This window comes from bacterium (assembly GCA_014360495.1).
Lineage (GTDB): Bacteria > Armatimonadota > JACIXR01 > JACIXR01 > JACIXR01 > JACIXR01.
On the sequence record JACIXR010000002.1, the window covers coordinates 115,343 to 230,685 of the forward strand.

The 115,343-nt window shown below is 45.7% G+C and carries 103 protein-coding genes, 2 tRNA genes, 1 other RNA gene and 1 pseudogene (2 of these 107 running past the window's edge); 40 read left to right on the forward strand and 67 right to left on the reverse strand.

The window, feature by feature from the left end; genetic code table 11:
- On the reverse strand, positions 1–963 hold the start of the coding sequence (locus H5T88_02095; protein ID MBC7329130.1) for a hypothetical protein. It extends 1,692 nt beyond the left edge of the window; 963 of the gene's 2,655 nt are visible here — the first part of the coding sequence; its start codon is at positions 961–963; the stop codon falls past the left edge of the window.
- Positions 964–1,146: 183 nt separating this feature from the next.
- On the opposite strand from H5T88_02095, the gene H5T88_02100 reads away from it, so the two are divergent.
- The 3 genes from H5T88_02100 (at position 1,147) to H5T88_02110 (ending at position 2,508) form a co-directional block, all read left to right on the forward strand.
- Positions 1,147–1,398, forward strand: coding sequence for a hypothetical protein (locus H5T88_02100; protein MBC7329131.1), 252 nt, complete (start codon positions 1,147–1,149; stop codon positions 1,396–1,398).
- A gap of 50 nt (positions 1,399–1,448) precedes the next feature.
- Positions 1,449–1,785: RNase P RNA component class A (rnpB, locus tag H5T88_02105), an RNA gene on the forward strand.
- Between the two features lie 18 nt (positions 1,786–1,803).
- Positions 1,804–2,508 (forward strand): helix-turn-helix domain-containing protein, encoded by a 705-nt coding sequence (locus tag H5T88_02110; GenBank protein MBC7329132.1) that lies wholly within the window; start codon positions 1,804–1,806, stop codon positions 2,506–2,508.
- Here H5T88_02110 and H5T88_02115 read toward each other — a convergent pair.
- Positions 2,501–3,358: a DUF4438 domain-containing protein gene (locus H5T88_02115; GenBank protein MBC7329133.1), complete on the reverse strand. Its 858-nt coding sequence runs from the start codon at positions 3,356–3,358 to the stop codon at positions 2,501–2,503. The genes H5T88_02110 and H5T88_02115 overlap by 8 nt on opposite strands.
- Positions 3,359–3,466: 108 nt before the next feature.
- On the opposite strand from H5T88_02115, the gene secD reads away from it, so the two are divergent.
- The 8 genes from secD to H5T88_02155 all read left to right on the forward strand — a co-directional run bounded on the left by secD (position 3,467) and on the right by H5T88_02155 (position 13,820).
- Complete coding sequence (gene secD / locus H5T88_02120; GenBank protein MBC7329134.1) at positions 3,467–5,857, forward strand: protein translocase subunit SecD; 2,391 nt, start codon at positions 3,467–3,469, stop codon at positions 5,855–5,857.
- Positions 5,858–5,860: 3 nt separating this feature from the next.
- Complete coding sequence (locus H5T88_02125; protein MBC7329135.1) at positions 5,861–6,736, forward strand: cation transporter; 876 nt, start codon at positions 5,861–5,863, stop codon at positions 6,734–6,736.
- The gene (gene recJ / locus H5T88_02130; GenBank protein MBC7329136.1) at positions 6,729–8,477 is read left to right on the forward strand and encodes a single-stranded-DNA-specific exonuclease RecJ; all 1,749 of its coding nucleotides are present in this window, start codon (positions 6,729–6,731) and stop codon (positions 8,475–8,477) included. Before H5T88_02125 ends, recJ begins: the two co-directional genes overlap by 8 nt.
- Positions 8,470–10,641 (forward strand): bifunctional (p)ppGpp synthetase/guanosine-3',5'-bis(diphosphate) 3'-pyrophosphohydrolase, encoded by a 2,172-nt coding sequence (locus tag H5T88_02135; protein MBC7329137.1) that lies wholly within the window; start codon positions 8,470–8,472, stop codon positions 10,639–10,641. The genes recJ and H5T88_02135 overlap by 8 nt, the downstream gene beginning before the upstream one ends.
- Positions 10,638–11,087 (forward strand): D-tyrosyl-tRNA(Tyr) deacylase, encoded by a 450-nt coding sequence (locus H5T88_02140; GenBank protein MBC7329138.1) that lies wholly within the window; start codon positions 10,638–10,640, stop codon positions 11,085–11,087. The genes H5T88_02135 and H5T88_02140 overlap by 4 nt, the downstream gene beginning before the upstream one ends.
- An 11-nt stretch (positions 11,088–11,098) precedes the next feature.
- A complete protein-coding gene (locus H5T88_02145; GenBank protein MBC7329139.1) occupies positions 11,099–11,776 on the forward strand; it encodes a tetratricopeptide repeat protein in 678 nt (225 codons plus the stop codon).
- A 68-nt stretch (positions 11,777–11,844) separates the two neighbouring features.
- Positions 11,845–13,050, forward strand: a complete 1,206-nt coding sequence (locus tag H5T88_02150; protein MBC7329140.1) for a 2,3-bisphosphoglycerate-independent phosphoglycerate mutase — start codon at positions 11,845–11,847, stop codon at positions 13,048–13,050.
- A complete protein-coding gene (locus H5T88_02155; GenBank protein MBC7329141.1) occupies positions 13,050–13,820 on the forward strand; it encodes a tRNA (adenine-N1)-methyltransferase in 771 nt (256 codons plus the stop codon). The genes H5T88_02150 and H5T88_02155 overlap by 1 nt, the downstream gene beginning before the upstream one ends.
- Positions 13,821–13,842: 22 nt before the next feature.
- Here the strand turns inward: H5T88_02155 and H5T88_02160 are convergent, their stop codons facing one another.
- The 14 genes from H5T88_02160 to H5T88_02225 all read right to left on the reverse strand — a co-directional run bounded on the left by H5T88_02160 (position 13,843) and on the right by H5T88_02225 (position 30,353).
- Entirely contained in the window at positions 13,843–15,747 is a 1,905-nt protein-coding gene (locus H5T88_02160) for a hypothetical protein (GenBank protein MBC7329142.1), read from the reverse strand.
- 69 nt (positions 15,748–15,816) lie between these two features.
- Positions 15,817–17,637, reverse strand: coding sequence for a hypothetical protein (locus H5T88_02165; GenBank protein MBC7329143.1), 1,821 nt, complete (start codon positions 17,635–17,637; stop codon positions 15,817–15,819).
- The gene (locus H5T88_02170) at positions 17,634–19,547 is read right to left on the reverse strand and encodes a hypothetical protein (GenBank protein MBC7329144.1); all 1,914 of its coding nucleotides are present in this window, start codon (positions 19,545–19,547) and stop codon (positions 17,634–17,636) included. The genes H5T88_02165 and H5T88_02170 overlap by 4 nt, the downstream gene beginning before the upstream one ends.
- A gap of 19 nt (positions 19,548–19,566) precedes the next feature.
- The gene (locus H5T88_02175) at positions 19,567–20,490 is read right to left on the reverse strand and encodes a sugar phosphate isomerase/epimerase (GenBank protein MBC7329145.1); all 924 of its coding nucleotides are present in this window, start codon (positions 20,488–20,490) and stop codon (positions 19,567–19,569) included.
- Positions 20,491–20,496: 6 nt separating this feature from the next.
- Entirely contained in the window at positions 20,497–22,854 is a 2,358-nt protein-coding gene (locus tag H5T88_02180; protein ID MBC7329146.1) for a fused MFS/spermidine synthase, read from the reverse strand.
- On the reverse strand, positions 22,851–23,660 hold the full coding sequence (gene iolB / locus H5T88_02185; GenBank protein ID MBC7329147.1) for a 5-deoxy-glucuronate isomerase: 810 nt from the start codon (positions 23,658–23,660) through the stop codon (positions 22,851–22,853). Before iolB ends, H5T88_02180 begins: the two co-directional genes overlap by 4 nt.
- A gap of 54 nt (positions 23,661–23,714) precedes the next feature.
- The gene (locus tag H5T88_02190; protein ID MBC7329148.1) at positions 23,715–25,571 is read right to left on the reverse strand and encodes a 1-deoxy-D-xylulose-5-phosphate synthase; all 1,857 of its coding nucleotides are present in this window, start codon (positions 25,569–25,571) and stop codon (positions 23,715–23,717) included.
- A gap of 8 nt (positions 25,572–25,579) precedes the next feature.
- Entirely contained in the window at positions 25,580–26,500 is a 921-nt protein-coding gene (locus H5T88_02195; protein MBC7329149.1) for a hypothetical protein, read from the reverse strand.
- Positions 26,497–27,084 carry a hypothetical protein gene (locus tag H5T88_02200; GenBank protein MBC7329150.1) on the reverse strand — a complete coding sequence of 196 codons (588 nt, stop codon included), beginning with the start codon at positions 27,082–27,084 and terminating at the stop codon, positions 26,497–26,499. Before H5T88_02200 ends, H5T88_02195 begins: the two co-directional genes overlap by 4 nt.
- Positions 27,081–27,401: a hypothetical protein gene (locus H5T88_02205; protein MBC7329151.1), complete on the reverse strand. Its 321-nt coding sequence runs from the start codon at positions 27,399–27,401 to the stop codon at positions 27,081–27,083. The genes H5T88_02200 and H5T88_02205 overlap by 4 nt, the downstream gene beginning before the upstream one ends.
- A gap of 48 nt (positions 27,402–27,449) precedes the next feature.
- Positions 27,450–28,178: a UPF0280 family protein gene (locus H5T88_02210; GenBank protein MBC7329152.1), complete on the reverse strand. Its 729-nt coding sequence runs from the start codon at positions 28,176–28,178 to the stop codon at positions 27,450–27,452.
- A complete protein-coding gene (gene amrB / locus H5T88_02215; protein ID MBC7329153.1) occupies positions 28,175–29,026 on the reverse strand; it encodes an AmmeMemoRadiSam system protein B in 852 nt (283 codons plus the stop codon). The genes H5T88_02210 and amrB overlap by 4 nt, the downstream gene beginning before the upstream one ends.
- Positions 29,027–29,088: 62 nt before the next feature.
- Positions 29,089–29,817, reverse strand: a complete 729-nt coding sequence (gene lptC, locus H5T88_02220; GenBank protein ID MBC7329154.1) for an LPS export ABC transporter periplasmic protein LptC — start codon at positions 29,815–29,817, stop codon at positions 29,089–29,091.
- Positions 29,814–30,353, reverse strand: coding sequence for a hypothetical protein (locus H5T88_02225; protein ID MBC7329155.1), 540 nt, complete (start codon positions 30,351–30,353; stop codon positions 29,814–29,816). The genes lptC and H5T88_02225 overlap by 4 nt, the downstream gene beginning before the upstream one ends.
- A gap of 55 nt (positions 30,354–30,408) precedes the next feature.
- Here H5T88_02225 and H5T88_02230 point away from each other — a divergent pair, with 55 nt between their 5' ends.
- The gene (locus H5T88_02230; GenBank protein ID MBC7329156.1) at positions 30,409–31,545 is read left to right on the forward strand and encodes a TIM barrel protein; all 1,137 of its coding nucleotides are present in this window, start codon (positions 30,409–30,411) and stop codon (positions 31,543–31,545) included.
- Here the strand turns inward: H5T88_02230 and H5T88_02235 are convergent.
- Positions 31,537–32,346 (reverse strand): sugar phosphate isomerase/epimerase, encoded by an 810-nt coding sequence (locus H5T88_02235; protein ID MBC7329157.1) that lies wholly within the window; start codon positions 32,344–32,346, stop codon positions 31,537–31,539. The genes H5T88_02230 and H5T88_02235 overlap by 9 nt on opposite strands.
- A 10-nt stretch (positions 32,347–32,356) precedes the next feature.
- Positions 32,357–33,286 (reverse strand): 4-hydroxy-tetrahydrodipicolinate synthase, encoded by a 930-nt coding sequence (gene dapA, locus H5T88_02240; protein MBC7329158.1) that lies wholly within the window; start codon positions 33,284–33,286, stop codon positions 32,357–32,359.
- Positions 33,287–33,338: 52 nt separating this feature from the next.
- Here dapA and H5T88_02245 point away from each other — a divergent pair, with 52 nt between their 5' ends.
- From H5T88_02245 to H5T88_02290, 10 genes are all read left to right on the forward strand, one after another.
- Positions 33,339–35,465 (forward strand): hypothetical protein, encoded by a 2,127-nt coding sequence (locus H5T88_02245; GenBank protein ID MBC7329159.1) that lies wholly within the window; start codon positions 33,339–33,341, stop codon positions 35,463–35,465.
- Positions 35,466–35,524: 59 nt separating this feature from the next.
- Complete coding sequence (locus H5T88_02250; protein MBC7329160.1) at positions 35,525–36,559, forward strand: Gfo/Idh/MocA family oxidoreductase; 1,035 nt, start codon at positions 35,525–35,527, stop codon at positions 36,557–36,559.
- A gap of 44 nt (positions 36,560–36,603) precedes the next feature.
- Positions 36,604–36,689, forward strand: a tRNA-Leu gene (locus H5T88_02255).
- Positions 36,690–36,723: 34 nt separating this feature from the next.
- Positions 36,724–37,623, forward strand: a complete 900-nt coding sequence (locus H5T88_02260) for a PstS family phosphate ABC transporter substrate-binding protein (protein ID MBC7329161.1) — start codon at positions 36,724–36,726, stop codon at positions 37,621–37,623.
- 10 nt (positions 37,624–37,633) lie between these two features.
- Positions 37,634–38,506, forward strand: a complete 873-nt coding sequence (gene pstC / locus H5T88_02265) for a phosphate ABC transporter permease subunit PstC (protein MBC7329162.1) — start codon at positions 37,634–37,636, stop codon at positions 38,504–38,506.
- The gene (gene pstA, locus H5T88_02270) at positions 38,503–39,339 is read left to right on the forward strand and encodes a phosphate ABC transporter permease PstA (GenBank protein MBC7329163.1); all 837 of its coding nucleotides are present in this window, start codon (positions 38,503–38,505) and stop codon (positions 39,337–39,339) included. Before pstC ends, pstA begins: the two co-directional genes overlap by 4 nt.
- A 48-nt stretch (positions 39,340–39,387) precedes the next feature.
- Entirely contained in the window at positions 39,388–40,629 is a 1,242-nt protein-coding gene (gene leuC / locus H5T88_02275; protein MBC7329164.1) for a 3-isopropylmalate dehydratase large subunit, read from the forward strand.
- Positions 40,630–41,121: a 3-isopropylmalate dehydratase small subunit gene (locus H5T88_02280; GenBank protein MBC7329165.1), complete on the forward strand. Its 492-nt coding sequence runs from the start codon at positions 40,630–40,632 to the stop codon at positions 41,119–41,121.
- Positions 41,114–42,202, forward strand: coding sequence for a 3-isopropylmalate dehydrogenase (gene leuB, locus H5T88_02285; protein ID MBC7329166.1), 1,089 nt, complete (start codon positions 41,114–41,116; stop codon positions 42,200–42,202). Before H5T88_02280 ends, leuB begins: the two co-directional genes overlap by 8 nt.
- A gap of 1 nt (position 42,203) precedes the next feature.
- Positions 42,204–42,797 carry a helix-hairpin-helix domain-containing protein gene (locus tag H5T88_02290; GenBank protein ID MBC7329167.1) on the forward strand — a complete coding sequence of 198 codons (594 nt, stop codon included), beginning with the start codon at positions 42,204–42,206 and terminating at the stop codon, positions 42,795–42,797.
- A gap of 2 nt (positions 42,798–42,799) precedes the next feature.
- On the opposite strand, the gene pheS is transcribed toward H5T88_02290, so the two are convergent.
- From pheS to H5T88_02370, 16 genes are all read right to left on the reverse strand, one after another.
- A complete protein-coding gene (pheS, locus tag H5T88_02295) occupies positions 42,800–43,807 on the reverse strand; it encodes a phenylalanine--tRNA ligase subunit alpha (GenBank protein ID MBC7329168.1) in 1,008 nt (335 codons plus the stop codon).
- Positions 43,808–43,827: 20 nt separating this feature from the next.
- Positions 43,828–44,193 carry a 50S ribosomal protein L20 gene (gene rplT / locus H5T88_02300; GenBank protein MBC7329169.1) on the reverse strand — a complete coding sequence of 122 codons (366 nt, stop codon included), beginning with the start codon at positions 44,191–44,193 and terminating at the stop codon, positions 43,828–43,830.
- Between the two features lie 16 nt (positions 44,194–44,209).
- On the reverse strand, positions 44,210–44,407 hold the full coding sequence (gene rpmI / locus H5T88_02305) for a 50S ribosomal protein L35 (protein ID MBC7329170.1): 198 nt from the start codon (positions 44,405–44,407) through the stop codon (positions 44,210–44,212).
- A 16-nt stretch (positions 44,408–44,423) separates the two neighbouring features.
- Complete coding sequence (locus tag H5T88_02310) at positions 44,424–44,939, reverse strand: translation initiation factor IF-3 (protein ID MBC7329171.1); 516 nt, start codon at positions 44,937–44,939, stop codon at positions 44,424–44,426.
- A 26-nt stretch (positions 44,940–44,965) separates the two neighbouring features.
- Positions 44,966–46,729: a threonine--tRNA ligase gene (gene thrS / locus H5T88_02315; protein MBC7329172.1), complete on the reverse strand. Its 1,764-nt coding sequence runs from the start codon at positions 46,727–46,729 to the stop codon at positions 44,966–44,968.
- Between the two features lie 14 nt (positions 46,730–46,743).
- Entirely contained in the window at positions 46,744–47,772 is a 1,029-nt protein-coding gene (locus tag H5T88_02320; protein ID MBC7329173.1) for a hypothetical protein, read from the reverse strand.
- Positions 47,773–47,782: 10 nt separating this feature from the next.
- Positions 47,783–47,857: transfer RNA gene (locus tag H5T88_02325), tRNA-Val, on the reverse strand.
- A gap of 44 nt (positions 47,858–47,901) precedes the next feature.
- Positions 47,902–48,471 carry a universal stress protein gene (locus tag H5T88_02330; protein MBC7329174.1) on the reverse strand — a complete coding sequence of 190 codons (570 nt, stop codon included), beginning with the start codon at positions 48,469–48,471 and terminating at the stop codon, positions 47,902–47,904.
- Positions 48,461–48,667, reverse strand: a complete 207-nt coding sequence (locus H5T88_02335; protein ID MBC7329175.1) for a hypothetical protein — start codon at positions 48,665–48,667, stop codon at positions 48,461–48,463. Before H5T88_02335 ends, H5T88_02330 begins: the two co-directional genes overlap by 11 nt.
- Positions 48,654–50,189 carry an APC family permease gene (locus H5T88_02340; protein ID MBC7329176.1) on the reverse strand — a complete coding sequence of 512 codons (1,536 nt, stop codon included), beginning with the start codon at positions 50,187–50,189 and terminating at the stop codon, positions 48,654–48,656. Before H5T88_02340 ends, H5T88_02335 begins: the two co-directional genes overlap by 14 nt.
- A gap of 7 nt (positions 50,190–50,196) precedes the next feature.
- Entirely contained in the window at positions 50,197–50,988 is a 792-nt protein-coding gene (locus tag H5T88_02345; protein ID MBC7329177.1) for an undecaprenyl-diphosphate phosphatase, read from the reverse strand.
- A gap of 28 nt (positions 50,989–51,016) precedes the next feature.
- Positions 51,017–52,342, reverse strand: coding sequence for an adenylosuccinate synthase (locus H5T88_02350; protein MBC7329178.1), 1,326 nt, complete (start codon positions 52,340–52,342; stop codon positions 51,017–51,019).
- Positions 52,343–52,348: 6 nt separating this feature from the next.
- Entirely contained in the window at positions 52,349–53,560 is a 1,212-nt protein-coding gene (locus H5T88_02355) for an acetate kinase (protein MBC7329179.1), read from the reverse strand.
- Positions 53,561–53,573: 13 nt separating this feature from the next.
- On the reverse strand, positions 53,574–54,215 hold the full coding sequence (locus tag H5T88_02360; protein ID MBC7329180.1) for a corrinoid protein: 642 nt from the start codon (positions 54,213–54,215) through the stop codon (positions 53,574–53,576).
- A gap of 40 nt (positions 54,216–54,255) precedes the next feature.
- Positions 54,256–56,088 carry a DUF4445 domain-containing protein gene (locus H5T88_02365; GenBank protein MBC7329181.1) on the reverse strand — a complete coding sequence of 611 codons (1,833 nt, stop codon included), beginning with the start codon at positions 56,086–56,088 and terminating at the stop codon, positions 54,256–54,258.
- A 3-nt stretch (positions 56,089–56,091) separates the two neighbouring features.
- The gene (locus H5T88_02370) at positions 56,092–56,445 is read right to left on the reverse strand and encodes a tetratricopeptide repeat protein (GenBank protein ID MBC7329182.1); all 354 of its coding nucleotides are present in this window, start codon (positions 56,443–56,445) and stop codon (positions 56,092–56,094) included.
- 123 nt (positions 56,446–56,568) lie between these two features.
- On the opposite strand from H5T88_02370, the gene aroC reads away from it, so the two are divergent.
- The 3 genes from aroC to aroB are packed head-to-tail and all read left to right on the forward strand — an operon-like array spanning position 56,569 to position 59,535.
- Positions 56,569–57,714: a chorismate synthase gene (gene aroC, locus H5T88_02375; GenBank protein MBC7329183.1), complete on the forward strand. Its 1,146-nt coding sequence runs from the start codon at positions 56,569–56,571 to the stop codon at positions 57,712–57,714.
- Positions 57,711–58,463, forward strand: coding sequence for a hypothetical protein (locus H5T88_02380; GenBank protein MBC7329184.1), 753 nt, complete (start codon positions 57,711–57,713; stop codon positions 58,461–58,463). The genes aroC and H5T88_02380 overlap by 4 nt, the downstream gene beginning before the upstream one ends.
- Positions 58,441–59,535 carry a 3-dehydroquinate synthase gene (gene aroB / locus H5T88_02385; protein ID MBC7329185.1) on the forward strand — a complete coding sequence of 365 codons (1,095 nt, stop codon included), beginning with the start codon at positions 58,441–58,443 and terminating at the stop codon, positions 59,533–59,535. The genes H5T88_02380 and aroB overlap by 23 nt, the downstream gene beginning before the upstream one ends.
- Before the next feature lie 62 nt (positions 59,536–59,597).
- On the opposite strand, the gene H5T88_02390 is transcribed toward aroB, so the two are convergent.
- From H5T88_02390 to H5T88_02425, 8 genes are all read right to left on the reverse strand, one after another.
- On the reverse strand, positions 59,598–60,629 hold the full coding sequence (locus tag H5T88_02390; GenBank protein MBC7329186.1) for a histone deacetylase: 1,032 nt from the start codon (positions 60,627–60,629) through the stop codon (positions 59,598–59,600).
- A gap of 11 nt (positions 60,630–60,640) precedes the next feature.
- The gene (gene rpe, locus H5T88_02395) at positions 60,641–61,294 is read right to left on the reverse strand and encodes a ribulose-phosphate 3-epimerase (GenBank protein ID MBC7329187.1); all 654 of its coding nucleotides are present in this window, start codon (positions 61,292–61,294) and stop codon (positions 60,641–60,643) included.
- Positions 61,291–62,943, reverse strand: coding sequence for a PASTA domain-containing protein (locus H5T88_02400; protein MBC7329188.1), 1,653 nt, complete (start codon positions 62,941–62,943; stop codon positions 61,291–61,293). Before H5T88_02400 ends, rpe begins: the two co-directional genes overlap by 4 nt.
- A 20-nt stretch (positions 62,944–62,963) precedes the next feature.
- Positions 62,964–64,259: a nucleotide sugar dehydrogenase gene (locus H5T88_02405; GenBank protein MBC7329189.1), complete on the reverse strand. Its 1,296-nt coding sequence runs from the start codon at positions 64,257–64,259 to the stop codon at positions 62,964–62,966.
- 20 nt (positions 64,260–64,279) lie between these two features.
- Positions 64,280–64,876, reverse strand: a complete 597-nt coding sequence (locus tag H5T88_02410) for a sigma-70 family RNA polymerase sigma factor (GenBank protein ID MBC7329190.1) — start codon at positions 64,874–64,876, stop codon at positions 64,280–64,282.
- Positions 64,877–64,928: 52 nt separating this feature from the next.
- On the reverse strand, positions 64,929–65,810 hold the full coding sequence (locus tag H5T88_02415) for a peptidylprolyl isomerase (GenBank protein ID MBC7329191.1): 882 nt from the start codon (positions 65,808–65,810) through the stop codon (positions 64,929–64,931).
- Positions 65,807–67,234, reverse strand: coding sequence for a glycogen synthase GlgA (gene glgA, locus H5T88_02420; GenBank protein ID MBC7329192.1), 1,428 nt, complete (start codon positions 67,232–67,234; stop codon positions 65,807–65,809). The genes H5T88_02415 and glgA overlap by 4 nt, the downstream gene beginning before the upstream one ends.
- A 185-nt stretch (positions 67,235–67,419) precedes the next feature.
- Positions 67,420–69,984 (reverse strand): discoidin domain-containing protein, encoded by a 2,565-nt coding sequence (locus H5T88_02425; GenBank protein MBC7329193.1) that lies wholly within the window; start codon positions 69,982–69,984, stop codon positions 67,420–67,422.
- A 297-nt stretch (positions 69,985–70,281) separates the two neighbouring features.
- Here H5T88_02425 and H5T88_02430 point away from each other — a divergent pair, with 297 nt between their 5' ends.
- Positions 70,282–71,328, forward strand: coding sequence for a zinc-binding alcohol dehydrogenase (locus H5T88_02430; GenBank protein MBC7329194.1), 1,047 nt, complete (start codon positions 70,282–70,284; stop codon positions 71,326–71,328).
- A 3-nt stretch (positions 71,329–71,331) separates the two neighbouring features.
- Here the strand turns inward: H5T88_02430 and H5T88_02435 are convergent, their stop codons facing one another.
- Positions 71,332–73,743, reverse strand: a complete 2,412-nt coding sequence (locus H5T88_02435) for a hypothetical protein (GenBank protein ID MBC7329195.1) — start codon at positions 73,741–73,743, stop codon at positions 71,332–71,334.
- A 4-nt stretch (positions 73,744–73,747) separates the two neighbouring features.
- Positions 73,748–76,600 carry a family 78 glycoside hydrolase catalytic domain gene (locus tag H5T88_02440; protein ID MBC7329196.1) on the reverse strand — a complete coding sequence of 951 codons (2,853 nt, stop codon included), beginning with the start codon at positions 76,598–76,600 and terminating at the stop codon, positions 73,748–73,750.
- A gap of 104 nt (positions 76,601–76,704) precedes the next feature.
- On the opposite strand from H5T88_02440, the gene gatC reads away from it, so the two are divergent.
- A complete protein-coding gene (gene gatC, locus H5T88_02445) occupies positions 76,705–76,998 on the forward strand; it encodes an Asp-tRNA(Asn)/Glu-tRNA(Gln) amidotransferase subunit GatC (protein MBC7329197.1) in 294 nt (97 codons plus the stop codon).
- 7 nt (positions 76,999–77,005) lie between these two features.
- Positions 77,006–78,463 carry an Asp-tRNA(Asn)/Glu-tRNA(Gln) amidotransferase subunit GatA gene (gatA, locus tag H5T88_02450; GenBank protein ID MBC7329198.1) on the forward strand — a complete coding sequence of 486 codons (1,458 nt, stop codon included), beginning with the start codon at positions 77,006–77,008 and terminating at the stop codon, positions 78,461–78,463.
- 10 nt (positions 78,464–78,473) lie between these two features.
- Here the strand turns inward: gatA and H5T88_02455 are convergent, their stop codons facing one another.
- The 15 genes and pseudogenes from H5T88_02455 to H5T88_02525 all read right to left on the reverse strand — a co-directional run bounded on the left by H5T88_02455 (position 78,474) and on the right by H5T88_02525 (position 91,498).
- On the reverse strand, positions 78,474–79,448 hold the full coding sequence (locus tag H5T88_02455; GenBank protein ID MBC7329199.1) for a hypothetical protein: 975 nt from the start codon (positions 79,446–79,448) through the stop codon (positions 78,474–78,476).
- A gap of 12 nt (positions 79,449–79,460) precedes the next feature.
- A complete protein-coding gene (locus H5T88_02460) occupies positions 79,461–80,543 on the reverse strand; it encodes a hypothetical protein (GenBank protein MBC7329200.1) in 1,083 nt (360 codons plus the stop codon).
- A 20-nt stretch (positions 80,544–80,563) separates the two neighbouring features.
- On the reverse strand, positions 80,564–80,806 hold the full coding sequence (locus H5T88_02465) for a metal-sensitive transcriptional regulator (protein MBC7329201.1): 243 nt from the start codon (positions 80,804–80,806) through the stop codon (positions 80,564–80,566).
- 3 nt (positions 80,807–80,809) lie between these two features.
- Positions 80,810–82,126: a hypothetical protein gene (locus tag H5T88_02470; GenBank protein ID MBC7329202.1), complete on the reverse strand. Its 1,317-nt coding sequence runs from the start codon at positions 82,124–82,126 to the stop codon at positions 80,810–80,812.
- Positions 82,127–82,135: 9 nt separating this feature from the next.
- Positions 82,136–82,492 carry a hypothetical protein gene (locus H5T88_02475; GenBank protein MBC7329203.1) on the reverse strand — a complete coding sequence of 119 codons (357 nt, stop codon included), beginning with the start codon at positions 82,490–82,492 and terminating at the stop codon, positions 82,136–82,138.
- Between the two features lie 16 nt (positions 82,493–82,508).
- A complete protein-coding gene (locus tag H5T88_02480) occupies positions 82,509–82,841 on the reverse strand; it encodes a cyclic-di-AMP receptor (protein ID MBC7329204.1) in 333 nt (110 codons plus the stop codon).
- Positions 82,813–83,469 (reverse strand): dTMP kinase, encoded by a 657-nt coding sequence (gene tmk, locus H5T88_02485; protein ID MBC7329205.1) that lies wholly within the window; start codon positions 83,467–83,469, stop codon positions 82,813–82,815. Before tmk ends, H5T88_02480 begins: the two co-directional genes overlap by 29 nt.
- A gap of 466 nt (positions 83,470–83,935) precedes the next feature.
- Positions 83,936–84,223: a hypothetical protein gene (locus H5T88_02490; protein MBC7329206.1), complete on the reverse strand. Its 288-nt coding sequence runs from the start codon at positions 84,221–84,223 to the stop codon at positions 83,936–83,938.
- Between the two features lie 135 nt (positions 84,224–84,358).
- Complete coding sequence (locus H5T88_02495) at positions 84,359–84,616, reverse strand: hypothetical protein (GenBank protein MBC7329207.1); 258 nt, start codon at positions 84,614–84,616, stop codon at positions 84,359–84,361.
- Positions 84,617–84,634: 18 nt separating this feature from the next.
- Positions 84,635–85,335: pseudogene (locus H5T88_02500) on the reverse strand (site-specific DNA-methyltransferase).
- Between the two features lie 4 nt (positions 85,336–85,339).
- Positions 85,340–86,695 (reverse strand): FHA domain-containing protein, encoded by a 1,356-nt coding sequence (locus H5T88_02505; GenBank protein ID MBC7329208.1) that lies wholly within the window; start codon positions 86,693–86,695, stop codon positions 85,340–85,342.
- Positions 86,692–87,867 (reverse strand): FHA domain-containing protein, encoded by a 1,176-nt coding sequence (locus H5T88_02510; protein ID MBC7329209.1) that lies wholly within the window; start codon positions 87,865–87,867, stop codon positions 86,692–86,694. The genes H5T88_02505 and H5T88_02510 overlap by 4 nt, the downstream gene beginning before the upstream one ends.
- Positions 87,840–89,396 (reverse strand): NAD(P)H-hydrate dehydratase, encoded by a 1,557-nt coding sequence (locus H5T88_02515; protein MBC7329210.1) that lies wholly within the window; start codon positions 89,394–89,396, stop codon positions 87,840–87,842. The genes H5T88_02510 and H5T88_02515 overlap by 28 nt, the downstream gene beginning before the upstream one ends.
- Before the next feature lie 10 nt (positions 89,397–89,406).
- A complete protein-coding gene (locus tag H5T88_02520; protein MBC7329211.1) occupies positions 89,407–90,285 on the reverse strand; it encodes a decaprenyl-phosphate phosphoribosyltransferase in 879 nt (292 codons plus the stop codon).
- Between the two features lie 34 nt (positions 90,286–90,319).
- Positions 90,320–91,498, reverse strand: a complete 1,179-nt coding sequence (locus tag H5T88_02525) for an MFS transporter (GenBank protein MBC7329212.1) — start codon at positions 91,496–91,498, stop codon at positions 90,320–90,322.
- A gap of 114 nt (positions 91,499–91,612) precedes the next feature.
- Here H5T88_02525 and H5T88_02530 point away from each other — a divergent pair, with 114 nt between their 5' ends.
- On the forward strand, positions 91,613–93,145 hold the full coding sequence (locus tag H5T88_02530) for a sialate O-acetylesterase (protein MBC7329213.1): 1,533 nt from the start codon (positions 91,613–91,615) through the stop codon (positions 93,143–93,145).
- Between the two features lie 11 nt (positions 93,146–93,156).
- Here the strand turns inward: H5T88_02530 and H5T88_02535 are convergent, their stop codons facing one another.
- The 5 genes from H5T88_02535 to H5T88_02555 form a co-directional block, all read right to left on the reverse strand.
- Positions 93,157–93,603, reverse strand: a complete 447-nt coding sequence (locus H5T88_02535; protein ID MBC7329214.1) for a thermonuclease family protein — start codon at positions 93,601–93,603, stop codon at positions 93,157–93,159.
- Between the two features lie 367 nt (positions 93,604–93,970).
- A complete protein-coding gene (locus tag H5T88_02540; GenBank protein ID MBC7329215.1) occupies positions 93,971–94,417 on the reverse strand; it encodes a hypothetical protein in 447 nt (148 codons plus the stop codon).
- Positions 94,418–94,456: 39 nt separating this feature from the next.
- The gene (locus H5T88_02545) at positions 94,457–94,621 is read right to left on the reverse strand and encodes a hypothetical protein (protein ID MBC7329216.1); all 165 of its coding nucleotides are present in this window, start codon (positions 94,619–94,621) and stop codon (positions 94,457–94,459) included.
- 42 nt (positions 94,622–94,663) lie between these two features.
- The gene (locus tag H5T88_02550; GenBank protein ID MBC7329217.1) at positions 94,664–96,091 is read right to left on the reverse strand and encodes a radical SAM protein; all 1,428 of its coding nucleotides are present in this window, start codon (positions 96,089–96,091) and stop codon (positions 94,664–94,666) included.
- Positions 96,092–96,203: 112 nt separating this feature from the next.
- Positions 96,204–96,362: a hypothetical protein gene (locus H5T88_02555; protein MBC7329218.1), complete on the reverse strand. Its 159-nt coding sequence runs from the start codon at positions 96,360–96,362 to the stop codon at positions 96,204–96,206.
- A gap of 73 nt (positions 96,363–96,435) precedes the next feature.
- Here H5T88_02555 and H5T88_02560 point away from each other — a divergent pair, with 73 nt between their 5' ends.
- The 6 genes from H5T88_02560 to H5T88_02585 are packed head-to-tail and all read left to right on the forward strand — an operon-like array spanning position 96,436 to position 104,870.
- Complete coding sequence (locus H5T88_02560) at positions 96,436–97,854, forward strand: MFS transporter (GenBank protein ID MBC7329219.1); 1,419 nt, start codon at positions 96,436–96,438, stop codon at positions 97,852–97,854.
- A 6-nt stretch (positions 97,855–97,860) separates the two neighbouring features.
- Complete coding sequence (locus H5T88_02565; GenBank protein ID MBC7329220.1) at positions 97,861–100,338, forward strand: ATP-dependent Clp protease ATP-binding subunit; 2,478 nt, start codon at positions 97,861–97,863, stop codon at positions 100,336–100,338.
- 6 nt (positions 100,339–100,344) lie between these two features.
- A complete protein-coding gene (radA, locus tag H5T88_02570) occupies positions 100,345–101,700 on the forward strand; it encodes a DNA repair protein RadA (protein ID MBC7329221.1) in 1,356 nt (451 codons plus the stop codon).
- Complete coding sequence (locus H5T88_02575; GenBank protein MBC7329222.1) at positions 101,694–102,623, forward strand: 4Fe-4S dicluster domain-containing protein; 930 nt, start codon at positions 101,694–101,696, stop codon at positions 102,621–102,623. The genes radA and H5T88_02575 overlap by 7 nt, the downstream gene beginning before the upstream one ends.
- Positions 102,624–102,625: 2 nt before the next feature.
- Positions 102,626–103,651: a 4Fe-4S dicluster domain-containing protein gene (locus H5T88_02580; protein MBC7329223.1), complete on the forward strand. Its 1,026-nt coding sequence runs from the start codon at positions 102,626–102,628 to the stop codon at positions 103,649–103,651.
- Positions 103,638–104,870, forward strand: a complete 1,233-nt coding sequence (locus H5T88_02585; protein ID MBC7329224.1) for a thymidine phosphorylase — start codon at positions 103,638–103,640, stop codon at positions 104,868–104,870. The genes H5T88_02580 and H5T88_02585 overlap by 14 nt, the downstream gene beginning before the upstream one ends.
- 475 nt (positions 104,871–105,345) lie before the next feature.
- On the opposite strand, the gene H5T88_02590 is transcribed toward H5T88_02585, so the two are convergent.
- Genes H5T88_02590 through H5T88_02600 form a run of 3 tightly spaced genes read right to left on the reverse strand, consistent with a single transcriptional unit; the run spans position 105,346 to position 109,000 of the window.
- Positions 105,346–106,167, reverse strand: a complete 822-nt coding sequence (locus tag H5T88_02590; GenBank protein MBC7329225.1) for a fructose-bisphosphate aldolase — start codon at positions 106,165–106,167, stop codon at positions 105,346–105,348.
- Between the two features lie 14 nt (positions 106,168–106,181).
- Positions 106,182–107,657: a hypothetical protein gene (locus H5T88_02595; protein MBC7329226.1), complete on the reverse strand. Its 1,476-nt coding sequence runs from the start codon at positions 107,655–107,657 to the stop codon at positions 106,182–106,184.
- Positions 107,654–109,000, reverse strand: coding sequence for an alpha-glucosidase/alpha-galactosidase (locus H5T88_02600; protein ID MBC7329227.1), 1,347 nt, complete (start codon positions 108,998–109,000; stop codon positions 107,654–107,656). The genes H5T88_02595 and H5T88_02600 overlap by 4 nt, the downstream gene beginning before the upstream one ends.
- A gap of 165 nt (positions 109,001–109,165) precedes the next feature.
- Here H5T88_02600 and H5T88_02605 point away from each other — a divergent pair, with 165 nt between their 5' ends.
- The 5 genes from H5T88_02605 to H5T88_02625 form a co-directional block, all read left to right on the forward strand.
- Entirely contained in the window at positions 109,166–110,071 is a 906-nt protein-coding gene (locus H5T88_02605; GenBank protein MBC7329228.1) for a DUF362 domain-containing protein, read from the forward strand.
- Positions 110,072–110,081: 10 nt separating this feature from the next.
- Positions 110,082–111,416 carry a 4Fe-4S binding protein gene (locus H5T88_02610; protein ID MBC7329229.1) on the forward strand — a complete coding sequence of 445 codons (1,335 nt, stop codon included), beginning with the start codon at positions 110,082–110,084 and terminating at the stop codon, positions 111,414–111,416.
- Positions 111,417–111,782: 366 nt separating this feature from the next.
- The gene (locus H5T88_02615; protein MBC7329230.1) at positions 111,783–113,618 is read left to right on the forward strand and encodes a hypothetical protein; all 1,836 of its coding nucleotides are present in this window, start codon (positions 111,783–111,785) and stop codon (positions 113,616–113,618) included.
- Between the two features lie 201 nt (positions 113,619–113,819).
- Positions 113,820–114,809 carry a Gfo/Idh/MocA family oxidoreductase gene (locus H5T88_02620; GenBank protein ID MBC7329231.1) on the forward strand — a complete coding sequence of 330 codons (990 nt, stop codon included), beginning with the start codon at positions 113,820–113,822 and terminating at the stop codon, positions 114,807–114,809.
- Positions 114,810–114,823: 14 nt separating this feature from the next.
- Positions 114,824–115,343: the 5' portion of an ROK family protein gene (locus H5T88_02625; GenBank protein ID MBC7329232.1), read on the forward strand. It continues 449 nt past the right edge of the window; the window shows 520 of its 969 coding nt (coding positions 1–520); it begins with the start codon at positions 114,824–114,826; its stop codon lies beyond the right edge, outside the window.

A 115,343-nucleotide genomic window follows, 5' to 3' on the forward strand; every position in this document is an offset into this window, starting at 1 on the left:
CTCCATCAAAAGATGACCACCTGAGGCGATGTTGTGTCTTCTGCACCAGTCCCTGATCTGTCCAAAGAAATTCTCCGCAACCAATTCGCCAACCGTTTGCCAAAAGTCATACCTCACCTTACCTGCTTCTTTGCCATCCAGGAAAAGGAGCGGCAAAAAGGGCTCAATCTCATATCCCCTTCTTTTTCTGAATTCATTCGGCAAATTCGGTGCCCATGGTAAGGGGCTATAAGAAGCGGGAAGGAAGAAGTAGCTCATAAGAGATGGCTCATCGGTAAATGTTGCGATGAAATATTTCCCCAAATCATCGCCAAGGTGTTTAGCATACCTTTCGTGTGTCAATTCAATGAATCTTCTTGTGGGCTCCGGCATAAGGAGGTTGATATAGGGGAGCCTATCGCCCAGGCTGATGGCAGCGTGGGTTTTATCGTAGAGACGATTTTCACTGAGAATGATAACATGCCAATCTCCTTTTTCGGGTTTCCAGGAGAGCTTTCCATCCTTTACTTTATCGGTCAGGTCTATCCTTCCTTTAAGGTCAATTCCGTCTTTCCTTTTGGGGAAAGCCCAAGCACCGAGAAGCTTTCCCGGCGGCGCTTCAAGAACGACGCCTTCTTCTGATGTTTCCCCCTCAGCGCAAAGTAGACCCCTCGCTTCCCATTCAGGATGGTCTTTTAAGGTCAATCCTCCAGCAGTGCCTGAGGGATAGCCTTTCTCGTCATAAAGCCAAAGCGCCATTCCCAACTCTTTAGCCTTCTTAACGCCCCGCACAAAGGCAGCCCATTTCTCCTCGCTCTCAAGGTAATCGGCAAATGAGACATTGCAAACCACCCCGCCGAATCCTTGAGACAAAAGCCCGCTGAAAAGCGAATCCTGTGCTTCGGGGGTATCGGGGAGGCTATGAACTATTTTGAGTATACGGGCATCCATAGGCGGATTATTGAACCTTTCAAGCAGTTCCATTAGGGTCGTCCTCCTTTCCGTAGAGGCAAAAGAGAGAGAAGCCAGAACAACTACAAATAAAAACAATTTGCTTTTTAGAATTTTCATCTTCATTATTAAATTTGATACTTGACTTATTAAAGAAAGGCATAAATATTATAATCACAATGCAAATTAAGGCAATAGGAGGTGCAAAAATTAGCTATGGAAAAAGAAGACAGAGACCTCTACGATGAAGGTTTTGCCGAGGGGGTGGAACACGCCCTTGATGTAGTGGAGGATGTTTTGTATGAGGAACTGGTGGCGGAGAACATATTGAGCGACACAGAACTTGAGGAGCTTATGGATAAGATAAGGGCGACGATAGGAGAGTTTGAAGTTGATTGGGAGGAGGTAGAGGAGGAAGAGGAGGAATTTGAAGACATAGATATAGACGAAGAGGAGGAAGAGGAATAGCCAAGTTTTTTGGAAAAAAGGAAATTGAACGCTATAATATATAAATAGGGAAGGTGGGTCGGACGACCGCGCCGAAAGGCGAGGAAAGTCCAGGCTCCGTAGAGCAGGACGCTGGAGGCAACTCCAGATAGCGTAAGCTATGGAAAGTGCCGCAGAAAACATACCGCCCACCGCTCCCTTTAAGGGAGCAGAGGCAAGGGTGAAAAGGTGGGGTAAGAGCCCACCGGCGGAAGGGTGACCTTCCGGCCAGGCAAACCCCGTCCGGAGCAAGACCAAATAGGAGGAGAGGGAAGCTGCTCGCTGACTCCTCGGGTAGGTCGCAAAGATAAATGGTCGTCGCCAGCCGTAAGGCTGGAACAGAACCTGGCTTATAGACCCACCTTCCCGGATTAAGATGAAATGAAAATGAGAGATTTGACAGGGAGATTAAAAAGGACATTGGGAGCTCAACTGCGCGCCCTTAGGGAAGCAAAAGGTATGCGCCTAAGGGAACTCTCTTATCTTTCCGGTATCTCGGAAAGCGTCCTATCCCGACTGGAAAGAGGATTCACATTTCCTCGCCGAGCCACGCTTGAAGCCATTGCTTCCGCCTTAGGGATTGATGTCGTCCCCTTTTTAGAAAGCATCGCCAACCAGCTCGGCGTTGACCCCACGCCCCTCTTGCTGCGCCTCGGCTACACATCAAAGGAATCAGCTATCCCACCCTTGCCCTCGGGAGGAAGGCTGCTTAAAGTCATCGCCGAGGTCCCCTGTGGAAAGCCTTACGAGGCTTTGGAAGAACTACTTGGTTATATCATAATTCACGAGGATGAATATCCGGGAGCAACCTTCTCCTTACGAGCCACTGGGGATAGTATGTATCCCCTAATTATGCATGGAGATTTCATAATCGTCAGGCAACAAGACGATGTCGAAAGCGGCTCAATTGCTGTTGTCTCCCTGGAAACGGATGGCGGATTTGAAACAACAGTTAAAAAAGTTATTAAACAGGATGCCCAAATAATACTTGAAAGCCTAAACCCTGCCTATCCTCCCATTGTTGTAAATATAAAAGAGAAAGGGTTTAGGATAATAGGGAAGGTTATCGGTCTGAAGCGTTATTTTAAATGATGTTTAGATAGTTCGCCAAATTGGCGTTCTTATCTATTCTTCCCTCTATTCTGCCTTCTTTGCTGGACATTATCACCGTGACGCCCGGTCCGTGTCCCGTCCATACGCAATCGCTGTGAATGACTACTCCAATGGAAACTGCCCCTTTGAGAAAACCTCTTCCATATGTGTTATCGCAATCACGCAAGAGGACGAAATCCCCTAATCGGAGGTTCTGTAGTCCATATGCTTCAAGTTCCTTCGCATCAGCGGTCATAATGTCGTAATCGCCCCTTATCACCTGTGTTGAGCCTATACCTGAACCCATCAAATGGGCGGGAACCTCAGCCACTACGGGAACCAGCAGCTTCCCATCCTTTTCCTCAATGTTGAGCTTCTCCAATAGACCTGGGTCTATATTGCAAATGAAGACATCCTCCCAACCGATGATTTTCAAGCCTTGCCCTTTCGCCATCACCAATATTTGGTCCCCTATATTGAGCTTTTCCAAAACTTCCCTAGGAAAGTAAACGAGGACATGCTCAGCTCCGCCATGTTTTCCCGTGACGAAACCGCATTCCCCTTTTGCATCCCCACTTACAACCTTTGCGACATTCCCGATACAAGCGAGAACATTTAGGGCTGCGTTTTCCCCTTCATCCTTTGCCCTTATGGTAACCCCGGGCTCTATGTGGTCGCCAGCCCAGCCGAAAGCGCTATCACCAATCTTCACATTATAAGTTATACCTCCCGTTGATGGAAGGAATAGCGGTTCGCCCTTGTGGCTTATCTGGGGAAGCCAGACACGAGGTTGAATAACCTCCCCGCGCACAGATGTTTCAATAAGCTTTTCTACATTCGTCTTCAACATAGCTTTCACCTCCAAGGGTCTCTTTTGGGAAACTTATTTTTTAAGATTATACACTAATTTGACATCATAGGATAGAAGATTTATAATCCATTAACAAGGAGGAAAGAGATGAAGACGAAGCATTTGCTCATCCTGATTTTTGTTTTGGTTGCCGCATCTGGCTATGTTATCTACAAGAAGCCCTTTAAACGGGGTCTTGACCTCGCTGGGGGCATAAGGCTTGTTCTGGAAGCCAAGCCAACAAAGGAAATTCCCCGCATAACCAAAGAGCATCAAACAGCTCTGATGGATATCATTAGGCGGCGTGTTGATGCTTTAGGGGTGGCTGAACCGTTAATTCAAGCTAAGGGAACAAACCAGATAGTCGTTGAACTGCCCGCAATTGAGAGGGAAGAGGAAGCCTTGGCAATGCTGAAATCCACCGCTATGGTGGAGTTTCGCTACCTGAAGGATGTCCAAAGCGATAATAATCCCGCAGCTTCATATAAAATGGTGGTCAATGAAGGACCCGAGGGGAAAGAAGAGATTATATTCTATGATATTGAGGGAAAGGAGGTTCCCCACGAAAAGGTTCTTGAGAACGCTCCCGTTATACTCACGGGAAACGACTTAAACCCCAAGAGGAGGGCGAGGGCAGAGCCAGGTCCTACAAACCAGCCAATAGTTACTTTTTCTCTTAACCCTGAGGGGCAAAAGAAATTCGCGGCTTTCACAGCAGGCCATGTCGGCGATTACTTAGCCATCGTTTTGGACAACAAGATAATAAGCGCGCCTAAAATTAGAACTCACATATACACTGAGGGGGTTCAGATTGAGGGAGGTTTCAAGGACCTAAGGGAAGCTCAGCAGCTAGCGGATTTGATAAATGCAGGCGCTCTTCCCGTTCCTTTGGAAATCGCCTCCGTTGAGAAAGTTGGACCCACCCTCGGGCAGGATTCCCTTGAGAAAAGCCTACGCGCGGGAATTTGGGGGCTTGTCCTGGTTATGCTCTTTATGCTCGGCTATTACCTCCTTCCCGGTCTAATCGCCGATATCGCCCTTCTCCTTTATACACTCTTTATGCTCGCCATCTTCAAGGCTATCCCCGTAACCCTTACCCTCCCGGGTATCGCCGCCCTAATCATAACCATAGGTATGGCTGTGGATGCTAACATCCTCATATTCGAGAGACTAAAGGAGGAGCTAAGGGCAGGAAAAACGCTAAGGGCGGCTATTGATGCAGGTTTCCATCGCGCCTTCACGGCGATATTTGACTGCAATACCACGACAATCATCTCCGCCATTGTCCTTTATACAATCGGCACGGGGCCGATAAAGGGTTTTGCCCTTATCTTGGGAATAGGAACGATTCTCTCTATGTTCACAGCCATAACCGTCAGCAGGACCTTGTTGATTGTCGTGGAAAGCCTCTTCCCCTTTGCCCGAAATCCTCGCTTATACGGGGTCTTTTCCTGGACCAAAGGGGTAAATTTCAAATTCGTAAAGCACTGGAAGATTTGGTTCGCCATCAGCCTCGCGATCATTATCCCCGGCATAATCTTCTATGCACCTCCTATTAGAGGGCTTAAGAAGGGCATAGACTTTACGGGAGGAATGATTATCACATTGAAATTTGAGAAGCCCGTTTCACTTCCCGAAGTGAGGAATCTTCTCGCTAAAGCGGGCTTCTCCGACGCCTTCGTCCAAACGAGCAGGGATAATAAACAACTTTACATTCGTATGAAGGAAGCCTCGCTTGAGGCAAGGAAGAAAGTGGAAAGCCTCCTCGGGGAAAAGTTCGGGAAATTTGAGGAGCTAAGCGTGGATAGCATCGGTCCAACCATTAGTAGAGAGTTGACGCAAAAAGCTTTGATGGGGGTTATCCTCGCTTCAATATTGATTCTCCTTTATCTATCTTTCCGCTTCAATGAGTTGAAATATGGGGCAGCTGCCGTCATCGCTACTCTGCACGATGTTGCGGTAATGTTCGGGTCTTTCGCCATTTTAGGCAAGCTCTTCGGCGTGGAAATAGATTCCCTCTTCGTGACCGCTGTCCTCACAATGATTGGTTTTTCCGTCCACGACACGATAGTTATTTTTGATAGAATCAGGGAGAACTGGCGACTCAGAAGAAGAGGGGAAACTTTTGGCGAGGTCGTTGATGCAAGCATCAATCAGACATTGGTAAGGTCCATTAATACCTCTTTAACCGTTCTACTCGTATTATTTGCCCTCTTCTTCTTCGGCGGAGAGACGATAAGACACTTTATAGGCGCCTTAATCATTGGAACTATAACGGGAACTTACTCCAGTATCTTCAACGCCGCCCAAATAGTTTACCTCTGGACGAGACGCGAAAGGAAAGAGCGAGCGGAACCTCTCCCTATTCCCACCGTCGCCACTGCTGACGATGCCGGTCGCACGACTACTCCTCCTACACCAGTTTATGTCCCTACCCCCAAATCGGTAGGGAATATAAGCAAGAGAGTCAAAAAGAAGAAAAAGAAAAAGAGAAGATAGGTTATGCTCTCAGAGAGAAAGGAATTACCGAGGGCGGCGGGAATTGCGCTTGTAGCGAATCTTTTTCTCCTGGCGCTCAAAGGAACAGTTGGACTCCTCATCTCATCGCTCAGCGTTCTATCAGACGCTATGGATTCCTTCACGGAGAGTTTGTCTTCTTTTATAACCCTACTCTCCCTCAAGCAAGTAACTCGCCCTCCCGATGAGGACCACCATTTCGGACATGGGAAATACGACATCCTTGGCTCATTAGTAGAAGGAACGGTCATCTTCTCGTTTGCAATGATAATCTTCATTGAGGGAGCCAAAAGGATAATTAATAAGGAAGTGGTCAAGTTAGCAGAATTAGGGATTGGGGTTATGCTCCTCAACTCCCTAATAAAAATCCTCTTATCTCGTTATCTTTCAAGATTAGGCAGGAAAGCCGACTCCTTATCGCTCATCTCAGCTGCTCAACATTATAAGTTAGATTTTTATAACGATTTTGGCATAATTTTAGGTCTTTTCATAATCCGTTTGACGCACATACATATAATAGACCCTATAATTGCTATAATAATAGGCTTTATGTATCTAAAAACTTCAATAACTCTTTTAAGGAATGCTGTCCATCAAATAGTTGACAAAGCCCCACCGGGAGTGGAAGAAAAAGTAGAACAACTTATTATGGAACACTATCCTCAGCTAACTGGTTTCCATAAACTGAGGATAAGGAAAGCTGGCAGCGAGTTGCAAATGGATATGCACATTCAATTCCCAAATGGCGTTTCCCTGGAGGAAGCCCATAATCTCTCCGAGCATCTGGAGGAGGATATAAAGGCATTATTCCCCTCCGCAATTGTCGTCATTCATATGGAGCCGGACGAGAGAAATGCATAGAGAAATTTGGATTAAGGGAAATCAGGAAGCGGAAAAGGCTAAGGAATTAGCGAAAAGGTTATCCATTTCACCAATAACTGCTTCCCTTCTTCTCAATAGAAAGATAGAAAATGAAGAAGATGGCAGGGAATTTCTTTTCCCTTCTCTCCACAATCTCCATGACCCCTTTCTCCTTGAAGGGATGGAATTGGCTGTTTTCAGGATAAAGACAGCAATAAAGAAAAAAGAGCCAATCTTTCTCCAAGGGGATTTCGATGTTGATGGCATTTGCGCTACCGCTTTCCTAGCGAAGACGCTCACCAAGCTCGGGGGGAAGGTCTACTGTCATATTCCCGATAGGCATAGAGAGGGGCACGGAATATCAAATTATGCGGTGAGGAAAGCTGTGGAACTGAAAGTGGGCGTCTTTCTAACGGTTGATTGCGGGAGTTCATCTCATACTCAGGTTGAGAGATTAAATAATAGCGGAATAGATGTCATTATAACCGACCACCATGAGATGGGACAAAACCCACCCGCTTTGGCGACGATAAACCCCAAAGCTTCACATTCATATCCTTATAAGGAGTTAGCGGGGGTTGGCGTTGCTTTTAAATTAGGGCAGGCATTGTGTAAATCTTTCTCTCGGGACGAAAGGCTGGTTTACGATAAACTTGACCTCGTTGCTTTGGGGACGATAGCAGACCTTTCCTCCCTCTTGGGAGAGAACAGGGTTCTGGTTAAGTTCGGGTTGGAGAAATTGGGAAGGGAGCCGACGGATGGTCTTGCTACCTTAAAGAAAACAGCTCGTTTAAATGGCTATGTTGACTCGCAAAAGGTAAGCTTCATTTTGGCTCCCAGGCTCAACGCTCCGGGAAGAATAAAAAGCCCACTCAAAGCTCTTGAGTTGCTGGTTGTAAATAAGGAGGAACAAAGGGAGGCTATTTGTCAAGAACTTGAGGAGTTAAACAGAAAGAGACGCTCTCTTGAGATAGAAATATTAATGGAAATAGAGGACGATTTGGGGAAATTGGAGCTTGATAAGGACTTCGTTATAGTTATTAAGGGGAATAATTGGAATAGAGGACTTTTAGGATTAGTTGCTTCAAGATTAGTGGAGATGTATCAGAGACCAGCATTTGTCCTATCTCAATATGGCGATGTGATAAAAGGGTCAGGAAGGAGCATCCCCACATTTAACCTCTATAAAGCTTTGGAAGAGGTATCACACCTCCTCAGAAATTTTGGTGGGCATAACGCAGCCGTTGGATTGGAAATGGAAGCGAGTAAATATAAGGAATTCAAGGAGAAAATAAACGAGATAGCGAAGAAATATCTGAGCTATGAGGACCTCGTTGTAAAACAAGAGGTGGAGTGTGTCCTTCAATTCAGCGAGATAACGGAAAGATTAGCAAAAGAGGTTTCACTTTTTGCTCCCTACGGTATAGATAATCCTCAACCCCTCTTCTTAAGCGAAAATGTGGAGGCAAAACGCTTGAGTCCCTTCTCCAATGGAAGGTATGTCTCTCTCTTAGTCAGACAGAGAGGAAGGGAACTCAATTGTCTCAGCCCAGCGAAGCTTACCGAAGATATTCCTGAGGAGTGTTCAATAATATATGCCCTTGATTACGATAGGCAACTTGCTCAGCCGCTTTTAATATTGAAAGGGTGGATAAGGAAAGGGGTAAGTGTTGTGAAGGAGGAAAGAGCTCCCTATCTATCTCAGCTTTTACTTTGGGGAGAGGAATTTATATATGACTGAACAATTCCTTTGTTTGGTAAGACAATTGATTGCCAAGATGAGGCAGAAGCGCGGCAGAGTGGATGAAGGACGCATACACCTCGCCGCGGAGACCGCTTATTTTGCCCATCTTGGCGAAAAAAGGGAATCAGGAGAGCCTTATATCTTCCATCCTTTAAATGTTGCATTGATTCTTGCCGACTTGGGGATGGATGAGGAAGTGGTAATAGGTGGACTCCTCCACGATGTTCTTGAAGATGGAAAGAATATAGACCTACCTTTCATAAAATCAAATTTCGGTGAAGATGTAGCTGAGTTAGTGGATGGAGTGACGAAGCTTTCCCACACGGAGCGGGAGTATTTTAAGGAGGAAAGAGAACAAGCGGAGAATATCAGAAAGTTGCTATTGGCGATGGCGAAGGATATAAGGGTGATATTCATAAAGCTTGCTGATAGATTACATAATATGCAAACCCTTTATGCCTTGCCTGAGGGGAGAAGGAAGAAAATGGCTTTGGAAACGATGCAGATATTCGCTCCCCTTGCCAACAGGTTAGGAATTTGGGAATTCAAATGGAGGCTTGAGGACTTAGCCTTCCAATACCTTTACCCGAAGGAATTTGAGGATTTAAAAAGAAATTTGGAGAAGATCAGGAGAAATAGAGAGGCTGAAGTAGAGGAGGCAGCCAGGATATTAAGGGAAAAACTGGCGAAGGAGAACATAGATGCTACAGTCTATGGGAGAGCAAAGCATCTTTGGAGCATTTATAATAAACTCAAAAGGGACAACATCTCCTTGGAAGAAGTCTATGATTTGGTAGCTTTAAGAGTGATAGTCTATACTAAGGAGCAATGCTACATTGCCCTAAGCATTGTCCACGACACCTGGACGCCTATCCCCGGGATGTTCACGGATTTCATTGCCTCTCCCAAGCCAAATGGTTATCGCTCCCTACATACCAAAGTAATAGGTCCGAGGGGAAAACCTTTAGAGGTGCAGATTAGGACTTGGGATATGCATAGGGAAGCAGAGTTCGGTTTAGCCGCTCATTGGCACTATAAAGAAGATGCCAAGGACGACAAATATTTCCTAGAGCGAATTCGCCAACTCAGAAACCAGATTTTCAAGTGGCAAACCGATTATGGGGACCCCGCTGAATTTTTCCGTTCCGTTATTGAGGACCTATTTGCCGACAGGGTCTTCGTCTTCTCACCTAAAGGTGATGTGTTCGACCTTCCTGTTGGCTCCACGCCAGTTGACTTCGCCTATCTGATCCACTCGGAAATCGGAAATAAATGTGTGGGCGCAAAGGTCAATGGGAAAATCGTTCCCTTGGATTATATCCTCCAAACAGGAGATAAAGTGGAAATCCTCACAAAATCCTCCGCCCATCCTTCTTTGGAATGGCTGAGATTCGTTAAAACTCCTCATGCTAAAAGCTGTATAAAGCGATATTTCCGCCAAAGACATAAGGAAGAATTGATAGAAAAAGGGAAAGCACTCCTTTTGAATGAGCTTTCAGAATTGGGTTATTTACCACCTGAATTCTCTTGGGAGAAGGAATTGGAGGAGATGGCTCCCCGACTGGGCTTTGCTTCTTCCAATGACCTTTTAGCTTCTTTAGGCTATGGTTCCTCCTCCGTTTCCCAGGTTATAGAAAAAATAAAGAAAAAATATCCTCCTCCCACTCCCACGATATCCGAGAGACCGCAAGTAAGCGTTAGTCTCCCAGAGGTGGGAGTTGATGGGATAATGATAAAGAGGGCGAGATGCTGCTTCCCCTTGCCGGGAGAGGAGGTTGTAGGATTCATCACAAGAGGAAAGGGAATAGTTGTCCATCGCGCTGATTGCCCAAATATGGAAAACCTACCTTCTTCCGAGAGGGAGAGATTGGTGAAACTTCAATGGGGAAGGTCGGAGAAGGCGATACCTGTAGCGATTCAAATAGAGGCAATTGATAGAATCGGATTGCTATCCGATATAAGCGCGATCATAAGCAGCGAGGGAGTGAATATAAGTTCCTTAAAAGTAAAAACGAGGAGTGATAGAACCGCTACGATAAACGCTCTCATAGATATACACGATATCCAACATCTAAATAAAGTTTTGGAGAAGATAAGCAAATTGAGCGATGTTATGGATGTATATCGTATAGGGACAATGAAAAAAGCGAGAAACCGATGAGAGCAGTGATTCAACGGGTTGATTCAGCGAGCGTTTTCGTTGAGGGAGAGTTAGTTTCCTCCATAGGGAAGGGGTTGTTGGTTCTCCTCGGAGTAGAGAAGGGAGACAGCGAGAAGGATGCTGAATATGTGGTGGATAAAATAGTAAATCTTCGCATTTTTGAAGATGAAAGTGGGAAAATGAATCTTTCCGTCAGAGATATTGGAGGGGAGGTGCTTCTCGTTTCCCAATTCACACTCCTCGCCTCAACGAGACGAGGGAGGCGTCCCGATTTCACAATGGCAGCCCCTCCCGAGGAAGCGGAGTGTCTTTTCGCTCTCGCTGTCTCCTTATTCCAAAATTACATCCCAACTAAAACGGGAATCTTTGGTAGGAAAATGTTAATAAATCTCGTTAATAACGGACCTGTTACGATAATTTTGGACAGCAGGGAGAAAAGGTGGTAAACTATAATTTAATGAGGAAAATAAACAAAAAAGAGCTCCTTCGCCTTATAAACAGGGGCGATTTAGCCCTACTAGGCCAATTTGTATCCAAAGCCTTGCAGAAATATGAGGAAGCTGCTGAGCTTGACCCTTCCTCAGCGGAGGTTTATTTCAGTTTAGCGGAATTCTTTCGCTTCGTGGGGAAGTGGCAGGAAGCTGATAAATTCTACCGTTATGCGATAAAGCTTTCTCCCAACATTTTTTATAAGTTTCGGTTGGCTCTCTTATTGAGGGATATGGGTAAATTCATGGAATCCTCCCTTCTCTTAAAGGAAGTAGTTAAAGAACAACCTAACGAACCTTATCATCATTTCGCTCTTGGGGAAGTTTTATGGGAAATGGGTTATATGGATGGGGTCCTATATCATTTAAAGAAGGCGGTTGAACTCGACCCCCTTGATGATTTTTACCATGCTTGGTTAGGGGTTGCATATGCCTCACTGGGAGAATTAGAAAACGCGGAAAAGGAGCTCAAAAGGGCACATCAGCTCAAGCCACAGAGCTTGGCATATATTTATATACTTGCCGAGATTTACTCCCTCAGGGGGGAAGAAGAACTTGCCCAATCCTATTATAAAATTGTAAATAGAATTAGTGAATATGACATGTTTCTTCTCCAAAAATTCCGAAGGAAAATCTTGTTGAAATAGATTTTCTTTCTAAAAGAAAGGAGGCGTTCGTTTTGGCAAAGAAAGCTCTTCTCATAGTTGGAGATGGCATGGCTGATAGACCGGTGAAGGAATTGGGCGGCTTTACGCCGTTGGAAATCGCCCGTAAACCTTTTATGTCAAGACTGGCAAAAGAGGGAGAATGTGGCATTATGGACCCAATTGCCCCTGGCATTAGGGCTGGCTCGGATACAGCTCACCTCGCCTTGCTCGGCTATGACCCCTATCAATACTACACCGGAAGAGGAGCATTTGAGGCAGCGGGCATTGGACTGGAAGTGGAAAAGGGAGATATCTGCTTCCGCTGTAATTTCGCAACAGTTGATGAGGATACCTTAGTCGTGATTGATAGAAGGGCGGGAAGGATAAGGGAAGGAACCCATTTGCTTGCTCAAGCGCTTGATGGTATGGAGATAGACGGAGTGAAAGTGCTCTTCAAGGAATCTGTTGAGCATAGGGCAGGTCTTGTGTTAAGAGGGGAAGGTTTGGGGCATAATGTTTCCGATGCCGACCCTCATAAGGAAGGCGAGAAAGTGCATACGGTTGAACCATTGGAACCAGATGATATCCCATCACAAAAAACCGCTAAGATTGTAAACGAATTCGTTAGGCGTTCATTTGAAATATTAAGGAACCACCCGGTAAATGTTGAAAGGAAAAAACAGGGACTTCCTCCCGCAAACATCGTCCTCCCAAGGGGAGCAGGAACAGCTCCTCATATACCCTCTTTCCAGGCAAGATATGGATTAACCGGCGCTTGCATCGTTGAAGTGGGCTTGCTGAAGGGGGTTGGGCGTTATTTGAAGATGGATGTGATAGATGTGGAAGGAGCAACTGGCTCCTTGGATACAGATGAACAAGCGATAGCAAGAGCGGTTATCTCGGCTTTAAATGACCACGATTTCATTCTCTGCAATGTTAAAGCTCCCGATGTCGCGGGACACGATGGTGAACCATACAAAAAGGTTGAAGCAGTGGAGAAAATAGATAGGATGCTTGGCACCATTCTTTCCCAAATTACTCCAGAGGAAGTGGTAATAGTCCTCACCGCTGACCATTCAACGCCCGTCAGCGTGAAGGACCACTCCGGTGACCCCGTCCCGATAGTTATTTGGGGCGATGGAGTGAGAACCGATGATGTTGATTGTTTCGGGGAGCGTCCCTGTGCTCGTGGTGGCTTGGGGCGGATAAAAGGGTTTGATATTATGAACATCTTGACGAATCTCCTCTCCGTTCAGGAGAAGTTCGGAGCATAATGGATGAATTCAGGGAAAACGAGTTAGCGGTCCTCTACGATAGCAGAGGGCGAAGGTATCTTATAACCCTTAAGGAGGGTGGTATGTTTCATTATCACGGTGGAGTGGTAGCCCATAACGATATAATCGGCAAAGGGGAAGGGCAGGAGATATCATCTTCCCTGGGAAACAAATTGCTCGTCTTTCGTCCCACATTGGAAGAGTATATTCTGGAGATGCCACGAGGCGCACAAGTTATGTATGCTAAGGATTGCGCCCTCATATCTGCTTACGCCGATATCAAGCCATCCGATAGAATAGTGGAAGCGGGAACGGGCTCAGGAGCTCTCACTCTTTTCCTCTGCCGGCAAGCGAACCAGGGAATCGTTTATACTTATGAGATAAGAGAGGATTTCGCTGAAATAGCTAGGAAAAATTTGGAAAGATGGGGCGTTAAAAATTTTGTTTTAAAGATAAAGGACATATCAAAGGGAATAGACGAAAAAAATGTGGATAAGGTCGTATTGGACTTGCCCGAGCCTTGGATAGCTATAAAACCAGCGAAGGATGCATTACGAGCGGGAGGTTTTTTCGTTTCTTTTCTCCCCACTATACTACAAGTGCATCGCTTGGTTTTATCTCTAAAGGAAATCGGTGGTTTTTCTCACTTCAGGGTTGTGGAATCGCTTGTCCGCCCTTGGGTTATTGAAGAGAGAATAGCGAGACCGGAGTTAAGGATGGTAGCTCACACTGGATTCATAGTCATAGCAAGGCGTTTAGAAAGTGGGTAGCAAGAAGTGATAAATTGAATTATTATCCCCAAAAGTGGTAGATTCGCCAGTCAAGTAGTATACCCAAGATATTAGCTAAACTGCCCACAGTGAACTCGCCAAGTATCAAGCCGAAGAAGAAAGGCAAAGCTGTTCGGTATCCCTTCAACCCCGTAGTTTTTAAGATGATGAATTTCGCCAGCCAAGCAATGAAAATGGGGAACCACATCAAATTCATACTCCAAGAGGATGACACAGCGTATCCAATTGGATGGCAAGGCCACCAGAAGAAAGTTGTCTTCATAAATATGAGGAAAAGGCAAACGGCGAAACCTACGCCCGTGAAGATAGCGCAGAGGTCGTCCCTTTTCGTGGGAGTCTCTATCCAAGAGGATAGCCTATTGTAGGGCTCCCAGCCAAACCACACTCGCATTTTCGCAGAGGTAATCCCAATCCTGTAGCATAGGTCTAATAACGCCCAAAAGGCAACGAGGGAGCCCAGGAAGCTTGCCAAAAGCATTATCCACATAAATTTCTTCGGGTTTATATCCAACCTCTCCGCTATCTTAAATCCTTCAATCTGGTGCGGCATCGGATGGGAACGATATGCCCTATTGAAGCCCCAGTAGAGATTGAGAACGGTTAGGTTTCTGGGGGAAATGTTCTCCACTCCCCATATTCTGGTAATCATCTGGTCAGGTCCAGCAAAGTGGAGGTCATGGACGGGCGAGCCAAGTTCAGCCCTTATCCTTGCCACAGCTATTGAGAGTATGAAGAAGATTCCTAAGGCTGTAAGAGAGATACCCCAGCTCATACCCGCCCTCACGAAAAGATAGGAAGCCAAAGGAAAACCAATTAATATGCCGATTATCGCGGTTCTGTAGGACATCGGCTCATCGGAATCGTCCAACTCCGATTTCATCCCCAGCGCCTTCTTGAACACTTCCTTCAAATAATGCCTCGCTACCCATATAACAAAGAAGGTAACCCCTATATACGCCCCCGCTGATTGGTCGTTTATGTAAGGCATGTCCGGCCTACCAACATGTAAATTAAAGGCAACACTGAATATCCTTTGGAATTTCCAATACCAATAAAAGAACCAACAGGAAAAGGAGAGGTCAACGGGAAGGAGGAACCCAAGCCCTATGATGCAGGGAAACAGAGCAAGTGGAGTCCAACCTATAGCGTTCCAAGGTGGAGTCGTAACGTATTGACCTAAGTCGTAATCCCTTATAGGTATGTGGGGAATGGCGGGGAAATTGGCGTTGATGTTGTTTATGATGTCCACTAAGGAAGCAATGGCAAATCCTATCCACATCAATCTCTGCTTGAAGAGTGTGAAGTTCTCATCCGTCATAGCCAGTGGCAAAAGAATTATCGGGAAGGTAAGCCTCTCCCTTTCCGTCCATTGCTTGCGAAAGATTACGTTTATGCACATCATCAAGAAAATAAGGACCATAAAGAAGCCGGTCCAGATGAGAATGACTGGAAGCCAAGCAAGGATATGTTCTTTTGTATAAAAGCTTGACCAACCCATAAAGTACCCTTCCAAGATGTTCTTATCCGATACCATCAGCCACTTCGGGAGATATTTAAAGAAGAGAGTCTCCCATTTGTTTTCCGGCGTTGCATACCAGAAGGGATGGGTAAGGCAAGCTATGAGAACTTGATACATATCATGCCCCACCATGCAGGAACCAAGCGCCAAGATGGTATAGATAACCATCAGCTCGCCCTGAGTGAACATATAACGCGGGGCAAATTTCTTTAGTAAGAAGTTGATGAGAAGAAGGAAGAGAAGAGTGAAAACGACATTGAAGAAGAGGGACATCGTGGTAGGATGACCTGTATAAGTTACTTTTTCCATATAGGCAACCCACCAAGAATTGAGAGGCATCAAGAGGATAGCTATGAGAACCGCTCGGAAAGTTATCGCTCTCTTCATAGGTTCTTAAATCCTTTATTCTTCAATATATTTGAACAAGCTTCAAGGGAAATAAAATAAATAGCTCACTTAGGTTTTTGGTGGTGCAATAAGCTCTAAGAGAGCAACGCTATTCGGTAGGAGAAGCGTGTGGATTTCCCACCTATTGCGCTTGGGGATTTCCCCTTCATATGTGCATTCAAGCTTCCTTACCGAGGCATCATGGAAAAGATTATTGTGCTTCGCATCTACGAGATATAGCCTGCTCTTCCCTCCCCAAAGATTCTTGGGCAGCGGGTTTATAATCAAGTTCACCCTGCGTGGGATACCATAGCGCTCGGGGAAGTGGACAAGCATAATCGTCATTCTTCTTCCTTTATCGTCGGAGGAAGCTATTGCACATATATCTTCGTCTCCTCCTATAATCTCCAATCTTTTCTTCTCCATCATCGCAAATAATTGGTAAACGAAAAATGAAGGCTTGGGAAGATTGTCTCCCATTAAAAGACTCCAGCTTCCCCTAAATCTATTATCCCCATCCTTGACATAAAAGAAACATAAAACATCTATTCCCGCGGGAATCGCAGCCCTAATCACATTATTCGCTACCCAGGAAGCACCTATTTCGTTGTCTTGTGAGAAATCATGCCACCAAGCGTAGTTAAATTCCGTGATGAAGAACCCTTTAACCCTTCTTTTAACGGACGGATATTTGTTCAGCAATGCTTTAGTCTTTTCCACTTCTTCTATATATACTTTCGGCGGGTGGAAATATTCGTGCCAAGTAATGAAATCAAGGGGGAGATTCCTCTGGGCACAGAATCTAATCAATCCTTCCATGAAGGTTTCGCCATTCACACAATAGGGTCTTTCAGGGGAATAATCCCAAGGTCCAGAAGCATTGCAAGGTCCACCTATTAAAGCTTGAGGGTCCGCCCTTTTAATTCCCCTCACAGAAGCTTCGTAGAGTTTGAGATAAGCCTCTAAATGACTTTCCCCTGGAGGCGGTTTAAGCCATCCCGCATTAGCCTCATTCCAAACCTCCCAATATCTCACCCTTCTCCCTCTCTCAATACACCTTTTAGCAGCTCTATAGCACAAATCCTCCCATAGCTTGTAGCTTTTAGGTGCGCTGTGGCGGTCGGGGTCAGGGATAGCGTCAAAGGGGATGGGCATATATGAAAGGCATAAAATCGGTTCAGCCCCAATCTTATATATGAAATCCACCCGCCTATCTAAATCCGACCAATCATAGATTAGCTTTCCGTTTTCCTCCCTAACCACAGATGTCAAGACGTTGTCCATCCTGAAAAATCGCGGATGTAGGGGCAAAAGAGCTTCTGCTGTCTCGGGATTATAATCAGGCATACCACCACCCTGAGATAAACCCGCTAAAGGGCGTGGCAAATCTCCCTTAATTTTTCTTGGATTGACATAAATATAGCAGGGCTTTTCCACCTTTTCTTTCCTAAGCACCTTCAGCTCGGCTTGGTCGAATCCCACCTCCTTCTCCCCTTCTACTGGTCCGAAAACTTTGATTTCAACTAAATGCCTTTCCCCCGGAATTGCTTTCCTCGTTAGAAGTGCCGCCCCAGGGTGGTCGTTATCGTATCTTGATTGCAAATTGCCGTCAACATAAATCTCCCCTCCCTCGGAGGTGGAGATATAAAGAGCAACAGGACAGCCCTTAGTTTCCTTGCCTTCTATCCTCGCTGGGATGTTTATCCAAACCCTTAGCCATCCCTTTTCTCCTTCCTTCATTTTGAATTTAGCTCCAGGCTCAACATTTCTCCATCTCTCTTCCCCTTCCTTACGCCAGAGCCATGTGATTTCCCTTTGGGCATCAAAGACGAGGGGATTCAGGATGAGAAGGAGAAGAAAAAGTAGAAGGGAACCCGCTTTCCTTATCATCCCCAGAAATGATAGATTCGCCAGTCAAGTAATATACCCAGGATATTAGCTAAACTGCCCACAGTGAACTCGCCAAGTATCAAGCCGAAGAAGAAAGGTAAAGCTGTTCGGTATCCCTTCAACCCCGTAGTTTTTAAGATGATGAATTTCGCCAGCCAAGCAATGAAAATGGGGAACCACATCCAACTCATGCACCACGAGGAGGAAACCGCATAGCCAACCGGGTGGAAAGGCCACCAGAAGAAGGTTGTCTTCATAAATATGAGGAAAAGGCAAACGGCGAAACCTACGCCCGTGAAGACACTGCAGAGGTTGTCCCTTTTCGCGGGAGTCTCTATCCAAGAGGATAGCCTATTGTAGGGCTCCCAGCCAAACCAGGTAGCGGGACCAACCACCTTTGCTGAAGCGGCTCCAATCTTATAATACAGGTCTAATAGCGCCCAAAAAGCAATGAGCGAGCCCAGGAAGCTTGCCAAAAGCATTATCCACATAAATTTCTTCGGGTTTATATCCAACCTCTCCGCTATCTTAAATCCTTCAATCTGATGCGGCATCGGATGGGAACGATATGCCCTATTGAAGCCCCAATAAAGGGAAAGGACTGTGAGATTTTGGGGTGAGATGTTCTCCACTCCCCATATTCTGGTAATCATCTGGTCAGGTCCAGCAAAGTGGAGGTCGTGAGCAGGCGAGCCAAGTTCAGCCCTTATCCTTGCCACAGCTATTGAGAGTATGAAGAAGATTCCTAAGGCTGTAAGAGAGATACCCCAGCTCATACCCGCCCTCACGAAAAGATAGGAAGCCAAAGGAAAACCAATTAATATGCCGATTATCGCGGTTCTGTAGGACATCGGCTCATCGGAATCGTCCAACTCCGATTTCATCCCCAGCGCCTTCTTGAACACTTCCTTCAAATAATGCCTCGCTACCCATATAACAAAGAAGGTAACCCCTATATACGCCCCCGCTGATTGGTCGTTTATGTAAGGCATGTCCGGCCTACCAACATGTAAATTAAAGGCAACACTGAATATCCTTTGGAATTTCCAATACCAATAAAAGAACCAACAGGAAAAGGAGAGGTCAACGGGAAGGAGGAACCCAAGCCCTATGATGCAGGGAAACAGAGCAAGTGGAGTCCAACCTATAGCGTTCCAAGGTGGAGTCGTAACGTATTGACCTAAGTCGTAATCCCTTATAGGTATGTGGGGAATGGCGGGGAAATTGGCGTTGATGTTGTTTATGATGTCCACTAAGGAAGCAATGGCAAATCCTATCCACATCAATCTCTGCTTGAAGAGTGTGAAGTTCTCATCCGTCATAGCCAGTGGCAAAAGAATTATCGGGAAGGTAAGCCTCTCCCTTTCCGTCCATTGCTTGCGAAAGATTACGTTTATGCACATCATCAAGAAAATAAGGACCATAAAGAAGCCGGTCCAGATGAGAATGACTGGAAGCCAAGCAAGGATATGTTCTTTTGTATAAAAGCTTGACCAACCCATAAAGTACCCTTCCAAGATGTTCTTATCCGATACCATCAGCCACTTCGGGAGATATTTAAAGAAGAGAGTCTCCCATTTGTTTTCCGGCGTTGCATACCAGAAGGGATGGGTAAGGCAAGCTATGAGAACTTGATACATATCATGCCCCACCATGCAGGAACCAAGCGCCAAGATGGTATAGATAACCATCAGCTCGCCCTGAGTGAACATATAACGCGGGGCAAATTTCTTTAGTAAGAAGTTGATGAGAAGAAGAAAGAGAAGAGTGAAAACAACATTGAAGAAGAGGGACATCGTGGTGGGGTGCCCAGTGTAGGTTATCACTTCCATATAGGCGACCCACCAGGAATTGAGAGGCATCAAGAGGATAGCTATGAGAACCGCTCGGAAAGTTATCGCTCTCTTCATAGGCCCTTACATCTTTATTCTATATTTTTGACCAAGCTTCAACGAAAATTCGCTTGGCACCAGCGAGAACGACTTCGGGAATTTGCCCGGGTAGGGGCTTTATCTCAAAGGAAATGACTGGTAAGCGGGTAGGCACGCTCCTCTTTAGATACCCTATGTATATAAGAGCTTCAAGAAAAGCCCTCAACTCATCAACTCCTATTTCCCCACCCTCGACCTCGAATGGAGGATGATTATCTCCATATAAAGGACTTTCCCTATTCAAAACACAGTTCCCTATATGAATATGTATTAGATAATCCGAAACGGAGATTAGCGCCTCGTGGGGTTTTTCCCTGAGAAGGGGAAGGTGGGCAAGGTCAAGGGTCAGCCCGAAATTGCTGAACTCCTTTTTGATTTCCTCCGCTATTCTCCCCGCTTCCTCCGAAGGACCTATAAGGAATCTCTTGTCTATATCTCTATCAAAATTCTCAAGAGAAATAGTGACTATGTTTTCCTCCCCTTTTTCTTGGGCGTAGGCACAAAGCTCTTTAAGGGAAGCTATCAGCTTTTCCCTCGCCTCTTCCCTCACTTCTTCCCCCGGGTCCCTACCGCTGCAGACGGCAAGAATGCTAGCTCCAATCTTATAGGCTATATCTATGTTTCTTTTTGAGATTTCAATCGCTTTATTCCTCTCAGCTTCATCTAAACTGCAAAGGCTAACGCCTGCTTCCAATAATGAACTTTGCCCAGCGTAAATCACATCCATATGAGCCGATTTCAAGATGTCCCCTACTTTTTCGGCTAACTGAGGAGTCAGATTTGACACCTCTATTGCTCCGAAGAAATCATCTTCCACAATACTTTTTATTGTGCCAATGACCTCTTCTTCCCTTCTCAGATTGGGATATGCCATTGAATGGACTATCCCGATATTCACCGCGCCTATCCATAAACGCTCCACAATTAATCACCTCCTGAGATTTTTGAATCTATAAAGTTCATTTAATACATCATAATTGATGCTTTTGTAAAGCCATTTGGGCGCTGAATATTCTATCAAGGGAAGGTCATCCGTGTTGATGGGATATCCATTGCAGAATTGAAGCACTGTGTTATCAGCCATTAAAAATCCCCATAAGACATCCTGGGCGCCTCCTATTCCTATCCTCTGCAAGCTCTCCTTTATCTCAGGATTTTCCCTTATTTTCTTTTCTATTCTCTCCAATGATAGTTTCAAGGGCTCATTTGAACAGATGACCAACACATCGGCATAAATGGGTGGATAGTTCCAAAGAGACACTGAAGGGAAAACAGAACAAACGGTGGCAATCATACCTTTGAAATCGCTTAGAGAGGTTATATAAGCGGGTATCCAAAGGGCAAAGATTCCTCCTTTGTTCAGGTGTTCCTTAACTATCTGATAAAATTCTCTCGTGAAGAGATTTCCTAAACCCGATATCCAGGGGTTTGATGGTTCAGATATGATGCAATCGTATTTTTCCTTTGAAAGAAATAGGAAATTGCGCCCATCTTCTATCACGATGCGTGTCCTTGGGTCCTTCCAATACTCGTAGTTGACCTCCTTGAAGAATTTGGAAGCTTCAACCATAGCTGGTTCAATCTCGGCGCAGACTACCTCGTCAACTGGATGGCGGAGAGCGGCTCCCAGGGTGCATCCGCTTGCCAACCCGATTATCATCACTTTGCGAGGATGCTCATGAAGGAGCAAAGGCAAGTGAGCTACCATATATTGGGTAGTCAAGTCAATAAAGGAAGAGGCTTCAGTTTTCCCGTCCATTTGCAAAGCGCGAACAACTTTACCCTCATATTCTCCCTCGGTAACCGTGATTGTTGAGGTAATGCTATCCTTATAATAGATAATCTTGCGTCCCTCCATCATCTCAATCGCAGAGCGGAGAGAGCGTTTCTCCAGGTAGTAGGGAGCATAGAGATAAACTCCGCTCGTCAACCTTTCAATGTTCCAGCGAAAGGGAATAAGCGCGAAGAAAAGCACCGCTCCGAAGATTCCCCAAGCTTCTTTTATGCTCCTTGGGGAGACTTCTCTCACTCCCCTGAGCATAATCCCACCCGCAATGATGTTGAGAAGGGAAGAGATTATTATTATTCCCGCCGCGCCCACTAACTTCATCAAAAAGAAACCAGCGAAGAAGGAACCGAGGATATTCCCGAGAGTGTTAAAGGCATAAACCTTCCCCACACCGCCTGCGAATTGTTCCCTGCTTCTCAATGCTATCCTCGTTGCTATTGGGAAGGAGGCACCGAACAAGGAGGTGGGGATGATAAGGATGAGAGAGCAGATGATGAATTGGGTTAAATAAAAGAGATAAAAGCTACCACCGGTATATTTGAATAGCCAAAGAAAAACGATTGGAAGAAGGTCTATAAGGCGGGAGAAAAGAAGGGCGGTAAAGCCAGCTCCCATCTCTATGTAGGCGAGGAGAAGTGGAAGGTTTTTAACCCTTTCAATATAGCGCGAGATAAGAGCACTTCCAATGACAATGCCTAATAGAAACGAAGCAAGCATAGTCGTAAAGGCATAGGTGGTTATCCCGAAAACCATATGTAGCGCCCTTGTCCACGCTACCTCTAAAGCCATTGCGGAAAAACCGGAAATCCCTATAACAAGGGTCGCTAATTTAGCTGTTTCGGATGAATAGATTACGGGAGCTTGAGAGATTTCCTCTTCTCTCGCTTCCGCTACCCTATTAAGGAAGATAGAGAGAAAGAACACAAGGAAATTGAGGAAGACAGCGATTTTTATCGTATGGGATATGCCAAGATAGGGCATTAGCACAAAACCTGCTAAAAGGGTTCCTACAACAGCTCCGCTGGTGTTAACTGCATAAGCAACGCTGATGTCTTTTCCCGCTTCGCTTATCTTAGAATAACCCGAGGAAAAAGCGGGAAAGGTTCCTCCCATTAGGAAAGTAGGTGGTAGAAGAACGAGAATAACGAGAGCGAGCCGAAGCAATGCCAATCCCAACTGGGAATCTTGAAGAGAAGGGTAAAAGCCTCTATAAAGAAGGGAGATATGGGAAAGGAGAAAGGGGACCAAAAGGCATAAAACCCCTATCCCACCTTCCAGAATGCCATAGAAAAGGAGAGGAGACTTCACTTTATCCGCGACCTTGCCGAGAACATAGCTTCCCAGCGACATGCCACCCATAAAGACGATTAAAACCGTGCTTATCGCTAAGGCAGAGGTACCAAACACCAATCCAAGCATCCTTGACCACACCACTTCATATATGAGACCCGCACAACCGGAGAGGAAGAAAAGCACAAGCCAGATTCGCCTTATCATCCGCTGGTCACCCATTCATGTGTGGGGTCATTTATGGGAATCAAGCGCCTTTCCTCTCCAGCTAAAATCCAGAGATAATAAAGGAAGTAGCCCGGGGCAGAAACAACGGGGTGATATCCTTTGGTGATTATCACGCTATCTCTGTTTTCAATGACCAATGCTTCGTTAAGGGTTAAATCGTCGTCGTAAAGCCTCATAAGGGCGAAGCCTCCCTCAGGTTGAATTCGAAAGTGATATACCTCTTCTAACCAAATTTTTTGGGGTGGGTTATGTTCGTCGTGTCTATGGGGAGGGTAGGAAGACCAATTGCCAGGCGGGTTGAAGGTTTCACCCACCAATAACCTTTCTGCGGGGATGTCTTCCCTCAATACATCGTGAACCTCCCTGAAGAAGTTATCCCTTCCCACTTTCCTTACCCTTACATCTTCCGGCTTTATCACCACTGCTTCGCTTTTAATTTTCGCGGGCGCGAAGCAGAGGGCAGCCTCAAAATCCTTTTCCGCGAAGACGGAGAACTCGCTATTTGGAGGAATATACAGGGCATAAGCTTTCTCCTCAAAAACGTTTTTTCTCTCTCCGAGGTAAAAGGTTTTACCTTTATAATCCACTTTTACTTTCCCTTTCAAAAGGAGGAGTAAGCATTCCTTTCCCTTCGTGGATACATCGTGCTTCCTTCCCTCCTTTAGGGAAAGAAGGGAGAGTTCTATATACTTCAAAGGAGGGGTGCCCATAGGCGGGCGAACGATTGTTATGTATTCTTTCTCTTCTTGATTTTTTCCTTTTACGAGTAAGTCATCACGAACCATATTGTAAAATAGTTTAAGCAGAAGTTGATTTTAAAGCAATAAATTTCTTATTAGTTATTCCTTGAGAATTTCTTTCGCTGATTGATAAATGCCTTCCGGCGTTAATCCTAAAAGCTGAAGGAGCTCTTCCCTTTTCCCATGCTCAACGAACCCATCTATCCCAATAAATTTGATTCTAACATCGCTCAAACCCTTGCTAAAAAGGAGATGAGCTATCTGATAGCCAAAACCACCCTGGAGAATACCTTCCTCCACAACAAGCACCCTTTTAGTTCTTCCGATGCAGCTCAAAATCAATTCCTCATCTATTGGTTTGACGAAACGGGGATTGATTAGAGTGGCTTTTACACCGTCCTTCTCCAACATCTCAACAGCAATCTCAGCGGAATGGACCATACTGCCTAAAGCTATTATACACAAATCTTCACCTTCTCTTCTTACCTCGCCTTTTCCGATTGGCAAAATTTGGGGGTTGTCGTAAGGAACACCGATTCCCCTCGCCCGGGGGTAACGAATAGCAAAGGGGCGATTTGAATCTAAAGCGGTTTTTAGGAGGGAAGCCAATTCCCATTCATTGGCTGGAGCGGAGATGACGAGGTTGGGAATAGGGAACAGATAGGCAATGTCAAATAATCCCTGATGGGTTGCCCCATCTTCCCCCACTATACCCGCCCTATCTATAGCGAATACAACGGGAAGATTTTGTAGGCAAACATCGTGGATTATCATATCGTATGCTCTTTGAAGGAATGTTGAATAAATCGCTACAACGGGTTTGAATCCCCTACAGGCTAAGCCAGCTGCGAAGGTAACGGCACAACCTTCTCCCATCCCCACATCAAAGAAACGAGCTGGAAATTTCTTCGCAAAAGAAGAAAGTCCTGTGCCCAATGGCATAGCGGCTGTTATCGCTATTATCCTGTCGTCCTCTTCCGCTAATGCGACCAACGAATCAGCGAAAACTTCCGTGTAAGTGGGAGGGAACGGTGGTTCCAATACTTCACCTGTTTCCAAATTGAAAGGAGGAACTCCGTGGAATTTCTCGGGGTTTGTTTCCGCAGGTGGGTAACCTTTCCCCTTCTTAGTAAATATATGAACCAGCGTCGGTCCAGGGATGTTTTTCGCCCTTTGTAGTATCTCTATCAGAGCTTCAAGGTCGTGTCCATCAATTGGACCCAAGTAAGTGAAGCCCAATTCCTCAAAAATCATCCCTGGGATGAATATATGTTTAACAGCTTCTTTGAATCTCTGGAGACTTTCCCAAAGGGGCATCCCCAGCGGGATTCTCCTTAAAATGAACTCCAAGTCCTCCTTGATTTTGAGGTAGCTGGGCTCAGTTCTTATGCGTGAGAGATATTCGGAAATGGCTCCTATGCTTTTGCTTATTGACATCTCGTTATCGTTTAGCACCACGATGACCTTCTTCTTTAAATGCCCAATATTATTGAGCGCCTCCCAACTCAATCCGCCTGTCAAAGCGCCATCTCCTATAATCGCGACGACTTCATAATCTCTTCCTTCTAAATCCCTCGCAACGGCGAAGCCGAGCGCAGCGGGTAGAGAGGTGGAAGCGTGTCCGGCTCCAAAGGCGTCGTGTTCGCTTTCGGAAAGTTTTAAAAATCCCGAGAGCCCACCCTTCCTCCTCAAAGTATCAAACCTATCTTTACGCCCCGTGAGAAGCTTATGGGCATAGGCTTGGTGCCCAACATCGAAAACGAGCTTGTCTTTGGGTGAATCAAAAACATAATGTAGCGCTACAATTAACTCAACCGCTCCCAAGCTCGGCGCTAAATGACCTCCGTTTCTTGCTACAACCTCTAAAATCCTCCCTCTGATATCTTCACAAAGGGAATATAAATCCGATATTGAAAGGCTCTTGATATCCTTGGGAGTGTTTATCTTCTCCAACATCTCAAATTTTAGTGCTTCAAGGAAGGCAAGGAGACCAAATCATCCTGGCGAATGCTGAGAGATTCGGAAAGAATCTCTCCCTTCGCTTTATCCGCCCTAACCTCGGTTATCTTAACCTCTCCTATCTTCGTTTTATCCACCCAAACTATATTTCCGCTTTCGTCTTTTATAGGATGAATCCTGTAGACCTCTAAAACCATCCCCACTTTAATCCCCGCTTGAGCTCCTATATCCAATATCACTGTTTTCTTTTCCCTCGCTAATATTTTGCCTTGGGGAGAGAAAAGGAAGGAAAATTTCCCTATTGCGTTTTTCACCGCCTTTCTGGTCGCCTTGGCGAAGGAACTTTCTTCCCATTCCTTTGATTCCGTCCCCACGCCAGCTATCCACTTATCTAAGTCCGTGCCCACTCCAACCGAGAAACTTCTCTGCTTCTCTTCTCCTTCCCCAGTATCAGCGAAAAATATCTTACCCGTAGCGACATCTATTATTCGGTAGTCAAACTTGACCCTTGCTATGCTTACCTTCCTCGCTCCGCCTCCGAACAAGTTCTTGAGAAACCCCAAAATTCCTCCCTTCTTTTCCTCTCTTATTCCAAATTCCGTTATTGTTCCCGTGAGAATGTAATCAACCCCCAGGAGCTTTCCCACCTTCACAGCGGTTGAGGGGTCAATCATCCCTCCTTCCCCAAGCTTTATCTCCTGCATTATCTCGTTTAGTTTGCTTCTCTCAATGACATCAAAACAGCCCATCTGAACAAGGGAAGTGACAAACATCTCGGAAACGATTTTCCCTAAATTAGCAGTTCTTACAAGCTGGCTATCAAAGGGGATGACCGCAATCCTTTTCTTGCCCATGGGAATGGATTCCTGAGAAAAGCAAAGAGGAATTAGAAGAAGTAAAAACAAAAGAAAACGGAGTTTCCTCATCGCTTTTCAGCCTCCATTTCTTTATTTGATTTAGAAATCACATATTTACCCTTCCCATCATATAGGGCAACAATCAAATTTAGTTCCTTTGGTTTGCTTTTAGGTTTCCATTGTAATTCTATTGGTCTATGGCAGGTGCCAGCTGGCATTGATATTTTCCCTTCCTTTTTGGATAACAAAACGTGGTTCTCTCCGGTTATGAAAGCAACCCATTTCCCAATGAATTCCTTTTCCGAGTAATTACAAGGAGCAAATGATAAACTGAAACCATCGTTTTGGGGAGAAATTTTCACGGAATCAAAGGAGATTTTACCCATTTCTTTTTGTTTTAGAACATTTTTCAAATTCTCATTGAGAGCGGCGACAAGCTTCTTTTCATCCCTCATCAGTGGCAAGAGTTTCCCATTTAGGGAGATGAATTTACGGGAGGAACTCTTGTAAATTACTATGTTTATTTTTTTATTGGGGAAGTTTTTCTTTAAGGAGGAAAGGAAAGAGTTTGCCTTTGGATGAGAAATTTCCACGAGGGGAGCGGAAAGGGAAAAAATCGGAATTATGATAAGGAGTAGCAAATATCTCGTCATTTGACCATCTCTTTCAACCAGTTTACCTTTTCACTTAAAAGGAGGTGAAAATTCAAAAGTTCGTCAATGGTTATCTTGCCCATCTTTTTAAATTTCCTTATTTCCTGGGGAGTGAGTTCTCCCCTTGAACTTGTTAGAGAGGCTCTATTCCATTCCTTTTCCGCTATGAGGTATTCTCCGATTCTCTTGCAGCGGGGACACTTGTATTTTATGGATACGAAGCTTTCCCCGAAGAGCTTGAAGTGGAAGGATATCTGGAGGATATTTTTCCGAAAGATTCTCCTTCCACAGGTGCAACGAATAATTGCAGTATTCATAATTCACCTCCAAATTTAAAAGCTTCTATTTATTATTTTAAGGGAATTTTAGAGAAGTTTCAATGGCACGAGGTTTACTTTCCCCCCTACAACGAGTTTCCCACCGAACGCGATGATTATTCCTCTTAACACTTTTGCTTTATCAAGGATTTTCTCAGTTGGTGTTCCCTTCCTGACGAGGTTAGCAAGAGCTGTTGCGAAAGCATCAGCCACTGCACAGGAAGGGGTTATCGCAACGACTGCGTCCGCCTCTCCCATACTGAACGAAGGTCCAACCGTTCCAGAGGAGGTGCATATTCCTAAGGGTGTTTCATCCGGGTTGACGAGAATCCCAATTTTATTTGTGAAGGGTGAGTTTTCCCCTGCATAGAGCCCCACTATACGGGGCTTTGAACATTTTATAAATATATCTCCCCCATTCTCCACAATCACATCTTGGCAAAATTTCACCAACTCTTTGCCCACTAGCTCCGCTATAGCTCCCGCTACCGCAGCCATAGGTCCTATTCCCGCCTGTATTGAGGCACCCGCCATCAATCTCACTATCTCGGGAGCATCCCGCTCAACGGGATAGGGGGCAAATGTATGGGCGAAAATAGGGTTCTTCTCAATATAATCCTCAAGCTGACGGCGGACCTCCCTGGTTTTCCTCTCCGCTATCTCTCGGCAATCCTTGTCCGTTCTTATTAATAGGTCTGTCTGCTTTATCTTTATATTATATGTTTGAAGCTCCTCTTCTTTTATCCAATCTCTATAATACGGCGTATTGTATTTCATAATATAATGCCCATTGAGGCGTAGCCAACCACCTCTAACATATCTCCTATGATATCCCCCGATGTGTAATACTTATAAAGAACACCTCCTTTTGCTCCTCTTTTCCTCCCGAAGACGATAGCAGAGGCAACCCCAGCTGGTCCACACATAGTTATTTGGTGTCTTCCTATGTTGAGATATAGCTCCGTCTCGTTTAAGGACTTAACGCATTCTATAACCATCCTATCCTTTTCCATTGCTACAGCTTTCGCTTCATAATGAGTTAAATCAGTGCTCGCTATAACTACCGCTCTCTCACCCGAAAGGACATCAGCGAGAACATTTCCCAAATGTAGACCTACGGGTAAAGTTTGGTTATAAACCGCTATGGGAACGAAGGAAAAATCGTTTCCAAATAGATATTGTAAGAAGGGGAGCTGAACCTCTATTGAGTGCTCGTAGAGATGAGCTACGGGGTCATCCTTCACAATATCGCTGTTGGCTAGTATCCTCCTTGCCAATTCCTCGTCAATGGGGACATTTCCCAAAGGCGTTTGCCATTCCCCTTTGGCGAAGATGGATACCTCTGCTCCTAAAGCCCTATGATTTGGACCGATTATAACTATCCTTTTAGGTTTTCCATCTTTCGCCAAAGCATAATAGGCGTGGGCAGCCGCCTGTCCGGAATAAATATATCCGGCGTGCGGAACAACGAGCGCCAATATCTTCCCCTCCCCCTCCCTACTAACCTCCGGTAAGCTTCCGGGTCCTAATGGTCCTTTAAAACAATCCTCTATTTGTTTTAGAAGCCTCTCTTTATTTAGCTCATAAAAGTAACCGGCTACAGCGGGTTTTCTTGTTGTTTTCATCTCCTCTTCATCCCTTCCTTTTTAAAATTTTTTAAAATAAAAAAACTTAGTAGAGCGACGCTTTAATCCTGGGATGAAGATTCCTTCTTCTCCTTTACTTTGAAAATCCCGCTGAGCGGTCCCTCTATCTCTATCCATTCGTTATCTTCTTTCGTATAAATGACCATTTTACTACAATTCATAGTTTGACCTTTCTCGTCCTTGAATTTAACATCGCCCTCCAATATTATTTTATCCTCTTTCCCCAACCATGTCACTTTCTGCGCCACGAGCTCCTTGTCCTCCTGGGTAACCACAACCTTATCCTCCAAATAAGCGATTTTATCTTTATAATTATAAGTGATTTTCTCGCATTTCAATATGGTCTTTTCCTTCCAATACTTTTTCAAACCCTCTTTCTTTTCCTCCTTTTTCTCTTCTTCTTTCTTCTTTCTGATATTGACTACCCTCACTTCACCATTTAATACTACGATTTTTTCCTTTAGGTCAACCTCCAAAGAGAGAGCGGTTATCTCGTTCTCCTCATCTGTAAACTTGAGATTTCCCTTAGCGGTGGCCTTCTCCGTTTCCTCATTATAGACTATCTCGTCCGCCTCTACTTTAGCCTTTTCTTTAGCATCTATCAGCTCTCCCTTAGTGAAAACATAAGTCTTAGTTTTATAATCATATTTTGCCTTCGTGAAGTGAAACTCTATCTCCCTCTCTTCCTCATCTTTATCTTCAGGAGGAGTAGCTCCCAAGAGAACAATGATAAAGAGCAAGCCAAATAGGACGAGGAGGAACTTCTTCATAGCTTCTCCGCCGTCTTCACTTTGAGCACGCCATTGTCCACAAGGAGAAGGGAATTCTTGAGGTCCAGCTCAATATATTCCCCAATCAGGGAGGCTTTTTTAGCGTAAAATTTTGCTCCCCTCTCACAAACCAACCTTTGTTTATCCCCTTCCCATAAAAGAACGGGGGCATAGACGTTTAGTTCTTTGCTCCAAATATGCACATCCTCCAACTGAAGGTTCTTCATTATGTTATCGTAAACAGCCTTCTTCGCCTCAAACCAAAGCTTCCCTCTTTCCCATTCGTGGAAAACCCCGTTCTTAATTCCCCAAAGATAGGTGAAGCGTTCGTCAGAGCTCTTCTCCGTTTTCTCTGCGTCCAATTCCCACTGCAAATTCCCATTGTAGCGTCCCACAATGTGGGCTTTCTTGACGAGAAGACGAAAGTTAATGTTTTTCTCTTTTATTTTTTCTTTCTCCTCTTTCCTAACGAAGAAGTAACTTCCCACGGCTAACATAAGGATAACGAGGATAATAAATGGGCTTGCTTTCCTCACATAAAAAATTATAATACAAGGAAATAAAAAATCAATTCAAAGGAGGAGAAGCAAAATGGGATTAGTTGACTTGCGTGAACAAGCAAGGAGAAGAACGCCGGAAGAGCTTTTGGAACACCTTAAAAGCTTCCATCTCGATTTGAAGTTCTCTGCCGGAGTTTGGTTCTTCTCTCCCTCCGGTGGTAGATTCCACGATAGATACACGCCCCCTATGTCTATGGAGGAAATATTTGAGAAAGCACAGGGCTTGATGAAGTATGGATTGAAGGGTTTGGAAGCTCATTATCCAAACGAGATTGGCGAGGATAACCTTGACCTTTGGAAGAAATTTCTCAAGGATAGCGGTATGAAGTTGGTGGGTATAGCGGCGAACATCTTTTATGAGAGCAGGTTTAAATTCGGCGCTCTTTCCTCGCCTCTTCCCGAGGTTAGGCGAGTTGCCATTGAGAGAGTGAAGGAGACTTTAAGGCTTGTGAAGGAGTTGGATTGCGATTTCGCGATAATCTGGCCGGGAATAGATGGCTATGAGAACAATTTCGGAATAGATTTTCAAGCTATGCGGGCGAGATTTGCTGAGGGAATAGCAGAAGCTATGGACGCTGTTCCCGGCGTGAGGATTGCCTTTGAACCAAAGCCTTACGAGCCAAGGGGAAGGATAATTTACGGCACTACAAGCGAGGGAATCCTCTTGGCTTTAAGAGTGGAAAGCCTTCTGAAATCCTCTCCAAATAGAGAACTCCTTGAAGAGGGACACTCGCTTGTTACTTTGAATCCCGAAATGGGTCATATCTTGATGGGCTATGAGGACCCTCCCTACGCTTACAGCCTGGTAATGGAATACGGGAAGCTCGCTCATACCCATTGGAATAGCCAGCCTTTGGGCAACTATGACCAAGACCTAAATGTTGGCGTCATCTCACCCGAGCTCGCGGAGGCTACACTTTATGTAATGAAGATGCACGGATACAGAGGATACTTCGGCATAGATATAAATCCTGAGCGAATGCCGGTCGAGAGGGCGATTATAAATTGCATAGACGCGATAAAGGCTATGAACGACCGGATAGAGGCTTTAGACCACGAAAAAATAATCTATTATACCCTCCACCCAGATAAGGCGGAGGGATTATTAGAAGCTCTACTGATTAGAGCTCGTGCTCCCTATCCGGAAAAGCTCTCGCCCTTAGATTAAGAGCTCCTTCGCCCGCTTAATTGCCTCCTTGCAGACCTCCAGCGGAGGTCTTGATTGATGGATTGGGTTGAATATTTCTATGGAAAGCCATCCACCGTAGCCGATTTTCTTTAAGTTAGCTATGAGCTCTTTAAGGGGGGCTTTCCCTTCGCCAGGCAATACCCTATCAGCGTCGCTCTGCTCCTCCAGCGCTTTATCGGGGGAGATGTCGTTGAAATGCACCAATGCTATCCCCTCGCCCGGCAGAGAAAGGAGGTCCGCTGGGGTTCCTCCTCCTTTCAAAAGATGAAAAACATCCACGATTACTCCACCATTTTCGCAATTGGCTTCCTTCACTATCTCGTAGGCGGAAATCGGGTTATTGATTCCTTTCCTCATCCCGAGAAATTCAAGCCCCATAATTAAGCCCCATTCCTTCCCCATCTCGCAAAGCTCCCTGTAATCCTGAACGCTTCTCTCCAAAGGAGCCTCCGCTTCCCAAGCCACGGGACATACAAGAACGCTCCTCTCTATCCCTATCCCTCTACACATTTCCCCTATCTTTTCCACTTCTTCCTTCACACCGCTCTTGTCATCAACTAAATGCCATCCGCCCAAAGCGCATATCTCGGGAACCTCAAGATTAAATTCCCTTAAAAGATTTCCGATTTCCTCAAGGCTGCCACCTTGGGAGATGAATTCATCCACATCCGATACCCACAAGCCTACTCCTTCAAATCCACTTTCCGCTATCGCTTTCAATCTCTCCGGGAGAGGGTCTTTCCTCAAGCTGACCAAATTCATAGATAACCGCATTGCCATACCTCCTTCCTTAGATTTTTATTTCTATGTAAGGGATATTTTTCAGGGCTTCAATGACCCTTTCCTTCTCAGCATCTTTTGGAGGGAGAAGGGGAGGTCGGGGCACCCCTATATCCATCCCTGAGACCGCAGAGAAAGCAAACTTGAGTAGTGGTATTGGGTTTTTCCTGTTATTTTGCACCAAAGAAAAAATAAAGGGGTATATTTTCTGATGGAGATAGGCAGCTTTTGGAACATCTCCTGCGAGGAAAGCCGTCATCATCTCCCTTATCGCTTTACCAACAACTTGGGCTGTCCCGCTTACCCCTCCCACTCCGCCTTGAGCGAGAATCTGGAGTATCATTGAGTCGTCTCCAGAATAAATCGCTAAACTATCGTTGCATTCCAATATATATTTCGTCCCCTGAAGAGGATGAATTTCCGCTTCTTCCTTTATAGCGACGATATTCTCCAACTCGCTCAATTTACCAACGGTCTCCGGCTCTATATTTGTTCCTGAGAAAAGGGGAATGTTATAAAGCATAATGGGAAGTTTCGTCTCCCTGGCAATTGCCTTGTAATGTGTCTCTATTTCCTCTTGTGTTGGCTTACAATAATAAGGGGTGACAATCATTGCCATATCATATCCGAGTTCTTCAGCTGCTTTGGTCAAACTTATCGCTTCCCTTGTGGAAACCGCTCCCGTCCCCGCAATCAGGGGAACTTTACCGAAAGCAACATCCTTAACAGCCTTAAAGAGGGAAATTCGTTCATCCATTGTGAGGGAGAAAAATTCGCCGGTTGTTCCTCCCACGATTAATGAATCGCAAAGATTTTCCCCAATTATATAATCAGCGATTTCCTGCGTTTTCTTTGTGTCTAAATTTCCTCTCTTATCAAAAGCGGTGAGCATAGGAACCAAGAGTCTGCCAAATTTCTTCACTACCTCTTCTTTTTTCATTTGAAAAACCTCCTTATCAAGGGGTGTTGCTACTATTATAGTATTATAAGATATGAGGGTAAATACGGAATTAATACTCGTTTTTCTCCTCCTTTTCTCCAACGTTGTTGGCTTTTCTAATCAAGTGGTGAGACTCTATATAGCTCGCCAATACTCTTGGGAAGAGAAGGTTGGGTTTCACCTTTACCTTCAGAGCACCTCAGAGGGCGAATCGCCTTGCAAATTGGAGAATCTTTATCTGAACCTTGGAATTGGCGATGGGAAACATTGGCGAACAATTTCCGCTCATCCTCAATGGATAAAAGATAGGGAATATATCGTTGAGGCGAAAATAGATTCTGATAGCGCCGAGCTATGGTTGGATGGAGAATTAGTGGGAAAAAGCGAGGGATATTTCGTTCCCGCTGAGGAAAATCTCACGCTTAACTATATGCCCAACTGGGCAAAGGGCAAATCCAAGTTCCTCATAGTTTTAAAGAAGATTGAACTGATCTTCTCCGATGGGCGAAAAAAAGAATACACCTTCCCTCAACTCCCCCTCCCTCTTTTCCTCTTTGAGCCGCAGTTCCCATATGCGCTCCAAACGAGAATTCAAAAAGGCGAATGGCTGAAAATAAAAGCTACCTTTGCTCTCCTTCCTTATCCAGATTTAAGGACGATATCCCCTTTGATAGATGAATATGGGCAGTGTATATATGGAGATTGGGCAGGAAAAATAAAGAGCGAAGAGGAGCTTAGAAAAAGCAGAGAGGAGGAAGAAAATATTCTTTCTTCTTGGGAGATTCCGAGGGAATACGACCGCTTTGGAGGTTATAAAATAGCAGGTTGGAAGGAAAAGCCCACGGGATTCTTTAGGGTAGTGAAGAGAAACGGCTTTTTCTGGCTTATATCTCCTGAGGGGAATCCCTGCTTTTATATAGGGCTCTGTGGGGTTCCCGCTATAAACTGGGATATGACCCCGATAACTGGAAGGGAATATCTGTTTTCCTGGCTCCCTCCTAAAGAAGGGCAATTTTCCTCAAGCTGGGCAAGGGGGATAAGGGGAGACCCTGAAGTTGAGTATGTATCTTTTCATACCTGCAATATGATTCGTAAATATGGTGAGAATTGGCGGGAAATATCTCTTGAGCTCACAAAGAAGAGATTAAGAACTTGGGGATTTTCGGGAGCGGGAAAATGGAGTGAAATGGAGGGTTTACCTTGCCTTCCCGTGCTTTATAGATGGGATGTTCCCAACCTTGTTCGTCATCCCGATATATTTGACCCAACGGTAAGGGAGAAGTTCAAAGAATCCCTGCGAAAGCAGATAGAAGCGAGGAAGAACGACCCATATATCGTTGGCTGGTCTTTGGGAAATGAATATGGGGAGATAATAAATTCTGATGAGATAAGGGAAATACTCAAAATGGGAAGCGATGTGCCAGCTAAAAGGTCTCTAATATCTTTCGCTTTAGAGGAAATTTACGGAGGAAATCTTAAGGAGCTGAAAAAGAGATGGGGGATAAAGGGAGAGGAGAAGGAAGACATTTATAAAGATGAAATTAGCCCTCCCCCTGAAGACATTGAGAGGCTCCGGCTATATTATGCCGAAAAGTACTATGAGTTCATTTATATAACGATAAAAGGAATAGACCCAAATCATCTTTACTTCGGTTTCTGGATAACGCCAGGTTGGTGGGAAAACGAAAATGATTGGAGGTTGATAGCGAAATACTGCGATGTGATTGGTTACGACCTATATTCTTACGATTTCATGGATGTGAGGTTGAGGAAGCTGGTTGAGGAAACTAAAAAGCCCATTTTTTGCGGGGAGTTTTCCTTTCCTCCATTTTATGAGGGGAAGCGAGGATTTGGGATATGGGAGGGAGGAGTTCCGGGTGGCGTGAAGGCGAAAGATGATAGGGAAGCAGGTGAGCTTTATGGGGATTGGCTGAAAGAAGCCGCAGGAAATCCCTATTGCGTGGGTGTGAGTTGGTTCATTTATAGGGACCAACATATCACGGGGATAGGCGGTGAAAGACAGTGTTCAGAGTTGGTTTACGGTGAGCATTATGCCTTTGGAATAGTTGATATAGGGGATAGACCTAAATGGGAGCTGGTTAAAAGAATGAGGGAAGCTAATTTCTCCGCCATAAAATGGAGGCTATTCAAAAGTGGGCTCCTTGAGGGAAAGAGGTAATGACAAGGAGAGAGAAGGGATATATAATAAGTTAAAAAGATAGAAAGGAGGTCTTTGAATTGGAGAAAATCGGCGTTGGAGTAGTTGGGTTAGGCGCAATTGGACCCACCCATGCGAGGGCAGTTACGGAGATTGAAGAAGCGAAGCTCGTCGCGGTATGCGATGTTAGGGAGGATAGGGCAAGGAAGATTGGAGAGCAATTCGGAGTCGATTGGTATACGGATTATGTGAAGATGTTGGAGAGAGACGACATTCAGGTCGTCAGCATTTGCACTCCCTCTGGTATGCACGCCGATATGGGGATAATGGCTGCAAAGGCTGGGAAGCATATCATTTGCGAGAAACCATTGGATGTGACTTTGGAGAAATGCGATGCCTTGATAAAAGCGGCGAAGGAGAACAAAGTCAAATTGGGAGGGATATTCCAGCATCGCTTCGCGGAAGAAAGCAGGCTTGTAAAGAAATTGGTAGAGGAAGGCAAGCTTGGAAAGATAGTTTTAGGGGATATGGATATGAAGTGGTATAGGAGCCAGGCATACTACGATAAAGATGCTTGGCGAGGAACCTGGGCTTTGGATGGTGGAGGATGCCTTATGAACCAGGGAGTTCATTTCGTTGACCTCCTCCTTTGGATAATGGGACCGGTGGAATGGGTAAAAGCGGAAACAGCTACTCTCACCCATAATATTGAGGTTGAGGATACAGCCGTTGCGATATTGAAGTTCAAGAACGGAGCATTAGGGGCAATTGAAGCCACTACATCAGCTTATCCCGGGGTTTGCGCTCGCATAAGCGTTGCGGGATACAGCGGCTCGGTTGTCTGGGAAGATGATAAGATAACCTTCCTTAAAATAGAGGGAGAGGAAACCGAGGCTAAGGCGGAAAAACCGGTTATGGCTTGGGGTGCATCCGACCCTATGGCTATACCAGCTGGGCTTCATACGAGAAACATTTACGATGTCATCAGGGCGATTATTGAGGACAGAGAACCTCTAATCACGGGGGAGGAAGCTCGCAAGGCAGTTGAGCTCAATCTTGCGATATACAAATCCGCCCAAACGGGCGAGAAGATTTTCCTGCCTTTAGATTATTGACTTTTGGTTATTTCCCGCTATATAATATATGAGAAATCTAAGGTGCCGAGGTGGCGGAACTGGAAGACGCGCAGGCTTGAGGGGCTTGTGGGCTTTGCCCGTGCGGGTTCAACTCCCGCCCTCGGCACCATCTTGTCCCTTCCCCAATAGAAAGGAGGCTTAATGTGTCGGCTGGTAAAAAAGCTCTAATAGGCTTAACGATAATTATCCTCATAACAGTTATAATCATAATCGCTGTAAGAAGTAAGCCCCTTTCTCCCCCTCAACAACAATCAAGCGGACTTAAAGGGAAACTCGTAATAAAAGGTTCGGATACCCTCTTGCCCTTAGCCCAAGCCTGGGCGGAAGAATTTATGAGAAGACATCCAGATGTAAGCGTATCGGTCACAGGCGGTGGTTCGGGGGTGGGTATCGCGGCTCTATTGGATGGCACCTGCGATATAGCAAATGCCTCTCGCAACCTCACTAAATCAGAGGCGGAAAGGGCAAAAAGCTTGGGTATTCAAATTCACGAGACCAAAGTTGCAATTGATGGAATTTCCGTTATCGTTAACCCTCAAAACCCCATAAACAGCCTCACCATCTCCCAGTTAAAAGATATCTATACTGGACGCATAAAGTCGTGGAAGGAATTAGGCGGACAGGATTTAAAGATTACCGCAGTAGGAAGGGATACCCCCTCAGGCACTTATGAGCTTTTCAAGGAGAAAGTTCTGGGTGAGGAGAATTACGCTCCCACGGTTTTGAATACTCCCTCAAACAACCAGATAGCGATGACTGTTTCCCAGGATTTGGGAGCTATAGGATATGTAGGGGTTGCTTATGCTGATAAATTCGCCAAATCTGGGAAGGTGAAGATAATAGCAATCGCAAAGGACAAAAGTTCTTCCCCTCTATTACCAACAAAGGAAAACATTAAAAGCGAAAAGTATCCCCTTTATAGATATCTCTTCAATTACACAAGGGAGGAACCAAAGGGGATAGTCAAAGAGTATTTGGATTTCGTTCTCTCCCCCGAGGGACAGAAAAAAGTGGAGGAAATCGGTTATATTCCTTTAAAATGAAATACTGCTTATGAAGAGGAATAACATAGGGGAAAGCATTATTGAGAAGATAATATTCATAGGTGGAATAAGTGGAGTTATTATTCTTTTTCTAATATTTCTCTTCCTTTTTAAGGAAAGCTTTACTTTCTTTATCCGCTATCCTTTAAAGGAATTCTTCTTTGGAAAGAATTGGTATCCCACGAGCGCTCCCCCCAAATTCGGTTTAATTCCCTTGCTGTTGGGTTCTCTATTAGTGACAATTGGAGCGATAGCCATATCCCTTCCCCTCGGCGTTGCCTGCGCAATTTATATCAGTGAGGTAGCTCCTCGCTGGGCGAAGGAGATTTTGAAACCGGTTATGGAGTTGATAGCTGCAATACCCTCAGTTGTTTTGGGATTCATAGGTCTTATGATTTTGGTACCAATTATTAAGCAAGCCTTTCATTTGCCAACTGGACTAACAGCTTTAGCCGGTTCCATAACTTTAGCATTTATGGCGCTTCCCACCATCACCAGCATATCGGAAGATGCCCTTTCCGCCTTGCCAAGAGATTATAAGGAAGCTTCTTTCGCGCTGGGGGCAACTCATTGGCAGACAATAAGGAATGTGCTCCTTCCCGCTGCGAAGCCAGGCATTTTGGCTGCCACTATGCTCGGCTTGGGAAGGGCGATAGGGGAAACGATGGCTGTTCTGATGGTAACCGGCAACGCAGCCGTCATACCCCACACATTTCTCCAACCCGTTAGAACGATGACCGCAACGATAGCGATGGAAATGGGAGAGGTTGTGCAGGGTGGCTTGCACTATCAAGCCCTTTTCGCAATTGGGCTCATCCTCTTCCTCATCAGCTTTGTGGTAAACTTCATCGCCGATTGGGTTATAAGCAGGCAGAAAAGATGAGATATCAACGAGTGATATTTACCTTATTGGCAATCATCACTTTCCTAACCGTCCTTCCCCTCCTCTTCATATTTGCGCTCCTTATATACCATAGCATTCCCGTCCTCAGCTTTAAATTCATCTTTGGATATCCCAAAGAGGGAATGACTGCGGGTGGGATATTCCCCGCCCTTGTAGGCACTCTATATTTAGCCCTTGGAACAGCTTTTATCTCCCTCCCCCTCGGCATAATAACCGCCATCTATCTCAACGAATATGCACCTAAGGGGAAAATCTCTCGTCTGGTCAGGATAGCGATAGTAAACCTTGCGGGAGTTCCCTCCGTTGTTTACGGGCTTTTTGGTTTAGCTGTTTTCGTTATGTTATTCCACTTCGGTGTTTCTTTGCTCGCCGGGATTTTTACCCTCTCCATTCTCGTTTTGCCCATAGTTATAACCGCAGCTGAGGAAGGGCTAAGAGCTGTTCCGATGTCTTTTAGGGAAGCGAGTTTAGCTTTAGGGGCGACGAAATGGCAAACCATATGGAAGATTATCCTGCCCAATGCTCTGCCAGGAATCGCTACAGGAGCTATTCTATCCATAAGCAGGGCGGCGGGTGAAACCGCGCCCATTCTTTTCACCTGTGCCGCTTTCTATCTTCCCCGTTTGCCCAAATCCCCCTTTGACGAGGTTATGGCGCTTCCCTATCATGTCTATGTCATCTCAACCCAGGTTCCCGATGCACCTCTTTCCATTCAATATGGAGCCACCTTGGTTCTTTTAACCCTCGTCTTCTCCCTCAATCTAATCGCAATCATCTGGCGAATGCGCATCCGGAGAGCCAAGAAGTGGTGAGACTACAGGCTTGTCTAAAGCGACCATGGCGAATAAAATAAAAATATTATGACGATAGCGGAAAAAATTATCTCTTCAAAAGTTGGTAAGGAAGTGCATTCAGATGAGTTCGTTATGGCGAGGGTTGACCTCGTCCTCGCAAACGATATAACCGCTCCCCTCGCTATCAAAGAGTTTCAGAAAATGGGAGCGAAGAAAGTCTTTGATGGAAGTAAAATCGTCCTCGTCCCCGACCATTACACTCCCTGCAAAGATGTTCAATCAGCGGAAAATGTGAGGTTAATGCGAGAATTCGCAAGGGAGCAAGGTATCATTTTCTACGAGATAGGTAGGGGAGGTATAGAACACACCCTCTTGCCCGACGAGGGACTCGTCATTCCCGGTGATTTGGTGGTGGGGGCGGATTCCCATACCTGCACTTATGGCGCTCTCTCAAGCTTTGCAACCGGCGTCGGCTCCACGGACGCCGCCTTCGCTATGGCTTTCGGCGAGATTTGGCTTCGCGTTCCCAAAACTATGCGTCTCATTTATTATGGAACCCTTCAACCTTTCGTAGAGGGCAAGGATTTAATTCTTTACACTATCGGCAAAATAGGAGTTGATGGAGCTCGTTATAAGGCAATGGAGTTTTGCGGCGAGGTAATAAGCAAGTTGAGTATGGCGGATAGGTTCACTATGTCCAATATGGCGATTGAAGCGGGTGGTAAAACAGGGCTCATCCCTGTCGACCAGATAACGATTGATTATCTGAGACGAAGGGCAAAAAGGGAATTTCCAATCATAGAGCTTGGAGATGCTGATGAAATCGTGGAAATAGATTGCTCCCATATTGAACCCCAAGTTGCTTGCCCATTCTCTCCTTCAAATGTGAAGCCAGTCAGGGAACTAACTCACATCCGCATAGACCAAGTTGTGATAGGCTCCTGCACCAACGGGAGATTGGAGGATTTGAGAAGAGCGGCAAGGATATTGAAGGATAAGAAAGTTCACCCGGATGTTCGCTTGATTGTCATACCCGCAACGCAAAGGATTTGGGAAGAAAGCCTCAAAGAGGGTTTATTGGAGATATTTTCCTCAGCGGGGGCAACGATATCTCCTCCTACCTGCGGTCCCTGTCTGGGAGGGCATATGGGAGTTTTGGGAAAGGGGGAGAAAGCAGTGGCAACGACGAATCGCAATTTCCCAGGTAGAATGGGGCACAAGGATAGCGAGGTATATCTGGCAAGCCCCTCTGTTGCTGCAGCTTCCGCGATTAAGGGAAGGATAGCACACCCTGAAGAGGTGATATAATTGAAGATAAAGGGAAGAGCGATAACAGTTGGCGATAATATAGATACAGACCAGATAATACCGGCTGTGTATTTAACCTCCACTGACCCAGCTGAATTGGCTAAGCACTGCTTAGAAGGGTATGATGATGAATTCCCCTCAAAAATCAAAGAGGGGGATATCCTCGTAGCGGGAGAAAATTTCGGCTGTGGTTCATCTCGTGAACACGCCCCTTGGGCGATAAAAGGAGCGGGAATCCAGTGCATAGTTGCCAAGTCTTTTGCTCGCATCTTCTTTAGAAACGCGATAAACATCGGTCTGCCAATAGTGGAATGTCCCGAAGGACTGGAGGTTGAAGATGGGGATGAGATAGAAGTGGATTTTGAAGAGGGCAAGGTGAGAAACATAACCAAGGGTAAGGAATGCGCAACGCAAAGCTTTCCACCGTTTTTGCAGGAGATTATCAATTCGGGCGGATTGATAGGTTATGCGAGGAGGCGTCTAAGTGGCTGAGTTCAAAATAGCAGTATTGCCTGGAGATGGAATAGGGAAGGAGGTGGTAAGGGAAGCGGTTCGTGTTTTGCAAGCGATAGGAGACAAATTCGGGCACAAATTTCATTTTAAGGAAGCTCTTGTGGGCGGCAGCGCCTATGATGAAACAGGCGTCCCACTTCCGGCAGAGACAATGGAGATTTGCGAAAAATCTGATGCGATACTTCTAGGGGCGGTTGGAGGTGACAAATGGGATAATCTACCTCCTCATCTCAGGCCAGAGGCAGCGCTTTTAACCTTGAGGAAGAATTTTGATTTCTTCGCCAACCTTCGCCCCGTCATTCTTTTCCCTCCCTTAATAGACGCTTCACCCTTGAAGAAAAACGTATTGAAGGGAACCGATATGATTATCGTGAGGGAGCTTACGGGTGGTCTTTATTTCGGAAAACCGAAGGAGAGAAGGAAATTGGATGGCGAGTGGGTAGCTGTTGACTCTATGGTATACTCCGAAAGCGAGATAATAAGGATTGCGCAGGTAGCCTTCAAAATAGCGATGAATCGGCGGAGGATTGTTCATTCCGTTGATAAAGCAAACATATTGGAGACATCTCGGCTTTGGCGGGAGGTAGTGAACGAGGTAGCCAAGGATTATCAAGAGGTAAAGCTTTATCATTTTTATGTGGATAATGCGGCTATGCAGATGATAAGGAATCCCCGCCAATTTGATGTGATATTAACGGAGAATACTTTCGGCGATATCCTCTCGGACGAGGCGGCGATGCTCACTGGCTCCATAGGTATGCTTCCTTCCGCAAGCATAAGGGGGGATGGCTTCGGGATGTATGAGCCTGTTCACGGCTCCGCACCCGATATAGCGGGGAAAGGGATAGCAAACCCCATAGCGACGATATTATCCTCGGCGATGATGCTTCGCTTTTCTTTCCAATTGGAGGAAGAGGCGAAAGCCATAGAAAATGCTGTATTAAGGGTTTTAGAGAAGGGTTTCCGCACGCCAGATATTATGAGCAAAGGGAAGATACTCCTCTCCACGCAGGAAATGGGAGAGAAAATAGTGGAGGAATTGGAGAGAAAAGACGGTTAAATTGGCTAAAGGGTTTGACCTTACGCCAGGGGAAAGGAAGGCTCTTTTAATCATATTATTCCTTGGAATCATCGGCACGATTTTAACCGCATGGAGAACAAGCAGGACAAATCCACCTCAAGTTAAGTATGTGACTGTTCAGGTGGAAGGAGCGGTGACGAATCCAGGGATATATAGATTGCCTATTGGTTCAAGGGTTGAAGATGCTCTTCAGATAGCTGGTGGATTGAGGATGGATGCCGATATCAGCAAGCTTAACTTAGTGGCAAAGCTGAAAGATGGGCAGAGGATAAATGTTCCTTCACGGCTCACCTATCCTCCCCAGAACTATGCCCCTCAATCCTATCCCCAGCAACAACAAATGAACTGGCAATATCCATATTATCAACAAATACCTTTAGGGAAGATAGATGTTAACACCGCAACCAAGGAAGAGCTTGCCTCCCTCCCCGGTATAGGTCCAGCATTAGCGGAGAGAATAATTCAATACCGTCTATCGGTGGGAAGGTTCTATTCTATTGACGAGCTTCTAAATGTTCCCGGAGTAGGCGAGAAGAAATTAGAGAAGATAAAACCATATATAGAAGTTAGATGAATTTAGAATTGTTTCAGGAATCTGAGGTCGTTTTCCAAGAAAAGGCGTATATCATCAATGCGATATTTAAGCATTGCGATTCTTTCCACTCCCATCCCGAAGGCGAAACCCTGCCATTCAGATGGGTCATAACCCACATTCCTTAACACCTGAGGATGGACCATTCCACAGCCTAAAATCTCCAACCATCCCGTATACGAACAGACCCTGCACCCTTCTCCACCGCACATTATGCAGGAAATAGAGGCATCAGCGGATGGCTCGGTGAAAGGGAAATAGTCGGGACGGAAGCGCATCTTGACATCTTTCCCGAACATCCTCTCACAGAAAAGGGTGAGAACCCCCTTCAAATCAGAGAAGGTTATTCCCTTATCAACCATTAGCCCCTCAACCTGATGGAATGTATGGGAGTGAGTAGCATCTACTTGGTCTCTTCTGAATACTCTACCGGGAGCGATGATGCGAATGGGGGGTTTTCTTGCCTCCATAACCCTTATCTGTACCGCTGATGTTTCCGTGCGAAGGAGGATGTCATCCGTTATATAAAAGGAATCGTGTTCATCCCGAACAGGGTGTTCGGGAGGGATGTTAAGAGCGATGAAATTATGGTATTCCGTTTCAATCTCCGGTCCCTCAACGACCTCAAAACCGAGCCCGATGAATATGCTCTTAATCTCATCAATTACTTGCGTGAGGGGATGTTTCCTACCGAATTGGGGGCGAATTCCTGGCAGGGTAACATCTATCATCCCCCTTTTACGGGAGATAGAACGAAGGAAGGAGAGGCGAGTTTCAATCGCCTCACTCAACTTGTTCTTTAACTCGTTTAATGCCCGCCCTATTAGGGGGCGTTGCTGAGGTGGAAAATTGGGGATGTCCTTAATCATCTGGGTTAGTTTTCCCTTCTTACCGAGGAAACTAACCCTTATCTTCTCAACCTCCTCTTCGCTCTTAGCGATAGCAAGGAGTTCCTGTGCTTCCTTTTCTATTGTCTTTATCTCTTCTTCAATATCGCTTATTGCCTTTTCCATTATGAGACCGTAGATAAAGCCTGTTTGGCTTTCTCTACCAAGGAACGGAAAGCTTCTGGCTCCTTTATCGCCATATCGGCGAGGGCTTTCCTGTTGATTTTTATTCCCAGTTTTGCAAGAGCACCCATAAAGAGGGAATACTTAATCCCCTCGGCACGGCAGGCAGCGTTTATCCTGGCTATCCATAGTCTGCGGAACTCTCTTTTGCGTTCCCTCCTATGGCGATAGGAATGATAGAGGGCGTGAAGGACGGCTTCGTTGGCGTTAATGAAGCGCCTGCTCCTGGCGCCGCGGAAGCCCTCCGCCATCTTCAAAACCTTCTTATGTCTCCTTCTATTTACGATTCCGCCTTTGACTCTCGTCATTTCTAAACCTCCTTATTCATTGATAAGGAATGAGCTTCCTTATCCGCTTTTCCATGGTTTTGTCCACCTCCGCCTCTCGGCGAAGGCGTCTAACTCTCGCCTCGCTCTTCTTCCTCATAAGATGGTTGAGGCGAGTATGCCTCCTCAAAAGCTTACCGCTGCCGGTTACCTTGAACCTTTTGGCCGCGGATTTCCTCGTCTTCAGTTTCGGCATAGCCAAAACCTCCTTTTCATTTCTTCTTGGGCATCAGGAGAACGCTCATCCTCCTGCCCTCCATCTTTATATCTCTTTCCACTATCGCATATTCCTTTAAAGCCTCTTTGATTTTATTAAGCAACTCCACACCCCTATCAGTGAATGTCAACTCCCTCCCTCTAAAATAAACCACCACCCTCACCTTGTGTCTCTCCTCCAAAAATTCCCTTATCTTCCTCATTTTCACTTGATAATCGTGGTCGTCTATGAAAAGCCTGAACCTTATCTCCTTTACCTCTTGCGTCTTTTGCTTCTTAGATTCCTCCTTCCTCTTCTTTTCCTGTTCGTATTTATACTTTGAATAATCCAAAATTCTACAAACAGGTGGATTAGCCTGCGGTGCCACCTCCACCAAATCCAACCCCTTCTCCCTTGCTATCCTCTGCGCCTTCTGAATAGGCACTATGCCTATCTGCACACCGTTCTCATCTATCAGCCTTACTTCCCTCGCCCTTATTTCTTCGTTTACTCGCCAACGACGTTCGCTAATTGATTATCAACCTCCCTCTGTTGAATTTAGATAATATCCGTTTCATTTTCATTCGTCAAGTGATTGAGAAACTCTTCAACACTCATTGGGGACAAGTTTTCTCCCCCTCTCTTGCGAGGGGAAACTGTTTTGCTTGCCATTTCTCTATCGCCAACAACTAATGCATAGGGGATTTTAGCCATCTGAGCTTCTCTAATTCTATAATTAAGCGTTTCGTTTCTCGCGTCAACCTCAACTCTAAAATTCCTTTCCTTGATTGCTTTCGCCACCTCTTCAGCGTAAGGGATATGCCTTTCCGCTATTGGCAAAATCCTCACCTGAACGGGAGATAACCAAAGAGGAAGGGCTCCTGCATAGTGCTCTATTAAAGTTCCCATAAATCTTTCCAAGCTCCCCAGAACCGCCCTATGCACCATAACAACGGTATGTTCCTTTCCATCCGCACCTATGTAGGTTATATTGAAGCGCTCCGGTAGGTTGAAATCCACCTGAATAGTCGGTCCCTGCCACAATCTTCCAAGGGAATCCCTAAGGCTTATATCTATCTTCGGACCGTAAAATACTCCTCCTCCCTCATCTACGATATACTCTATTCCCCTTTCCTCAAGGACCTCCTTCAAAATTCCCTCAGCCATCTCCCATCTCTCCAATGTCCCCGCATATTTCTCGGGGCGCGTGCTCAACTTATGAACATATTCCCTAAAGCCAAACCTTCTCATCATAAAATGGGCTAATTCCAGCACATCTTCTATTTCTTTCTTTAAATCCTCCGGAGTGCAGAAAATATGGGCATCATCTTGAGTGAATCCCCTCACCCTCAGCAAACCGTGAAGAACGCCGGAGCGTTCATATCTGTAAACAGTGCCCAGTTCGGCGTATCTTATAGGTAAGTCCCTATAACTACGCTGTTTGCTTTTATAGACTAAAATATGGAAGGGACAGTTCATCGGCTTCAGTATATACTCCACATCCTCAAACTGCATAGGAGGGTACATATTTTCTTTGTACATCTCCAGATGCCCGGAAATGCGCCACAGGTCAGCCCTCGCTATATGTGGCGTGTAAATAAGCTGGTAGCCTCTCTTTATATGCTCTTCCTTCCAAAAATCCTCAATTATCTTCCTGACAATCGCTCCTTTAGGATGCCAGAAAACCAGCCCCGCCCCCGCTTCCTCCTCTATACTAAATAGCTCAAGCGTTCTACCCAAAACTCTATGGTCCCTCTTTTCCGCTTCCTCCAGGAAGTGAAGATAATCTGCTAATTCCTCTTCACTGGGGAAAGCTGTCCCCTTTATTCTCTGTAAAGAAGGATTTCCTTCCTCTCCTTTCCAATAGGCACTTGAGATGGATAATAGCTTGAATCCTTTTGTATTTATATAAGATGTATTCTCAAGATGCGGTCCCCTGCATAAATCAACAAAGTCGCCTTGCTCATATATCGTAACAACATCTTCCTCTATCTCGTCCAAAAGCTCCAATTTGAGACTCTCTCCCCTTTGGGAGAATAGATTTTTAGCCTCCTCTTTGCTTATTTCCCTTCTTATTATGGGAAGATTCCTCCTCGCTATCTCCCGCATCTTCTCCTCTATTTTCGCTAAGTCTGCTTCCGTAAAGGGAGTTTCCTTAAGAAAATCATAGAAGAAGCCGTCCTCGGTCGCTGGACCAATGCCGAGCTTTACATCGGGAAAGAGTTCCTTCACCGCATGGGCTAAAAGGTGAGCTACTGAATGACGATATATATCTCTACCTTCGCCTTCAAAAGAGAACTCTTTAACTGAGCCGTCAGGCATAGGAACTGGAAACTTCAATTCGCCATCATCTCCGCAAGGGCAATGAAATTGCGGGCTGCCTTCTCGCCGAATATGCCTGACGCTGTTCCGGCAAGAATAAAGCCTATGGGTTTCAAATCCTTTATCCTTTCCATCGCTATCTTTTTAACCATCTCTTCGTCAATTTTATTCAGAATCTCCATATCGTCAAGATTTCCAACCAAACAAACATCTTCACCAATCATCTCCTGGGCTTCTTTCAAATTCACATCGCCCCAAGGGGGCGCCTCCAAAGGGTCCAGGGCATCAATTCCCAAGCTTCTCAAATCGGGAAGGAACCTCTTCACCTTTCCGTGATTATGATAATAAGCTATCGCCCCATAGCGATGTATGGTTTCAATTAAAGGAGTATCATATGGCTTGAGAAGCGCTTCTACTCCCTTCGGACCCAGCTGCTGGGTCACATATTCGCCTCCGATTATGCGGAAGGCGTCAACCCCCTCTTTGCATAAATCCTCAACCATACTTATCACTCTTTCCGTGCCGACTTCAGTAAGCTTGATTATCAGCGAGGGATTCAAAGCCCAATTGAGGCAAAAATCCTCCGGCGAGAAGAAGCTTGCTGGCAGGCAAACTCCATTTGGTATGCCCACAAGAACCAATCCTTCGTCTCTAATATAATCTCTCATTTGATGGAAATATTTAGCTGTTGGCGAGGGCTTTTCATAGGGAAGTGAGAGAAATCTCTCGGCGTCCTCTGGGGATTTGAAAGGAAATTCCCTCATAGCTTGAGTTATATCCGTTTTCGCTATCCTCCATTGGAAAACGCCGGCGGGAGTGGATAACTGGTATAAGCCTTCGCCTATGAGTTCAACTTGATTTATATACTCACCCCAGAATGGGTCAGCACCGGAGAAGGTCTCCATCAGGATATCGGTTTTTGAGATTAGCTCTTTAGCTATATCGCTATCTGGTGGCAATTTGCCTAAGCCCCAAGGGGAGACGGGAATTCTATCAACTTTTTCCTTTCTTATAGCTTTTATAATCCTTTCTCTCGAGGTCATAGAAGAAAAATGGTGGGCGGTGTTGGAGTTGAACCAACCACCTTCTCCTCGTCAAGGAGACGTTCTCCCGCTGAACTAACCGCCCACCAAATAAGAATTATAATTTCCCGACGACCCAAAGTCAACATTTTAAGCCACCTCTTTGGTTGATGGCTTCAAAAACAGAACATCGCAGGGAGCATTCCTCACAACATACCGAACACTTCTACCCAAGGTAATTTCCTCGTCAGGATGCTCGGAAAGTAGCAACAAAATCATACTTGCGTTATCTTCCCTTGCCGCTTGAACGATTCCCGCTCCCGCAAGCCTTGCCTTCACTATCTTCCCTTTGGCAATGATACCTGCTTTCTCCGCAACAACTTGAGCGTGAAGGAGAATCCTTTCCCCTTTTTCCCTTTCCTCGGGCATCTCCGCATCTGGAGGGAGAACAAGTGGTATCTCCATAACATAAACGAAGCGGAGAGGGACTTCCAATCTTTGGGCGAAATTCGTGGCTATGTTTAGGAGCTTTTCAGATAGTGGCGAACCAGTTATTGGGACAATGATTGAGCCCTGCATCTCCTCCTCCCCTTTAGCCACTGTCTCCAAGGCAACCCTCACATAAACGGGAGGATGAAGCATCCACCAGAGGATGGAACCAACGGTTCCGCTAAAGGCAATAGCGATGATTAATCCTACAGGGCTCAGGTTAGCCTCCATCTCTCTTACCTCTCAAGAGGAGAATAAGCGTTCCATAAAGCCTAAATATACCATAAGCAATTACAGCTATTCCAATCAGAAGATAAGTAGTGGAGGCATGGAGAAGGAAAGCTTGTTTAACGATGATTATCCCCAGAGCGACTATTATAACCTCCAGGAAAAGGCGAGAATATAGGACAGGCTTACTTACCTTCATTTCTTCCCTCCGACGCATTTCTTCCCTCCAACGCCTTTATATATTCTTCCAGATTCTCCACCTCTCCTGCTTCTTTTAGAACTCTTATCTGCTCGTTAATCCAATCCCTTTCAATGCTTTTAAGGAGAGGGAGGTTGTTCTTTTTTCTATATAGGAAGTAGATGATTAAGCCGAGAAGGAGCCAAAGTGAGCCATAGAGTCTCGCCAAGTGATGGGTCCAGAGAACAAGAACGAAATAGAAGAATGCGCCGAGAACAGCGATGACGCCTAATACGGGAAAGTCTATATCTGAGCCGTTAATTTTAATTTTTAGATTACCGGGAATCTTATAAGGGCGTGGTGTATAAGGGTCCTTTATGCGGAGGCGAAGATGTGAGATACAAACAAGGGTATAAGCTGTTAGCGCGCCGAAGGCGTACATATCAGCGAGGGTTTCCATAGCGCTTTTGCTCAATCCAGCGAGAACGAGTTGAATGATAACGATAGCAGAGAAGAGGAGAATCGTGCGATATGGTGTCCGATATCTTGGATGGGTTCCGCTGAACCAACCAGGAAGTAGATGGAGCTTGGACATAGAATAAGTCACTCGGGAATAACCCATCACGCCGGTGTTTGCTGAAGCGTAGAGAAGAGTAAAGCCGAGAATGGCGGTGAAAGGACCTGCGACGAAACCAATTAGGGGAAGGAATTTTGCTAAATATGCGATGGGGTCGCTCATATGCTCTGCGAGTGGCTTCCAGCCAAGGCTTCCAACACCAAGAGTGGAAAAGGCGAGGGCATAAATAAGGACAACAAAAGTAAGGGAAATGGAGGTGCGAGGGATAATGGAAGCCGGTCTGATAGTTTCCTCGGCTGCTTGGGAGATTGTTTCCAATCCCACGAAGGCAACAACAGCGAGCGTCATACTATAGAAGAATTGTTTCAGTCCCGGGACCTCTGTTGTTATCTGTTGGATAAAAAGTTCCGGTTTAAAGGCGAAAATGAAGCCGATAATTATTATTAAAGACTCATTGAACATATCAATTGCTGAGAAGATCTCGTTAACTCTTGAGGATTCTCGTATGCCCCTTAAATTTATAATCATCATTGAAAGAACGAGAAAAAGCGCTTCAATTATCGGTATCCATTTGCTTTTTTGAAATGCAGGGAAAAAGAAATTTAAATAGCCAGCGGAAGCATAGGCAAAAAGGGAGACATCAATAGTGAAATCAAGAAGGAAAGCCCAGCCAGCCACAAAGCCCCAAAAATCCCCTAATCCTCTTAGGGAATAATACTGACCTCCTCCAGCCACGGGATAAGAAGCTGCAAGTTCAGTATAGATTAACCCAATGAGGACATAGAGTATGCCAGTAATTAGGAGGGCAAGGGGAGCTGCACCCATCGCATAAGCCAAGATCAAACCGAGCGCCATATATATATCTGCCCCTACGCAAGCATATCCCCAACTAAACGAACCCCAAATACCAACTGCCCTTCTCAATGAGGGCATCTGCTCGCCTTTGCTTAATTCATCCGCAGCCATAGCTCATCTACGTTTTAAAAATTATAACTATAAGGATAAGAAAGGCAAAAAGAAAACGATAGATAACAAAAGGAAGGAAATTTCTTTTCCTCAAATACCGAAGGAGGAAGTAAACCGCAAAATAGCTTGAGACCGCAGCTGAAAGGAAGCCCAATAGTAGGGGAAGAGGTTCTCTCAGTCCACTGGTAATGATTTCCCTTCCCTCCCAAAGAGCCGCACCCGCAATTATTGGGGTTGCAATGAGAAAGGAAAATCGTGCGCTTTCTTCTTTCTTAAGCCCGAGAGCAAGACCGGTTGTCATCGTTGCGCCCGAGCGAGAAACACCCGGAATTATCGCCAAAGCCTGAGATAGACCTATTAAAATGGCATCCTTCCACTTGATTTCTTTTATATCTCTTTCTGCTTTCCCGAATCTATCCGCAAGCCAAAGGAGAATAGCGAATGAGGATAAAGTCAAAGCTGTTAGAGTAGGCGTCCGGAAAATGGTCTCTGCCTGTTTCTCTAAAAGAGCGCCGAAGAGCGCCCCTGGAACACAAGCGATGATTATCAAAAGGAGGAGCTCTTGATAATAGCGGTCGCCCTTAAACGCTCCCTTTAAAATATCTTTCCAATCCTTATAAAGGAAAGCCACTAATCCCACAAGCGTTCCCAAATGCAGGGCTACATCAAAAGAAAGGGATTGATATTCCCAATTCAAGAAAACGACTGGTAGTATATAAAGATGAGCTGAGGAGGATATGGGGAAAAGTTCAGTTAAGCCTTGAACAATCCCCAATATTATCGCGTGCAAAGGTGGCAATTTGATAATCCCTCCTCGTTAGGGAGTCTTAGTCAACTGTATCTACAACGATTCTATCCCAAAAATATCCTTCCCCTTTGCTCTTCCAACCAAGCGTCTGCTCCCTGCGTGCCCCAACGGAGACAATAGAGATGGGAATGCCAACATAGGAGGATATCTTGCGGAGATATTCCTGCGCCCCCTTTGGAAGGGAGGAGAAATCGTCTACATCTTCTATCTTCTCCCAGCCTTCCATTTCAATATATACGGGTTGACATTTGCTTAAAATATTTGTATCCGTAGGGAATTGTTGTATCTCCTTCCCTTCAAACTTATAAGCAACGCACAATTTTAGCTTCGGAATGCCGCTTAGGACATCAAGCTTCGTTATCGCAAGGCTATCCATCCCGTTTATCTCCACAGCATGGCGAAGGGCAACAAGGTCAAGCCACCCACAACGCCTCGGTCTTCCAGTTGTCGTTCCATACTCATCTCCTCGCTCCCTCAGTAAATCCCCTATTTCATCTTTTATCTCCGTTGGGAATGGTCCACCACCTACCCTTGTAGTATATGCTTTACAAACCCCGATTACCTTGTCTATCTCCTTGGGTCCGATGCCCGCCCCTACACAAACACCACCCGCTATGGGATGAGAGGAGGTTACAAAGGGATAAGTTCCATAATTTATATCAAGAAGCGCTCCCTGAGCTCCCTCAAACAATATATTTTTCCTTTGCTTCATAGCTTCTCTTATGATGAGCGATGTATTAGCAACATAGGGTCTCAGGAATTCCCCCAGCTCCAAATATCGAGGGAGGAGTTCCTCAAGCCTTAGCTTCTCTGACTCGGGACGATAGTAAGATATTAAGAGGTTTTTCTCCTCTAAATTTATCCTCAATTTTTCCTTTAGCACTTCTGGATTGAAGAGGTCGCTCATCCTTATGCCCACCCTTGCGGATTTGTCCGCATAGCAGGGTCCTATTCCCCTACCAGTTGTTCCGATTCTGCCCTTCCCCATCCGTTCCTCCCATATCCCATCCAAAATACGATGATATGGCATAACAATGTGGGCATTTGCCGAGATGCGCAGTCCATCCACCCTAATTCCCCTTTTCTGAAGCTCTTCTATCTCTTCCTTCAAGACCTCTGGGTCAACAACCATCCCATCGGCGATTATGCAAAGCTTATCGGGATAGAGGATTCCCGAGGGTATATGATGCAGACGAAAGACTTCCTCCCCAACCTTAACGGTATGCCCCGCATTGCTTCCCCCTTGGAAGCGGACTACGATATCCGCTTCCTCCGCGAGAAGGTCGGTTATCTTTCCCTTCCCCTCATCACCCCACTGCGCCCCCACTATCACAATATTCGCCAATCCTCCCTAACCTCCTTCTCTCTCCAGGAGCTTGAGCGACTCCCTGGCTACTATGAGTTCCTCGTTAGTTGGGATAACCGCAACCGTTACTTTGCTATCATCAGGGGAGATAATCGCTTCCTTCCCTATCGCGGAATTGTTCCTCTCCTTATCTATCCTTATCCCGAGATAATCCATTTCCTGGCAAATCTTTTCCCTGATTGGGGGGCTCATCTCCCCAATTCCTCCTGTGAAAACGAGGACATCCAAGCCGTTCATTATAGCAACATAACCGCCGATGTATCTCTTAATTCCATAGCAGAATGCCTCTATAGCTAAAGAAGCTCTTTCGTCCCCACGGGAGGAAGCTTCCAACAAATCCCTCATATCCCCGCTTATACCGGAAATGCCTAGCAGACCGCCCCTCTTGACCAATTCCCGACAGATTTCTTCAATGGACATATTTGCTTCCCGCATAAGGAAGGGGATAACGAAGACATCCAAATCCCCACACCGGGTCGCATTCAGGACGCCCGATTGAGCGGAAAAGCCCATAGATGTATCAAGGGATTTTCCATCCTTTATCGCACAGAGGGAGGAGGAGCCCCCTAAATGACAGGATATGATCCTCAATCCTTCTCTTGGTTTTCCCAGGAATTGAGGTGTTCTTTCCGCGATATAGTGATGGGAAGCACCATGGAAACCATACTTTGCGATTCCGTATCTCTCATACCACTCATAAGGAACTCCATAAACCCTCGCAAAGATTGGGATGGTGGTATGGAAATGTGGTTCGAATACGCCGATAAGCGGCGTTGAGGGAAGGAGTTCCTTGAATATCCTTATAGCGTTTATGTAGGGAGCGTTATGAGCGGGAGCTACAATGGAAAATCTCTCCATTTCAGCCAAAACTTCGTCCGTTAGGAGATGAACACCCGTATACTTTCCTCCATGAACTGTTTTAAAGCCAACGGCGTCTATCTCTTCCAGGGATGAAATAACTTTCGTCTCCGGCGATAGGAGGAAATCGAGGCAAAGCTTTATAGCCGAATTGTGGTCCTTTACCTCCGTCTCACCACTGAAAGCTCTGCCGCCAACGGTATGAGCGTAGGGAGATTTCTCCGCTCCCACTCTTTCAACTTTTCCCTTTGCCAGCACATTCTCCGCTGGCATTGAGAAAAGCTGATATTTGAAGGAGGTTGACCCTACATTTGCTATAAGGATTTTCCTTCCCTTCATAAATCCCCCCTTTTTAATTAACCCCTATTAACTCCTTTGCTTTATCCACAGCGGAGGCAGCATCCGGAGCGTAGCCATCCGCTCCTATCTCATCTGCCCATTGCTGTGTAACTGGAGCACCGCCGACCATTACCTTCACCTTATCCCTCAACCCCGCTTCTTTGAGGGCGTCAATCGTTATTTTCATAGAGGGCATAGTTGTTGTAAGGAGGGCAGACATAGCGAGAATTTGGGCATTATTCTCCTTAATCGCCTCAATAAACTTCTCCGGCGCTACATCCACGCCGAGGTCTATTACCTTGAATCCGCCGCCTTCAAGCATCATTCTAACGAGATTCTTCCCTATGTCGTGAAGGTCACCCTTAACTGTTCCGATGACTACGGTTCCAATAGGCTCTATATCGGATTGGCTGAGTATCGGGCGGAGAAGGTCTAACGCCGCATACATTGCCCTTGCAGCGATGAGGACCTCCGGTACATAATACTCGTTGTTCTTGAATTTCTCTCCCACGACCATCATGCCCGGAATAAGCGCGTCGTCCAAGATGGTCTTCGCAGGGATGTTCTCAGCCAAAGCCTTCTCCGTCAGCTCCTTCGCAGCATTTGCGTTTCCGACTATGACTGCTTCTTTCAATGCATTCAATACTTCCGTCATTTTGTCTTACCTCCTTTTTATTTGTTTTTTAGAAATCATTTTAAACAGGAAAATACATTGCGTCCATAAAATAATTTGTGAATTCCGGCACGGCGGAGAGCTCAATATAATGACAACTCTTCGCTATCTCCTCCGCCCGTTTTAGCATACGGGGGGAGATTAGCGCCATCATAGCCCCCCTACCTGCCGCATTTCCAACGGGATAAATTTTATCAATTGATAGTGAAGGAAGCAAGCCAATTCTTAAGGCGCTTTCCCTCCTTATATAATTACCAAATGCTCCCGCAAGGAAAATCCCATCCAAATCGTCCTTGCTCAGTCCCTTATCCTTTAAAAGAATTTCTATCCCAGCTCTTATCGCCCCCTTCGCTAATTGCAATTCCCTCACATCCTTCTGAGTTATGAATATATCTCTGTTTATCTCGTTTTCTTTGCCCCTCACCAATATAAAGCATCTTTCCCCATCAATAGTTGTCAATCTTTCCCTGAGAGAGGGAGACAAATGGGAAGCCTCCTCATAAGACAGCATTCTACCCGTTGAATCAATGATTCCCACTTTATACATCTCCGCAACAACATCCAATAGTCCCGAGCCACAGACCCCTTTTGGAGTTCCGCCATCAATTGTTGATAACTTCACATCATCCGATATATAAACCCTATTAATTGCTCCCTTCGTTGCGTGCATACCGAATCTTATATGCGCGCCTTCAAAAGCGGGACCCGCGGCAGTTGAACACACCGTTATTCCATCTTCCGTCCCAAGCGCCATTTCGCCATTTGTGCCGATATCAATAGCAATATAATTCCCCTTCCTTCTATACAACTTTGTCGCTAAGATTACACCCACTGTGTCCGCACCCACGAAACCCGCTATATTAGGGAGAACATAAACCCACCCCTCTGGGGAAATATTCAACTGGATTGTCTTCGCCCTCGTTTTCACCATTCTCGTAAAGGCAGGTACATAGGGGGTGAAAGCAAGATTACGGGCATCAACCCCCAAAAGGAAATGGGTCATACAAGTATTCCCCACGATAGTGGCTTGATATATCCTATCCTGGCAAACGCCAGTGAAACCACATATATCTTCCAACAGATTATTTACTCCCTCTATAACGCTCTTCCTCATCTCGTCCAATCCGTCTTCTCTATCTATTGTGTATCTGATGCGGGAAATCACATCGGCTCCATAAACGACTTGTGGGTTGAGCCGTGAATCGCTGGCTATCTTCCTTCCCGTGGGGAGATGCACAAGATAACCTGCTAAGGTCGTCGTCCCTATATCTATCGCTATACCGTAAATCTCATCCTCGGTATTTCCTTTCTCTACCGCTATTACCTCATCGCCCACGACGACCGCAGTCACTTTGAAATCCGATTCCCTGAGAACGCGAGGCAATTCTCTTCTTACTGTGGGAGTTAGTTTGTTTGCTTGCGGGAGGGCGGAAAGAAGTCTTTCCTCGTCTGAGCGCTGGTCGCTTAGGGACGGAATTGGAAGGGAAAGGAAGTGTTTGCTAATCGGGCATTTCCCCTTAAGTCTAACGACCATTCTTTCCAGCTCCGTCTTCTGAATAGCTTCAAGGACAGGCTCTAACAATTCAACGACGAGGTTGGTTTGGGGAATGAACTGACACGCCAATCTAATCCCATTTGCTATCTCCTCGGGAGTCAAAAGCTTCTCCTCCGCAGGGCTTATCGGCAAGAACTCATCAACAATTCTCACCTTGCATTTCCCACATAGTCCCCTTCCACCACAGGGAGCATCTATCAATATGCCCGCCTCATAAGCTGCGTCTAATACGCTCTTTCCCTTTTTAATCCTTACTGTTTTGCCTTCCGGTTCAAATCGTAGCTCTACTTCATCGCCCATAAGCTAAATTTCCTCCGTCTCCATCAGCCGCAGATGTTTCGTCGCTAAGGGATTTCCCGGGTCTATCTCCAAGACCTTTTGGAATTCCTGCTTGGCTTCCTCATACATCCCCAGCATAGCATATGTGAGGGCGAGGTCGTTTCTTGCTTGAATGAAGTTTCCATCCAACTCCACTGCCTTTCTTAGTTCTTCCAAGGATTTCTCAAATTCTCCGATGAAGCCGTAGATTAATCCCAACAAGTGATGGGCAGGAGGACATTGAGGGTCCTCTTGCAATATCTCCTGTAAGAGCGCTATTGCTTCCTTATATTTTCCTTCGTACCTAAATGCAAAAGCTTGCTGTAATTTCTCATCCATTTTTGGTCATCTCAAAAATTAATTATCTCAAATACATTGTTGGGTTGTCAATAAGTTTCTTCTTTAAATCCCAGAGAAATTGTATAATTTAATAATACAAATGTCCACAAAGGAGGAAAGATGATAAGGTTTCTTACAGCTGGAGAGTCTCATGGTAAATGTATCCTCGTTATAATAGATGGTTTCCCCGCCGGGCTGAAAGTAGTTACCAGCTTCATAAACGAAGAGCTTCGTCGCCGGCAAATGGGTTATGGCAGGGGAAATAGAATGAAAATAGAAAGGGACAAAGTTGAAATTCTTTCAGGAGTAAGGTTAGGGAAGACAACAGGCGCTCCCATATCTTTGCTTATAAAAAATAAAGACGCACCAAATTGGGAGGAAATAATGTCCATTGAGGAAAGGGAAATTGAACCTGTCTTGCTTCCCCGTCCAGGGCATGCCGATTTGAGCGGATATCTTAAATATGGTTTGACCGATTTGAGAGATGTAATAGAGAGAGCGAGTGCGCGGGAAACAGCGGGAAGAGTAGCGGGTGGAGCTATGGCTAAACTTCTGCTTAAGGAATTCGGCATTGAGATTTTCAGCTTCACGGTGGCGATTGGAAATGTGAGGGCAAAAGTTGAGGGGAGATGGGAAGATGTAAGGGAGAGAGCAGAGAAGTCTCCCTTAAGATGTCCAGACATGGATGCTGAGGAGAAAATGATTGAGGAAATAGATAGGGCGAAGGAGAGGGGGGATAGCCTAGGCGGGATGTTTCAGGTTATCGCTTTAGGTGTCCCACCGGGCTTGGGAAGTTATGTGCAGTGGGATAGAAGATTGGATGCTCGCCTCGCTTTCGCAATTATGAGCATCCCATCAGTAAAGGGAGTCGAGATAGGAGAGGGGTTTTCCTCCGCTTCCCTCTACGGTTCATCCTTTCACGACGAGATTTTCTACGATAAAAGAGAGGGGTTCTTCCGCATAACTAATAGGGCAGGAGGCATAGAAGGAGGGGTTAGCAATGGAGAGCCAATAATCATAAGGGCAGCGTTGAAACCTATCCCTACTCTTGCGAAACCCCTCCACTCCGTTCACCTAAAGAGCAAATCATCCGCCCCCGCCCATAAGGAAAGGGCGGATGTATGCGTTATTCCCTCTGCGGGAATTATAGGGGAAGCTATGACCGCTTGGATAATCGCTGATGCTTTCCTTGAGAAGTTCGGAGGGGATTGCCTGAAAGATATGAAGAGGTCTTATGAGAATTATCTTGAGAGGTTGAAGAAGGTTTGAGGAACCTCGTTTTATGCGGTTTTATGGGGACAGGAAAAACTACGATAGGCAAAGCGCTCGCCTCGATACATTCCCTTCCTTTCGTTGATATTGACGACGAGATAGAGAGGAGGACGGGAATGAAGATAGTGGATATATTTTCTCGGATGGGAGAGGGACATTTCAGAGATTTGGAGGAGGAGATGATAAGGGAATTCAGCAAGGAGGAAGGGGGAATCATCGCGGTTGGAGGAGGAGCTTTGCAGAGGGAAAGCAATTTGCTCGCACTGAGAGAAAAAGGATTCCTCCTCTGCCTTCTTTCTACTCCAAAGGTTATTCTAAGAAGATTGAAGTATGACGATACCAGACCTTTGCTCAAAGGGGAGGACAAGCTTCAGAGGATAGAATCCCTTTTGAGAAAGAGATTCCCCAATTACTTGAAAGCCGACGCCTTCCTTGATACTTCATACATGTCTATTCGCGATTGCGTCAAGTATGTAGGGAGACTTTTAGATTATCTTAAAGGTGAAGCCATTCCTTCCGGTCAAACACCCGAGGTTAGGTGGGTTAAATCAGCTTTTGAAGAGAAGAAAGAGGAGTTAAAAAGCTTGCTGCAGGATAATAACGCTTCGGTGAGCCTCACTGCTGCGGTTCGTCTTTGGAAAAAAGATTTCTCCGTGGAACGTAAAATGTTGCGGAAAAAGAGAAATATATTTTTCAAATGGCTAATGGAGGAGGTCTTAGGAAGTGAGCGAGATAATATTCGTTAATTTAGGGAAAAGAAGTTATCCAATTCTCATTGGCTGGAATACAATAGAGGTTCTTGGGGAGTGGCTTAAGGAAAGGAAGTGTAGACACTTAGCGATAATAGCTGATGGTAGGGTGGAAGCCCTCTGGGGAGGGATGTTGAGGGAGATATTGGAAAGAGAGGGGATAAACTATTTGTTTCTTAAAGTTAAGCCGGGTGAAAGGTCAAAGAATCTTGCCTCCGCGAGGAGATTGTGGAATGAGCTTGCTGATAGCAAGGTTGATAGGGGATGGTGGCTTGCCTCTTTTGGAGGAGGAATGATAGGGGATTTAGCAGGCTTCGTCGCAGCATCATATATGCGTGGGTTGAACTTCTTACAAATACCCACCACTCTCCTCGCCCAGGTTGACGCATCAATAGGAGGAAAAGTCGCTATTGACCATCCAAAAGGAAAGAATTTGTTAGGTTTCTTCTATCAACCGAGATTCGTTTTAGTGGATGTCTCATTTCTTCAAACTCTCTCTCCCAGACAATATAGAAATGGGTTGGCTGAGGTTATAAAGTATGGGGCAATAAGGGATAGGGAACTTTTGGAATTGCTCAAAGAGAAGGAGGAAAAGATAAAGGGAAAAGATGATGCTATATTGACGGAAATAGTGAAAAGGTGCATTAAAATTAAGGCTGATTATGTAGAGAAGGATGAAGAAGATGTATTAGGGATAAGGGCTCAGCTTAATTTTGGACATACAATCGGTCATATCTTGGAAAGAGAAAGCGGGTTCAGGCTTTTGCATGGGGAGGCAATATCCATTGGAATGGTCTTCGCGAGCGAACTTTCCAGAAGGATGGGCTTGCTTTCCCAAGAAGATGTATCCTTGCTTAAATCTATCCTCTCTTCTTACGGTTTACCGCTGAAAATTAAATTTCCTATCAGAGTTGAGAGGATAATTGAAGGTTTGGTATGGGATAAGAAAGCTAAAGAGGGGAAAATCCGATTTGTGCTTCTTAAGGGATTGGGCGAAGCCTTCCTTAGTGAGGATGTTCCTTTAGAGCTCCTTAAGGAGGTGAGTTTGGAGCTTGGAGCGAGTTATTGAATTAACGCTGACTTTGTGGAGCCTCCTCATTTTCTTTCTCTATTTCACTCGCTTATTTTAAATTAAAGTGAATGGAGGTTTTTCACCTCGGATATTATTAGATTTACCCTTGAGCGAACAGATTCGCTTGCTTTATGCTCGCTCCTTGAAATCGGCAATTTCACATCCAACAGCTCCCCAATAACAGCTTCAACACTGGTGTAGAGCCCATCAGCATTATACCCTCCTTCGAGAAGAAAAACGATGCCCTTCTTGTTTAGTTCTTCGTTAAGTTGCTTTAAAATCCTCGTTAAAGAAGCATATCCGAATGGTGAGAGAAACATACCACCTAAAGGGTCAGCGAAATGGGCATCAAATCCCGCGGAGACGGCGATTAAGTCAGGGGAAAATCTCCTCACAAGTGGCGGAAGTATCTCTTCGTATACCTTGATATATTCGTCATCGCCACAGCCTGCTGGGAGAGGAACATTCACCGTGAAGCCTTTCCCATCTCCTTTCCCTATTTCATCAACTTGCCCCGTTCCAGGATACCAGGGATATTGATGGGTGGAAAAATAGAGAACGCTAGCATCTTCGTAAAACATATCCTGCGTTCCATTGCCGTGATGCAAATCCCAATCCACTATTAGGACCTTTTCAATGCCGAGTTTTTCTTGAGCATATCTCACGCCACAAGCTATGTTATTGAAGATGCAGAATCCCGCTCCCCTGTCCTGAGAGGCATGATGTCCGGGAGGGCGAACGAGCGCGAAAGAGTGGATTCCATCTTCTATAGCGAGCTCAAAAGCCCTCATTGCCCCACCTACCGCAAGGGTTGCGATGTTGAAGCTGGCAGAAGAGACAAATGTGTCATTATCAAGCCAGCCTCCACCCATAAATGAGAGAGTCTTGATTAAATTTATGTATGATTTAGTATGAACTCGTAAGAGGTCTTCATCGCTCGCTTCAAAGGGGTCTTCCCATTTAAGATAGTCTTTAAGGGGAGAGTTCTGCAATCTGCGAACGAGCACAGCTAACCTCTGGGGTGATTCCGGGTGCTCTATTCCTCTGTTATGCAACAAATAGCGAGGAGAATAAACCAGCGAAACAGCCATTCTAATCGTCCTCAGCCTTTCAAGCTTTCTCTAAGCTCAATAAGAGCCTTTAAGGGATCTTCACTTTGAAAAATATAGGAACCGACAACCAAAATAGAAGCCCCGGCATCCCTTGCTTGCTTGGCTGTTATATTATTTATCCCCCCATCAACCGCTATCTTCGTTGCATATCCTCCTTCGGAGATAATCCTTTTAGCCTTAGCAACCTTATTCAATGTGAAGGGCAAAAGCTCTTGCCCACCATAGCCGGGATTGACGGTCATTATGAGAAGAAGATCTATCATATCCCATAGTTCCTCCAAAGAGGAAAGGGGAGTTGCGGGATTGAGAGCAACTCCAGCCTTCAGCTCCTTTTCCTTTATTTTTTCCAATGCCCTATGAAGATGTGGTGTGGATTCAAGGTGGATATAAATCGCATCTGCTCCTGCCAGGGCAAATCTGTGTATATGTTTTTCCGGCTTTTCAACCATGAGATGAACATAGAAAGGGAGAGAGAAATAATTTCTCAGGGACTCCACTAAACTAGCGCCGAAGCTTATCTCGGGGACAAAGTGTCCATCCATTATATCAAAATGGAGGGAATCTATCCCCGTTTTTATTCCCTCTATTTCCCCACGCAAATCACCCTGGTCCGCAGATAAAATTGAGGCGGAGAGCTCTATCATTTTAATACTTCTTCCTTGACCAGATTCTCATCTATATACACTCTTATCGTTACTTCCGTCCCTACACCTTCCACTTGCTGGTCTATTAAATCGCCAGGCTTATGGACATTATCATAAACGGTATGAATTCCCTCTGCGTCTTCAACTTCAATCGTTATCTTGTGGCTTTCCGCTTTATCAGGAACAACAAAACGCACTGTAGCGCTCTTTTTCTCTCCCTCAGAAGGAACCTGCGACACAGATGGTGGAGTAGCTTCTACGGGAGGACCTAAGCTAACCTTTAAGTAAACAGCTGTGCCTTTAGCTACCCTGCTATTGGGAGCAGGAGATTGCGAGATTACCTGTCCGAAAGGTATATATCTATCTGCTACATAGCTCACATCCCCCACCGCTAAGCCCAAATCGCTCAACAGCTTCCTAGCCCTCTCCTCATCAAGGGAGCGTAAATCGGGAATAACGACATAAGGAGCACCCGTGCTGACGATTATATCAATCCTTCTTCCCTTCCTAACCAAACTCCCTGCGGGAGGTTGAGTGGAAATTATATATCCTGCCGGTATTTCCTCGTTTTCCCTCTCCAATATATCACCCAATTTCAAACCATTCTGCAAGAGAAGCGTTCTTGCTTCCTCTAAACCTTTCCTTGATAGGTCTGGAACAACCACCTCTTGCGGGATTCCTAAACCGAGGAAGGCGTATAAGAAAAGAAAAATTAGCGCCAAACCTATCAAACTCCAGATTATTAAGACAGCGCTCCTTATGAAAGGTGTTTCCCTCTCTACCTCTATCTTCGGTCGTCCTATCCTTCCCTCTTCATCCATAGGAGACCAATTCAAGGAATAGCCATAACGAAGTGCCTCCCTAATTTCCTTTAAATCTCCCAACATTTGGTCTATGGTTGAATATCTTTTATCCAAATCCTTCTGGAGCGCCTTTAAAACGACACCTTCAAGTGCTCTGGGGATGCCAGGATTCAGTTTTTTCGGGGATGGGGCAGGTTCGTTGTTTTGCTTTACCACTATAGCCAATGGGTCTGGCCCCTCAAATGGAGGGGAACCTGTGAGGGCTTCAAAGAGTATCGCACCAAGGGAATAGATATCAGTTTGAGGAGAAGGAGGAGAACCGCCCGCTATCTCGGGAGCTGTATAGGGAGCTCTAAGCATAAGCGAGGCGAAGTCTCCCTTCTTTATTTGCTCTTGAAAGGGTATGAAAATGCCTGCGTTTAAAACCTTTACATGCGCTTCCGGGGTTACCACCACATTACCCGGGTGCAAGTCTCCGTGAGCCAGCCCCGACTTATGCAGAGCAGAAAGAGCTTCTCCTATAGCAATTGCGGTATCAACAGCCACAGAAGGGTTAAATGGGGCGAGAAGCTTAAAGCGCTCCTTTAGTGACATTCCTCTTGCTTCCTCGTAAATGAGGAAAATCTTGTCATCTTCCTGGTGGATATCTATGAGGGCAAGAAGGTTTGGTTGGGTTATTCTTTTCAATTTCTCTCCGATTTCAAGGAGAGCTTCCTTCGTTTTTTCCTCCAGAGGAGGCTTGAAGACTATTAAATAATATTTCTTTCCCTCTTTTTTGATTTCGTAGGTGCTTGTCAGGGAATCCTCGCTAAGCTTCTGAAAGAGCTCAAAACCTCCCTCTATCATCTTCTCCTATGGGTTTAATTTTAAAGTCTGTATATCTTTGCACGGCAGTTCTTCACTCCCCTGAAAGCGTTCCGGGTGTCCAGTATGCAAGCGCAATTATCCGCTATCCATTGATAGTCAAAAGAAGAGTGGTCAGTGGTCAAGACGACGACATCCGCCCAGGCTAAAGTTTCCTCGTTTAAATCCTTACGAATGTAATCACGCTCGGGAATCTTGGTGATATAAGGGTCAGAATAGGCCAAATTCGCCTTCTTCTCCACTAAAAGGTCCATCAATTTTACCGCAGGGGATTCCCTTAAATCCGCGATATCCTTCTTGTAGGTAACTCCAAGTATAAGGATATTTGAACCATTTAAATGCTTTCCCTCTTCGTTGAGGACATCTATCAGGATTTCCAATATCTTGCTTGGCATTCCCATATTTATGGAATCGGCTACTTCCAAAAGTAGCTCATTGTGGTCTATCCCCTTGAGGTGCCATCTTAGATAATGGGGGTCAACTGGAATGCAGTGTCCCCCCACTCCCGGACCGGGATAGAAGGCCTGGAAGCCAAATCCTTTACTTTTCGCTCCCTCTATAACCTCCCAGATATCTATCCCCAATTTCCTGCAGACAATAGCCATCTCATTTGCAAAGGCTATATTGATGTATCTATAGGCATTTTCGTAAAGCTTTATCATCTCAGCGGTCTTCGCGTTTGATACAGGTATGACTTTATTAATTATCTGGCTATATAGCAGGTATCCCATCTCGGTGCATTTGGGCGTAACCCCACCCACTATTTTGGGAATTTTTCTCAATGTATGCTCTTTGTCCCCGGGATTTATCCTTTCAGGGGAAAAAACGAGGAAAAAATCCTTCCCTACCTTAAGATTAGCTTTACTAAGCCGTGGCAATAAAATGTCTTCGGTCGAGCCGGGATAAGTAGTGCTTTCAAGGGAAATCAACATTGGGGAATGGATATGCTTTGCAACCGAATCCGCCGCTTTTTCTATATATGAAAGGTCTGGGTCCTTATGTCGTTTAACGGGCGTGGGAACAGTAATTATGGCTGCATCAGCCTGGGCGAGAACATCGTCGGAGGTAGTGGGATTCAAAAATCCGCTATCTAAAGCGGATTTAACCTGCTCGCTGGTTACATCTTCAATATACGATTCACCTGCTTTGAGCTTCATCACCTTTTCCTCGTCTTTATCTATGGCGAAGACCATGAACTTCTCCTCGGCAAAAGCGATAGCAAGTGGTAAGCCAACATAACCCGCCCCGATAATCGCTACCTTTGCTTCTTTCCGTTTTATTTTCTCCTCCAAACCCATAACCCTTGACACCTCCAAACCTATTCCTCTAGAACTTTCCTTCCGTCCTCTTTTATTAATTGTCTAACCCTCTCTTTGGAAAGACCGATTTTCTCTCCTATTTCCCTTAAAGAGTAGCCTTCAAGGAAATACATCCTCAAAATGTCCTTTGAGCGCTGAGGAATGGGAGCGTATTCTATTTTTCTTTGCAAGCTCTCTAAATCCGAGGACGGGAGCTCTTCTTCCTCAGCGGGCATATCCTCAAGCGTCATTTGTTCCTCTTCGTCTTCCTGCACAGGGAGATAACCCCTCCCTTTCAACTGCGCTTTTTCCTTCTGAAGGAAACGCCTAATAGATTGCTTTATCCATATCGTCGCATAGGTGGAAAAACTGCCCTTTTGGGGCTTATACTTATCTATCGCCTTTATCAATCCATATACTCCCTCAAGGAAGATATCCTCATAGGTAACTGTGGGAATGGATTGGGCATAGCGGTAGTATCTCCGTGCCCATTTATGCACGAGACCAATATTCTCCTCAACGAGGGCGTCCCTCGTTGCCTTATCTCCTTGCTGGGCAGCGAGGAATCTCTCCCTCTGTAATCTTTCCTTATTGGCTATTTTGGCTTTCTCAGGCATACCAAATAAATTTTTAAAATTTTCCGTTGGGGTAGTCAAGTGATAAAATAGGTCAAGGCAAGGGGAGGGGCACTATGTCTGTTTCCAATCCCTTATAAAGTGGGTCTTTTATCTCTATCGTTGCCTTCTCAAAGATGGGCTTTAGGACTTTTTCCGCCCTTCCTTCCTTATTAGCTTTCTCCAGCATAACGCTTCTTCTCAGGAAATCCTTCCAACTATCCAAAGTAGCTATGCGTCGGTCCTCTACCCTGATTATAACATATGCATTTGATATCTTTATGATATCGCTTACCTTGCCCAAGGGTAGGGTCATTGCTAAATCCGCTATCTTGGGGCTAAGCGTTCTAAGTTGCCCAAGGGAAACATATCCCATATCTCCACCTTTTTCCTTAGTAGTCGTATCCTGAGAAGAATCCTTTGCAACAGTTTCAAAGAACGCACCCGCAGCTAACTTTTCTTTAGCCTTCTTTATCTCCTCTTCGCTCACATTTACTATCCACCTTAACCTCACTCTATCCAGCATAGGCTTATATTTCTTAAAGGCTTCTTCTATCTCTTTATCGGTTACAGTGATCCCCTTCGTTATTAGATTTATCTCGGCTAGGCTCTGAATGAGTTGCTTTTTATACTCTTCTAATGTCATATTCTGCTTCTCAAGGTCTTGCATAAAGTTGGGGTTTTCCCTCTTTCTAAATTCCAATTCCTTTTCCACCTCTTCATTTGAGGGATAAACCCCCTCTTTCTTGGCAGCTTGCAAGATGAGTTTTTCCCTTATTAGATTTACTAAAACATCCCTACCAGCTACTTTTTCCGCTTCGTTCCTCAACTCCTCTTTTGTGATCTTCTCCCCATTCACAACTGCTACAACCTTCCTCCCACAACCTGCAAGGATAAATGCACCAAGTATCATCGCGAAAATTATCAGTCTTCTCATCGTTCCTCCCTCTTTCGTAGTTTTATCGCTTCTTTATAAGTCTCAACATATTTCCTTGCTGAAGACCGCCAGGAAAAATCCATCTTCATGCAATTTTCCTGTATCTTCCGCCAGATATTTTTGTTTTTGTAAAATTTCAAAGCCCTTGAGACCGCATCTGACAACGCCTGAGGGGAATATTCTTTAAACAAAAACCCGGTTCCCTCTCCTTTCGCTGGGTCAAACTCCTTCACACTATCCGCTAATCCACCAACTTCCCTGACCACCGGAACCGTTCCATATCTCATAGCAATCATCTGCCCCAAACCGCAGGGTTCGTAAAGAGAGGGCATTAAGAAGATGTCGCATCCACCGTAAATTTGATGAGAAAGTTTCTCGTTGAATTCTATGAAGACCTTCATTTTCTCTTTATGTTTTTCCGCCTTTTCTTTTAACCCCTCTTCTATCTCCGTTTCCCCCATACCCAGGATTATCATTTGTAAATCCCTCTCCAGTAAGTCGTCAATCGCTGATAAAAGTATATCAAAGCCTTTCTGGGGAGCAAGGCGGGAAACCATCCCTATCATGGGCACTTCCTTTTTCGGGAGCCCAACTTCGCCTTGAAGAAAATGTTTGTTTTCGCTCTTTTTCTCTAATGAATGGGAATCGTATGGAACGAAGAGATAATCATCTTTTGCGGGATTCCAGACCTCGTAATCAATCCCGTTGAGTATACCCCTTAATCTATCCCCTCTATAGGCAAGGACTCCTTCCATCCCTGCTCCAAACTCGGGTGTTTTTATCTCCTCAGCGTAGCGAGGTGATACGGTGGTTATCAAATCGCTGTAGAGAATTCCACCCTTCATAAAAGAGAAATTTCCCCAAAATTCCAGTTTATCAAAAGTGAAAAGCTCCCAAGGCAATCCCGCTAATTGCAAGGTTTGAGGTGGGAAGTTACCCTGATAGGCTAAATTGTGGATGGTAAAGATGGTTGAGATATCCTTATAGAAGCTATCCTCCTTTAAAGTCGTCTTTAAGTAAACAGGGATTAAACCCGTCTGCCAATCGTTGCAGTGGATGACATCGGGTTTCCAATCCAATTTTTTAATTAAAGATAGAACCGCTTTGGAGAAGAAAATAAATCTCTCCGCGTCATCGGGATAGCCGTAAAGGGAATCCCTTAAATAGAGCTCATCTTGTCTGATGAAAAGCGTCTTTACCCCCTCTATTGCCTCGCCTGGCTTCTCCCCAACAGCGAGAAGTTCCCTATCGCCTATATTTATCCTCTCCTCTCCGAGATAACCGACCTGCTTATACTTTGGAAGAGCAAGCATAACTTCAAGTCCTTCCAGAGCAAGGGTTTTAGGGAGAGCACCCGCGACATCAGCGAGTCCTCCCGTCTTAGCATAAGGGAAAGCTTCCGAAGCACAAAATAAAACACGCATATCTTTTAATCTTAACTTAAAAATTCAGTCCCGTCAATTTTGTGTATAATTCCATAACATCGAGACTTCTAAGGGGGCTTCTATAACGCTCGGCCATATACTCTTAATACAAATCCAACTTTTCAGGTCGTTTCTTGCCGCTCTAAGATTCAGCTCCCCTTGTTCAATCCCGTCCTTTCAGCGGTTTATTTATATATCTTCAATTCCACTATATGAACACCGATATTTGCGGAATTGTAAAGCATATTCACCCTAACGAATCTCGCATTAAGGGAAGGAAATTCGTAAACTTCTCCTTCTGAAGTTGCCACTTTATCGTCTTTCTTCTCACCAACCTTTACCCATTTCTCCCCATCCTCCGATACCTCTATCTCGTAATGGTAGAATCTTTGCCCATCCCAAAATGTTTTCAGCAAAATCCTTGATATTTTCTCCACCTTTCCAAGGTCAACTAAGAGCCATTGAGGAAAAGGAGAAGCTCCCCAATAAGTGGAATCATCTCCATCAACCGCGTTTAAGGGAAAAGAATTGGGTTCATAGGATGAAGCGGAGACTTTCTTCCCCAAAGCCAGGTTCCCCTTGTCTTTCGCTTTTGCTTTTTCAATTTTCTCCCTCAATTCCCTTTCCTTTCTTTCCTCTTCCTTCTTTCTGTATTCAAGATACTCCCTTACCTTTTTCTCATAGTCCAAACTAACGTTTTTCTCCTTTTTCCAAATCAATTTTATCCATTTCGTATCAGGTGGGACCTCTATGCTTTCCCCTTGGGGAAAGCGATAGCCAACTGGAGCGTGAATGACAATCTTTTCCGGTGGCTTCCTCCAACTTGAGCGAATCCAGAGTTCAGCGCCATCGGGTAAAATCTTCATTGAGAGGGAAACGAAACCGAAGTTTGTGGGTGCGTTTAAGAAGGAAATCCATTCTCCTTCCTTAATCCAGGCTTGAGGAAGGCATGAGAAGAGATGAAGTTCGTTATTCTCCTCCCTTACGAGCATATTTCTCAAGAGGTCCAAGAACTTCCCAGCAAAACATCCGTGAGGCGTGAGATTTCCGCCGAAATCCCTGGAACTCGCTGAACACATCTCAAAACCCGCGTTGGTTGAGGTCGTGTGAAGGAGAAGGGAATAAAAGGCATCCAAGACCTTTTCCTTTTCCCCCCTTATAAGCTCGGTCTGGGGAATATCTATCCCTATATAGCCATGGAGGTTATCTCTATTAGCATAAGTCATCAAGCCCTCGTTGAAATTCTGTTCCCTTACTTTCTTAATTGTTGCGGTCACTTTGGGGTCCCAGGGTGAAAGAACCCTGCAGGGATATACGGATTTCAAATTTCCCCAATCAAAACCTCTGCCTTCCAAGGAAGGCGGGATATACCCGTTTGTCGTTTTCGTTGCTTGCTCTAAATTCTCTAAGATGCTCTTCTTATAATCCTCCGCCTCCCTGGCGAAAAGTTCTGCATCTTCGTTTTCTCCAAGTTCCCTCGCCATATTTATCGCTTCTAAAACTCCCTGATAAGCCCAGAAATCGTTTCCGATGATATGCCCATAGACGTTTTCGTTATCGTGGGGATGGGTAGCGGGGAGAAGTCCCCTTCCCAACCCTCCCTGTTTCTTTGTTTCCTCCCGAGTTTGAATCAGCCAATTCATCGCTTTTCTCACCGCGGGATAAACCTTCCTGGCGAAGATTTTATCTCCCGTTAGGCGAAAATGCTGACCGAATGTCCAAAGCGCCTGTCCCCAACCGTCAAGCTGCCCCTCTTGGGAAATAAACAACCCATCCGGTCGTTGATATTTAAGAAAGTAAATAGCAGACCTCTCTGCCTCAAAAGGAAATCCCCACGCATCGAGAGCTCTCACTTCAAAAGCTCCATCTCTCAACCAAAATGCATCGTATTGGAATTTGTTCACTTTCTGAATATAATCTTCGCCACTCTTCTCCCTCGCTATGAAGAGATAGACGAGATTCGCCCGATAAGTATCCACCACTTTCTTCTCTGGAACCTCAAGCCAAGCCCCTTTCCTTAACAGATTCTCCCAAAAAGCCACCACCCTTTTCCTTGCCTTATCAATTTCAATCTTGAAATCGTCAAGTCTTTCGGGTGGAGCGGGGAAAAGAAGCATCTCAAAATTGAACCTTTTCTCTTTTTGGGGTGGGAGCTTGATGATGTAGCCAAGAAGGAGGGCGAAATCGCTTTCCCTTTTGGCTTCCATCCTTTTCACTATATCTGCGGGAGGCAAAATGCAGAGGAGCTTCCCGTCACGGAAGACGAGTCCATCTTTATATTCGTATTGGAAATTTGGCGAGAAATCTATTTTGGGTATCCTATGCCCCACTCCCGAGAATCTTATCCCAATCCAGAAAATATCCGATTTTTCCTTTTCTCCTGTGTTCTTTATCCTCAAATCAACGAACGCAACGGGGTTATCCTCCTCGATAAAAGGGTTATCAGCAAAGAATTCAAACGAGAGTGAGAAATCTCCCTTCAAGAGCGAATACTGAACGATGGGAAGCCAACCCTTATAAAGGGTCTTGACCCTTTTCTCAAGCGGTTCCATTTTCTCTCCCCAGAGGAAAGCCATCTCGGCGCGCCCGGAGAAAAGATAGCCCTCTGGGGTTATCTCAAATGCAGCTTTGCAGTCCTTCGTCCCCACAACGGTAGTGGGGAAGGCGAAATAATCAAACGGTTCATTTAGCCCTTGAGAAAGGGCGATGATAGCAAGGAATGATAGGAGAAAGAACTTTAAGTTTCTCATAAATCATCACACTCCGATTTTATTATAAAAAAACAACGGAAAATTTGAAGAAAAATTTCTCGTATAACTTGTATATGACGATGAACCACCCCTAATTCCTTCTCGCCTTTACTCTGTTATCCCAAGGGGCTAATCATTTTGTAATTTTCTGTTTTTTAAATAGGAGATAGGCACGCCCGCCTTCGGCGGGCTCGCATTGGTAGTTGGTTTCCTTTCTACTTTTCGATTTCAAAGCGAATAATTGCGTAGCGAATTTTTCTCGTTAAAATTGTTTTAAACATGAAAGGAGGGATAGAAATGCTCAAGGCGAAACAAATTCTCTTCCCTAGAGCGAACGAAGTTGAGCTTGAGGAATTAGATTTCGACCCAACTCCCGCTCCCGATGATGTAATCATCAAGGGAATCGTAAGTGTTATAAGCGCTGGAACGGAGCTATCCTGCCTTGCTGGAACCGCTAAATGGGCTCGCTTCCCTTTCCGCCCAGGCTATGGGATGATAGGTGAGGTCATAGCTGTGGGTGAGAAGGTTGAAGGGTTAAAGGAAGGCGATATAATCCTAACCCATAGCAATCACGCAAGCTATGCGCGGGCGCAGGTGATAACCGTCCCGATTCCTGAAGGTCTTGACCCTTTAAAAGCAGTTTTCGCCAGAATGGCGGATGTCTCCATAACCGCTTTAAGGGTTAGCTCGGCTGAATTGGGGGATAGGGTTGCAGTAATTGGTATGGGATTGGTGGGAAATCTCTGTGCTCAGCTCTTCAGCTTGGCTGGTTGTGATGTGATAGGAGTAGACAAAGTTAGAAAACGCTTAGAAGTGGCAAGAGCATGCGGGATTGAGAAGACGATAAATGCAAGCGAGGTAGACGCTGAGGAAGCAGTTAGAGAATTGACGGAGGGAGAGGGTTGTGAAATCGTTGTTGATGCTACAGGCAGTCCTCAAGTCTCGGCAACGGCTTGGAAATACGCCGCTCCCTACGGGGAAGTCATCCTCTTGGGCTCCTTTTTCCAAAGGCCCCATGAGATGAATGTCACAGAGCTCTTGGAGCGAATCCATTTGTCAGAGTTCGGCTGTATAACTTATAAGGGAGCCCACGAATGGCGATATCCCGTTAGGGATGAGAGGAAGGACTTCTTCCGCCTGGGCTGGCCTAAATACGAGCGTCAGAAGCATAGCGTGGAAAGAAATGCAAGGATTAATCTATCATTAATCGCTCAAGGAAAGCTGAAAGTTGAACCTCTCTTGACGCATCTCCTCAAGCCGGAACAATGCAGGGAGGCATATTTGGGCTTGAGGGATAATCCCGAGGAATATCTCGGCGTCGTCTTCGACTGGCGAGGGGCTTAAGCCCTAAAGCTTCTCCAGCTTTCCTTCGTCACTGAGGAAGAGGTCGTTCCCCTTCTCGTCTTCAAGCCGGAGGAATAACCCCCAGTCTCCGCCACCATTCGCTACCTCAACGAGGATGAGGTTCCTCCCCGTCCTCAGCTGGGCTATACAGGAATCCTGGTCCCTCCTCGCCCCTCTGAGAGCCAGAACCTCTTGCACAAGCTCTCCATTGACCCATATGCGCATTGCATCGTCGCTTCCAGCGAATATCTTTAACTTTATCGGTTCATCGCTGTAGATTTCCCTCACAACATAACCAGCCACATCAGTCGTCCTGCCCAGTTCGCCATAATATTTTGCAAAATCAACGAAAGCATCCCCGGGGTTTATCTCTATCAAAGGCTGAGATAGGGCAGAGGAGATTATTGTCTCCAATTCTTCCTCGCTTATTGCCGGGAAGCTTTTCTTATCCTTCCACTCCTTCGTAATTTTAGAGAAACGCCATCTCCTCACCCAAGGGCCAATGAGAAGGGAATGAATTACCCTATCCCTTGATTCATCCCAGGGGATAAGCTTTCCATCATCACTCAAGAAGAGCTTCTTCCCGCTCTCGTCCTCAAATCTCAAAATCAATCCCCATCCGCCTTCCCAGTTGTCTACTTCAACCAAGAGGCGATTCTCCCCCTCCTGCAGGTCAACCTCGGTTGAATCTTCGTCGGGACGAACACCCCGGAGAGTTAGAACATCTTTTACAAGCTTTCCGTTCAGCCAAATCCTCAACGAATCATCGCTCCCTGTAAGGATTCTTATCCTGCGAGGGGAATCGCTATTGATTCGCCGGAAGGCGTAGCCAGCAATGTGTTCCTTCCTGGATTTGAATACCCTTGTGAAATCAATTATTGGACCGGGGAAGCGAACCAAAGGCGATGAACTCGCTGCTCTTTCTATTTCCCTTAATTTCTCATCGGAAAGAGAAGGGAAGGAATTGTAATCTCTCCAATCAATTGTTTGACTTGCGAACTGCCAATTCTGGACACAAGGAGCAACCAAAAGACCTTCCAACCCGTAATAGAAATCGTTTCCCTCTCCATCAAATATGCGGATATTAACATCTTTAATAGAGCCTATTTTTCTCCCTAACTCCCGCAAGGGAACCAACACTTCTTTATTCAAGCTCTCTTTGAAGAGAGGGACATAAAAGTTGGACTCGCCCTTGTAATCGAATCCAAAGAACTTCAAGCCGTAATCGCAACGAGCGATTAGAGCCAACCTATCCCTATCAATGTAAACATCCATTGCCTTCTCATCTTTCCATTCCCTCTTATCAAGGGCGAACCATCTGCTTGCCAGCATAGCCTCAACATTTATCGGTGCCCAATGTGCTTCCTCTTCCTCTTTGAATTCGTAGCTTTCAGACCTGCGAGCATGAGGGGATTCAACGAGGGTGAAAACTCTCGTGAAGTAATCAAAGCCTCGGGACATAATATCGTAAGGGTCTGTGCTATGGGGAAGCCCGAAGGTATGTCCAAGCTCGTGAAGGGCAGCGCCTATAGTTGTGGAGGCACAAGCCCATACCGTATCCCGCCAAATCGAATCACTGAAGACCTTGCTCGTATCAATGGGCGTTGCATCCATAAAAACCCTTTGCACTTCTTTAAGATTATTTGGCCAAGTGAAGAGGTCTATTCCTCCCATAACTGCGAGGTTGCCACCGCCTAAAGCAAGATGGGCGTATACCTTTTGGGTTGAGGGGTCAAAATAGGTGAAGGCTGGAACAACGAGGTTCTTGGCATAAGGGTCGGGCATCTGCTTCTCAATCTCGTTATATATCTCTCCATAAATTTCTCCACCATCCATCTTCCAATATTCCTCCTTGCTTTTGCTCCCCTTGAGGATATGAACCACAACATCGCCATTTTCATCAAACTCTAAATTGAAGGTTTTTCTCGGAAAGCCGAGGTCGTGAAGCTTCTCCGCAGTGAATGTCTGGAGAAGCTTCGCCATTGTATCCAATTTCCCTCTATAATCCTGTGGGTCATCGGGAAACTGGGTTTGATAGCGCGTATCTCCCGATATATCGGTGAAATAGATTATCCTAACATAATATGGGTTCGTTTGGGGCTTATATATTAGCTTGAAAATTATTCTTGAGGAGCCAGAGCGCAAAACAAGGCTGTTGTTTCCGGGAACTAATTCTACAAGCACTTTGAACTTCCCCTTATGGACTACCCCAAGCATCGTTCTTGTTCTCTTATAAGATGACTTATTTACAACCACTATCTCGCTTGCCCTTTTATCTACAACTTCTCCCTTCAGTAGGACTACTGGATAACGAACTATCTCCCCAAACTTGTAGTTCATTATTTTTATACCTTTTTGGGGGAAGGCGAGAAGACAGAGGAAAGAGAGAAGGAGTATTTGCCCTGTGAATTTCATCCCTCTAACCTCCTATCGTTATGCTTTCTCCATCTACTTGTTTGCCATTCAGGATGAATTTTCTCAGATTCCGGGGGAATTTGACTTCCGCGGTGCATCCCCTTGGAAGTTTTATATCAGCTATAAATGTATCATCGCTTACTTTATAGCTTACCTCTATTCTCCCCAGAGGCGTTGGAATCGTGCCCTTTACCCATTTCAAATCGCAGAGATTGGGTTCAATTAGAACTCTCGCGAAACCGGGCTCAATCAGCTTAACACCAAGGATATGGGTAGGGAGGAAGAAGGCAGGTGCTGCTGACCAGGCGTGGCAATGGCTTCTCGTGAGCTTCTTACCAAGCCAATCTAAGGAGCCGGGGAATGTTTCCCAACAGGTAGTTGCGCCATAGTCGAGCATCAGCCCCCATTTCTCCCTGATTTCCTCAAGGATTTTCTCTATCTTCCCTATCTTAGCTAAAGCCTCAAAATAGAAGAAAGACATAAAGGGACTGCCAATTTTCACGAAATCTTCGGGTGGATTGAGGAGATATCCCTCAATTATTTTCCTTCTCTCTTCAGGAGCGCAGTCAGTTAGGAAAACGATGACTTGGGTTTGCAGGCTGAAGACGCTTGAGCGAGTTCCATCGCTATGAATGCTGTCAATATAAGCCTTCCGATTCTCATCCCAAAGATGCTCGTTTATCGCTTTCATCAAACTTTCGGAAAATTCAAGCAGAAACTTCTCATCCTCGTTTTCCCCCAAAATTTGTGCTATCCCAGCGGTCTCCCTCAAAGCTTTCACCAATAGGGCGTTTTGATGAGTAACAACCCCACTTGTCGGCGTGTCCATCGGCGCCCAATCAAGCATATTCCAAGCGAAAATATCAAGTAAGCCCTTATCGTTTATGAACTGCTTGAAATTCCTCGCGGTTTGAATGAGATAGGGATAAATCTCCTCCAGGAAATCCCTCTCGCCGGTGAAAAGATAATATTCCTTACAGGCCAGCATCCAGAGTATTGTCCAAGCAGTGAGGATGTTTTGCCATCCGCTGGGAACTTGGGATTCCGGGAGGGGAGAACGATAAAGGGATTTAGGAACCAACCTCAAACAGCGTTTGGATAAGGGGTAGGCACCAAATGTAGTGTAGTTTATTAGAGACTCGTTCCTCGCATCGCCCACCCAGAATGTCTGCTCGTAGGCAGGGCAGTCAACATAAGTATCCTCCATGCAAAGTCTCTCGGTATGCTTTGATATCTCCCATATTCTATTGAGCATATAGTCATTACTGTGGAAGGTCCCGACTTCCGCAACGGGATATGTGGCAAGGTAGGTTTTAATATTGTAAATCTTAACCGGAGACTTGTGATTTCTCACTGTAACCATCAGATATCTGAAGCCGCGCCTTATGAAGGAACGATAACTTTGATGCCCATCCCGACAAACATATCGCAGAGTATTGTGCAGTCCAGAGGTGTCCTCTATGAAGCCATCGTGAAGGCTTTCAAAGGCATAGAAATCCAATATCGTGCCCGCCGAAGCCTCCACCTCAAATTCAATAAAACCGCTGAGCTCAATCCCAAAATCAACAATCAGCTCAATATCGCCCTCGGATGGCTCAATCTGGGTGTAGGAATCGTTGGCATAAACGAGATTTTGATATTTAAGGGGAACATCCAATTCCCTCAATATCGTCTTCTGCGTTGAGAGGGTGTAGACAACATCCTTGCAGGTGTGCTCACGCAAAATCGGCTTCAGCCAATTCTGGAACTCGGAAAGGGAAGAGGCTTCCTTCATCTTCCAAACCTTCTCGTAATCTGGATGGGGCTTAAATTCGTCCTCCTGGGGATAGCCTATCTGAAGAAGAGTTCTCTGGGCAAAGGGTCCGATGGAAACGAACTCTCCCTCCCCTAAAGGTGATTGAAAGGAAACCTCCTCGGGGAAATCAAATGCTAAATTCACAAAGGGGTCATGGTAGGTGCCGCTTACATCCATTAGGAAGAAGTTATTTCCTTCCTCAAGCTCTACTTCCACCTGATTAGTTCCCGTGAATTGGTATTCCTTTCCGTTCAATTTAAACCTACCCATTATCCCGAAGGGAATTATCATCCTTCCCCTCATTTTCTTTGGCGATTTTATGACCGTTGCTATATAGCCGATATGCTGTTTCACATTTGCATCGTACTCTCCAGGGTAAAAATTCGGACGCAAATCTATGGATATATGAGACTTTACAGGCTTTACCTCTTTTAATGATATAACCCTCTTTGGGTAGATGGGCTCATTTGTGAGGAAGGGGATATCACGGGGTATTAACGATTTCCAGGGAGGTGTCCCATAGGGACCGATTTCAATTGCGTTCTCCCAATCGCTATCGTCAAAGCAAAGCTCATTCCAACGAGGGTCAAATTCGTTGGCATCGTAAATCTCAGCCCAAGCTTGTTGACAGCTTATCCTCACCGAAGCTCTTCTAAAGCCGGTGTGTTCCTTGGTCTTCCAAGAGCTATCGCTAACTACACTCTCTATTATTTCCCCATCCTTTTGGAAGTCCAATTGAGCGATTAATCCACCTCTCCCTTCAATGTATTGAAATGTGCCTATCCCGTAGTGGGTGACTATAACGGAGACCACATTTTCCCCTGGCTTGAGCAAGTGCTTAATGGGATAGGTATCGTAGGACTGCTCAAAGGGCCAGGAGCGAACGGGTCCGAAGCCGATGAATTCCCCGTTTAAATAAAGGAAATAACGAGAATCGGCTGTTATATGCAGATGGGCTTCATCAAATTGCTCAGGCGTATTGAAAGTTTTGCGAAAAGCAAGCCAATAGTTTCTAGGGTGCTCTTCGCTGTGGCTCCAAATCCATTTCGCTTTCCATTGCATAAGATTATACCTCCTTCAAGTTTTTTAAACTTATTATATTTAGTTAAAAAGAATTATGCTAAAAGAAAATATCTTTGTTATAATTCAGAATAGGAGGTGTTTAGATGCCGAGACTTACGAAGGAAGAAGTAGAGCATGTCGCTTATTTAGCCCGTCTTTCCCTTTCTGAGGAAGAAAAGGAAATGTTCACGGAGCAATTGAATCGCATTTTGGAGGCTTTCGCAAAGCTTCAGGAATTGCCTACGGAAGATGTAGAACCCCTATCCCATATCATCCCCCTACAAAACGTCTTTGCTGAGGATGAACCAGGGAAATGCCTTCCCGTTGAGGAAGCACTCGCCAATGCCCCAGAGAGCGATGGCAATTTCTTCATAGTTCCGAGAATCATAGAGGATTAGGAGAACTATGGAATCATTCAATCTGAGCGCAAGGGAGCTTGCAGAGAAGATAAAAAAGAAGGAGGTCAGCCCTAAAGAGGTTGCCTCCTCATATATAAAGAGGATTGAGGAAGTTGAGCCAAAGGTTAGGGCTTATATCACTCTTACTTTGGAGCAGGCAATGAGGGAAGCAGAGGAGATTGAGGAAAGGCTGATGAGTGGAGAGGATGTAGGACTTTTGGCTGGGGTCCCAATAGCCATCAAAGATAACATCTGCACGAGAGGAATACCCACAACCTGTGCCTCTCGCATCTTGGAGAACTTCGTCCCACCCTATGATGCAACAGTTATAAAGCTTTTAAGGGAGGCAGGGGCGATAATAATCGGCAAGACGAATATGGATGAGTTCGCCATGGGCTCATCAACGGAGAATTCCGCCTTTTTCCCCACCCACAATCCCTATGATTTGAAAAGGGTTCCCGGTGGCTCCTCGGGCGGTTCGGCGGCTGCCGTATCCGCACGAGAGGCACCCTTAGCTCTTGGCTCAGATACTGGTGGTTCAATAAGACAACCTGCCTCCTTTTGCGGAATCGTCGGCTTCAAACCCACTTATGGAAGGGTCTCACGTTATGGACTGGTTGCCTTCGCCTCAAGCCTAGACCAAATAGGTCCCCTCACAGCGAATGTTGAGGATTGTATTCTCCTATTTCACATAATCGCTCGCTACGATGAAATGGACTCAACTTCCGCTCCCATTCCCACTCCTTCTCTTGAGGAGATGCTCTCACCCAAGGTTGAGGGCGTGAGGATAGGACTCGTTGAGGAGCTCTTCGGAGAGGGAGTGGAGGAGGAAGTGAAAGAAGGGGTTTTGAAAGCTGTAAAACATCTTGAGGAAGCGGGAGCCCTTGTGGATTGGGTTTCCCTCCCCCATCTGCCCTATGCCCTTCCTTGTTATTACATAATAGCTCCCTCGGAGGCTTCATCCAATCTTGCAAGATACGATGGAGTGAAGTATGGATTGAGGGTTGAAGCGGATGGCGTAATACCGATGTATATGGAAACGAGGAATAAGGGTTTCGGAGCGGAGGTCAAGAGGAGGATAATGCTCGGCACTTATGCCCTTTCAGCTGGATATTACGATGCCTATTACTTGAAAGCACTCAAGGTGCGTGCCTTGATAAAGAGGGACTTCGATGAGGCTTTCAAGAATTTTGATATTCTCGTCAGTCCAACATCTCCCATTCCGCCCTTTAAGATAGGCGAGAAGATAGATGACCCCTTGAAGATGTATATGGCCGATATATGCACTATACCTGTTAATCTCGCCGCTCTTCCCGCAATATCTATCCCCGCTGGTTTGGACTCTCAGGGCTTGCCAATAGGAATTCAATTCATAGGGAAACCCTTTGAGGAAGCTAATCTTCTCAGATTAGCTCTTGCATACGAGGAGGCAAATCCTAATCTTCCCCTACCTATTCCTTTATAAGCTTTTCAATTTATTTTCCTTTATCCTCAAACGGCGAGTTAACTATATATGACCACCAATTATTCAACTTGCCATCGGGTCCCCGTCCTTTGGAACGAGGAAGGTGCTTCAACCACCACTTATGATGTAGACGAATATCTCCATTGCCCCATTCAGCGCAGTTCACCAATCTTTTCTTTCCCGTCAGCTTGGGATATGTTAGCCAATCATCGCAAGTGCTCCACACATAGCGTTTATTCCCCCAATCGTAGTCCTTCTCGCTATTTGGCGCGTAATGCACATTTCCACATCCAGCTTTCCCAGGGGCGACTTTATCATATAAAGTAAATCTATTCCATGCATGGGTTTCCTTAGCCTCCCAACTACCATATATATGCGTCATAATGGATTCAACTCTATGACCGAAATCCTCCAGCATCTCGCCAACTCCCCTCTCGTAGTTGAAGCCCATTATGATAAAGGGCTTGCAATCCACATCAGTTAGTGGCGGGGAATTACACCAATAAGCTCCCTTGCCCACCATTAGGCTTTCCCAATAGCCCATATAAGGAGCGCCCCATAGCCAGACTTCGTCTACCTCCCCTTTATCAACCCTCTCCGCAATATTAAACTTCTTTATTATATACTTGTAATCAACTCCATCTGGTTGGTGCCACTCGGATTTCCCCGAGATGCAGTTAAGATATTCCTCCTCTGTATACCTGAAACCATCTATTTTCGGAGGAAACTCATCCACATCCACCCATTGGATTACTTTATATCTAACATATCCACCGCTGCATTCCTCCAAATCCTTGATATATTCCCTCGTTAACTTCCGAGGGTCGTTCCATTTGAAGACATTATGGAGACGCTCGTTTCCCTTGCTCCTTATAATCGGGTCGAAGTTGATAACGAGGACCTTCTTAACGACCGGCTTTTGAGTATTGGATTGACTTCCCCAAAGTGCAAGGAGAAGCAAAGCGCTGAGGGCGAGATATTTCATAAAATCACCTCGTCATAAGTTTATCGGGTATTTACCGAACTCCTTGATTGCCTCATAGAAGGCGAGGACATTTTCCAATGGGGTAGAGGGAACGATTTCGGATGAGGAACCGATAAAGAAACCGCCTCCAGGGGCAGCCACTTTAAGTGCCCATTTCACTTTTTCCCTTATTTCCTCGGGAGTTCCCAAGGGAAGAAGCTGGCTACAATCAATTCCTCCTACGAGTATCAATTTATCTCCCCACCTTCTTTTCAAGAGCTCCAAATCCATTCCCGCCAATTGTTCAAGAGGATTCAAACCATCAACACCAACGGAGATGAGGTCATCAACAATCTCCAAGAGGTTACCATCGGAATGGAATATCACTTTGATACCGGCTTTTTTGAGGGGTTCAATGATGTATTGAAGGCGAGGCAACCAGTTTTCTCTCAACCAGCGAGGGGAATACATAGTCCCGCTTTTGAACGCAATGTCATCCCATATGAAGGCAAGGGGAGAGAGGCGGGACTCAGCCATAGCCTCAGAGTATCTCCTGCTGGCTTCCATATGCTCCGTCAAGATTCTGTTGACCTCGTCCGGCATATCGTAGATTGCATATGTGAAAAGTTCAAAGCCTATAGCGTGGCGAGCTGCATCCAAACCAACACCACATCCCGGGACGAACATAACCTTGGGAGCAAAGGCTTCAATCCATCTCCTCATCTCCGGCACCCACCCATCCATTACCTCCTCCCTTGAGGGAATGTAACAGCGGTACCCTTTGATATCTTCCAACTTCTTGTAGGGTCTATCCGCTAACCATACAGTTTGTCCCTCAACCGCATAGCCGAACTCTCCCGCTTTAGAGATATTTCCCTCGTCTTCTTCCCTTGGGGGCAAAGCTATTCCCCTACAGAGGTCTATTCCTAAGCCCTCATAGACTCTCACCGAGGCTTTAAGGTGGTCGGTCTCACCGGGAGCGAAATATTCGTAAACAGCTCGGTTATCAATGAGGTCCCAGACGGGGACTTTGTCTCCCTCTTGATGATTTGCTGACTTCATAATTCTCTCATAGACTACGCCATCCAAAACTTTTTGGGCATAGAACATTTCCATAAAATCTACCTCCTCTTAGTTTAGAAGAATAGTTGTTGTAGAAGATTGGCTAAATCCATAATTCTCGCTTCCTCTTCCTTTCCTCGGGCGCATTGGCAGAGGGCTTCAGTAAGAATAGCTAGCCCAACGCTGTTTATCGCCGATTTCACCGCAGACAGCTGGGTTATTATCTCGGCGCAATCCCTGCCTTCCTTTATCATTTTCTGAATACCTCTTATCTGACCTTCAATTATCCTTAAAGACGAGAGAATCTTCTTATCCATATTCTATCTTCCTCCCAACATATCTAAAAACATAACTTCCAGACAAAGCCGTTCATCAAAATTGAAACCGGGCTGGAGCAATCTATACGCTCTTTGCACGGCACTTAAAGCGGAATGGAGAAAATCAATACTATAATTTTTGTGAATTCGCTCAAGATATCTCTTTTTGTCATAGTTGATGAGGAGAGAGGAATCGCCGGCGAGTCGGAGAATGAGGAGGTCGCGGAAAAAGGAAGATGCAAAGAGGAGACACTGCTGGATTTTGTCTTTATCTTCCCCCTCTTCAATTTGACTCGCTATCTCGGCGAATCTCTCCGCTGCTCTTAAGGAATAATCCGGATTTAAAGGCATATCCATTAAAAGGCGCAGGGTATTTTCTCTCGCTTTTTTAAGCTTTTCGTCCTTTGCTATCTTTATTGCAAAACCAGGGCGTCCCTCGGAAAGGGAGGCAATGGCATAAGCTAAGTCCTTATCCATCGCGTATTTTTCCCGCAGAAACTGGGCGATTTCCTCTTTCTCAACACTGAGGAACTTGATGATGTGGCTGCGAGAGGCTATAGTGGGAGGGATGTCACCGACATTAGGAGCCAAAAGTATGAAGATGCATTGCTCAGGCGGCTCTTCCAACACCTTCAAAAGGGCATCTCCCGCTTCCCTTGTGAGGACCTCGGCTTTCCCTATTATGTTCACCTTCCAACCTCCCCAGATAGCAGAAGAGTAAGCCGTTTGACGAATAGCTTTTATCGCATCTATCCCCAGCATCCTTTTTTCGGGTAACAATTCCGAGATTTCCCTAATCATAGCTTTTATTTCCTCTATTCCTAATCGCTTTTTGTCCTCGCCTCTCTCATCCCTTAATTCATTCAACGATTCCTTTAATTTATCCATTTTCCCCCTTAGCTCTTTTCTTGTCTCGCCTGTAAGCTCGTCTTTAATAAATTCAAGGAAGGGCTCGAGCTTATATAAAAATATCCGATTCAAAATTGTTAAGGTTTCCTCGGTCTCTACTCCGGCTTTTTCGCATTCGTCTATCATTGCGTTTATCTCTTTTCTAAAAACTTCCATTTGGAGATATAGGACTCTAACATCTGGATGATAACCCTCATCAATTGCCCTGCAAGACCTGCATTTATCGCAGGGCTCTGTATGGGGGGTTAAGTTCTCGCAGTTCAGAGCCTTCGCAAAGTTCAGAGCAACTGTTGTCTTCCCTACTCCCTTCGGGCCGACAAAAAGATAAGTATGATGTACTCTCTTCTCTCTTATATAAGACTTTAGCAGGTCTATAACCCCTTTATGCCCAATTATATCTTTAAAAGCCATAAATTGAGTTTATTCTCTCCCCTCTCCTATCTTGTGAAGCAATTGCTCCAATCTTTTGTTTGCATTATCAACCATCTCTTTGAATCTCAGCCACTCTAATGATGAGTTCCTCGCCCCTCTTCCTCCCCTCCTCAGCTCGCCTCTCCATTGCTTCCTGCATCTCAGTGACCCTGCCAAACAGTTCCTCGCTCTTCCTTCCTGCATTTCTGCTATCCTAGGGAGAATCTCTTTTGCTCTCCAATCTTCCTCTTTCATTATTTCCCCTATTATTCTCGCGCTCTCCCAAGTGAGAACTCTTGCCCAGAAGATATTCAACACCGCAAGCAAAACGCTCAAAAAACCAAGAACAGCGGCTAGCGCCTCCATATTTTCGCCTCCTTAGTTAAAAGCGGTGAAACTGCTCCACGGGCACAACGAAAACAATTGCTCCTCCTACCCTGACCTTCATAGGAGTGGGGAAGGGGAAAGGTCCAACCTCGCTCAAGGGAAGGGGACGGGGATTGATGAACTGCTCCCTGCTCTTGCAATTCTTCTCTATCAAGCTAAGGACTGATTCCAATTCCTCGTCCTCCACTCCAATCAGAAGAGTGGTATTTCCTTCCCTTAGAAGCCCTCCTGTTGAAGCTACCTCCGTGAACCTATAGCCAGCGGCGAGAAGTTCTTGGCTTAAACGAGCCTTGTCCCTACTATGAACAACCGTTATTAGAAGCTTCATCACACCACCTCCTTATGAGTTCCTTCACTATTTCCTCTATTCTCTCTTGCACCTCCTCAACTCCTCCCCTGCCATCTACTACCTTTATTTCCTCTGGATAGCGCGAGGCGAGCTCAAGATATCCTTCCCTAACCCTTTTATGGAATTCCATCGGCTCTCCCTCAAAGGGAGTGAGGGTGGAAAGACGCTTCATCCCCTCTTCAGGTGGTATATCTATGTAAATAGTTAGGTGGGGAGATATACCTTGTCGGGCGAAAGCATCCATCTCCTCTAAGAGTGGGAGGTCTAACCCTCTGCCAAATCCTTGATAGGCGAGGGAAGAAAGGGAGAAGCGGTCGGAGATGACTATCTTTCCTTCCATTAAAGCGGGCTTAATCACTTCCTCAATATGTTGGGCGCGAGCGGCGAGGAAGAGGAAGAGCTCCGCTCTTGGATTGATGGGACGAAGAGCGGGGTCCAAAAGGAGCTGCCTTATCCTCTCTCCCAAGGACGTTCCGCCCGGTTCCCTTGTTAGGACGGCGGGAAATCGTTGGGAAAGGGAGCGATAAAGGAGCTCAGCTTGGGTGGATTTGCCCGCTCCTTCTCCTCCCTCAATAACGATAAACAAACCTTTTAGAGAAACATCCATTTTGCTCATTAAATAAGTTTAACAAATTTCTCGGGAAAAGTGAAACGAATATATAATCCCATACCATTTAAGACTCCTTAGGGAATTTCTTATATTGCTTGAGGATAAACTATAAAGGAGAGTATTCGGCTCAGAAAATCTTTAAATTTTACCGCAAATTAGCTCCCCTTGTCCATTTGAACAGAATTTACAGAAAAAGAAAAATACCATTTAGCCTTTTATACTTCTCGCTATTGTGGAAGCCGTAGGAGCTTTTATCCCTATCCGTTGCAAAACATATTCAATTCCTCCTTTAAAGGAATTTGACCTAAACAAGAGCATTCTTTTCTACCCTTTAGATATTGTATCACTCTTTTAACTCAGTTCCTTTTTCCTGAATTTTTATCTCTTCTTGAGAATCGTGTTTCTTGAAACGCCAAAAGCTTCCTTTGCCGATTCCACTCCTATATTGCAATTTAGACCATGATTATCTCATAATCTGATATGCTGTCCATTTTATATAGCGTTTGCAAAACTCCCGAACTGGACAAATCCTACAATCGGGCTCAAGGTCTTTGCAATAACCGTCTTCGTAAAGATAAAATGCTCCGTTGTCAACATAGAATGGAATCACTCCAGCTTGGCTAACGATTTGCTCAATGATGGGGCGCATTTTGCTTGCATGGATTATAAATGGTCTATCCTTTTCATATAAAACTTCACCAAGTAGACCTGTTCGGCAAAAAACCTTGCCCACATGTCCGTCTACTATCATTAATGAAGTTTTGAATTAAATCAAAGAATTTAAGGTTTTCTTCTTTAAGCCAGCGAATGAACCCTTCATATGCCTTGAAGCGATAAGCGAATAAAGAGAGTGGCTTTATGCCGCCTAACGCTCCAACCTTATAAACTAACGACCCTTTTGCTCCACCAATTTCTTTGAATATTGAAAATAGCTTCCCTTCCGAAATATTAAACGGCTCGTAAAAAAGTTTCCCCCAAATTCATTATATAGTGATGCAGATAATTCTTTTACTTTTTCCACCCTTGCTTGCTGATTGAGCAAGATTCTGAGAAGAAGATAACTTAATATTTCTTCCTGTGTTTCCCTTTTATTTATAGATTCTGATAAGGAAGAGCCATATGTTCCCGCCACCTTTTCAGCCATTTTACCCTGCCTTCCTTTTCAAATTCTTTCAATCGTTAAGTGGCGTGCATCCTCCCGCACAATTATCTCCGCTTCGTAATCTACCCCAAAGAGCAAATCCTCGCTCAAACCCATCTTCGCCTTTACGACCTCCAAAAGCTCTAAATCTATTTCATATCCCACGCTATTTCTACCAAGCTTGGCGGATACTCTATTCGTCGTGCCAGAACCCATAAAGGGGTCCAAAACGGTCTCGCCCACATAAGAGAACAGCTTTATTAACCTATAAGGAATTTCTTCGGGAAAAGCAGCTATGCCCTCTTCCAATCTGTTTTTAATTGGCAAGACATTCGTTATTTTCCAAATCGTTAAATACCACTTGTTCTTTTGATATTCATCATGTATCCCTCAGGCTTTGTCCAGATGATTTTGTCCCTGTAATTTAAACCTTCTTCAAGGTAAATCCTCGTCAAATCGGCAACAACAGGATATTTCCTCCCATTTATCAAGGTATCATCGCATACTATGCAAGCAATTCTTCCTTCCTGCAAAACCCTCCTTATCTCCCTCGCTACCCTCCTCATCTTCTCAAGATATGCCTCATAGCTCTCAAACAAATCCGGATAATCAAAAGGAGCATTGAAGTAAGGAGGAGAGGTTATAACAAGCTGGACGCTGCAATCTTCCAGCTCCCTCATATCCTCCGCATCACCGAATATCAGCTTATGATGCGTTTTCATATCCTTATATTTCAAACCTCAATTTGCTCTCTCCAACTTGTATTATATCCCCATTTTTCAGTTTTTCCCTCGCCACCCTCATCCCGCTCACAAATGTCCCATTAGTTGAACCCTCATCCAATATATAATAACCATCATCCTCTAAAACTATCTTGCAATGCCTCCGAGAAACAGCCTTATCCAATATAGTGAGGTCCCTATCCTCAGCTCTCCCAATTGTGAATTCTTCTTTCATTATTGGGAAAACTTCGCCTTCCAATGGTCCCTTAACCACCACGAGCCGCGCACCAGATGAAAGAGGCTTTGCCTCCTGCTTTGATGGAAGGACGGCTGTTTGTCCCGCTTTCAAAGCCGATGGCTGAGTAGCTGGTGTGCAGGCACAAGCGCCAGTGATTGGGTCCTTCCTCTGACCACAATAAGGACATACATCGCTGGATACCGGCGAGACCTTTTGCTCCACCACCACATCTCTCCTCTGCACTTTTTCCTTCATCTGGAAAAGAAGGGAATGTCCTCCTATCTGCAATCTGTCCCCATCTTGCAAGGTTGCTGAGGAAATCCTCTGTCCATTCAATATAACTCCACCGCCCAAATCCCTAATCTCATATGTATTATCCTTGCGAGTTATCAATGCATGTTTCGGAAGGACCGATTTGTCCCCAAAAAGTCCTAAATCGCAGAGCTCGTCCCTGCCGATATAGAATTCATCTTTATCAACTATATATTCCCTTCCCTCCTTGCTTCCCGATAGCACTTTGAGCCAAGCTTTTTTAGTTAGTTCCTCCACAAGTGATGTGGAAAAGCCGACCAATCCTCCAATAGAAGTAAGCGCTACCATTCGGCTAACCGCGTCTGTATAAAAGATGAAAGGCAGAAAGTCAAAGAGCATACCGCCGATGAAACCACCGAAAGCACCTCCAAGCGCTCCTCTTTTCGCCCTCCATTTGGAGAGAGTCAAAATCCCTTGTGATGCCCCAACAACCATCCCCACCGCCGACCATCCTAGGCTTCTTGCCACTATCCCCTTCAGGGCTTGAAAAAGGGAAGCCATCCCCTCCCCTGGGACGAACATTTGGTAGATTCTTTCTCCAATCACCAAGGCGCAGGCGCCACCGAGCAAACCAGTTAATGAACCGATCACAGTGAAGCCCAAGAGCCTTTGCTTCCGCCAAATCGCCTCCGTTAATCCCAACGAACCACCGATGAAAAAACCCATAACCGCTCCAAATATCGCATCATTCCTGTAAACTTCTATCAGAGTCTTCTCCCTCATATGGGTGAGGGGCAAGGGTTCAAGGATAATCCAACCTATGAAGCCACCAATCGCCCCGAAAAGGAGGAATAAAAATGTCTTCTTCATAACTCAAACCTGAACTTGCTTTCCCCAATTTGTATTATATCCCCATTTTTCAGTTTTTCCCTCGCCACCCTCATCCCGCTCACAAATGTCCCATTAGTTGAACCCTCATCCAATATATAATAACCATCATCCTCTAAAACTATCTTGCAATGCCTCCGAGAAACAGCGGAATCGGGAACCACTATATCCCTATCCTCACCTCTTCCTAAAGTTGTCTCCTTCTTGCTTAGAGGGAAAACCTGACCAACAACTGCCCCCTCATAGCCAACCAGCTTTGCTCCGGGGGTGCTGACCACCGTTTGGGAGGGCGCAACTCCGGGAGTACAGGCACAGGCTCCCGTTACGGGGTCTTTCCTCTGCCCACAATAAGGGCAGATATCGGGTGAGGTTGGGATAGGAGATGGCGGGGGAGTTTCGGCAGTCTGTGGCTGACCAGCTTGCTGCCTCATCATCCCTATTATATCAAACCCTCTCCTCTTCATAAGGAGGAAGACAATGTAAAGGATTAAAACGACGATTATAAGGGAAGTAAAAACGCTTATAAAGGGGCTTATGCCAGCCTTGGGAGCGGGTTTCGTTTCCTCTTTTGCCTTTTCCTTCTCAACTGATTTCTCGGCGGGGGTTAGCTTAGCTGGGAGGGAGAGGGAAGCAAAGGAAAGACTGAAAATCTGGGGCTCAGCGGTTAGGGAAATTTCTATATCCTGACTAATCTTCAGCTCTCCTCTCCTCGCTTCCAGATTCCCCTTCCCTTGAGGTATAAAATAAAAGTAGGTGGTTCCTTCGTCCTCTTCCCTTAACACATATGAGTATTTATTCCCTTTGGAATCATGGAGGGAAACTACGGCATAATCAACCGGAGTTCCCCGGGAATCGGTGAGCTTCACTCCTATTTTATATATGAGGTTGAAATCTCCTTCGGAGAAAGTAATGGATGTATCCTTTGCCTTCAAATCCTTCATTGCTCCCCTGTTCTGCTCGTCGCTCACAGCCACTTTGAAATCCCCCTCAGGGAGGGAAACGACGACATCCTTCCCTTGGAGAAGATAAGTGTTTTGGACACCATTCTGAATGAATAGGATGTATTTTCCCTCTTTTGGGAAGTGAATTGTGACATCCCGAGGAAAAGCAACCAGGGAAAGGAAAATCAAAGCCAATCCAATAATTTTACGCATCTCTCTCTTTTCCTCCTATAAGAACGAATTAATTCAAAAGCCTTGGGGAGAAAGCGAGGCAAGTCAGTAGCAAGCATATACTCCTCGCCAAACTCCTTTTTAGCTAAATCCCCACAAAGCCCATGGAGAAACACGCCGAGGAGAGCAGAGGATAGGGGAGAAAGACCCTGCGCCAGAAATCCTCCAATCATTCCAGTGAGAACATCGCCTGTCCCTCCGCTCGCCATCCCGGAATTACCTGTGGGATTGATGAAACATTCTCCCTCCGGGCTAGCGATGACTGTTCTTGCCCCCTTCAAAACAACAACGCAACCTGATTCCTCAGCCAATCTCTTAGCCCACCCAATCCTATCCGCTTGAATATTTCTCACATCCTCACCCACAAGTCGCGCCATTTCCCCGGGATGAGGGGTAAACACGAACTTCTTACTCTTGAAATCCACCTTCTTTCCTGCTAAGCAGTTCAAAGCATCGGCGTCTATTACTGCGGGAAGTTCAATTTCGCTCAAAAGATTGTGAACGAGCTGGCAGGTTTCGGGATTAGTTGAGAGACCAGGTCCTATTGCTAAAGCGCTGCATTTTCTCAACTTCTCTTTTATGAGAGGAAGAGCTTTTGAGGAAAGGGTGCGCTCCTCGGTCTCGGGAAGAGGATAGGTCATAACCTCCGTCAGCTTGACCTCCATAACATCGTTAAGGGAGGAGGGAATGCCAAGGGTGACAAGACCCGTTCCAACTCGCAAGGCACCCTCGCAACACATAGCAGCAGCCCCTGTAAAACCAAGGGAACCAGAGAGAACGAGTAGGTGCCCAAAGGAACCCTTATGGGCATCAGGAGGTCTTTGGGGAAGAAGCTCTTGGAGAAGGGAAGGGGTAAGGAGGTTAAGAGTAGGAGATGAGAGAAGGGAATGGGGTATGCCGATATCTGCTACATAGACATCTCCTGCGTAGTATGCCCCTGGATAAAGGATTAATCCTCTTTTGGGAAGTGCGAAGGTAACCGTTCTGTCCGCTTTCACAGCTACACCGCACACTTCACCACTATCCCCTATGCCTGAGGGTATATCAATGGAAAGGACGGGCTTTTTAACTGAGTTAATCGCCTCAATTGCCTCCTTATATGGTGAGCCTACCTCCCCTTTCAAGCCCGTCCCGAAAATAGCGTCTATCACTAAATCAGCGTCTCGCAAATGGGATTTGATATCAGTAGGCAGTTCCAGTATTTCAATCCCCATTCTCTCCCCTATCTCAAGGTTGGCTTTCGCATCGCCTTTAATTTCCTCTTTCCTTGCAAGGAGAATTACTTTCACTTTTACCCCCAAGTTGAACAGATGGCGCGCACAGGCTATTCCATCCCCTCCATTGTTGCCCTTCCCCGCTACGACCACCACATTTTCTCCCTCAAGCATAGCAAGCGCCATTTCCGCTGACCTTTCCCCGGCGTTCTCCATTAGTAGAAGAGTAGGAAGGGAAAATTCCTCCCTCGCTCTCCTATCTATTTCTCGCATCTCCTCGCTGGAGGCGACTTTCATTATAACTAAATTATAATAAACCGATGATGAAGATACAAGAGAGAGTCCAGAGAGCTACACAGGTTAGGAGGGGAAGGTCCTTAACAACCGCCTGGTCGGGAAACTCGGCGAGGTCCGTTTTCTGGACGAGGTAGAGGTAGCGGGCAATTCCGTAAATGACGAAGGGAATTGTCCAAAAAAGCAAGGGATGGTTTTGCCCAGTTGGAGAAAAGAAGGTGTAAAGGGCATAAGAGATGATGCATGATGAGCCTGTGAGCGACATAAGCTGGTCTAAGAAGGGAAGCGGATAATGCTGAAGGACCTCTCTGTGCTGAGGGGCAGAGGCTTTCAAGCTTAGCAACTCTCCCCTTCTCTTTCCCGTTGCCAAAAGGAGAGCAAGGAGAAAAGTGCAGAGAATTATCCATGTGGAGGCGGGGACATCAATTGCGGAAGCTCCTGCCTCTACCCTCAGGATGAAGGAGAAGGCAACGGTTAAGATATCAAGAAGCACAACGCCCCTTAAAAAGAGGCTATAAGCTAATTGGAGACAGGCGAAAGAAAAGCAGACGATGGTGAAGAAGGGACTGATGAAAAGGGATAAAGCAAGGGGAACAAGGACGAAGAAGACAGCTGAAAGGCGAGCTATTGAAGGAGAGAGCGCTCCCGAGGCTATGGGTCGCCATCTCTTTTGGGGATGTCTTCTATCCCTTTCTATATCCATTAAATCGTTGATGATATAAAGCCCTCCCGAGAGGAAAGAGAAGACAACGAAGGCAGAGATTGAAAGGAGGAGTTTCTCAAGTGTGAACTCACCTGCGAAGATAAGGGGGGCGATAACGAACAGGTTCTTCGTCCACTGGTGTGGACGGAGGGACAACAAAATATTAAGCAAGAGGCTCCTTCTTCTCATGTTTACTAATTATAAATCATCAATCGTCATAATTCTATTTTTGTTTCTCCACTCGCAAAGCCAAAATGGGGAAGATGGCGAAGAAGGAAATAACACCGCTCATAAAAAAGGGAAGAGAGATGTCTATGTTCGCCAAATAGCCAGCGATTACAGGCCCCAGTACCCATCCTATGTTGCTGATTGCCCCTACGGTTGCCACTTGAAATGCCCTCGTTTCGTCTCTGGAAAAGCGCTGTATTAAAGTGCTGCGGGCAGGCGTCCAGATGCTCGCCCCTATAACATCGTGAATTAGCCACACCCCAGCAGCCCAGAGAAAAGTCGGCATAAAGGCTGTAGCGCTTATCGCTATATTCTGTAGGGTGAGAAATATGATATACAACCACTTCAAATTCCTCAATTCCTGCCATCTCCCTCTCAATAGATTTCCGGCGAATATCATAGGGAAGCCGAGCGAAATGCGATGAAGGGCGAGGAGAATAGCCACCCAAGCTTCGCTGACATTGTATTTAACACTGAAGAAAAGAGGCATCATCTGGGTATGGCTTAGAGCGACTCCGAGATTACATATGAAACCCGAAATGGTTAAGAGCCATAAATCTCTGTTTAAAAAACCAAGGTTCTCGCTACCCAAAGAGACAACTTCCTCCTCTATTTTCATCTCGGAGAAGTTTAGTTGGAAAATAAGAAAGGCAAGGAAGATGATTGAAGCGGAAACGAAGAAGGGCAGGTTATAACCCCTAAGCATCAATATGCCAGCAGCAACGATACCAAACCCTTGAAAGAAGAAACTCAGCCCTGCCGTCCTCCCCATAATGAAGAGATACCTGCTCCTTGATACGCTCTCATATAAAACGACCGAATTGATTGTGTCCTGAATGGCGGCTGCGGTTTCCCTAAGGGTCTTTATGAGTGTAAGAAGCGAGAGCTTGGCGGAAAGAGGCGTGAGGAAATTGAAGATTGAGGAGAAAAGGAGAGCGAGGGAATAGAAGGGTTTTCTTCCCGAGATATCCGAGATGCGAGCTGACCATATTTGAACGAAGAAAACGAAAAAGAAAGAAATGGCAAAGACAAAACCCATCCCTTGATAAGAGATTCCTCTATCTTTCATATAATAAGGGAGGGCGAAGTCGTAGAGCCCTATAGCTATGCCGAAAAGCGAGGAAACGAAAAGCAAAGTCCAAAAGTTCCTTTTCTCAATATTCATATTGCTCATATTCTATAAAAGTATCTCCTTATTTTCCACCTATTTAAAGCTAACCATTTTCGCCTTGACAATTGGAAAATTAGTAATTTAATACTTAAAAATCATTGAAGGAGGTAGATGGAGATGATTGATATTAGACTATCGTTGTGGTTTTTCGGAGCACTTCTTCTTTTCGTTTCCCTTTCGGAAGCTCAACTCAAGCTGCCCACCTTCTTCTCCGACCACATGGTTTTCCAAAGGGGACAGAAGATAAAGATTTGGGGAATGGCTAAGCCGGGAACAATCATAATTGTTTCTCTAAATGGGAAAACTGCCAAAGGCAAAGCAAATGTTAAGGGACGCTGGCAGGTAAACCTTCCCGCGATGAAGGAAGGCGGTCCTTATGAACTGGTAGTGCAGGCAGGAGATGAGAAGATAGAATTGAAGGATGTATATATCGGAGAAGTTTGGATAGCCTCCGGGCAATCCAATATGTGGTGGCCGGTATCCGAATCCATGAACGCGGAGAAGGAGATACAGGAGGCGAATTATCCTCTCATTCGCTTGCTCCAAGTTCCTCTAAAATCCTCCACTCAGCTCCAGTGGGATGTGGAATGCAAGTGGCAGGTTTGTTCTCCTGAAACCGTTAAGAATTTCTCCGCTGTTGCCTATTTCTTTGCGAGGGAGTTATATAAGAATCTCAATGTCCCAATAGGGATGATACATTCCTCCGTTGGAGGCACTCCCGCCGAGGCTTGGACAAGTTATAAAGCGCTCAAAAGCAATCCAAAGTTTAAGCCACTATTGGATATTTGGAGTAAATACGACCAAGAAGTCAAGAATTGGCAGAGGGATGTGGAGAAAGCGAAAAAGGAAGGAAAACCGGAACCACCACATCCCCGAGCTCCCTTCGGTTTGGACCCTCAGTGGGCAGAATGCTGGCGACCATCTGCTCTCTACAACGCCATGATTGCCCCCTTCACTCCCTATCCCATTAGGGGAGCAATTTGGTATCAGGGAGAATCTAATGTGGGAAGGGCGGAGGAGTATTCAGTGCTTTTCCCTGCGATGATAGAGGATTGGAGGAAAGCTTGGGGAATAGGTGAATTTCCCTTCTTATTCGTTCAGCTCGCCAACTTTATGGAACGCAAGCCGGAGCCATCCGAGAGCGCTTGGGCTGAGCTGAGAGAGGCTCAGATGGCTGCCCTCAGCCTTCCAAACACGGGTATGGCTGTGGCTATAGACATCGGAGAGGCAAACGATATTCATCCTAAAAACAAGCAGGATGTTGGCAAACGCCTCGCTTTAGCTGCTTTGGCTAAAGCTTACGACTTCAAGATTGAGTATTCCGGACCATTGTTTGAGAGAATGGAGATAGAGGGAAATAAGGCTCGCATCTTCTTCACCCACACTGGCAGTGGACTGGTGTGTAAGGGAGATAAGCTATTTGGCTTTGCCATAGCAGGTGAGGATAAAAAATTCGTCTGGGCAGAGGCGAAAATAGAGGGGAATACGGTAATAGTTTGGAGCGACAAAGTCCAAAAACCAGTAGCTGTTCGTTATGCTTGGGCTGACAATCCCGAGTGCAATCTCTATAACAAAGAGGGATTGCCAGCTGTTCCATTCAGAACCGACATTCCACCTTATCTTAAGGGAATTTTGCCGGTTAAATATTAATCAAAAAGTCCTTAAGGATTACAAACTTTGCAAGGGACGAAGCCCTGCTTTATGGCTTCGTCCCTTGTTTTGAAATAGACCCTGTTCGCAACGCCTATCTTCTGTGCCCAGGGACAGGTGAGACGATGGAACTTCTTAGAGGATTTATTCCCAATATATTGATAATTTCCCTTCTCAAGAGGTGGCGGGGAGCCGAGAGGCTTGCAAACATCGCAGGGCTTATAGTTTTTCCTCGCTATCTCTCCTGCCCCCATCTCTTTTTTATTTTTATCGGGAATCTTCTTCAATAGAGGGCAATTGGAAAGGTGATAAACCCCTTTAGAGATGTCAACAATATATCTTTCCTCCCACAATCCTCTCCCTTTCTCCATCGCCTCTCTTTGCAGTTTGAGGAAAAGCTCTTGATATTTAACATTGGGCGGAACTGTCATCACTTGTGCGTAGCCATCTTCCACCATCTTCGCATTGACGAAAATCTTGTCTACATAAACATAAGCTAAAAGCCTTCCGTATTTATCATAAGTCTGCACATCAAATTCCAAACGCACCTTCTTGCCCCTAATCAACTTCTCCAAATGCTTCTTCGCTTCCTTGCCGAAGGGTTGTTCACCTAATACGGGATGATGAAGTTCAGGAGCATTTATCCCGATTAAGCGAACGTGCTGTCCATTTTTCAGAACGAAGGTATCGCCATCTATAACCTTCGCAACATCACCTTGGAGGCTCTTGTTAAGCGCAATAAGCCCCAAAATTAAAAGAGGGATGAAGTAGAAAAGCCATCTTCTACTTCTTATCATTTCTTATGCCCCCTTTCCAAATCAACTTCTAAAATAAACCCAAATCCCTCACGAATTTACCCCAATCCTCCATCGTCCACTTAAGGTCTTTAATATTTATTAAATGCCTCGTTTCCCTCACTTTCCCGAGATATTCCAAAGTCTCACCTTCCCTCACCAAAGGAGCTTGCTTTGTATGGAAATAGCCGCAGATGATGCATTTAAGGGATGTTTGAAAAATCCCGCATTTATATTTACCGATTCGCCCTTTTAATTCCTCTAAATAGCCTCTAAAAACGGCGTCTTCTTGAGGAATCCTTGCCTCTGCGAAATCAAGAAGTCGGGAAAATCCACAGACCTCAATAAAAAATTGTAGGATAGTTGGTTGGGGAACGCAGCATTTCACCATAACGCCATACTCATACCCTGCGTCAGTTTCAGCCCAGACCCTTTTTCCGGGAATATCTTGATTTGTATAATTTATGGACCTTCTCATCGCCCTCAGAGAAATATCTTGTTACATTTTTTCAAAGGGTTAATAAAATGCTTTTCCTCTCGTTATCATGGGAATTCTCATAACCGCTGTATCGGGGATTTCCGGTATTGCATTTCTGAATATCAGTGAAACCTTCTTTGAATCACCGACAACGGCGTCCTCGGGAAACAATAAGCCTTCCTGCGAGATTCTTTCTCTATTCATAGTTTTTAAAATTATGAAGCTTTAAATTAAAATTAGCAATCCCTATCCATAAACCTTCTCGTAGCCTTTCCGCCAAGCTGAAAAGCTACCACCTCTTTTGTAGGCATAGAGAAGGACATCGCCCATTCTCTCATCTCCTTGTGCTAACAACCATTGAATAACGCTTCCCCTTATGCTCTCAAAAGTTGCCTGTATCCCTCTCTTCCTCAACTCCCTTTCCAAAATTTCCTTCTTTTTCCTCAGTTTACCCTCTTCCTCCATAGGGAATTTCCCCAGGGGGGTCCCTGGCTTAGGGATGAAGGGAGATATTGATAACCTTAAAGGCAGAATCTCGCTCATCTCTTCCGAGATTTCCGCAATTCTCCTCACATCTTCCAATTCTTCCTTGGGCAAGCCAATCATAAAGTATAAACGAGCCCTTTTAAATCCCGCTTTCTTTGCCTTCTCCAAAGCCTCTCTAAGAACCTCCTCGTCAATTCCCTTATTTATCAATTCTCGCAGATGGGAAGAAGCGACCTCGGGAGCGAGGGTTATCGTCCTCTCGCCTCCTTGGGCTAAATAGCGAAGGAATTCTTCATCAAGAGCGTCCGCACGTAAAGAAGCTGCCGAGAAAGGAATGCCTTCTTTATTAAGCCATCTTCCTATCTCTCTCAATTGCAAATGGTCGCAGGTAGCAGCTCCCACCAAACCGATTTTTCTCGCTATACCTTTCCATTTAAGAGCCTCTTCTATTACATTCTCTGCGCTTCTCTCCCTATATGGAGAGAAGAAATAAGGAATTACGCAGAAACGACAACCCCTTTGACACCCCCTTGAAATCTCTATAAAGGCTGTGGAGGGAAAATCGCAAACCGGTGATATATATTGAGATGAGCCATCATACAAGTTTAAATCCATTAGCCACCTGCGTTGGTATCTATTGCCGATTGAGGGAACGAAAATTCCTTTTATTTGCGAGAGTAGTTGAAGCCTTTCACCCTTATCACGCCCTCCTTTGATAGCCTCACCGATTTCCCTAACCATTTCCTCGCCATCGCCGATGGCGATTGCGTCTGCAAACTTTGATAAAGGCAAGGGATTGATGGTGGGATAAGCTCCTCCCACGAGGATAATCGGATGTTCCTCTTTCCTTTCATCCCAGAAAAGGGGAATTTGGCTCATTTCCAATATGCGAATGAAGTTGAGACAATCCAATTCATAGGAAAGGGAGAAGGCGAGAACTTGAAACTCAGAGGGCAGCCTATCGAACTCAAGGGAACGAACCTCCGCTTCTTGAAAGAAGTATCTTTCGCAGGAAAGGTCGGGGAGCTTGTTTATTTCCCTGTAAAGAATATGCATAGCGAGACCCGCGGAGCCAGCTTTATAGGGAAGGGGAGAGATGAGTAGGAAGCGGAATTTGGCGGATTTGTAAATCGTTCCCTCCTCCTTTGCTAATAATTCCTTTCTCGCCCTTATTAAATAACTCTCCATAATCCCTTAAATTATACCACCTTTGCAATAGAAATGCATATGAAAATGGGGAAGGGAGCTTAAATATTTGCAAAGTAGGTTCCCCTTCCTCAATTGAAGGACCTGCTGCGATTTACTTCTTCTGGGTGTCCTTTTCCGTGACCTTTTGTGCCACAACATTCACGACCTTCTTGGGAGCGGCATTTTGAGCGGGGACATTTGTCGCTGGAGCGGCGAACATCAACATTGGAGAGGCTAATGCAATAGTTAGGAGATATGCAAGCTTAATCATCTTAATAATGTAATTTGTTCAAATGATGGGAAAAAACTTGTATACTCCTTAATCCATTCGCTAATATTAAGCTATGATAGAACGTACCGACCGCTGGCGCATCCTCTTCGCTCTACTCCTCGGCGTAATAATGGGACCAATTGACATCAGCATCGTCAACATTAACCTCCCCTTAATAGCTGAGACCTTCTCCGTTCCCGCTTATCGTATAGCCTGGGTCTCTATTTCCTATCTACTTATGCTCAGCACTCTGCTTCTTCCTTTTGGACGATTGGGCGATATGTTCGGCTTTAAGAAACTATACCTTTCTGGACTCCTAATTTTCACCCTCATCTCCCTCATCTGTGCCCTTTCCCCGAGCTTTCTCTTTCTCGTGATATCCCGTGGATTACAAGCTGTTGGGGCAGGGATAACGATGTCCCTTGCCCCTGCGATAATAACCGCTATCTTTCCCCCTAATGAAAGGGGACGAGCGCTGGGCTTATATGCGCTCTCAGTCGCCCTTGGTCTGGCGATTGGACCAAGCCTTGGCGGATTCCTCGGCTCCCTCTTCGGATGGCGTTCCATATTCCTTGCGAATATACCCTTTGGCATCCTTGCATTTTCACTAAATCTTAAACTTCTTCCAGAAGAGGGTAAGAAGGAAAAAGCTATATTTGATTATTTAGGTGCTTCCCTTTCCTTCACTTTCCTCCTCTCCCTCCTCCTCTTCATAACTGAAGCGCCCAAATTTGGTTTTAATTCCCCCTTTCTCATCCTCTTATTTCTCGGTTTCCTGCTCATCTATGTCCTCATCAAATGGGAGGGAATTTTCCCCGCGCCTCTTATAGATTTGTCCCTTTTCAGAAACAGGGTTTTCTCCCTCGCAATCTCCTCCGCATTCCTCAACTACCTCACTCAATACATCCTCATTCTCTCGCTCCCTTTCTACCTTCAGAGAATTCTCAATTATTCTGCAAAGGACGCGGGAGCGCTAATGACCGCTTTCCCCCTCACGACTCTCTTTGTGGCTCCTCTCGCTGGCTGGCTTTCGGATAAAATCGGGCACAGAGTGCCCGCCCTCCTCGGTCTTTCACTTTGCACACTGGCTGCTTTTCTTTTTTCCTTCCTCACCCCAAACGATGAAAAAACCTCCATTATCTGGCGCCTGAGTCTTTATGGATTAGGTACGGGTTTATTCCAATCTCCCAACAACAGCGCTGTTATGGGAGCAGTGGGGAGGAAGAGATTGGGGATAGGAGGAGGGATACTGGCAACTGTCCGCAATATGGGAATGGTTTTCGGCTTGGGGACAGCGAGCGCGGTTTTATCTTGGCGCTTAAAGCTTTACTCTTCGCTTAACCTGCAAAATCCCTTTTTCCTATCCCTTAGGGACGCATTTTTATCTGCGGGTTTAATCTCCGGGATAACGGTAATCCTTGCCATAGCCAATTTCTTGGATATTGACAAACAAGGAAACTTGGTTAAAATGATTAATAGCAAAGGAAGGTGAACATTGATGTGGCAAAGGTTCACGGAAAGAGTTAGAAAAATCATCCGCTACGCCCAAGACGAGGCGCAGAGGTTAGGGGATTCTTATGTGGGGACGGAGCACCTGCTCCTGGCGATAACGAGGGATGCGGATTGTGTGGCGGCGAGAGTATTAGAGAGGATGGGTGTGAATTTGGCTCGTCTGCGTGCGGAGATTGAACGCGAATTGAAAGCTAATCCCTTCGCGATACGCCCCCTTCCTCCGGAGGAAGTGATGCCTTCTCACAAGGTAAGCAAGGTTATGGAGTTGGCTTACGATGAGGCGCGCCAGATGGGAGCTTCCTATGTAGGAACAGAGCATATCCTTTTAGGATTAATAAGGGAAGGAGAAGGGATGGGGGCGATAATTTTAAGAAGAATGGGTATAGATTTGGAGAAAGCTAGGAGGGAAGTAGTTGAGCACCTTCGGGAGGAAGGGCTTAACTTAGGGACCTCCACTTTAAGACGACCCCGGACACGCACTCCTACATTGGATGAATTCGGCAGGGATTTAACCCAGCTTGCGAGGGAACGTAAGCTTGACCCTGTTATCGGGAGGGAAAAGGAAATAGAGAGGGTAATTCAGATACTAACGAGGCGCACGAAGAACAACCCCGTTTTGGTGGGTGAGCCTGGCGTGGGGAAGACGGCTATAGTTGAGGGGTTGGCACAGGAGATTGCCCGCGGGGATGTTCCCGATATACTGAAAGACAAAAGGATAGTGAGCTTGGATTTAGGAAGTTTGGTGGCGGGGACGAAGTATAGGGGAGAATTTGAGGAGAGGATGAAGAGAGTTTTGGACGAGGTTCGGAGAAGCCAAAAAGAGGTGATATTATTCATTGACGAACTACATACCCTTGTGGGAGCTGGTGCAGCTGAAGGGGCGATAGATGCCTCCAGTATTTTAAAGCCCGCTCTTTCCAAGGGAGAGATACAGTGCATAGGGACGGCTACTCTTGACGATTATCGCAAATATGTGGAGAAAGACCCCGCTTTGGAGAGACGCTTCCAGCCCGTGAAAGTGGAAGAGCCAAGCGTAGAGATGACGATTGAGATTCTTAAGGGGTTGAGACGTCGCTATGAGGAACATCATATGGTTCAGATAACGGATGAAGCGATTGAGGCGGCTGTCCGACTCTCCAAACGCTACATCACTGATAGATATCTCCCCGATAAAGCCATAGACCTTATGGATGAAGCCGCTTCCCGAGTGAAGCTCAGGGCTTCTCTCCCGCCAGAGAAGATAAGAGCTTTAAAGGAGGAGCTGGAGCGTATTGAGGAAGAGAAGGAAAGCGTCGCTACGACCCTTGATTATGATAGATTGCAAAGGTTAAAGGAAAGGGAAGAGGAACTCAAGCTGAAGCTGAGGGAGTTGGAAAGGGAATGGGAGGAAGAAAGGAGCAAGATAGAACTCGTTGTAACGGATGAGGATATAGCGAAGGTTGTGTCAATATGGACGGGCATACCGGTCTCCCGCCTCGTTGAAACTGAGAGGGAGCGTCTCCAGAGGATGGAGGAGATACTGAGCCAGAGGATTATTGGGCAGGAGGAAGCGATAAGAACCGTGAGCAGGGCGATAAGGCGAGCCCGCTCAGGGATTAAAGACCCTCGCAGACCAATCGCCTCCTTCATTTTCGTGGGACCGACTGGGGTAGGGAAGACCGAGACCGCAAAGGCGCTCGCCGAGTTCCTGTTTGACAACGAGGATGCTATGGTTCGCCTTGATATGTCCGAGTATATGGAAAGATTCAATGTCTCACGCTTGATTGGTGCGCCTCCTGGTTATGTGGGCTATGAAGAAGGAGGACAATTAACTGAGGCAGTGAGGAGACGCCCTTATACAGTTGTCCTCTTAGACGAGATAGAAAAAGCTCATCCCGATGTATTCAACATCCTTATGCAGGTTATGGAGGACGGAAGGCTCACCGATTCACAAGGGAGAGTGGTTGATTTCAAAAACACCATAATAATAATGACTTCAAATATAGGAACGAAAGATGCATCATCAAGGAGGAGAATAGGTTTCACCTCCGATTTGAGAGATTACTACTATGAGGAAACAAGGGAAGCGTTGCTTGAGCGTGTCAAGAGCACCTTCCGTCCCGAATTCCTCAATCGCGTTGATGAGATAGTGTTCTTCAAGGACCTTTCCTTTGAGGAGATAAAAAGGATAGTGGACCTATTTATCAAGAGGATAAACGAGCAATTAGCAGAGCATTCCCTTAAGTTGGAGATAACCGATGGGGTGAGGGAGAAGCTCGCTAAAGAAGGTTTCGACCCTGCTTTCGGAGCAAGACCCCTTCGCAGGACGATTCAGAGATACATAGAAGACCCCCTTTCCGAGCACATCTTGAGGGGAGAATTCAAGGAAGGAGATACAATCCTCGTGGATGTTGATGAGGAAGGGAAGGTCCTGTTTCTCCGCAAAGGGGAACCCGTCGGAGCGGTGAGCGGGAAAGAAGGATAGATTTAAATGCCTCGGGAGAAGGTCCGCTACCGTTGCTCTCGCTGTGGCTACGAGAGCGAACAATGGATGGGTAGATGCCCCGAATGCGGCGAGTTCGGCACCCTTGAAAAGCTGGAAATAAGGGAAGAAAGAGAAAAGAGAGAATGTCCCCGCTTAGCCCCCCTTAAGCAGGTGGAAATAGCCAAAGATGAGAGGTTCTCAACGGGTGGAGAGGAAATGGATAGGGTATTGGGTGGTGGGATTGTAAGAGGGGCAGTGATTCTACTTGGAGGCGAGCCGGGCATAGGCAAATCCACCCTCCTTTTACAAGTCGCCTCCAAGCTCTGCGAAAGGGGAAACGTCCTCTATGTATCAGGGGAGGAAAGCCCATCCCAGATAAAGCTGAGGGCATCTCGCTTGAATATCAACGAGGAAAAGCTCCTCTTGCTTGCGGAGACGGATGTTGAATCCATAGTGGAGAGCATCCTCTCCCTTAAACCAGAAGCGGTTATCATAGATTCAATCCAGACAATTTATCATCCCGAAATAGAATCTCCTCCGGGAACCGTTAGCCAGGTTAGAGAATGCGCCTTCCGCTTGATAAATCTCGTTAAGACCCTTGGCATTCCCCTCTTCTTGGTTGGTCATATCACGAAGGAAGGCACCCTCGCCGGTCCCAAGACATTGGAACATATGGTGGATTGCGTCCTCTACCTCGAAGGGGATGGAGTTCACCCTTGGAGGATATTGAGGGCAACTAAGAATCGTTTCGGTTCAACGAACGAGGTGGCTATGTTTGAGATGAGGGAAGAGGGAATGGTGGAGGTTAAAAATCCCTCCCTTGAGCTCTTAGCGGAGAGGGATAAGCACGCTGTTGGCTCAGTAGTTACGGCGATTATGGAGGGAAGCCGTCCCCTCCTTCACGAAGTTCAAGCCCTTGTAACCTATTCGCCTTTCCCCCAGCCGAGAAGGATGGCGCAGGGAGTGGACTATAATAGATTCGTCATAATGGTAGCGGTTTTAGAGAAGAAGCTCGGCTTGAAGCTCTACCAACAAGATGTGCTAGTTAATGTGGTAGGAGGGATAAGGATTGATGAGCCGGCAGCTGATTTGGCAATGGCTATGGCTATATTCAGCAGCGCGAAGAGTCAGCCTCTACCGCCAGACCTTATCGTTTTCGGAGAAGTAGGGCTTGGCGGGGAGATAAGGAGCGTCCCCTGGGCGCAAAGCAGATTGGAGGAGGCGGAAAGATTGGGCTTCACCAAAGCCCTCATTCCCAGACATAATCTCAAGAAAATAAGCCCACCCCAGGATTTGAAAATCCTCGGGGTGAGCAATCTTAAAGAAGCAGTAGGCATCCTGCAAGGAGGCGAAGAATGGTAGATAAGTTAAAGGAACTTGTAAAGTCCCTTTTGAGCGAAGAGAAAGTTGATGTCGTCATCGCCTATGGGCAAGGTTCTTTCCCCTTCCGCTCTATTCCTATCTTCATAGAGAAAGCGGAGGATGTGGATAAAATGGTCTTTAATTCCTTCTGCTATCATAATCTCGCGAAGTATATTCCTCAGGAGAGGGATAAAAAAATCGGCATAGTAGCCCTCGGTTGCACGGGAAGAAGCCTCTCTATCCTGCTTCAAGAGAGGCAGATAGATAGGGAAAATCTATATATCATAGGTGTGGCTTGCCCAGGGATGATAGATTTCAATAAGCTCGCATCAAAGGCGAATCTCAGGCTCGTGAGGGAAATAAGAGAAGAAGGGGAGGAATTGATAATTGAACCTCAGGGTATAAGGTTGCCCCGAAAGGCTTTCCTTTACAAGTCCTGCGCGGTTTGCCCTTATCCCACTCCCCTCCTCTATGACGAGCTCCTCGGTGAGAAAAGGGAAGGACAACTCGCTTTTCCCGATGTTGAGGAGATGGAAAAGCTCTCTTTGGAGGAACGCAAGAATTATCTTGATGAAAGATTCGCCCTTTGCATTCGCTGTTTCGCCTGCAGGCTATCCTGTCCTTCCTGCTATTGTAAGGAATGCTTCGCGGAAAGCCTCCTTCCTCGCTTTGTCTCCCATCAAATAACCACCGAGGATAATCGTCTCTTCCATCTCAACAGGGCTATGCATCTCGCAGGGCGTTGCGTTTCCTGCGGGGAATGCCTGCGAGCCTGCCCCCTAGATATCCCGATGTTTGACCTCCATAGGAAGTTGGAGAAATCGGTTTACGAGTTGTATCAATATGTCTCTGGGATGGACCCATCTCAACCTCCCCTCTTAGCAACCTATTCACCTGAAGACCCCGACCTGGAAGGAGAGTAAAGATGAACAAAATCTATTTCGCCAGAGAGGACGATATTAAAAGATTTTTGCAAAACTTAAAGGAAAAAATGACGGTTATCGCTCCCCGAAAGTGGGGCGATGTGGTAGTATACGCCCAGATTGAAAATCCTGATGAGTGGGTAAGGGAAGGATTACCGGTGCGTCCCCTAAAGGAATGGTTCTTCCCTGCTTCTGAGCACCTCTTCTATTTCCGAGATGGCAAGATTGTGGAACCTAAAAATCAGGATGAGCCCTTCCTCATCTGGGGAGCGAGGATGTGCGATATAGCCAGCTTAAAACTCCTTGATAAAGTCTTCAATAGCGTCTATAAAGACCCCTACTATATCAGGAAAAGAGAGCTCGCTACGATAGTTCTCCTCCGTTGTCGTGAACCGATGTGGGGTTGCTTCTGCAAGGAAATGGGAATAACGGAGGAAGGCGCGGATGTGATTCTCACTCCCTTAGAGGATGGATTCCTCCTTGAGATAGGCTCGGAGAAGGGAGAGGGACTCTTGGGGAGAGCGGGAATGGAATTTGAGAACTGCGAGGATAGAATAGAGAAGAGGAATGGATTCATCAGGAGATTTGAGGAGTCATTTGATGAGCTATATGATAAGCAAGGGGTATATGATTTTTTGAAAAGGGCTTGGGAGCATTCCATCTGGGAGGAATTTGCGAGGAGATGTTTGGGGTGCGGCATCTGCACATTCCTATGCCCAACCTGCCACTGCTTTGACATTGAGGATGAGAATCTCTCTCTTCAAGTGGGCGCTCGCTTCCGATGTTGGGATACCTGTCAATTCTCCCTCTTCACCCTCCAAACCTCAGGGCATAATCCTCGTCCTACTAAAAAGGAGAGGGTAAGGCAAAGATTTATGCATAAGCTCGCTTACTGTCCCGAGAGATATTCGGAGACATTCTGCACGGGTTGCGGTAGGTGCGTCAGGCTTTGTCCTGTGAACATAGATATAAGGGAAGTTTTGAAGCTTCCAACTACCCAAGGGGTGACTCCTACTGGTCAACCTTAGGGCAAGGGAGATAATCAGAAGGAAAAGGGATGGGTTAAATTTAAGCGGTGATGAAATAGGGTGGTTTGTTGAAGCTTTCTTAAAAGGGGAGGTTGGGGAAGGCGAAATGTCTGCGTTTTTGATGGCTGTTTTCCTCAGGGGGATGGATAGGGAGGAGACCTATCATCTCACTATGGCGATGGCTTACTCGGGTGAAATCCTTGACCTCTCACAAATTGAGGGAATTAAAGTTGATAAGCATTCAACAGGCGGAGTTGGTGATAAGGTTACGCTGATTTTTGCTCCTTTGGTGGCTTCAGCTGGTCTCATCGTCCCAAAGCTTTCCGGAAGGGCTTTGGGTCATACCGGCGGGACAATTGATAAATTGGAGGCTATACCGGGCTTCAGGGCTTCGTTAAGTAGAGCGGAATTCCTCTCTCAATTGAAGAGGATTGGATTGGCTGTATCGGCGCAGACGGAGGAACTTGCTCCCGCTGATAAATACATTTACTCCTTGAGAAACAGGATTGCCTGTGTGGAAAGCCTTCCCCTCATCGTCTCAAGCATTATGTCAAAGAAGATAGCGGGCGGCGCGGATGTGATTATCGTTGATGTGAAATCAGGCAGAGGAGCATTTATGAGTGGGGAGGAGGCGAGGAAATTGGCTGAGGAGTTGGTCGCGGTGGGGGAGATGGCGGGGAAGAAGGTATCCGCTGAGATAACGCCAATGGACCAGCCGCTTGGCTATGCGGTGGGTAGGGCTTTGGAGGTAAAGGAAGCGATTGAGGTTTTAAAAGGGAATGGACCGGAGGATGTTAGGGATGTTTGCCTTTCACTCGCTGGGTTGGCTTTCTGGAGGGCGGGGATATCCAATTGCCGAGAGGAAGGGAAGAGAAAAGCTCAGGAGCTGTTGGAAAACGGAAGGGCATTGGAGAAGTTTGCCAAATGGATGGAAGCGCAGGGGGCGAATCCGAGGATAATTGACGATTTCACCCTTTTGCCATCGGCGGATAGCAAACCCTTCTTTGCAGATAAAAGGGGAATAGTTGAAGGGATAGATTGCAAAAGATTGGGCGAGATATCGCATATCCTTGATGTTCATCCGGGAGGAGGGATAATTTTGAGGAAAAAATTAGGGGATGATGTAAAGGAAGGAGAAGAATTGGCGCTTTTATTCGGGGAGGAACCCAACCTAAGCAAGGCTTGGGAGGAGATGAAAGGCGTATTCCTCATTGAATAAGGAGAGATGTTTAAGCCAATAATATCGGACTTTTTGATTGCTCTAAAGACGAGATTTCTTCGCTAACCCTAGCAATGACAGTGGAAGATGTAATCGCGAGACCACCGTAGGCGGGCGTGGCAATTTCTTCCCATCACAGGAAAAAAAACATAATTTAAAAAACATTCCAGAAAAGGGGCTACGAAACACCCGTTCCCATTTAATTGCTATTTTCAATAGAAGATGAGGCAGGAGGCGAAGCATTTCCTGAATTAAGCGATGAATGGAGAGGTTATACCGATTATGTTATGTTTAATTCATAAAAGGGAACCTCCCTCCGTGTAGCCACCTAACCCCAAAGAAGCATGGGCTTTTCCCTGAATTCGTCAGCAACTCTTATCACTATCGGCGATTCAATCCAACTCGCTTAGGTTGGATAAGATACGCTTCCGAAGCTGACAAAACCCGCTTTCATCCTCTCCATTTCCAACACCTCCTATCTCAATTCCTTCATCGCTGTCTCAACAGAGACATCATCGTGAACTATCCTGCTTATTGCTCTGAGAAGGGCAACGGGCTCCTTCGCCTCCCAAATGTTCCTCCCCATTGATACACCGCCAGCGCCACAATCCATCGCATCCCTCACTACCTTCAAAAGCACCTCTGGGTCATCCGAGGCCGGACCGCTCAAAACCATATATGGAACGGGACAATATTTAACGACTTCCTTGAACGATTCCTTATCCCCTGTATAATAACCCTTAACTATATCCGCTCCCACCTCAGCAGCTACCCGAGCGGAGAACTTTATTACCTCCGGGTCCTTCGGCCATTCCCTCCCCGCCCTCGTCTCAAATTGATGAGTTAAGATATCCGCAGGTATCATCTCAATCATAAGGGGCATTCCCCAAAGGTCGCAGAGCTCGCTCACCTTGCCGTTTTTCTCCGTCAGCTCCGCTTCCCTCGGAACGCCTATAACGCCGAATGTAGCCACCGCATCGGCGCCGAATCTCAGAGCCTGTTCAACGGAGGAAATCAGGCGGTCATTGGTTAAATCAGGTCCTATTGAGGTGGCTGTTCCATCCAACCTCAGCATAAATGAGATATTACCCGCCATTTCCCTGTAAACAAGCTTGGCAATGCCGGGAGTGACCAAAACGGCGTCCGCTCCTCCCTCAATGGCGATTCTCACCACCCTCTTAGGGTCCTCTATCCCCTTCATCGGCTTGATGCATATCCCATGGTCCAAGGTGAGGAGAACGCATCTTTTTGTTTGAGACTTGAATAACCTTGCCATTCTAATCTCTTTTCCTATCATAGAATTTCCTCCTTTCATCCGTACAATTTCTTATAAATCATTTGATAATTTTTGTAAATCTTCTCGTATAAAAGTGATGCTTCAGGGTCTGGATGGAAGACCTTCCTGATTTTCACAAGTTCATCCAAAATATCCAAAGAGAAGATACAGCATCCTATACCTGCCAAAATCCCCGCCCCAAAGACCGCTGACTCGCTATTCATAGGAGTCTCAACGGGCAGATTTAAAACATCAGCCTTAATCTGGAGCCATATATCGCTCTTGGAAGCTCCTCCCAAGGACCTGACTTTCTCTACAGGGATGGAAAGAGAGCGCAACAATTCAATATTCTCTCTCAGCATAAAGTAGACAGCTTCAACAATTGCCCTAATGAAGTGAGCGCGACCATGGTTCAAAGTTATCCCTACGAAGGCGCCACTCGCATCCGGGTTGTAATTCGGGCAAAGGCTTCCCTTGAAATAGGGAACCGCTATGAGCCCATCGGAGCCAGGTGGGATTGACTTAGCGAGGGATAACATCTCCTCATAACCCTCAATTCCCTTGAGCGAGGGGAAATTATCTCTGAACCATCTCAGGAGGATTCCCGCCGCTTCGATGTAGGGCATAAGGACATAGGTATTGGGGATGCAATGAGGCGAGCAGGGGATTCGCCTTTGGGGATCAAAGATTGGGGTATGGGTTGTTGCTATTATAGTCAAGGCGGTGCCGGTGGTCTCTGTGATGATGCCCGGTCTCACATTTCCCGCTCCCAAAGCGTCTACCATCTGGTCCATACCGCCGTTTACGACGGGAATTCCCGCTGGCAAACCCAATTCATTCCCCACAGCCTCCCCGATTCGCCCCGCTATCTCATCAGATTGCAAAACCTCTGGCAATTTATCCCGCCCGATTTCAAGGATATTCAAGGCTTCATCCCACCATTCTTTATTCAAAATATCCAAATAGCCAGTGGATGAAGAGACCGATGGGTCTGTGACGATTTCTCCAGTTAGCCTCCATATCAAGTAATCTTTAAGCAGGAGAAACTTTGCGGTTCTCTCAAAAATGCAGGGCTCATTTCTTTTAAGCCAAAGGATTTTGCAAATCGTCCACTTGGGGGACATTTCAGGCATCCCAGTTTTCTTATACCAAACCTCAAGTGGAATCTCCTTAGAGACGATATCCGCCTCTCCATAAGCCCTTGAATCCAACCACACAATCGCTCTTCTTAAAACCTTCCCCTCACCATCCAAGCAAACAAATGTCTCCCCCTGACTTGATAAGCCGATAGCGAGGATGGACGAGGGCGCCACACCGGATTTCCCCATAACCTCCCTTATCCCATCTTTACAGTTCTTCCAATATATATCAACATCGCATTCCACCCTGTTATCCGACGAAGTAAGCAAGGAATATTCCTTGATAGCTATTGCTTCAAGCTCTCCTCTCTCGTTGACTAAGCCAACCTTAACGGAGGTTGTTCCTATATCAATTCCCAACAAATATCTCATTTATAGTGTTCCCTCATCTCCTTATGATAGGGAAGGGAGAGAATCTCCTCCAAGAGGGCTTCTGCTTGCTCAAGGCTTTTCGTCCATGGGTCCATAAGGATTAGCTGAAGGAGCTTCTCCTTGCTGCCCTCAATGTAGGCGGATAGCTCCATCTCAACGGGAGCCACCCTTTCCCTCAGGATGAGGGCGATTATGGATTTTGGAAGCCCATCAACCTTTATTCCCTGAATTCCTTTCTTTGAAACCAAAGCGGGAATCTCCACTGCGAAGTCCTGCGGTATCCCCTCAATGAATGGTCCATAGTTCGCTATATTCACCTGAAATACCCTTGGGATATCAAGCGCTATGGATTCAACGATAGGGATTATGATTTCGCCTGTCTTTCTGGGCGGATAGACATCGCTTATCTTAACCGATTCGTCTTTCGCCAGCCTAATCATCTCCTCAACCCTTTGCCTTCCTCCTATGAAGTAGCCTTCATACCAATTTTTCGGGTCTTCCTTCCAGCTTCTCTCCATTTCGTCGTTGAGGTGATACCACCAAGGCCAGGTTCCTCCACCGGGCGTTGCGGTATCGCCAATGGGATACAACCCCAACCTCTTATAAACATCTACCGGCTTGGGACCCATCATATCGCCGAACCCACAGGTCTTCCAATATTCGGGCGCTTTCTCCTCAACCCACTTATCCAATAGAGGATAGGCATCCTCACCTTTGTAGGTGAAGTGGCTGAGGAAGACGAAATGATTGACACCGAGGATTTGGAAATTTACATATTCCTCCTCCAAGCCGAGGAGACGGATAATCTGATAAATCCCTGCGAAGCCGTGGCAGAGCCCTACAAGCTTTGCGCCTTTATATTTTCTTGATAAATAGGTTATGCCAGCGAGAACGGGATTCGCCACCTGCAGATACCAAGCGGAAGGGCAAATCTCCAAAATGTTTTCCATAATCTGTTCAAATAATTTGAACTGATAAAAATTAATCCAAAAAGCCTCGTCGTGAACGATGTGAAAGCTACCGCCAAACCTATAGCCGTATTTAAAGGCTATCTCCCAACCTTCCTTCAATCTATCGTGCCCCGCCGCTAAGGCGGAATTTATAACGAAATCCGCTCCTTCTAACGACTCCTTGAGGCTCAATGTCTTCTCCAGATTCAATTTCACCCCCAATTCATCGGCATATCTCTTACAAAGGGTGTAAACAGCGTTCAATCTCTCCTCGTTTATATCCATAAAGCTTATCGTGCTTCCTTCAAGGCTCGGTGTTAAGCATATATCTTTTATTAGCCCGAGGGAGAAAACAGCGCTTCCTGCTCCGACGATGCTTATCTTCACATTCATTTTCTGCTTCCTCCTTCCACAATAAAACTCTGCAAATCCTCTCTAATGCATTTGAAATCCGAACTCATTTTACTAAATTCACATATAAGGTCAATAAAAGAGAAAAAATTCTTGACCTTTCCCCCTTTCTTCTTTATCATTTTAATCAAATAGGAGGTGCTTTTTATGAAGATTTCTCGTAGAGAATTCCTGAAAAAGCTTGGTCAGGCTGGTCTAGCAGCTTTAGGAGCGAAGGTGATTTTGGAGGAAAGCTTTTCCGCCCAGCCATCCTATCCTAATCTTGTGGTTGTAAAGGGAAGAGATGCGGAGAAAATGTTGGAAAAAGCCCTAAATGAACTGGGAGGGATTAAAAGATTTGTTAAGAGAGGCTCCACCGTCGTCCTGAAACCCAACGCCGCCTTCGCACAACCTCCAAAGGTCGGAGCGAATACCCATCCTGAGGTCCTCCAAGCAATGATAAGGCTTTGCAAGAAGGCGGGAGCGAAGAAGATAATAGTCGCTGAGCACTTCCTGGCTCCACCTGATGTTGCCTTGAAGGTCAATGGCCTAGGAGCAGTTGCCGAAAAAGAGAATGTTGAATTTCTCATTCTCCACGACCGCAAACTCTATAGAAGGGTTGATATCCCGAAGGGGAAAGTCCTCAAATCCGACGAGGTCGCACAATGTGTCCTTGATGCAGATGTCTTCATCAATATGCCAGTCGCGAAAGTCCACGGTGGCTCCATCCTCACCCTGGGAATGAAGAATCTTATGGGAACGAATTGGGATAGAGGCTATTGGCATAGAGCTGACCTCCATCGCTGTATAGCCGATTACTCCACCCGTGTTAAGCCCCATCTGATTGTCCTTGATGCCATCACCCTTATGCTCACGAACGGTCCCGGTGGACCGGGCGACCTCAAGCAATTGAATACCCTCGTCGTTGGAACGGACCCAGTCGCTGTTGATTCCTATGGCGCCTCTCTATTTGACATGAACGGGAGAGACATCCCCCATATCAGATATGCCTATGAATATGGTCTAGGACAGATAGACTTGAAGAAACTGAAAATAAAATATCTGACTGTTTAAGGGATAAAAGTTGCGTTTTCTGCGTAGATTCGTCCAATTAGGAGCGTTAGCTGGCTTCCTTTATATCTTATATCGGACAAATTTCGTCAAGGGGATAAAGATTCCTGCACTCTTCCTTCGCCTCGACCCCCTCGCCTTTTTCGCCAATCTCTCCTCCCGTTCCCTTCCCATTTTCCTCTTTCCCGCCCTCATTCTCCTCATTGCAACCCTCCTACTTGGCAGATTCTTCTGCGGATGGATTTGCCCTTGGGGAACTGTCCTTGATATCTTCAGAAGAATCGCGAGATGGCTGAGGCTGGATAGAATAGCTTCTCTCAATCCTCCCCTATGGCTCAAATATGCGATACTCGCCGTCGGAGTAGTTCTCTCCCTCTTCGGCGTCAGCTTCATCTTTATACTGGACCCCCTGAGCCTCTCCACTCGCTTATGGGGATGGCTCGTTTTTATGCCCCTTGATAAAACCAAAATAGTTTGGAGCGGATTGGCTGTCGTTCCCGTCATCTTATTGGAGTTATTCGCCTCCCGATTTTGGTGTAGAAGCCTTTGCCCCTTGGGCGCTCTTCTGGGCTTATTCTCTTATTTCTCCCTCATCAAAAGAAAAGTTAACGAGAATTGTATAGATTGTGGTAAGTGCCAACGAATTTGCCCTATGTCCGCTGTCGGAGATGACCCTCGCTCAACTAAAGCATCCGAATGCACGCTTTGCTGGGATTGTGTTAAGCCCTGCCCAGTTAAAGCCATCTCTTTCGGCAAGGGAGGAAGGAAAGAGGTTTCCTTGCCGGGCAGAAGAGCGTTTCTCTCTTCCCTGGGTTTGGGCTTGATAATGGGGGTTCTATTTAGGAAGACGAGATTCCAGTCCTCAACTTTGATTAGACCACCGGGAGCGAGAAGGGAGGAGGAATTCTTGGGGTTATGCATAAGATGTGGGGAATGTATAAGGGCTTGTCCGACGGGAGGATTGCGTCCCGCGCTCCTTGAGGCGGGATGGGAAGGAATAGCAACTCCACGCTTAGTTCCCCGCATTGGCGGTTGTGCTTCCTACTGCAATCTCTGTAGCGAAGTTTGCCCAACGGGAGCGATAAAGCCCTATAAGCTTGAGGATAAAGCCAACATAAAGATTGGAATAGCGAAGGTGGATTACAATCGTTGTATCGCTTACGCTGAGGGGAAGGATTGTCTAGTATGTCAGGAGAACTGTTCATATCAAGCTATAGCACTCCTTCCGGGACCGAAGAAAGCGAAGATACCGAAGGTCAGGCCGAGAAGATGTGTTGGTTGTGGCATGTGCGAGAATCATTGTCCCGCTGAAGGACCAGCTGCGATAAGGGTTTATAGGAGAGATTAAAAATTTTGAGTCATTTCCAAACCCTTAACGAAGAAATTTTTCTATGCTTGCGAGGCGAACCCTTTCCGTGATTGCGAGCGATAGCGAAGCAATCTCTTTTGTGCTTTTTCCTTATGAGAGGCGAGCCCGCCGTAGGCGGGCTCGCAATTCTTTTTTAAACGAAGCGTTGATTCGCTATCGCTTACATTCTTTAATCATCTTTCGCTATAGTTTAAAACCTTTCCCCGTGTTAGCATAAACGGAAAATATGTTTCGCTTCCCGAAATTAAAATATTCACTCACCAAAGCAAGCCTCAATATTATGAAAAAATATTGACAGAGTTTTGAATGGGCTAAAATTTAGAAAATCACAAAGGAGGTTCTAACATGAAGAAATTTTTGTATGTTTTGGTTGTTGGTGTGTTGGTGTCTCTTTTGGCGGGCTGTGGGGGCGGAGGAGGTGGCGGGGCATCGGGACCTACAGTGAGCATCTTGTCGCCTATAAATAACGCTACCGTTTCGGGAACAACCACTATTGAAGCGACAGCTACTTCAAACATCGGTGTTCGGCTGGTTGAGTTTTATGTTGACAATAATAAAGTGGGAGAAGATACCTCTCCCCCCTATACTTGCTCTTGGAATGCTGATACCTTCCCTTACGGCACAGAACATTCAATCCATGCGCGAGCACAGGATAATGCTGGCAACTGGGGAAGCAGTCCAAAGATAAACGTCACAATCGGCGATTCTCAAGCTCCTCAAATCACACTCATATCTCCTCAAGCCAATATCGTTCCTGTCTCGGCTTTAATTCCCATAAGGGTCTCTATTCAAGATAGAGGAAAGAAGACAAAGGCTCCAAGCGGTATTCAAAAAGTTGAATTCTTCGTTGATGGAAATAAATTAGGAGAAGTTCCTGGTAATTCACAAACTTCAGGGATATTTGAATGTCCAAATCTCTGGGATACGAGCGGATTGAAACATAATACAACACACACAATCCTGGTTAGGGCAACCGATAATGTCGGTCTCGTTGGCGAGTCCACATTTCAAGTAACCGCAAATGCTGAATGGACGATTTTCATATATGCCGACGCTCATAATGACCTTCTTCAAAATCTTCTAATTCATCTTAAGGACTTGCAATCAAATCTAACATCAACTCAAGGGATAAATGTAGTGGTCCTTGCGGGAGGAGTTTCAGATTACTTTTATTATTTCCATAACGGAACATATAGTGAAGAGGCATTGCCTCAACCAATTAATTTTGGCGACCCGAATAACCTGGGTAGTAGTTTAAAAGCAGTGATACAAAACTTTCCTGCCAAGAAATATCTTCTCCTCATCTGGGACCACGGCAGTGGATGGAGGAAGAAAACCGCTAAGCGCGATATCTGTTTTGATGAGTATTTTAACGACTCATTAGACCTTCCCGAGCTCAAGCAAGCGTTCCAAACCGCCGTGAATATTTTAGGCAGGAAGATAGATGTGGTTGTGCTAAATGCCTGCGTAATGGGGACCATAGAGGTTGATTATCAGTTAAAGGACCTTGTTGATTACCTCGTTTCCTCGGAGGCATCAATGCCCGATGCACCGCTTTGGGGAGAATCCCTTAAAAAACTTGTCTCCAATCCGGGGATGTCGCCGCGAGATTTAGCTATAACGGTAGCCGATACATTTTATAACCAAGCTTATGAAGCCTACCAATCAGGACTATTGAAAGAGGGTGCAACGATATCCGCTAAAGACCTATCAATGATAGATAAAATCGCCGAAGATATTTATTACTTTGCCCACTATTTGAGGGATTGCGTACCATCCAGCGCTCAAGCAATTATGAATTTAAGGGACAACACAACCAATTTCTCCCCGTATGAAAATCTCCCTCCCTATTATATAGACCTTTACGAATTCGCCCACTTGGTCGCAAACAATACATCCTATGATGCCCTCAAAACCGCCGCTCAAAATCTTATGCATGATATAGATGCTTCCCTTCTCTACTGCAAATTCTTTGGCTTTAGTTGCGCAAAAGGTTATTCTATTTGGTTTCCTCACTATGGCGATGTGGTTAATGACCAAGATGCACTAAGTAAGTGGTTGCAATTAGACTTTGCGCAATCCACCGGCGGGAAAGAATGGTATCAGTTCCTCTACGATGAATTGACGACATATCCTTTAGGAAAAGAAGCAAGGGGTAAAACAAGGTTAATCCATCGCTGAGTTCACTTCATTTAAGGGGCGGCTTTCCTTTCAGAAATCCTCGCAATGAGAGAGGGAGGATTGCCACGCCTGCCTTTAGCGGGCTATCAGCTGACTAAATCCACCCTTCCCTTGAAGCTCAAGAGAATAACATACCCTCGTTATTGACGAAGAAAGAAGCTATCTTATAATTACAGAGAAAAAAGAAAGGAGAGTCCGCTTATGGAAAAAGTCAAATGCGCCGTTATAGGCTATGGTATGGGAAAGCTCCATAGCGAGTTCATCAATTCAACCGATGGCTTAGAACTCGTAGCTGTCTGCGACATAGATAAAGCTCGCACCGAGCAAGCGAAAAAGGATTTCCCCTCAATCCAAACATATAATTCCACCGATGACCTCCTCAAAAATTGCCAATTTGACCTCGCCGTTGTCGTAACACCCCACAATACCCATTATCCTCTCGCTATGCAATTCCTCTCCGCTGGGAAGAATGTCGTCATAGATAAGCCTTTCTGCATAACCACTAAAGAAGCAACGGATATGATAAACTTGGCAAAAGAAAAGGGGGTTATGCTTTCCGTCTTCCACAATCGCAGATGGGATGGCGATTATCTCGCCCTTAAGTCCGCGGTTGAGAGCGGCTTAATCGGTGAAATCTTCCATTTGGAGATTTTTATGGGACATTATCACCATCCCGGTCCCTGGTGGCGCTCCTATAAGGAAACCTCAGGAGGTGCCCTTTATGACTGGGGAGCTCATCTCGTTGATTGGATTTTGGGGTTGATTCCCTCAAAGGTTAAGAGCGTGGGTGGATTTAGCCACAAACTTCTCTGGACTGATGTTAGCAACGAGGATAATGTGGAAGGGATAATCCAATTTGAGAACGGCGCTGTTGCCTATGTGCAAGTGTCCTCAATTGCAATGGCGCACAAGAAAAGATGGTTCATCCTCGGAACGCAGGGAAGCCTGGAGGATGAATGGGGAGCAAACGGATTTCGCCTAAGGAAGCAAGTAGATGGCGTAATTATGGAGGGAACGCTTCCCTATAAAGAAAGCCAATGGGAGGCATATTATAGAAACATCTCCGCTCATCTCCTCGAAGGGGAAGAGCTCGCCGTTAAGCCAGAGGAAGCGAGAAGGGTGATAGCGGTGATAGAGATGGCGAGCAATGCCAACGGTCAAGTGATTCCCTTCCCCCAGGATTTATATTGATTGGGAGGAAAAAGATGCCACGCATATTAGCGATAGATTTAGGCGGAACGAGGATGAGGGCGGGAGCCTTTGACGGGAATCTCCTCGCCCAAGAGGTTCTCCAAACAGAAGTGGAAAAGGGTCCCGAGGACATAATAAAGAGGCTTATAGAAGCCAGCCACAGGGTTTTGAAAGAAGTGGGTTGGGATAGGATAGATGGAATTGGTATGGCTGTTCCCGGTCCAATTGATAGGAAGGCGAAGACAATCAATTCTCCTCCCAACATGCCCGGCTGGGACAACATTCCCATTGGAGCAATCTTTGAGGAGGAATTCTTCGCTCCCTCCTTCATTGATAACGACGCTAACGCAGCCGCACTCGGCGAGGCGATTTATGGCGCTGGGCAAGGGGCAAGCGTAGTTTGTTATTTCACCGTCTCAACGGGAATAGGTGGAGGATGTGTTATAAAGGGGCATATATTTCACGGAGCGGGAGATAATGCCGCCGAGTTCGGACACCAGAAGCTTGACCCCTTCGGACCACCCTGCGGCTGCG

Bases quoted from the DNA above. Each gene is read 5' to 3' on its own strand.
- H5T88_02355 (MBC7329179.1), bottom strand. From the start codon at position 53,560: ATGAAGGGAAGGAAAATCCTTATAGCAAATGTAGGGTCAACCTCCTTC.
- H5T88_02475 (MBC7329203.1), bottom strand. From the start codon at position 82,492: ATGGAGGCGCTAGCCGCTGTTCTTGGTTTTTTGAGCGTTTTGCTTGCG.
- H5T88_02575 (MBC7329222.1), top strand. From the start codon at position 101,694: ATGGTAGATAAGTTAAAGGAACTTGTAAAGTCCCTTTTGAGCGAAGAG.
- lptC (MBC7329154.1), bottom strand. From the start codon at position 29,817: ATGAAGAAGTTCCTCCTCGTCCTATTTGGCTTGCTCTTTATCATTGTT.
- H5T88_02135 (MBC7329137.1), top strand. From the start codon at position 8,470: ATGACTGAACAATTCCTTTGTTTGGTAAGACAATTGATTGCCAAGATG.
- H5T88_02195 (MBC7329149.1), bottom strand. From the start codon at position 26,500: ATGAGGAAACTCCGTTTTCTTTTGTTTTTACTTCTTCTAATTCCTCTT.
- H5T88_02555 (MBC7329218.1), bottom strand. From the start codon at position 96,362: ATGATTAAGCTTGCATATCTCCTAACTATTGCATTAGCCTCTCCAATG.
- H5T88_02470 (MBC7329202.1), bottom strand. From the start codon at position 82,126: ATGGCTTTTAAAGATATAATTGGGCATAAAGGGGTTATAGACCTGCTA.
- H5T88_02180 (MBC7329146.1), bottom strand. From the start codon at position 22,854: ATGATAAGGCGAATCTGGCTTGTGCTTTTCTTCCTCTCCGGTTGTGCG.
- H5T88_02330 (MBC7329174.1), bottom strand. From the start codon at position 48,471: ATGGAGGCTAACCTGAGCCCTGTAGGATTAATCATCGCTATTGCCTTT.
- H5T88_02460 (MBC7329200.1), bottom strand. From the start codon at position 80,543: ATGGAAATGTTCTATGCCCAAAAAGTTTTGGATGGCGTAGTCTATGAG.
- H5T88_02230 (MBC7329156.1), top strand. From the start codon at position 30,409: ATGGGATTAGTTGACTTGCGTGAACAAGCAAGGAGAAGAACGCCGGAA.
- H5T88_02390 (MBC7329186.1), bottom strand. From the start codon at position 60,629: ATGGCTGTTTCGCTGGTTTATTCTCCTCGCTATTTGTTGCATAACAGA.
- H5T88_02545 (MBC7329216.1), bottom strand. From the start codon at position 94,621: ATGAATAGAGAAAGAATCTCGCAGGAAGGCTTATTGTTTCCCGAGGAC.
- H5T88_02340 (MBC7329176.1), bottom strand. From the start codon at position 50,189: ATGGCTGCGGATGAATTAAGCAAAGGCGAGCAGATGCCCTCATTGAGA.
- H5T88_02365 (MBC7329181.1), bottom strand. From the start codon at position 56,088: ATGGGCGATGAAGTAGAGCTACGATTTGAACCGGAAGGCAAAACAGTA.
- H5T88_02400 (MBC7329188.1), bottom strand. From the start codon at position 62,943: ATGATAGAGGGAGGTTTTGAGCTCTTTCAGAAGCTTAGCGAGGATTCC.
- H5T88_02425 (MBC7329193.1), bottom strand. From the start codon at position 69,984: ATGAGAAACTTAAAGTTCTTTCTCCTATCATTCCTTGCTATCATCGCC.
- H5T88_02465 (MBC7329201.1), bottom strand. From the start codon at position 80,806: ATGGATAAGAAGATTCTCTCGTCTTTAAGGATAATTGAAGGTCAGATA.
- H5T88_02410 (MBC7329190.1), bottom strand. From the start codon at position 64,876: ATGCCTGAGAAAGCCAAAATAGCCAATAAGGAAAGATTACAGAGGGAG.
- H5T88_02170 (MBC7329144.1), bottom strand. From the start codon at position 19,547: ATGAAGAGAGCGATAACTTTCCGAGCGGTTCTCATAGCTATCCTCTTG.
- H5T88_02150 (MBC7329140.1), top strand. From the start codon at position 11,845: ATGGCTGATAGACCGGTGAAGGAATTGGGCGGCTTTACGCCGTTGGAA.
- H5T88_02210 (MBC7329152.1), bottom strand. From the start codon at position 28,178: ATGAAATACAATACGCCGTATTATAGAGATTGGATAAAAGAAGAGGAG.
- H5T88_02335 (MBC7329175.1), bottom strand. From the start codon at position 48,667: ATGAAGGTAAGTAAGCCTGTCCTATATTCTCGCCTTTTCCTGGAGGTT.
- H5T88_02565 (MBC7329220.1), top strand. From the start codon at position 97,861: ATGTGGCAAAGGTTCACGGAAAGAGTTAGAAAAATCATCCGCTACGCC.
- secD (MBC7329134.1), top strand. From the start codon at position 3,467: ATGAAGACGAAGCATTTGCTCATCCTGATTTTTGTTTTGGTTGCCGCA.
- H5T88_02360 (MBC7329180.1), bottom strand. From the start codon at position 54,215: ATGACGGAAGTATTGAATGCATTGAAAGAAGCAGTCATAGTCGGAAAC.
- H5T88_02560 (MBC7329219.1), top strand. From the start codon at position 96,436: ATGATAGAACGTACCGACCGCTGGCGCATCCTCTTCGCTCTACTCCTC.
- tmk (MBC7329205.1), bottom strand. From the start codon at position 83,469: ATGGATGTTTCTCTAAAAGGTTTGTTTATCGTTATTGAGGGAGGAGAA.
- H5T88_02525 (MBC7329212.1), bottom strand. From the start codon at position 91,498: ATGAGCAATATGAATATTGAGAAAAGGAACTTTTGGACTTTGCTTTTC.
- H5T88_02535 (MBC7329214.1), bottom strand. From the start codon at position 93,603: ATGGTGGAAGATGGCTACGCACAAGTGATGACAGTTCCGCCCAATGTT.
- H5T88_02110 (MBC7329132.1), top strand. From the start codon at position 1,804: ATGAGAGATTTGACAGGGAGATTAAAAAGGACATTGGGAGCTCAACTG.
- glgA (MBC7329192.1), bottom strand. From the start codon at position 67,234: ATGCGTGTTTTATTTTGTGCTTCGGAAGCTTTCCCTTATGCTAAGACG.
- H5T88_02605 (MBC7329228.1), top strand. From the start codon at position 109,166: ATGAAGATTTCTCGTAGAGAATTCCTGAAAAAGCTTGGTCAGGCTGGT.
- H5T88_02415 (MBC7329191.1), bottom strand. From the start codon at position 65,810: ATGAGAAGACTGATAATTTTCGCGATGATACTTGGTGCATTTATCCTT.
- H5T88_02160 (MBC7329142.1), bottom strand. From the start codon at position 15,747: ATGAAGAGAGCGATAACTTTCCGAGCGGTTCTCATAGCTATCCTCTTG.
- H5T88_02550 (MBC7329217.1), bottom strand. From the start codon at position 96,091: ATGGAGAGTTATTTAATAAGGGCGAGAAAGGAATTATTAGCAAAGGAG.
- H5T88_02235 (MBC7329157.1), bottom strand. From the start codon at position 32,346: ATGGCAATGCGGTTATCTATGAATTTGGTCAGCTTGAGGAAAGACCCT.
- pstA (MBC7329163.1), top strand. From the start codon at position 38,503: ATGAGATATCAACGAGTGATATTTACCTTATTGGCAATCATCACTTTC.
- H5T88_02580 (MBC7329223.1), top strand. From the start codon at position 102,626: ATGAACAAAATCTATTTCGCCAGAGAGGACGATATTAAAAGATTTTTG.
- H5T88_02530 (MBC7329213.1), top strand. From the start codon at position 91,613: ATGATTGATATTAGACTATCGTTGTGGTTTTTCGGAGCACTTCTTCTT.
- pstC (MBC7329162.1), top strand. From the start codon at position 37,634: ATGAAGAGGAATAACATAGGGGAAAGCATTATTGAGAAGATAATATTC.
- dapA (MBC7329158.1), bottom strand. From the start codon at position 33,286: ATGAAAAAAGAAGAGGTAGTGAAGAAATTTGGCAGACTCTTGGTTCCT.
- H5T88_02520 (MBC7329211.1), bottom strand. From the start codon at position 90,285: ATGAGAAGAAGGAGCCTCTTGCTTAATATTTTGTTGTCCCTCCGTCCA.
- H5T88_02205 (MBC7329151.1), bottom strand. From the start codon at position 27,401: ATGAATACTGCAATTATTCGTTGCACCTGTGGAAGGAGAATCTTTCGG.
- H5T88_02515 (MBC7329210.1), bottom strand. From the start codon at position 89,396: ATGAAAGTCGCCTCCAGCGAGGAGATGCGAGAAATAGATAGGAGAGCG.
- iolB (MBC7329147.1), bottom strand. From the start codon at position 23,660: ATGGTTCGTGATGACTTACTCGTAAAAGGAAAAAATCAAGAAGAGAAA.
- H5T88_02245 (MBC7329159.1), top strand. From the start codon at position 33,339: ATGAGGGTAAATACGGAATTAATACTCGTTTTTCTCCTCCTTTTCTCC.
- H5T88_02320 (MBC7329173.1), bottom strand. From the start codon at position 47,772: ATGACCTCGAGAGAAAGGATTATAAAAGCTATAAGAAAGGAAAAAGTT.
- amrB (MBC7329153.1), bottom strand. From the start codon at position 29,026: ATGAAAACAACAAGAAAACCCGCTGTAGCCGGTTACTTTTATGAGCTA.
- rplT (MBC7329169.1), bottom strand. From the start codon at position 44,193: ATGACGAGAGTCAAAGGCGGAATCGTAAATAGAAGGAGACATAAGAAG.
- H5T88_02480 (MBC7329204.1), bottom strand. From the start codon at position 82,841: ATGAAGCTTCTAATAACGGTTGTTCATAGTAGGGACAAGGCTCGTTTA.
- H5T88_02165 (MBC7329143.1), bottom strand. From the start codon at position 17,637: ATGATAAGGAAAGCGGGTTCCCTTCTACTTTTTCTTCTCCTTCTCATC.
- H5T88_02115 (MBC7329133.1), bottom strand. From the start codon at position 3,358: ATGTTGAAGACGAATGTAGAAAAGCTTATTGAAACATCTGTGCGCGGG.
- H5T88_02145 (MBC7329139.1), top strand. From the start codon at position 11,099: ATGAGGAAAATAAACAAAAAAGAGCTCCTTCGCCTTATAAACAGGGGC.
- H5T88_02620 (MBC7329231.1), top strand. From the start codon at position 113,820: ATGGAAAAAGTCAAATGCGCCGTTATAGGCTATGGTATGGGAAAGCTC.
- H5T88_02615 (MBC7329230.1), top strand. From the start codon at position 111,783: ATGAAGAAATTTTTGTATGTTTTGGTTGTTGGTGTGTTGGTGTCTCTT.
- leuC (MBC7329164.1), top strand. From the start codon at position 39,388: ATGACGATAGCGGAAAAAATTATCTCTTCAAAAGTTGGTAAGGAAGTG.
- H5T88_02595 (MBC7329226.1), bottom strand. From the start codon at position 107,657: ATGAGATATTTGTTGGGAATTGATATAGGAACAACCTCCGTTAAGGTT.
- H5T88_02125 (MBC7329135.1), top strand. From the start codon at position 5,861: ATGCTCTCAGAGAGAAAGGAATTACCGAGGGCGGCGGGAATTGCGCTT.
- H5T88_02370 (MBC7329182.1), bottom strand. From the start codon at position 56,445: ATGGATGAGAAATTACAGCAAGCTTTTGCATTTAGGTACGAAGGAAAA.
- H5T88_02505 (MBC7329208.1), bottom strand. From the start codon at position 86,695: ATGAAGAAGACATTTTTATTCCTCCTTTTCGGGGCGATTGGTGGCTTC.
- thrS (MBC7329172.1), bottom strand. From the start codon at position 46,729: ATGCCTGACGGCTCAGTTAAAGAGTTCTCTTTTGAAGGCGAAGGTAGA.
- H5T88_02540 (MBC7329215.1), bottom strand. From the start codon at position 94,417: ATGAGAAGGTCCATAAATTATACAAATCAAGATATTCCCGGAAAAAGG.
- H5T88_02495 (MBC7329207.1), bottom strand. From the start codon at position 84,616: ATGGCTGAAAAGGTGGCGGGAACATATGGCTCTTCCTTATCAGAATCT.
- H5T88_02430 (MBC7329194.1), top strand. From the start codon at position 70,282: ATGCTCAAGGCGAAACAAATTCTCTTCCCTAGAGCGAACGAAGTTGAG.
- H5T88_02490 (MBC7329206.1), bottom strand. From the start codon at position 84,223: ATGATAGTAGACGGACATGTGGGCAAGGTTTTTTGCCGAACAGGTCTA.
- H5T88_02455 (MBC7329199.1), bottom strand. From the start codon at position 79,448: ATGAAATATCTCGCCCTCAGCGCTTTGCTTCTCCTTGCACTTTGGGGA.
- gatA (MBC7329198.1), top strand. From the start codon at position 77,006: ATGGAATCATTCAATCTGAGCGCAAGGGAGCTTGCAGAGAAGATAAAA.
- H5T88_02190 (MBC7329148.1), bottom strand. From the start codon at position 25,571: ATGTTGGAGAAGATAAACACTCCCAAGGATATCAAGAGCCTTTCAATA.
- H5T88_02405 (MBC7329189.1), bottom strand. From the start codon at position 64,259: ATGGGTTTGGAGGAGAAAATAAAACGGAAAGAAGCAAAGGTAGCGATT.
- H5T88_02590 (MBC7329225.1), bottom strand. From the start codon at position 106,167: ATGATAGGAAAAGAGATTAGAATGGCAAGGTTATTCAAGTCTCAAACA.
- H5T88_02440 (MBC7329196.1), bottom strand. From the start codon at position 76,600: ATGCAATGGAAAGCGAAATGGATTTGGAGCCACAGCGAAGAGCACCCT.
- H5T88_02510 (MBC7329209.1), bottom strand. From the start codon at position 87,867: ATGCGTAAAATTATTGGATTGGCTTTGATTTTCCTTTCCCTGGTTGCT.
- H5T88_02200 (MBC7329150.1), bottom strand. From the start codon at position 27,084: ATGACGAGATATTTGCTACTCCTTATCATAATTCCGATTTTTTCCCTT.
- rpmI (MBC7329170.1), bottom strand. From the start codon at position 44,407: ATGCCGAAACTGAAGACGAGGAAATCCGCGGCCAAAAGGTTCAAGGTA.
- rpe (MBC7329187.1), bottom strand. From the start codon at position 61,294: ATGATAGAGCTCTCCGCCTCAATTTTATCTGCGGACCAGGGTGATTTG.
- H5T88_02435 (MBC7329195.1), bottom strand. From the start codon at position 73,743: ATGAAATTCACAGGGCAAATACTCCTTCTCTCTTTCCTCTGTCTTCTC.
- gatC (MBC7329197.1), top strand. From the start codon at position 76,705: ATGCCGAGACTTACGAAGGAAGAAGTAGAGCATGTCGCTTATTTAGCC.
- recJ (MBC7329136.1), top strand. From the start codon at position 6,729: ATGCATAGAGAAATTTGGATTAAGGGAAATCAGGAAGCGGAAAAGGCT.
- H5T88_02100 (MBC7329131.1), top strand. From the start codon at position 1,147: ATGGAAAAAGAAGACAGAGACCTCTACGATGAAGGTTTTGCCGAGGGG.
- H5T88_02155 (MBC7329141.1), top strand. From the start codon at position 13,050: ATGGATGAATTCAGGGAAAACGAGTTAGCGGTCCTCTACGATAGCAGA.
- H5T88_02600 (MBC7329227.1), bottom strand. From the start codon at position 109,000: ATGAATGTGAAGATAAGCATCGTCGGAGCAGGAAGCGCTGTTTTCTCC.
- radA (MBC7329221.1), top strand. From the start codon at position 100,345: ATGCCTCGGGAGAAGGTCCGCTACCGTTGCTCTCGCTGTGGCTACGAG.
- H5T88_02140 (MBC7329138.1), top strand. From the start codon at position 10,638: ATGAGAGCAGTGATTCAACGGGTTGATTCAGCGAGCGTTTTCGTTGAG.